At 36.5% G+C, this 115,343-nt stretch carries 120 protein-coding genes, 1 tRNA gene, 5 pseudogenes and 2 riboswitches (1 of these 128 cut by a window edge); of the genes and pseudogenes, 98 read left to right on the plus strand and 28 right to left on the minus strand.

Annotated elements, in window-relative coordinates:
* Positions 1-243: 243 nt before the first annotated feature.
* The 9 genes and pseudogenes from adhE to HRG09_RS00900 all read left to right on the plus strand — a co-directional run.
* A pseudogene (adhE, locus tag HRG09_RS00860) lies at positions 244-2,736 on the plus strand (bifunctional acetaldehyde-CoA/alcohol dehydrogenase); the annotation flags it as partial.
* Between the two features lie 151 nt (positions 2,737-2,887).
* Complete coding sequence (locus HRG09_RS00865; protein ID WP_174098920.1) at positions 2,888-3,121, plus strand: YrhC family protein; 234 nt, start codon at positions 2,888-2,890, stop codon at positions 3,119-3,121.
* A 160-nt stretch (positions 3,122-3,281) separates the two neighbouring features.
* Positions 3,282-4,229 carry an ABC transporter substrate-binding protein gene (locus HRG09_RS00870; protein WP_174098921.1) on the plus strand — a complete coding sequence of 316 codons (948 nt, stop codon included), beginning with the start codon at positions 3,282-3,284 and terminating at the stop codon, positions 4,227-4,229.
* 5 nt (positions 4,230-4,234) lie between these two features.
* Positions 4,235-5,235 (plus strand): annotated as a pseudogene (locus HRG09_RS00875) (FecCD family ABC transporter permease).
* Positions 5,236-5,308: 73 nt separating this feature from the next.
* Positions 5,309-6,070, plus strand: a complete 762-nt coding sequence (locus HRG09_RS00880) for an ABC transporter ATP-binding protein (RefSeq protein ID WP_217447886.1) — start codon at positions 5,309-5,311, stop codon at positions 6,068-6,070.
* Positions 6,037-6,432, plus strand: coding sequence for an ankyrin repeat domain-containing protein (locus tag HRG09_RS00885; RefSeq protein WP_174098923.1), 396 nt, complete (start codon positions 6,037-6,039; stop codon positions 6,430-6,432). Before HRG09_RS00880 ends, HRG09_RS00885 begins: the two co-directional genes overlap by 34 nt.
* Positions 6,433-6,725: 293 nt before the next feature.
* On the plus strand, positions 6,726-7,232 hold the full coding sequence (locus HRG09_RS00890; protein ID WP_174098924.1) for a GNAT family N-acetyltransferase: 507 nt from the start codon (positions 6,726-6,728) through the stop codon (positions 7,230-7,232).
* Positions 7,233-7,315: 83 nt separating this feature from the next.
* The gene (locus HRG09_RS00895) at positions 7,316-7,774 is read left to right on the plus strand and encodes a GNAT family N-acetyltransferase (RefSeq protein WP_174098925.1); all 459 of its coding nucleotides are present in this window, start codon (positions 7,316-7,318) and stop codon (positions 7,772-7,774) included.
* Positions 7,775-7,866: 92 nt separating this feature from the next.
* Entirely contained in the window at positions 7,867-8,244 is a 378-nt protein-coding gene (locus tag HRG09_RS00900; protein ID WP_174098926.1) for a MaoC family dehydratase, read from the plus strand.
* Between the two features lie 50 nt (positions 8,245-8,294).
* Here HRG09_RS00900 and HRG09_RS00905 read toward each other — a convergent pair whose 3' ends face one another.
* The gene (locus tag HRG09_RS00905; protein ID WP_174098927.1) at positions 8,295-8,840 is read right to left on the minus strand and encodes a helix-turn-helix domain-containing protein; all 546 of its coding nucleotides are present in this window, start codon (positions 8,838-8,840) and stop codon (positions 8,295-8,297) included.
* Positions 8,841-8,997: 157 nt separating this feature from the next.
* Here HRG09_RS00905 and HRG09_RS00910 point away from each other — a divergent pair, with 157 nt between their 5' ends.
* Together HRG09_RS00910 and HRG09_RS00915 are read left to right on the plus strand one after the other, a co-directional pair.
* Positions 8,998-9,402: a DoxX family protein gene (locus HRG09_RS00910; protein ID WP_174098928.1), complete on the plus strand. Its 405-nt coding sequence runs from the start codon at positions 8,998-9,000 to the stop codon at positions 9,400-9,402.
* A 21-nt stretch (positions 9,403-9,423) separates the two neighbouring features.
* Positions 9,424-10,281 (plus strand): VOC family protein, encoded by an 858-nt coding sequence (locus tag HRG09_RS00915; protein WP_174098929.1) that lies wholly within the window; start codon positions 9,424-9,426, stop codon positions 10,279-10,281.
* Positions 10,282-10,297: 16 nt separating this feature from the next.
* Here HRG09_RS00915 and HRG09_RS00920 read toward each other — a convergent pair whose 3' ends face one another.
* The 3 genes and pseudogenes from HRG09_RS00920 to HRG09_RS00930 form a co-directional block, all read right to left on the minus strand.
* Positions 10,298-10,612: a 4a-hydroxytetrahydrobiopterin dehydratase gene (locus HRG09_RS00920; protein ID WP_029427556.1), complete on the minus strand. Its 315-nt coding sequence runs from the start codon at positions 10,610-10,612 to the stop codon at positions 10,298-10,300.
* Entirely contained in the window at positions 10,590-12,347 is a 1,758-nt protein-coding gene (locus HRG09_RS00925) for an aromatic amino acid hydroxylase (protein ID WP_174098930.1), read from the minus strand. Before HRG09_RS00925 ends, HRG09_RS00920 begins: the two co-directional genes overlap by 23 nt.
* 305 nt (positions 12,348-12,652) lie before the next feature.
* Positions 12,653-12,778 (minus strand): annotated as a pseudogene (locus HRG09_RS00930) (serine protease); the annotation flags it as partial.
* Positions 12,779-13,098: 320 nt separating this feature from the next.
* On the opposite strand from HRG09_RS00930, the gene HRG09_RS00935 reads away from it, so the two are divergent.
* On the plus strand, positions 13,099-14,286 hold the full coding sequence (locus HRG09_RS00935; protein ID WP_375335741.1) for a TolB family protein: 1,188 nt from the start codon (positions 13,099-13,101) through the stop codon (positions 14,284-14,286).
* A gap of 56 nt (positions 14,287-14,342) precedes the next feature.
* Here the strand turns inward: HRG09_RS00935 and HRG09_RS00940 are convergent, their stop codons facing one another.
* The gene (locus HRG09_RS00940; RefSeq protein ID WP_000071859.1) at positions 14,343-14,465 is read right to left on the minus strand and encodes a DUF4023 domain-containing protein; all 123 of its coding nucleotides are present in this window, start codon (positions 14,463-14,465) and stop codon (positions 14,343-14,345) included.
* Between the two features lie 73 nt (positions 14,466-14,538).
* Positions 14,539-14,667 carry a hypothetical protein gene (locus tag HRG09_RS29325; RefSeq protein WP_262386327.1) on the minus strand — a complete coding sequence of 43 codons (129 nt, stop codon included), beginning with the start codon at positions 14,665-14,667 and terminating at the stop codon, positions 14,539-14,541.
* 189 nt (positions 14,668-14,856) lie between these two features.
* Between HRG09_RS29325 and HRG09_RS00945 the strand changes: the two genes are divergently transcribed.
* The 3 genes from HRG09_RS00945 (at position 14,857) to HRG09_RS00955 (ending at position 16,750) form a co-directional block, all read left to right on the plus strand.
* Positions 14,857-15,432 carry a histidine phosphatase family protein gene (locus HRG09_RS00945; RefSeq protein ID WP_174098932.1) on the plus strand — a complete coding sequence of 192 codons (576 nt, stop codon included), beginning with the start codon at positions 14,857-14,859 and terminating at the stop codon, positions 15,430-15,432.
* A complete protein-coding gene (locus tag HRG09_RS00950; RefSeq protein WP_174098933.1) occupies positions 15,433-15,984 on the plus strand; it encodes a delta-aminolevulinic acid dehydratase in 552 nt (183 codons plus the stop codon).
* A 265-nt stretch (positions 15,985-16,249) separates the two neighbouring features.
* Entirely contained in the window at positions 16,250-16,750 is a 501-nt protein-coding gene (locus tag HRG09_RS00955; RefSeq protein ID WP_174098934.1) for a DoxX family protein, read from the plus strand.
* 41 nt (positions 16,751-16,791) lie between these two features.
* Here HRG09_RS00955 and HRG09_RS00960 read toward each other — a convergent pair whose 3' ends face one another.
* Both HRG09_RS00960 and HRG09_RS00965 read right to left on the minus strand, forming a co-directional pair.
* A complete protein-coding gene (locus tag HRG09_RS00960) occupies positions 16,792-17,673 on the minus strand; it encodes an alpha/beta fold hydrolase (RefSeq protein ID WP_174098935.1) in 882 nt (293 codons plus the stop codon).
* 15 nt (positions 17,674-17,688) lie between these two features.
* Positions 17,689-18,528, minus strand: a complete 840-nt coding sequence (locus HRG09_RS00965; protein WP_174098936.1) for a GNAT family N-acetyltransferase — start codon at positions 18,526-18,528, stop codon at positions 17,689-17,691.
* A gap of 292 nt (positions 18,529-18,820) precedes the next feature.
* Between HRG09_RS00965 and HRG09_RS00970 the strand changes: the two are divergent.
* Together HRG09_RS00970 and HRG09_RS00975 are read left to right on the plus strand one after the other, a co-directional pair.
* A pseudogene (locus tag HRG09_RS00970) lies at positions 18,821-20,205 on the plus strand (alkaline phosphatase).
* A gap of 58 nt (positions 20,206-20,263) precedes the next feature.
* Positions 20,264-20,743: a Cif family virulence factor gene (locus HRG09_RS00975; protein WP_174098937.1), complete on the plus strand. Its 480-nt coding sequence runs from the start codon at positions 20,264-20,266 to the stop codon at positions 20,741-20,743.
* A 29-nt stretch (positions 20,744-20,772) separates the two neighbouring features.
* Here the strand turns inward: HRG09_RS00975 and HRG09_RS00980 are convergent, their stop codons facing one another.
* A complete protein-coding gene (locus HRG09_RS00980; protein ID WP_174098938.1) occupies positions 20,773-21,423 on the minus strand; it encodes a GTP pyrophosphokinase in 651 nt (216 codons plus the stop codon).
* A 425-nt stretch (positions 21,424-21,848) separates the two neighbouring features.
* Between HRG09_RS00980 and rpmG (HRG09_RS00985) the strand changes: the two genes are divergently transcribed.
* The 4 genes from rpmG (HRG09_RS00985) to HRG09_RS01000 all read left to right on the plus strand — a co-directional run bounded on the left by rpmG (HRG09_RS00985) (position 21,849) and on the right by HRG09_RS01000 (position 25,546).
* Complete coding sequence (gene rpmG, locus HRG09_RS00985; RefSeq protein ID WP_001265619.1) at positions 21,849-21,998, plus strand: 50S ribosomal protein L33; 150 nt, start codon at positions 21,849-21,851, stop codon at positions 21,996-21,998.
* Between the two features lie 95 nt (positions 21,999-22,093).
* Complete coding sequence (locus tag HRG09_RS00990; RefSeq protein WP_174098939.1) at positions 22,094-23,587, plus strand: YcdB/YcdC domain-containing protein; 1,494 nt, start codon at positions 22,094-22,096, stop codon at positions 23,585-23,587.
* A gap of 138 nt (positions 23,588-23,725) precedes the next feature.
* A complete protein-coding gene (gene sigK / locus HRG09_RS00995) occupies positions 23,726-24,439 on the plus strand; it encodes an RNA polymerase sporulation sigma factor SigK (protein ID WP_026589857.1) in 714 nt (237 codons plus the stop codon).
* 309 nt (positions 24,440-24,748) lie between these two features.
* Positions 24,749-25,546, plus strand: a complete 798-nt coding sequence (locus HRG09_RS01000) for a phosphatidylserine decarboxylase (protein WP_174098940.1) — start codon at positions 24,749-24,751, stop codon at positions 25,544-25,546.
* Positions 25,547-25,693: 147 nt separating this feature from the next.
* Here HRG09_RS01000 and sda read toward each other — a convergent pair whose 3' ends face one another.
* A complete protein-coding gene (gene sda / locus HRG09_RS01005) occupies positions 25,694-25,849 on the minus strand; it encodes a sporulation histidine kinase inhibitor Sda (RefSeq protein ID WP_174098941.1) in 156 nt (51 codons plus the stop codon).
* 243 nt (positions 25,850-26,092) lie between these two features.
* On the opposite strand from sda, the gene HRG09_RS01010 reads away from it, so the two are divergent.
* The 8 genes from HRG09_RS01010 to HRG09_RS01045 all read left to right on the plus strand — a co-directional run bounded on the left by HRG09_RS01010 (position 26,093) and on the right by HRG09_RS01045 (position 31,260).
* Positions 26,093-26,605, plus strand: coding sequence for a YqeG family HAD IIIA-type phosphatase (locus tag HRG09_RS01010; RefSeq protein WP_174098942.1), 513 nt, complete (start codon positions 26,093-26,095; stop codon positions 26,603-26,605).
* A gap of 3 nt (positions 26,606-26,608) precedes the next feature.
* The gene (gene yqeH / locus HRG09_RS01015; RefSeq protein ID WP_174098943.1) at positions 26,609-27,715 is read left to right on the plus strand and encodes a ribosome biogenesis GTPase YqeH; all 1,107 of its coding nucleotides are present in this window, start codon (positions 26,609-26,611) and stop codon (positions 27,713-27,715) included.
* A gap of 15 nt (positions 27,716-27,730) precedes the next feature.
* Positions 27,731-28,564, plus strand: a complete 834-nt coding sequence (gene aroE, locus HRG09_RS01020; protein WP_174098944.1) for a shikimate dehydrogenase — start codon at positions 27,731-27,733, stop codon at positions 28,562-28,564.
* 4 nt (positions 28,565-28,568) lie between these two features.
* Positions 28,569-28,859, plus strand: a complete 291-nt coding sequence (gene yhbY / locus HRG09_RS01025; RefSeq protein WP_017150751.1) for a ribosome assembly RNA-binding protein YhbY — start codon at positions 28,569-28,571, stop codon at positions 28,857-28,859.
* Positions 28,860-29,032: 173 nt separating this feature from the next.
* A complete protein-coding gene (locus tag HRG09_RS01030; RefSeq protein ID WP_174098945.1) occupies positions 29,033-29,602 on the plus strand; it encodes a nicotinate-nucleotide adenylyltransferase in 570 nt (189 codons plus the stop codon).
* A complete protein-coding gene (yqeK, locus tag HRG09_RS01035) occupies positions 29,592-30,161 on the plus strand; it encodes a bis(5'-nucleosyl)-tetraphosphatase (symmetrical) YqeK (RefSeq protein WP_174098946.1) in 570 nt (189 codons plus the stop codon). Before HRG09_RS01030 ends, yqeK begins: the two co-directional genes overlap by 11 nt.
* A complete protein-coding gene (rsfS, locus tag HRG09_RS01040; protein ID WP_016116389.1) occupies positions 30,158-30,514 on the plus strand; it encodes a ribosome silencing factor in 357 nt (118 codons plus the stop codon). Before yqeK ends, rsfS begins: the two co-directional genes overlap by 4 nt.
* Positions 30,511-31,260, plus strand: coding sequence for a class I SAM-dependent DNA methyltransferase (locus tag HRG09_RS01045; protein WP_174098947.1), 750 nt, complete (start codon positions 30,511-30,513; stop codon positions 31,258-31,260). The genes rsfS and HRG09_RS01045 overlap by 4 nt, the downstream gene beginning before the upstream one ends.
* A 173-nt stretch (positions 31,261-31,433) precedes the next feature.
* Here the strand turns inward: HRG09_RS01045 and comER are convergent, their stop codons facing one another.
* The gene (comER, locus tag HRG09_RS01050; protein ID WP_174098948.1) at positions 31,434-32,261 is read right to left on the minus strand and encodes a late competence protein ComER; all 828 of its coding nucleotides are present in this window, start codon (positions 32,259-32,261) and stop codon (positions 31,434-31,436) included.
* 79 nt (positions 32,262-32,340) lie between these two features.
* On the opposite strand from comER, the gene HRG09_RS01055 reads away from it, so the two are divergent.
* The 3 genes from HRG09_RS01055 to HRG09_RS01065 all read left to right on the plus strand — a co-directional run bounded on the left by HRG09_RS01055 (position 32,341) and on the right by HRG09_RS01065 (position 36,057).
* Complete coding sequence (locus HRG09_RS01055; protein WP_309231947.1) at positions 32,341-32,940, plus strand: helix-hairpin-helix domain-containing protein; 600 nt, start codon at positions 32,341-32,343, stop codon at positions 32,938-32,940.
* Between the two features lie 61 nt (positions 32,941-33,001).
* Entirely contained in the window at positions 33,002-33,559 is a 558-nt protein-coding gene (locus HRG09_RS01060) for a ComE operon protein 2 (protein WP_174098950.1), read from the plus strand.
* A 173-nt stretch (positions 33,560-33,732) separates the two neighbouring features.
* The gene (locus tag HRG09_RS01065; protein WP_174098951.1) at positions 33,733-36,057 is read left to right on the plus strand and encodes a DNA internalization-related competence protein ComEC/Rec2; all 2,325 of its coding nucleotides are present in this window, start codon (positions 33,733-33,735) and stop codon (positions 36,055-36,057) included.
* Between the two features lie 31 nt (positions 36,058-36,088).
* On the opposite strand, the gene HRG09_RS01070 is transcribed toward HRG09_RS01065, so the two are convergent.
* A complete protein-coding gene (locus HRG09_RS01070; protein WP_001001652.1) occupies positions 36,089-36,223 on the minus strand; it encodes a YqzM family protein in 135 nt (44 codons plus the stop codon).
* Between the two features lie 361 nt (positions 36,224-36,584).
* On the opposite strand from HRG09_RS01070, the gene holA reads away from it, so the two are divergent.
* Positions 36,585-37,598 carry a DNA polymerase III subunit delta gene (gene holA / locus HRG09_RS01075; RefSeq protein WP_174098952.1) on the plus strand — a complete coding sequence of 338 codons (1,014 nt, stop codon included), beginning with the start codon at positions 36,585-36,587 and terminating at the stop codon, positions 37,596-37,598.
* 111 nt (positions 37,599-37,709) lie between these two features.
* On the opposite strand, the gene rpsT is transcribed toward holA, so the two are convergent.
* Positions 37,710-37,967: a 30S ribosomal protein S20 gene (gene rpsT, locus HRG09_RS01080; RefSeq protein ID WP_001274013.1), complete on the minus strand. Its 258-nt coding sequence runs from the start codon at positions 37,965-37,967 to the stop codon at positions 37,710-37,712.
* A 181-nt stretch (positions 37,968-38,148) separates the two neighbouring features.
* On the opposite strand from rpsT, the gene gpr reads away from it, so the two are divergent.
* From gpr to HRG09_RS01245, 33 genes are all read left to right on the plus strand, one after another.
* Positions 38,149-39,252: a GPR endopeptidase gene (gene gpr / locus HRG09_RS01085; protein WP_174098953.1), complete on the plus strand. Its 1,104-nt coding sequence runs from the start codon at positions 38,149-38,151 to the stop codon at positions 39,250-39,252.
* A gap of 19 nt (positions 39,253-39,271) precedes the next feature.
* A complete protein-coding gene (locus HRG09_RS01090; protein WP_174098954.1) occupies positions 39,272-39,622 on the plus strand; it encodes a DUF3679 domain-containing protein in 351 nt (116 codons plus the stop codon).
* Positions 39,623-39,824: 202 nt separating this feature from the next.
* Positions 39,825-41,648, plus strand: a complete 1,824-nt coding sequence (lepA, locus tag HRG09_RS01095) for an elongation factor 4 (RefSeq protein ID WP_174098955.1) — start codon at positions 39,825-39,827, stop codon at positions 41,646-41,648.
* 144 nt (positions 41,649-41,792) lie between these two features.
* Positions 41,793-42,167 carry a winged helix-turn-helix transcriptional regulator gene (locus HRG09_RS01100; RefSeq protein ID WP_174098956.1) on the plus strand — a complete coding sequence of 125 codons (375 nt, stop codon included), beginning with the start codon at positions 41,793-41,795 and terminating at the stop codon, positions 42,165-42,167.
* Positions 42,168-42,219: 52 nt separating this feature from the next.
* Positions 42,220-43,359, plus strand: coding sequence for a radical SAM family heme chaperone HemW (gene hemW, locus HRG09_RS01105; RefSeq protein WP_174098957.1), 1,140 nt, complete (start codon positions 42,220-42,222; stop codon positions 43,357-43,359).
* A gap of 133 nt (positions 43,360-43,492) precedes the next feature.
* Entirely contained in the window at positions 43,493-44,524 is a 1,032-nt protein-coding gene (gene hrcA, locus HRG09_RS01110) for a heat-inducible transcriptional repressor HrcA (RefSeq protein ID WP_174098958.1), read from the plus strand.
* Between the two features lie 110 nt (positions 44,525-44,634).
* Positions 44,635-45,204 (plus strand): nucleotide exchange factor GrpE, encoded by a 570-nt coding sequence (grpE, locus tag HRG09_RS01115; protein WP_174098959.1) that lies wholly within the window; start codon positions 44,635-44,637, stop codon positions 45,202-45,204.
* Positions 45,205-45,230: 26 nt separating this feature from the next.
* Positions 45,231-47,066: a chaperone protein DnaK gene (gene dnaK, locus HRG09_RS01120; RefSeq protein ID WP_174098960.1), complete on the plus strand. Its 1,836-nt coding sequence runs from the start codon at positions 45,231-45,233 to the stop codon at positions 47,064-47,066.
* Positions 47,067-47,290: 224 nt separating this feature from the next.
* Positions 47,291-48,403 carry a chaperone protein DnaJ gene (gene dnaJ, locus HRG09_RS01125; protein WP_001042031.1) on the plus strand — a complete coding sequence of 371 codons (1,113 nt, stop codon included), beginning with the start codon at positions 47,291-47,293 and terminating at the stop codon, positions 48,401-48,403.
* Positions 48,404-48,431: 28 nt separating this feature from the next.
* On the plus strand, positions 48,432-49,370 hold the full coding sequence (gene prmA / locus HRG09_RS01130; RefSeq protein WP_174098961.1) for a 50S ribosomal protein L11 methyltransferase: 939 nt from the start codon (positions 48,432-48,434) through the stop codon (positions 49,368-49,370).
* 145 nt (positions 49,371-49,515) lie between these two features.
* Positions 49,516-50,265 (plus strand): 16S rRNA (uracil(1498)-N(3))-methyltransferase, encoded by a 750-nt coding sequence (locus HRG09_RS01135; protein WP_174098962.1) that lies wholly within the window; start codon positions 49,516-49,518, stop codon positions 50,263-50,265.
* 6 nt (positions 50,266-50,271) lie between these two features.
* A complete protein-coding gene (gene mtaB / locus HRG09_RS01140; protein WP_174098963.1) occupies positions 50,272-51,624 on the plus strand; it encodes a tRNA (N(6)-L-threonylcarbamoyladenosine(37)-C(2))-methylthiotransferase MtaB in 1,353 nt (450 codons plus the stop codon).
* 143 nt (positions 51,625-51,767) lie between these two features.
* Entirely contained in the window at positions 51,768-52,433 is a 666-nt protein-coding gene (gene deoC / locus HRG09_RS01145) for a deoxyribose-phosphate aldolase (protein WP_174098964.1), read from the plus strand.
* A 435-nt stretch (positions 52,434-52,868) separates the two neighbouring features.
* Positions 52,869-53,042, plus strand: coding sequence for a 30S ribosomal protein S21 (gene rpsU, locus HRG09_RS01150; RefSeq protein WP_000048061.1), 174 nt, complete (start codon positions 52,869-52,871; stop codon positions 53,040-53,042).
* Between the two features lie 15 nt (positions 53,043-53,057).
* A complete protein-coding gene (locus HRG09_RS01155) occupies positions 53,058-53,501 on the plus strand; it encodes a GatB/YqeY domain-containing protein (protein WP_174098965.1) in 444 nt (147 codons plus the stop codon).
* Positions 53,502-53,607: 106 nt separating this feature from the next.
* Entirely contained in the window at positions 53,608-53,901 is a 294-nt protein-coding gene (gene yqfC, locus HRG09_RS01160; RefSeq protein WP_002057789.1) for a sporulation protein YqfC, read from the plus strand.
* 136 nt (positions 53,902-54,037) lie between these two features.
* Entirely contained in the window at positions 54,038-55,237 is a 1,200-nt protein-coding gene (yqfD, locus tag HRG09_RS01165) for a sporulation protein YqfD (protein WP_174098966.1), read from the plus strand.
* Between the two features lie 3 nt (positions 55,238-55,240).
* Positions 55,241-56,200 (plus strand): PhoH family protein, encoded by a 960-nt coding sequence (locus HRG09_RS01170; RefSeq protein ID WP_174098967.1) that lies wholly within the window; start codon positions 55,241-55,243, stop codon positions 56,198-56,200.
* Positions 56,201-56,398: 198 nt separating this feature from the next.
* A complete protein-coding gene (locus HRG09_RS01175; protein ID WP_174098968.1) occupies positions 56,399-58,543 on the plus strand; it encodes an HD family phosphohydrolase in 2,145 nt (714 codons plus the stop codon).
* Complete coding sequence (ybeY, locus tag HRG09_RS01180) at positions 58,540-59,010, plus strand: rRNA maturation RNase YbeY (protein WP_174098969.1); 471 nt, start codon at positions 58,540-58,542, stop codon at positions 59,008-59,010. Before HRG09_RS01175 ends, ybeY begins: the two co-directional genes overlap by 4 nt.
* Entirely contained in the window at positions 59,007-59,360 is a 354-nt protein-coding gene (locus HRG09_RS01185; RefSeq protein ID WP_174098970.1) for a diacylglycerol kinase family protein, read from the plus strand. Before ybeY ends, HRG09_RS01185 begins: the two co-directional genes overlap by 4 nt.
* Before the next feature lie 103 nt (positions 59,361-59,463).
* Complete coding sequence (locus tag HRG09_RS01190) at positions 59,464-59,862, plus strand: cytidine deaminase (RefSeq protein ID WP_174098971.1); 399 nt, start codon at positions 59,464-59,466, stop codon at positions 59,860-59,862.
* Positions 59,855-60,760, plus strand: coding sequence for a GTPase Era (gene era, locus HRG09_RS01195; RefSeq protein ID WP_018765845.1), 906 nt, complete (start codon positions 59,855-59,857; stop codon positions 60,758-60,760). The genes HRG09_RS01190 and era overlap by 8 nt, the downstream gene beginning before the upstream one ends.
* A gap of 110 nt (positions 60,761-60,870) precedes the next feature.
* The gene (locus HRG09_RS01200; protein ID WP_000883924.1) at positions 60,871-61,014 is read left to right on the plus strand and encodes a YqzL family protein; all 144 of its coding nucleotides are present in this window, start codon (positions 60,871-60,873) and stop codon (positions 61,012-61,014) included.
* Positions 61,015-61,047: 33 nt separating this feature from the next.
* On the plus strand, positions 61,048-61,794 hold the full coding sequence (gene recO, locus HRG09_RS01205) for a DNA repair protein RecO (RefSeq protein WP_174098972.1): 747 nt from the start codon (positions 61,048-61,050) through the stop codon (positions 61,792-61,794).
* A gap of 107 nt (positions 61,795-61,901) precedes the next feature.
* Positions 61,902-62,534 (plus strand): transcriptional regulator CcpN, encoded by a 633-nt coding sequence (gene ccpN / locus HRG09_RS01210; RefSeq protein ID WP_174099302.1) that lies wholly within the window; start codon positions 61,902-61,904, stop codon positions 62,532-62,534.
* 29 nt (positions 62,535-62,563) lie between these two features.
* Positions 62,564-63,376 carry a pyruvate, water dikinase regulatory protein gene (locus HRG09_RS01215; protein WP_174098973.1) on the plus strand — a complete coding sequence of 271 codons (813 nt, stop codon included), beginning with the start codon at positions 62,564-62,566 and terminating at the stop codon, positions 63,374-63,376.
* Between the two features lie 402 nt (positions 63,377-63,778).
* The gene (locus HRG09_RS01220; protein ID WP_174098974.1) at positions 63,779-64,237 is read left to right on the plus strand and encodes a YaiI/YqxD family protein; all 459 of its coding nucleotides are present in this window, start codon (positions 63,779-63,781) and stop codon (positions 64,235-64,237) included.
* A 38-nt stretch (positions 64,238-64,275) separates the two neighbouring features.
* Positions 64,276-66,072, plus strand: coding sequence for a DNA primase (gene dnaG, locus HRG09_RS01225; protein WP_174098975.1), 1,797 nt, complete (start codon positions 64,276-64,278; stop codon positions 66,070-66,072).
* 59 nt (positions 66,073-66,131) lie between these two features.
* Positions 66,132-67,253: an RNA polymerase sigma factor RpoD gene (gene rpoD / locus HRG09_RS01230; protein ID WP_003200669.1), complete on the plus strand. Its 1,122-nt coding sequence runs from the start codon at positions 66,132-66,134 to the stop codon at positions 67,251-67,253.
* 383 nt (positions 67,254-67,636) lie between these two features.
* Complete coding sequence (cccA, locus tag HRG09_RS01235) at positions 67,637-67,993, plus strand: cytochrome c550 (RefSeq protein ID WP_174098976.1); 357 nt, start codon at positions 67,637-67,639, stop codon at positions 67,991-67,993.
* Between the two features lie 211 nt (positions 67,994-68,204).
* Positions 68,205-68,912 carry a tRNA (adenine(22)-N(1))-methyltransferase gene (locus tag HRG09_RS01240; protein ID WP_174098977.1) on the plus strand — a complete coding sequence of 236 codons (708 nt, stop codon included), beginning with the start codon at positions 68,205-68,207 and terminating at the stop codon, positions 68,910-68,912.
* Complete coding sequence (locus HRG09_RS01245) at positions 68,909-70,030, plus strand: Nif3-like dinuclear metal center hexameric protein (protein WP_174098978.1); 1,122 nt, start codon at positions 68,909-68,911, stop codon at positions 70,028-70,030. Before HRG09_RS01240 ends, HRG09_RS01245 begins: the two co-directional genes overlap by 4 nt.
* Before the next feature lie 320 nt (positions 70,031-70,350).
* Here the strand turns inward: HRG09_RS01245 and HRG09_RS01250 are convergent, their stop codons facing one another.
* Complete coding sequence (locus HRG09_RS01250) at positions 70,351-71,301, minus strand: 4-hydroxy-3-methylbut-2-enyl diphosphate reductase (RefSeq protein ID WP_174098979.1); 951 nt, start codon at positions 71,299-71,301, stop codon at positions 70,351-70,353.
* Between the two features lie 90 nt (positions 71,302-71,391).
* Complete coding sequence (gene vrrA, locus HRG09_RS01255; RefSeq protein WP_174098980.1) at positions 71,392-72,030, minus strand: VrrA/YqfQ family protein; 639 nt, start codon at positions 72,028-72,030, stop codon at positions 71,392-71,394.
* A 181-nt stretch (positions 72,031-72,211) separates the two neighbouring features.
* Here vrrA and HRG09_RS01260 point away from each other — a divergent pair, with 181 nt between their 5' ends.
* Both HRG09_RS01260 and HRG09_RS01265 read left to right on the plus strand, forming a co-directional pair.
* A complete protein-coding gene (locus tag HRG09_RS01260; RefSeq protein WP_174098981.1) occupies positions 72,212-73,522 on the plus strand; it encodes a DEAD/DEAH box helicase in 1,311 nt (436 codons plus the stop codon).
* 341 nt (positions 73,523-73,863) lie between these two features.
* Entirely contained in the window at positions 73,864-74,760 is an 897-nt protein-coding gene (locus HRG09_RS01265) for a deoxyribonuclease IV (RefSeq protein ID WP_174098982.1), read from the plus strand.
* 18 nt (positions 74,761-74,778) lie between these two features.
* Here the strand turns inward: HRG09_RS01265 and HRG09_RS01270 are convergent, their stop codons facing one another.
* The gene (locus tag HRG09_RS01270; RefSeq protein WP_174098983.1) at positions 74,779-75,033 is read right to left on the minus strand and encodes a DUF2624 domain-containing protein; all 255 of its coding nucleotides are present in this window, start codon (positions 75,031-75,033) and stop codon (positions 74,779-74,781) included.
* A 149-nt stretch (positions 75,034-75,182) separates the two neighbouring features.
* Here HRG09_RS01270 and HRG09_RS01275 point away from each other — a divergent pair, with 149 nt between their 5' ends.
* The 4 genes from HRG09_RS01275 (at position 75,183) to HRG09_RS01290 (ending at position 78,346) form a co-directional block, all read left to right on the plus strand.
* Positions 75,183-76,061: a YitT family protein gene (locus HRG09_RS01275; protein ID WP_174098984.1), complete on the plus strand. Its 879-nt coding sequence runs from the start codon at positions 75,183-75,185 to the stop codon at positions 76,059-76,061.
* Between the two features lie 254 nt (positions 76,062-76,315).
* Entirely contained in the window at positions 76,316-77,086 is a 771-nt protein-coding gene (locus HRG09_RS01280; protein WP_174098985.1) for a metal ABC transporter ATP-binding protein, read from the plus strand.
* Positions 77,086-77,919, plus strand: a complete 834-nt coding sequence (locus HRG09_RS01285) for a metal ABC transporter permease (protein WP_174098986.1) — start codon at positions 77,086-77,088, stop codon at positions 77,917-77,919. Before HRG09_RS01280 ends, HRG09_RS01285 begins: the two co-directional genes overlap by 1 nt.
* 13 nt (positions 77,920-77,932) lie before the next feature.
* Positions 77,933-78,346 (plus strand): Fur family transcriptional regulator, encoded by a 414-nt coding sequence (locus HRG09_RS01290; protein WP_174098987.1) that lies wholly within the window; start codon positions 77,933-77,935, stop codon positions 78,344-78,346.
* Positions 78,347-78,381: 35 nt separating this feature from the next.
* Here the strand turns inward: HRG09_RS01290 and ispG are convergent, their stop codons facing one another.
* From ispG to HRG09_RS01305, 3 genes are all read right to left on the minus strand, one after another.
* Positions 78,382-79,482 (minus strand): flavodoxin-dependent (E)-4-hydroxy-3-methylbut-2-enyl-diphosphate synthase, encoded by a 1,101-nt coding sequence (gene ispG / locus HRG09_RS01295; RefSeq protein ID WP_174099303.1) that lies wholly within the window; start codon positions 79,480-79,482, stop codon positions 78,382-78,384.
* 164 nt (positions 79,483-79,646) lie between these two features.
* Positions 79,647-79,994, minus strand: a complete 348-nt coding sequence (locus tag HRG09_RS01300) for a hypothetical protein (RefSeq protein ID WP_174098988.1) — start codon at positions 79,992-79,994, stop codon at positions 79,647-79,649.
* Positions 79,995-80,058: 64 nt separating this feature from the next.
* The gene (locus HRG09_RS01305; RefSeq protein ID WP_174098989.1) at positions 80,059-80,826 is read right to left on the minus strand and encodes a DUF1189 domain-containing protein; all 768 of its coding nucleotides are present in this window, start codon (positions 80,824-80,826) and stop codon (positions 80,059-80,061) included.
* 421 nt (positions 80,827-81,247) lie between these two features.
* Here HRG09_RS01305 and HRG09_RS01310 point away from each other — a divergent pair.
* From HRG09_RS01310 to glcK, 14 genes are all read left to right on the plus strand, one after another.
* Positions 81,248-81,321, plus strand: a tRNA-Ile gene (locus tag HRG09_RS01310).
* Positions 81,322-81,546: 225 nt separating this feature from the next.
* Complete coding sequence (gene sodA, locus HRG09_RS01315) at positions 81,547-82,158, plus strand: superoxide dismutase [Mn] (protein WP_174098990.1); 612 nt, start codon at positions 81,547-81,549, stop codon at positions 82,156-82,158.
* A 136-nt stretch (positions 82,159-82,294) separates the two neighbouring features.
* On the plus strand, positions 82,295-83,572 hold the full coding sequence (locus HRG09_RS01320) for an MFS transporter (protein ID WP_174098991.1): 1,278 nt from the start codon (positions 82,295-82,297) through the stop codon (positions 83,570-83,572).
* A 109-nt stretch (positions 83,573-83,681) separates the two neighbouring features.
* Complete coding sequence (locus tag HRG09_RS01325; protein ID WP_174098992.1) at positions 83,682-85,787, plus strand: peptidoglycan D,D-transpeptidase FtsI family protein; 2,106 nt, start codon at positions 83,682-83,684, stop codon at positions 85,785-85,787.
* A gap of 317 nt (positions 85,788-86,104) precedes the next feature.
* Entirely contained in the window at positions 86,105-87,022 is a 918-nt protein-coding gene (locus HRG09_RS01330; RefSeq protein ID WP_174098993.1) for a PstS family phosphate ABC transporter substrate-binding protein, read from the plus strand.
* 27 nt (positions 87,023-87,049) lie between these two features.
* A complete protein-coding gene (pstC, locus tag HRG09_RS01335; protein ID WP_174098994.1) occupies positions 87,050-88,000 on the plus strand; it encodes a phosphate ABC transporter permease subunit PstC in 951 nt (316 codons plus the stop codon).
* 1 nt (position 88,001) lies between these two features.
* Positions 88,002-88,868 (plus strand): phosphate ABC transporter permease PstA, encoded by an 867-nt coding sequence (pstA, locus tag HRG09_RS01340; RefSeq protein ID WP_174098995.1) that lies wholly within the window; start codon positions 88,002-88,004, stop codon positions 88,866-88,868.
* 21 nt (positions 88,869-88,889) lie between these two features.
* Positions 88,890-89,705 carry a phosphate ABC transporter ATP-binding protein gene (gene pstB / locus HRG09_RS01345; protein WP_174098996.1) on the plus strand — a complete coding sequence of 272 codons (816 nt, stop codon included), beginning with the start codon at positions 88,890-88,892 and terminating at the stop codon, positions 89,703-89,705.
* Between the two features lie 78 nt (positions 89,706-89,783).
* Entirely contained in the window at positions 89,784-90,440 is a 657-nt protein-coding gene (gene phoU, locus HRG09_RS01350; protein WP_174098997.1) for a phosphate signaling complex protein PhoU, read from the plus strand.
* Positions 90,441-90,754: 314 nt separating this feature from the next.
* Entirely contained in the window at positions 90,755-93,109 is a 2,355-nt protein-coding gene (locus HRG09_RS01355) for a sugar phosphate nucleotidyltransferase (protein ID WP_174098998.1), read from the plus strand.
* A 70-nt stretch (positions 93,110-93,179) separates the two neighbouring features.
* Complete coding sequence (gene rpmG, locus HRG09_RS01360) at positions 93,180-93,329, plus strand: 50S ribosomal protein L33 (protein ID WP_001265618.1); 150 nt, start codon at positions 93,180-93,182, stop codon at positions 93,327-93,329.
* Positions 93,330-93,476: 147 nt separating this feature from the next.
* Positions 93,477-94,055 carry a 5-formyltetrahydrofolate cyclo-ligase gene (locus tag HRG09_RS01365; RefSeq protein ID WP_174098999.1) on the plus strand — a complete coding sequence of 193 codons (579 nt, stop codon included), beginning with the start codon at positions 93,477-93,479 and terminating at the stop codon, positions 94,053-94,055.
* Positions 94,056-94,156: 101 nt separating this feature from the next.
* Complete coding sequence (locus HRG09_RS01370) at positions 94,157-94,357, plus strand: YqgQ family protein (RefSeq protein ID WP_174099000.1); 201 nt, start codon at positions 94,157-94,159, stop codon at positions 94,355-94,357.
* Positions 94,358-94,377: 20 nt separating this feature from the next.
* Positions 94,378-95,358 carry a glucokinase gene (gene glcK, locus HRG09_RS01375; RefSeq protein ID WP_174099001.1) on the plus strand — a complete coding sequence of 327 codons (981 nt, stop codon included), beginning with the start codon at positions 94,378-94,380 and terminating at the stop codon, positions 95,356-95,358.
* Positions 95,359-95,492: 134 nt separating this feature from the next.
* On the opposite strand, the gene HRG09_RS01380 is transcribed toward glcK, so the two are convergent.
* On the minus strand, positions 95,493-95,666 hold the full coding sequence (locus HRG09_RS01380; protein ID WP_000524848.1) for a DUF2759 domain-containing protein: 174 nt from the start codon (positions 95,664-95,666) through the stop codon (positions 95,493-95,495).
* Between the two features lie 169 nt (positions 95,667-95,835).
* On the opposite strand from HRG09_RS01380, the gene HRG09_RS01385 reads away from it, so the two are divergent.
* Both HRG09_RS01385 and HRG09_RS01390 read left to right on the plus strand, forming a co-directional pair.
* On the plus strand, positions 95,836-96,465 hold the full coding sequence (locus HRG09_RS01385) for an MBL fold metallo-hydrolase (RefSeq protein WP_174099002.1): 630 nt from the start codon (positions 95,836-95,838) through the stop codon (positions 96,463-96,465).
* An 8-nt stretch (positions 96,466-96,473) separates the two neighbouring features.
* Positions 96,474-97,586, plus strand: a complete 1,113-nt coding sequence (locus HRG09_RS01390) for a class I SAM-dependent methyltransferase (RefSeq protein WP_174099003.1) — start codon at positions 96,474-96,476, stop codon at positions 97,584-97,586.
* A gap of 150 nt (positions 97,587-97,736) precedes the next feature.
* Here HRG09_RS01390 and HRG09_RS01395 read toward each other — a convergent pair whose 3' ends face one another.
* Positions 97,737-98,027, minus strand: coding sequence for an ArsR/SmtB family transcription factor (locus HRG09_RS01395; RefSeq protein WP_000894376.1), 291 nt, complete (start codon positions 98,025-98,027; stop codon positions 97,737-97,739).
* A 384-nt stretch (positions 98,028-98,411) separates the two neighbouring features.
* Here HRG09_RS01395 and HRG09_RS01400 point away from each other — a divergent pair, with 384 nt between their 5' ends.
* Complete coding sequence (locus HRG09_RS01400) at positions 98,412-98,918, plus strand: GNAT family N-acetyltransferase (protein ID WP_174099004.1); 507 nt, start codon at positions 98,412-98,414, stop codon at positions 98,916-98,918.
* A gap of 103 nt (positions 98,919-99,021) precedes the next feature.
* Here HRG09_RS01400 and metC read toward each other — a convergent pair whose 3' ends face one another.
* Positions 99,022-100,185, minus strand: a complete 1,164-nt coding sequence (metC, locus tag HRG09_RS01405) for a cystathionine beta-lyase (RefSeq protein WP_174099005.1) — start codon at positions 100,183-100,185, stop codon at positions 99,022-99,024.
* Complete coding sequence (locus HRG09_RS01410; RefSeq protein ID WP_174099006.1) at positions 100,182-101,294, minus strand: methionine biosynthesis PLP-dependent protein; 1,113 nt, start codon at positions 101,292-101,294, stop codon at positions 100,182-100,184. Before HRG09_RS01410 ends, metC begins: the two co-directional genes overlap by 4 nt.
* A 71-nt stretch (positions 101,295-101,365) precedes the next feature.
* A riboswitch (SAM riboswitch) is annotated at positions 101,366-101,478 on the minus strand.
* A 202-nt stretch (positions 101,479-101,680) separates the two neighbouring features.
* Positions 101,681-101,791: riboswitch (SAM riboswitch) on the plus strand.
* A 70-nt stretch (positions 101,792-101,861) separates the two neighbouring features.
* Here HRG09_RS01410 and HRG09_RS01415 point away from each other — a divergent pair.
* Genes HRG09_RS01415 through HRG09_RS01430 form a run of 4 tightly spaced genes read left to right on the plus strand, consistent with a single transcriptional unit; the run spans position 101,862 to position 108,526 of the window.
* A complete protein-coding gene (locus tag HRG09_RS01415; protein WP_174099007.1) occupies positions 101,862-103,694 on the plus strand; it encodes a bifunctional homocysteine S-methyltransferase/methylenetetrahydrofolate reductase in 1,833 nt (610 codons plus the stop codon).
* Positions 103,694-107,095 (plus strand): methionine synthase, encoded by a 3,402-nt coding sequence (gene metH / locus HRG09_RS01420; protein ID WP_174099008.1) that lies wholly within the window; start codon positions 103,694-103,696, stop codon positions 107,093-107,095. Before HRG09_RS01415 ends, metH begins: the two co-directional genes overlap by 1 nt.
* A gap of 18 nt (positions 107,096-107,113) precedes the next feature.
* Positions 107,114-108,172 carry an undecaprenyldiphospho-muramoylpentapeptide beta-N-acetylglucosaminyltransferase gene (locus HRG09_RS01425; RefSeq protein ID WP_174099009.1) on the plus strand — a complete coding sequence of 353 codons (1,059 nt, stop codon included), beginning with the start codon at positions 107,114-107,116 and terminating at the stop codon, positions 108,170-108,172.
* Positions 108,173-108,223: 51 nt separating this feature from the next.
* Positions 108,224-108,526, plus strand: a complete 303-nt coding sequence (locus HRG09_RS01430; protein ID WP_217447890.1) for a DUF3966 domain-containing protein — start codon at positions 108,224-108,226, stop codon at positions 108,524-108,526.
* Between the two features lie 346 nt (positions 108,527-108,872).
* Here HRG09_RS01430 and HRG09_RS01435 read toward each other — a convergent pair whose 3' ends face one another.
* The gene (locus HRG09_RS01435; RefSeq protein ID WP_174099010.1) at positions 108,873-109,166 is read right to left on the minus strand and encodes a hypothetical protein; all 294 of its coding nucleotides are present in this window, start codon (positions 109,164-109,166) and stop codon (positions 108,873-108,875) included.
* Between the two features lie 378 nt (positions 109,167-109,544).
* Here HRG09_RS01435 and HRG09_RS01440 point away from each other — a divergent pair, with 378 nt between their 5' ends.
* The gene (locus HRG09_RS01440) at positions 109,545-110,036 is read left to right on the plus strand and encodes a hypothetical protein (RefSeq protein WP_174099011.1); all 492 of its coding nucleotides are present in this window, start codon (positions 109,545-109,547) and stop codon (positions 110,034-110,036) included.
* Between the two features lie 39 nt (positions 110,037-110,075).
* On the opposite strand, the gene HRG09_RS01445 is transcribed toward HRG09_RS01440, so the two are convergent.
* The gene (locus HRG09_RS01445; RefSeq protein WP_174099012.1) at positions 110,076-110,387 is read right to left on the minus strand and encodes a hypothetical protein; all 312 of its coding nucleotides are present in this window, start codon (positions 110,385-110,387) and stop codon (positions 110,076-110,078) included.
* 234 nt (positions 110,388-110,621) lie between these two features.
* Here HRG09_RS01445 and HRG09_RS01450 point away from each other — a divergent pair, with 234 nt between their 5' ends.
* The 4 genes and pseudogenes from HRG09_RS01450 to HRG09_RS01465 all read left to right on the plus strand — a co-directional run bounded on the left by HRG09_RS01450 (position 110,622) and on the right by HRG09_RS01465 (position 113,102).
* A complete protein-coding gene (locus tag HRG09_RS01450) occupies positions 110,622-110,837 on the plus strand; it encodes a DUF3912 family protein (RefSeq protein ID WP_174099013.1) in 216 nt (71 codons plus the stop codon).
* 283 nt (positions 110,838-111,120) lie between these two features.
* Positions 111,121-111,945, plus strand: coding sequence for a DUF4037 domain-containing protein (locus tag HRG09_RS01455; protein WP_174099014.1), 825 nt, complete (start codon positions 111,121-111,123; stop codon positions 111,943-111,945).
* Positions 111,946-111,965: 20 nt separating this feature from the next.
* Positions 111,966-112,607 (plus strand): annotated as a pseudogene (locus HRG09_RS01460) (HD domain-containing protein).
* A gap of 24 nt (positions 112,608-112,631) precedes the next feature.
* Positions 112,632-113,102, plus strand: a complete 471-nt coding sequence (locus HRG09_RS01465) for a hypothetical protein (RefSeq protein WP_254610004.1) — start codon at positions 112,632-112,634, stop codon at positions 113,100-113,102.
* A gap of 56 nt (positions 113,103-113,158) precedes the next feature.
* Here HRG09_RS01465 and HRG09_RS01470 read toward each other — a convergent pair whose 3' ends face one another.
* The 3 genes from HRG09_RS01470 to HRG09_RS01480 form a co-directional block, all read right to left on the minus strand.
* On the minus strand, positions 113,159-114,553 hold the full coding sequence (locus tag HRG09_RS01470; RefSeq protein ID WP_174099015.1) for an L-cystine transporter: 1,395 nt from the start codon (positions 114,551-114,553) through the stop codon (positions 113,159-113,161).
* Between the two features lie 108 nt (positions 114,554-114,661).
* The gene (locus HRG09_RS01475) at positions 114,662-114,904 is read right to left on the minus strand and encodes a DUF2626 domain-containing protein (RefSeq protein WP_006096019.1); all 243 of its coding nucleotides are present in this window, start codon (positions 114,902-114,904) and stop codon (positions 114,662-114,664) included.
* A 138-nt stretch (positions 114,905-115,042) separates the two neighbouring features.
* Positions 115,043-115,343: the final stretch of a helix-turn-helix transcriptional regulator gene (locus HRG09_RS01480; protein WP_174099016.1), read on the minus strand. 395 nt of this gene lie beyond the right edge of the window; 301 of the gene's 696 nt are visible here — the last part of the coding sequence; its start codon lies off the right edge, out of view; it ends in the stop codon at positions 115,043-115,045.

Genomic DNA, 115,343 nt, shown 5'->3' on the forward strand with positions numbered 1-115,343 from the left:
AGACGGCAGTGCTTGTTCTTAAATTGATTTGTGAAATATTTCACAAATCAGACACACACAATGAGAAATATTTCGTGTATAGTAAAATCATGAAACGAGGTGCTTCACATATAAATTTGTGAAAAATTTCACAAACAATAGGATTCATGTAGGGAAAGTAACTCTATTTTTTTACGTTAATAGGGACTTATTAAGACCCTTATGGCTAAATTAAGTCCCTATAGCAGAATAGGAGGAATTTACATGGTAGTCAAAGAGAAAGTTGTAAATGAAATGCACGAAGTAACAGAAATGATTGATACGTTGGTAAAGAACGGTCAGAGGGCTTTACAAGCATTAGAAGATTTTACACAAGAACAAATTGACAACATTGTACATGAAATGGCACTTGCGGGTGTAGATCGACATATGCCACTTGCAAAAATGGCTGTTGAGGAAACGGGCCGCGGTGTATATGAAGATAAATGTATCAAAAATATTTTTGCGACTGAATACATTTGGCATAGTATGAAAAAAGATAAAACAGTAGGAATCATTCATGAAGATCCTCATGAAGAAATCATAGAAATTGCAGAACCAGTCGGTGTAGTTGCTGGGGTAACACCAGTCACGAATCCAACTTCGACAACGATGTTTAAAGCTTTAATCGCAATGAAAACAAGAAATCCAATTATTTTCGCGTTTCATCCATCGGCGCAAAACTGTTCGGTCGCAGCAGCCAAAACGTTACGTGATGCAGCAGTGAAGGCAGGTGCACCGAAGAATTGTGTGCAATGGATTGAAAAACCGTCTGTTGAGGCGACAAAACAATTAATGAATCATGAAGGTGTTGCGCTTGTTCTAGCAACTGGAGGCGCAGGAATGGTGAAATCAGCGTATTCTACTGGTAAGCCGGCCCTAGGTGTAGGACCAGGAAACGTACCTTGTTATATAGAGAAATCGGCACATGTGAAGCGTGCTGTAAATGATTTGATTTTATCAAAGACATTTGATAACGGTATGATTTGTGCTTCTGAACAAGCAATCATTGTAGACAAAGAAATTTACAATGATGTGAAAGATGAAATGATAGCAAATAATTGTTATTTTGTGACAGAAGATGAGCGGAGAAAATTAGAGAAGCTTGTGATTAATGAAAATACATGTGCAGTCAATAGTGATATCGTCGGAAAATCAGCATATTACATTGCGGCATTAGTCGGAATTACAGTGCCAGAAGATACAAAAATGCTCGTTGCTGAAATTAAAGGTGTAGGTGCTGATTATCCACTATCTCGTGAAAAATTAAGTCCTGTACTAGCGTGTATAAAAGCAAGTTCACTTGAAGACGGATTTACATATTGCGAGGGAATGCTAAACTTAGGTGGTTTAGGACATTCAGCGGTTATTCATTCTACAAATAAAGAAGTGCAAAAACAATTTGGTTTACGTATGAAAGCATGCCGCCTTATTGTAAACGCACCTTCATCACAAGGTGGAATAGGTGATATATATAATGCATTTATTCCATCATTAACGCTTGGATGCGGATCATATGGGAAGAATTCTATTTCTCAAAACGTAACGGCAACACATCTATTGAATATAAAAAGACTTGCAAGTAGAAAAAAGAATATGCAGTGGTTCAAATTACCACCCAAAATCTATTTTGAAAAACATGCGACAGGATATTTAGCAAATATGCCGAATATTTCACGCGCATTTATTGTAACGGACCCTGGGATGGTTAAGCATGGTTATGTCGATACAGTAACTCATTATTTACGCAAACATACAAATGATGTGAAGGTAGAAGTATTCTTTGAAGTAGAGCCAGATCCATCAGATGAAACGGTATTTAAAGGTGCCGAAATGATGAGAAGCTTCAAGCCGGATGTGATTATTGCCTTAGGCGGTGGATCCGCAATGGATGCAGCAAAAGGAATGTGGCTCTTTTATGAGCATCCAGAAACAACATTCTTTGGCATTAAGCAAAAGTTTTTAGATATAAGAAAACGGACATGTAAGTATCCGAAACTTGGGAATAAAGCGCAATTTGTTGCGATTCCAACAACATCAGGAACAGGTTCAGAAGTGACACCATTTGCGGTTATTACAGCTAAAAAGAATAATATCAAATACCCGTTAGCTGACTACGAGTTAACACCAGATGTAGCAATTGTTGATCCACAATTTGTCATGACGGTACCACCTCATATAACAGCAGATACTGGTATGGATGTATTAACACATGCCATTGAAGCATACGTTTCTATTATGGCAAATGATTATACAGATGGTTTAGCATTAAAAGCAATTGATCTTGTATTTAAGTATTTACCACGCGCATATAAAGATGGAAATGATGAAGAGGCACGTGAGAAAATGCATAACGCTTCTGCGATTGCTGGAATGGCGTTTGCAAATGCCTTTCTTGGTATTAACCATAGCTTGGCGCATAAAATTGGTCCGGAATTCCATATTCCGCACGGCCGTGCGAATGCAATTTTAATGCCGCATGTTATTCGTTATAATGCAATTATACCGAGAAAACATGCCTTATTCCCAAAATATGAACACTTTGTTGCTGATGAACGTTATGCACATATCGCAAGAATGCTTGGACTTTCAGCGAGCACAGTGGAAGAAGGAGTAGAATCACTCGTGCAAGCAATTATTGCCCTTGGGAAAGGATTAAATATCAATATGAGCATTGCTGGACAAGGTGTGGAACAAGAAGTATTTGAAAGAAGTATACATGAGCGCTTATAAAGGTGTATAGAAAATTTGGAAGGGCCGTTTCATAACGGCTCTTTTTACTTTGGAAAACTTCTCCCTCATTGGCTGTATTTACTTGCCTTAAAAGCTATTAGAATATGATAGAGTGAGAGGGAGGAGTGGTAGAAGTATGAAAGAATTACAGCAGAAAATAGCAGATTATATTCGCTTCGGTCAAGTTCTTCTTGCACTAGCCACATTTTTAATGATTGGCCTATTGATTCCAACTGAAGGAAGAGAAACTGTACAATCCTTTGCGATGATGGGGGTTATCGTTTTATTTTTAGGGGTGTCATTTTTCTTTTTCAAGCGTGTTAAAGCGCTGCGTGATAGATTAGAGGAGAACGAATATGAATCAAATTGATAGATGAAACGCTACGAAAAGAGTGTATCTTTTTGTAGCGTTTTTTTGTATAAATAAAGTTTTGTAGAAAATGTATGCGCTCGATATTGATAATGATAATCCTTATCAATTAAAGTAGAATAGTAGTTAATGATTATCATTATCAATTAGATGCGAAGAAATGAAAAAGTATATAACACTGTTTACAGTGATTTGTTCTATTTTTTTCTTACTGATTGGTTGCAGCTCAAAAGAGAACGAAAAAGCGTCTGCAACAAAAACAGACAAAGGAAAAAAACAAATCGAGATTACAGATTTCTCAGACAGAAAAGTAACATTTGAGAAAGCGCCAAAAAGTTTTGCTACATTGAGTGTGGGAGATATGGATATTATTCATGCATTAGGTGGCAACATTATTGGTCGTCCAGATACGAAATTACCACTTTCAGATGAGCTAAAGAAGGTACAAGTAATTGGGAATGCGCATCAACCAAACTTTGAGCAAATTGCTAGCTTAAAGCCAGATCTTCTTGTAGCAAATAACGGATTTCAAAAAAATATCCCAACGATTGAGGGGCAAGGTACAAAAGTAATGATTTCCTCTGCAAACTCCGTAAAAGATATTCAGAAGAGTATTAACATATATGGAACGCTAATGCAGAAAGAAGATAAAGCAAAAGAATTAAATCAAAAAATAAATGATCAAATGAAAAAATATGAGAAAAAGAGCGATGTAAAAGCATTGTTAGTTTACGGAGCATCAGGCACATATTTAGCAGCACTACCAAACTCTTTATCAGGCGATATTTTAGAAAAAACAGGTGGTAAGAACATTGCTGCTGAGTTTCCAAAAATGAAAGAATATCCGCAGTACGCACAATTAAGCGTAGAACGTATTATTGAAGCGAATCCAAATGTGATCTTCTTAATTACACACGGCGACCCTGAAGGTGTAAAAAAAGCATTTGAAGGGGAAATGATGAAAAACGAGGCGTGGAAAAATTTAGAGGCAGTGAAACAAAACCGCGTGGTTATTTTACCGCCTAATTTATTCGGTTCAAATCCTGGAACAAAAGTAACGGAAGCAATGGACTTTATGTATAAAAGTATACAAGATGTAAGGAAATGATGAACATGCAGAGTGATGCAGTAGTAAAAAAACAGGCACACCCTTTTGCAAAGAAAAGATGGATCTTGACGGTTAGTTTAACTTCATTAACCGCCCTTTCCCTTTTTTATGGACTTGTTGCAGGGAGTTTATCCTTTTCATTGCAGGACATTGTAACGGGTATACAAGATGAAAATTCGACAGTACACCGAATTGTGTGGGATCTTCGAATACCACGTGTACTCGTTGGATTTATTGTAGGAACATGCTTAGCCGCATCGGGGTCTTTATTGCAAGGGGTTATGCGAAACCCCCTTGCTGATCCTGGGATTATCGGGGTTTCATCAGGAGCGGGTCTCGTTGCAATTGTTATTATGATTTTATTTCCACAACATATGGCATTTCTTCCACTTGGCGCATTTTTAGGAGCGTTTATTACAGCGATGGTGATTTATGCTTTATCATGGCAAAAAGGAGCACCACCTTCACGCATTGTATTAGTTGGTGTTTCAATAAATGCGTTAATCGGCGCGGCAACTTCAGCACTAATGTTACTTCACAGTGATAAAGTGCAATCTGTATTACCGTGGCTTGCAGGTGGAATTGGTGGTGTGAGCTGGGCGCATTTTAATATGATTATTTATTATGCAATCTTCGCCATTATTTTGGCTTTTATGGGCATTAAACATATTCGCGTGCTTATGCTCGGAGATGAAATGGCAAAGTTACTTGGGCATAATGTAGAACGTAGTCGTTTTTTCTTAATCGTAGTAAGCACACTATTAGCTGGAATTGCGGTAAGTGTTTCTGGACACTTATTGGGTTTGTGGGATTAGTAGTTCCACACATGTTGCGTCTGTTAGTCGGAAATGATTATCGGTATTTATTACCGTTATCTTGTTTAGGCGGTGGGGTGTTACTTGTTTTTGCAGATGCAATTGCGAGAAGTTGGTTTGATCCGATTGAATTACCTGTTGGAATATTACTCTCCTTCTTAGGGGGACCATTCTTCTTGTACTTAATTTAGAGAGGAGGAAAACAACGTGCTTTTCGTTAAAGAGGTGTCTTACGCGTATTCAGAACGATTTCAAATTCAAAATATGAATATACATATTAAAGCTGGTGAAATAGTGAGTTTAATTGGTCCAAATGGTTCAGGAAAATCTACACTGTTACGGTTAATAGCAAGGTTGCTTGATCCCGGAATGGGCGAAATTATTTTGGATGGGAAAAATATTCACAGTATGAAAAGTGCAGATGTTGCAAAGAAATTAGCGATGTTGCCACAAATGCAAGATCACCAGTTAGATTTAACTGTGAAGGAATTAGTGGAGTTTGGAAGACAACCTCATAAGTCATGGAACAGCCGATTAGGTAAAGAAGATGAAGAAATTGTTACCTGGGCATTATCTGTTACAAAACTAGAAGGATATGAATACCGGCTTTTGCAGTCTTTATCGGGCGGAGAAAGACTGCGTGCTTGGATTGCGATGACACTCGCGCAGCGCACGAATGTTTTATTATTAGATGAGCCAACAACTTTTTTAGATATCGTCCACCAATTAGAAGTAATGGAACTGGTCAAACGATTAAATGAAGAGTTTGGTATGACGATTGTAATGGTCCTTCATGATATTAACCAAGCGGCTCAATATAGCGACCGTTTACTTGTTTTAAAACAAGGAGAAATCCAATATGATGGGATGCCGGAATGTGTATTATGTCACCAAATGTTTCAGCAAGTCTTTGGAATTGAGGTTGACATTTTTCAAGGAAGAGAAAAACCATTTTTTACACCAAAACGAATTTGTAAAAAAGGAGAAGAGCGATGCAAACAGAAGAACGTATTACCAATGAATTAGTAAGGGAATTTGTTATGGCAGCTCATGGTGATTTAGAGAAGGTTCAGGAGCTTTTAGAAGAATCCCCAAGTTTACTTCATGCTTCTTATAATTGGGGCGGAGCAGATTGGGAAAGTGCTTTAGGTGCAGCAGCACATGTAGGTCGTAGGGATATTGCTCTTTATTTATTAGAAAAAGGAGCGCGTATGGATATTTTTGCAGCGACTATGCTTGGAAAACTTGAAATTGTTCAAGCAATTTTAGTGACACAGCCAGAAGCCTTGTACGCATCTGGTCCACATGGTATTCCTCTTCTGCAACATGCAAGAATGGGCGGTGAAGAAGCACATGGTGTTTTTGAGTATTTAGCGGCTCGTACTTAAATTACCATAGATTGTTCTTATGTGTGGTAAACCTTTCACTTGAAAGATTGGAAGGTTTACCGCCCGTTAGAACGGGATAAATACCTAGTATAGAAATGAAAAGCCTACACCCCCCTCAGTTGTAGTTTTCTTTATACTAGTTATGATATGGATGCAGTAGACAAGTCTTTGTCTACTGTCTTTTTTATTACGAAATTTTTCTGCATTGTCTGTTGCCTCGTTTATAATAGATGTAAAAGTTACCATATATTTTACATTCTGGAATGTATGTAGGCAAAGGGGGGAGAGGGGATATGTTCCATACAGATCGTTTACAATTTCGCAAATATACAATGACCGATTTAGATTTTTACGCTTTTTTATGGGGAAATGAGAAAGTGATGCGCTATATTGGGAATGGCACTCCTAAAACATATACACAATGTAAAAAAAGCCTTGAAAGCTGGGTTCTTCCTAGTTATAAAAACGGCTTAGGACTATTTTTAATGATTGAAAAGGATACAAATACACCAATTGGTCACGCAGGTCTTATTCGGCAACAAGTAGATGGTAAAGAGGAAATTGAAATTGGTTATTGGCTTCTTCCTGAATATTGGGGAAAAGGGTATGCGAAGGAAGCGGCATCAGCTTTTCGAGACTATGGTTTCCAGGCATTAGGGTTAAACAAGCTCATTTCTCTTATTAATCCCAATCATCCTGCTTCTATTTTTGTTGCTAGAAAAACAGGACTCAGTTATGAAAAAACAGCATCATTTCATGGGGTAGATGTTCTTGTATATGCTATTAAGAGAGCAAGGTGAAAATTTCTCCATCTTTTCCCCCTTTTTAAAAGGTAATATCTAAATCTTAAAGAATAGTATATAACAATAAAAGGGGGAATGGGATGTATATTTATCATAACGGACTTATTATTCGAGAAGGAACGACAGGTGTACCAGCTTATGCAATTAAAAGTTTATTTGAGGATGCAGGCTGGAGTAATAATAGCATTCCATCTTGGCAAATTGAAAAATTTACGATAGCATTTGAAAACTCTACATGGGCTTTTACAATTTGGGATGATGAAGAAATGGTTGCAATGGTTCGCGTGATTTCTGATCAGATCATGGCTGCCAATATTATGGACTTAGTTGTGAAGTGTGAATATAGAGGAAAGGGATTAGGAAAGAAGCTCGTTTCCCTTTGTTTGCAGAAACTACCGCACGGAGATTGGTTTGCACATACTTCTGCTAACAATTTTGATTTTTATCGCAGTTGTGGGTTTGAGGTACGAGATTTATCACAAAATGGGACATGTGCTTATTATGGTTACCATGAAGCAAAAAAACAGGGGCATAGATAGAATAATGAAACTATAAAATGAACAATCATTCATTTTATAGTTTTTTTGTGTTATTATAAAGAAAATTCAGAAATTTTCAAAGGGGGATAAAATTGAATATTAAAGTAGGCGATACATTGCAGTATGAAAGAACATTTACAGAAGAAGAAGTTCTCGAGTTTGCAGACCTTACAGGTGATAAAGGGAGACATCATATGGAATATGACGAGCAAGGACGTTTAATGGTTCATGGCTTATTGACTGCAAGTATAGGAACGAAAATTGGTGGGGATTTGCATTACATAGCAAGAGAACTAGTAAGTGAATTCATCAGGCCTGTTTTTACTGGAGATACAATTACTTGTGATGTAACTCTTACAAGTATGGAACAAATGGAAGGATATAAAAAGGTGTCGATAAAATCGGTGTATCGTAATCAAAATGGAAAAGAGGTATTAATAGGATCAAGCTATGGAATTATACGAGAATAATACAAAAAGCCTGTTTTCAAAACTGAAAAACAGGCTTTTTGCATTGTTTTTTAATATACACGTTTTCGATTTTCAGCATGGCTGGAGATAAGTAATAATGCAGCCTCATCACCAATGTTACGTACAATATGTGGTACGCATGCGCTCCAAGAAAAAGAGTCTCCTTCTTCGACAATTGCGATATCTTCTCCATGCTGCACTTCTAATTTCCCGCGTAAAACAAGATGACATTCTTCACCTTCATGAGCATTCGGTGTGTTCTCTTTCGGGAAACCGATAGGGATTTCTACTAAAGATAAGCGAAGGCCACCTTGTTCAGCGACATGTTCAATCTTCTGTTCATCTTTTCCATATACACTGTATTTTCGTTCTTCTTTTTTAACAATTTTCATGCGATCTTTTTGCTCAAGTAATAGGTAAGGAAGAGGGACATTTAAAAAATTAGAAATTGTTTCTAAAGTTGAGATAGATGGAGAGGTTTTGTTGTTCTCGACTTGACTCATAAAACCTTTAGAAAGCCCTGTTCCTTCGCAAATTTGAGCGATCGTTATACCTCTGCGTTGGCGAATTTCACGTATTGCAGAACCGATATTCATACGAATCAAGCTCCTTTTTGTAGACAACTATTTGTATCATAGCAAATATTTTTCATTTTTTCTCAAGAAAAATGAATTGACGAATAAAAAAATTTATTGTATGTTTTGTAATGTAAATAAAAGTTCTGTATAACAAAACTATAAAGGAGAGAATAAAATGAATCAACATATTGGTAATTTAATTATTCGTATCGTATTAGGAGTAACATTCTTTATGCATGGTTTGGCAAAGTTCCAATCGGGCATTGATAATATTGCAGGATGGTTTACAAGTATTGGTCTACCTGGAGCTCTTGCATACGGCGTAGCGACAGTAGAATTAGTTGGTGGTCTATTATTGATTATCGGTTTAGGTGTACGTTATATTGGATTATTATTCGCACTTATTTTAGTTGGAGCTATTGTAAAAGTAAAATGGTCTGCTGGTCTATTAGGAGATGGAAAGAATCCAGGATACGAATTAGACCTTGCATTATTAGCAATGGGACTTTACCTATTTGTTGCTAAAGCTGAAGGTTTTGTAGATAATTTCTTAAAAGCAACTGTATTCAAAAAAGACTAATCGAAATGGGGGCATAACAATATGAGCTTTCAACTTCATCCCAATACAACACTTGGTTTGGTTCATTTATATGTATCGAATTTACAACAGTCTCTAGCATTTTATACGGATGTATTACGACTGAAAGTGGTAAAAGAAGAAGAGAATATCGCTACACTTGGCAATGAAAATAATGAGCCACTTCTTATAATAGAGGAGAAAGAAGATGCTCTTCCAAAACAAAGAAGTCGCACTGGTTTATATCACTTTGCAATCTTACTACCAAGTAGACAAGGTTTAGCAAATGTTCTTCGTCACCTTGTGCAGAAAGTATATCCGTTACACGGCGGGGCAGATCATTACTTTAGCGAAGCGATTTATTTAGCTGACCCAGATGGAAATGGAATCGAAATTTATCACGATCGTCAAAGAGAAGTGTGGCGTGATGAAAAGGGAGAGCTGCCGTTTGTTAGCAACCCATTAGATGGTGAAGGATTATTACAACAAGGAAATGAGTGGAATGGATTTCCAAGCGGAACAGTAATGGGACATATTCATTTACATGTTGCTGATTTAGAAGAAGCAAAACGTTTTTATGTAGATGGGCTTGGATTTGAAGTGACGATCCCAGCTCGAAACGGTGCGTTATTTGTTTCAGCAGGTGGTTATCATCATCATGTTGGTTTAAATACATGGCAAGGTGAAGGTGTGCCGCCCCAAATGAAAAATTCTGTCGGCTTGAAATATTTCACAATTGTACTAGCAGATGAAAAAGAAAAAGAGCAAGTATGTGAAAGCTTAAAATATATTGGCGCGGTTACGACGTACAAAGATGGAGTATTACAAGTCGAAGATCCGTTTGGTCACTGTATTCACTTCATTACAAAGAGAGAAGCCTAATTAAGGCTTCTCTCTTTTACTTTCTTATAATTGCTTTTTCATTTTGTAAAAAAAGTTCATTAAACTGCCTTGCGAGCTCAAAATCAAGTTTCGTTAAACCTTTTGCGTTCCATGATGACAAAGTAATAATGACTGCCTTATACTGAATAAGGATAAATGGATGGTGATTATGTTCTTCTGATAGTTTGGCGGCTTCAGAGACAAATTCGACACCTTTTAAGTAGTCGGAAAACATATATTTTCTTTCAATCCATTTTTCATCTTTTACTGTCCATTTATCTAACTTTGCTAATTCTTCTTGTACTTCTTCATCTGTTAGGCGTTGCATTATTTTTCACATCCTTTATTGGAAGTAGAGCAAGACCATTGTTAATCAAGCGTTGTACAGATTCGTTTTCTGTAAAGATAGAGAGCTGCTCTAGTAATGCAGTAGATGCTTGGTGTCCTTTGTTATGCTCTAAAAGTAATTCTAAAATTTCAAGGCGAAGTAACCATTCTTTTGGATAGAACTTATTTAGTACTTCTTGAATGGCTACTAATTGTTCTAGGTGTGAATCTTGTAACACGCCTTCATTTCGAATGCCGCGAACTGTTTGATACATACGATCAAGCTCCGTTAATGTAAGTGGTTCCGGTGTTTCTTCTACTTCTTCATCTACCGGGAAGAATGCAGCTGCATCTGCTGCACCTGGGAATACGGAAGAGATTTTTGCCCCAACCCCCATGTCAAACGCTCCCCATGAAGCATCAAATAATAGACGATCTTTATAAACTACTGTGCAATCTGTAAATGAAATAAGAGTGATCTTCTCATCGTTTTTCACAATATCCGTTACTGTTCCTTTTACATGAACACCGCTGGCAAAGGATAATTCCGCACGATTACCGATGATAATGCCTAGTGACTGTAACTTCTCATCTGTGCAATCCTCAAGTGAAACATTGCCCTGTAATAAGCCAACTGGTGTACCAAAACCATCTTGATGTACAGCTGTAGAATGATTTGGTAATTGCTTATGATTTAGTGCTAACGCTGTCGGTGTATTTGTTTTTATGTAAATGACTTCACCAACATCATTTTGAATCATTTCCGCAAATGTACCTGTAATTTGTAATCCACTACTTAGCTCAGCGGTTGCATTGTTTTCAGAATGAATTGCTTTTTCTAATCCTTCTGCACCACCTGTTTTAAAAGCCATTGTTTCAGAGAACTTCTCAAGTGCTTCTGTTAATTCTTCAAATGACTCGCATACAAATAGCTGAGGCTGCATTTTCGTAACATCATAAGTTGTCTTTGTACAAGCTTCAATTGAGAATGGAACTTTTTCTACGGCGTCTGTTAAGCAATACTTACTTTCACCGACAGAAGAAAGCAGGCCAGCTCCGTAGATTTTAGGGGTGTCCACATCTCCAATTAAACCATATTCGACTGTCCACCAAAAAAGACGAGAAATTTGTTCTGCTTCTGATAAGCCAGAAACAAGCTTTTGTTTTTCGAAAACTTCTTTTTCAGCCGCTGCAACTTCTTCGGGTGTAGAGGTTGGACTTTCTTTTACAATTGTTAAAGTACGAACAGCTTCAAAAGCATCATGCTCTTCTTTCGTTGAAAATGCTTTTGCCCCAATTTGTCCAAATCGTTTTACATATTTTGCATATGTAGAATCAAGTAAAATTGGTGCATGTCCAGCTGCTTCATGAACGATGTCAGGAGCCGGCGTATATTCAATGTTTTCCACTTTACGAATATCTGTTGCGATCGGTAATAAGCCATGCCCTTGGAAATCAAAGAACGCTACGCCAGGGATCAGACCGTCAATTGTTACTGCGCCCCAACCGCTCGGTGCTAAGCACTCATTCATTTCTTCCACCTTTGGAATTGCATCTATATTAATACCAGATGATTGAAGTCCGTTCACATAGGCCGGATGAGCAACATCTTTTAAAAAGTTATGGTTTTGTCTCATAATGTAACGCCACACAGCGTGATTAACTGGTGTGTACTGATCGTAATGCTGCGTGGATACAAATGGTTTTAAATGCGATGGAATTTCTGTTTTCCTTGTCATTAGATACATCCTCCTTTTTTATCTAAAAAAATGCTATCGTTTTATATATATATATCACCCCCTTTCAAATATTATAAGCGCTTATAAAATTTTATCACAAGATTCGGAATTATTTAACATTTGTTTTGTGAGAAACAGAAAAAAGCCCATATCGGAAAATCCGATATGGGCGAAAAAAATGTGGTATCACCCTAGTTGTAGGCAAGAATTTACTTATTTCTCAGTTACTTTACTTCTAAATCAATTATTTCTTTTAATGTTTTCGTATCGACATTTGCTGCAATTTTATTTTCACCCTACTGCTAAATATTTGCCTTTAGCTCTGGGCTAAATTGTTTTTCCTTTTGCAGCATTTTGGCATGTGCGCTCAATGCGCCAAAGCTGGAAAAAACGAGTGCCATACTTAGTAATGCAGTTGTAGTTTTTTTCATTGAAACTCCCGCTAATAAAATGTGCCAACCTTCTCAAAATGTATCGATAATTCTCCCGTATTGATTTGTACAAAACAACATGAATGTTGGTCAAATCATAAATTTGACACGATATCACAAAAAAGTATCTGAAAATTCAAAAAAATTTAAGGTTTTTGTTGATGGAAATGTAAAAATATAGGTTAATTTGTTAGATTTTTATGGATTTTGTATATAGCAGACTAAATGCGAGGGATGCTATGAAAAAGGGAAAGAGGTGAGATTACATCGTGAAAAAAATGATGGCTAATTGCTTTATATCTGTAATTCTATTTTTTCTAATGATGTCAGTTAGTAGCGCAGAGAGTACAGCGATTCAAGTTGCTTTCATTCGTGACCATGATCTTTGGATAAAAATCGATGGAAAAGAAAAGCAAATAACAAAAGGAGAGTACATAACAAAACCTAAATGGTCATATGATGGAAAGTGGATTGCATATGCAAAAGGCGAAGAACAAAAAGAGCTCGAATTGTACCAAGTTGCGGATGGAAAAAAAATTGTTCCTTCTCAAACAGAAGCAACGAATTATCAATGGTCACCGGTAGAAAATATAATTGCATTTGAATTTACAGGTACACTAAATACATTTGATGCCGAGAAGAAGAATGCAACGTTTGAAAATGTATCATCAGGTGTAGGTGATTATGCATGGTATCCGGATGGAAAGAGGTTTCTTGTTTCGTCTGAGGCTCAGTTGCTTCCAACAGGTTGGACAGGAGCGCAGCTATACGAAGTACAAAAGGATGCAGGAATGAATCCTAATAAAATGAAACACCTGTATACATTACCGAGTATGCAGGAGGATTTTCTTGCTTATGTTGCAAGCAATTTCAAGTGGTCTTCAAATGGAAAGTGGATTGCATTTTTAGCTGTTCCAACGGCTTCGTGGTCAGCGGATAGTAATACACTTTGTCTGTTGAAAGCGGATGGAAGTTATTTTGAAAAAGTAGATCAAATGTTATTAAATAGCCAGTGGACACAATGGGCCCCATCGAGAAATATATTGGCTTATATTGAAGGAAGCGGAAGATTTGCGATAGAAAATAAACATTTGAAAATAAAAGAAGTACCTGCTCTTCAGCAAGAAAAATTTACTCCAAAAGGATATGTCGACTGGGATTTTACATGGCATAACGACAAACTAATTACCCTTTCAAGAGCAAAAGAAATGGAGTGGGAAAATGAAGAAGAAAAAAGGTCATTACCTTCTTTATACCAAGTAAATATTCAAATAAATCGGCAACGTCAAATTACAACTCCATCAAAAAAATATGGAGATTACAATCCAGTTTATATAAAAAGTGAAAATCAACTGACATGGGTGCGTTCTGACCGTAAAAAGGCAAATATGTGGTTGGCGAATGGGGATGGAGCAAAAGCGAAGAAATGGATTGAAAATATAGATGTACCCCAGCCGTATTATGAAAAGTGGAATTGGGAGGATGTTATTTCCGTAAAAGAGGATTAACAAAGCCACCTAAAATGTACTTTTAGGTGGCTTTTTCTGTTTAGAGTGTGTAATGATTATTTGTGCGTTTTATTTGGTTTCTTTTTCCCTGGATTGCCTTTACCTTGATGTTTTCTGTTCTGCTCGTCCTTTGCTTGTTTTTCGTGTATTGTGTCTAAAAAATCATTTGAGTTACTCATTGATGAATCCTCCTCAAAGTTTCGTTGTATCCTTTTTTACTATAACCATTTAGGATGGAATCATGAATGTAAATTAAAAAGTTGTATAACTTCGGATAGACTCTTCAGCTTTCATCCAAGGTGCAGAAGTTTTATCACTTGTAAAGAAACTATTTATATATCCCCATATTATCATGCCGATAAAATAAATTACCCAATTCATATTTTGAGTTCCCTCTTTTAAAGATAATATATGTAAAAAAGTTTTTTACATATATTGTCATAATAATTTTCGATTTACATATCAAAACTTTTTTACAGGAATTGAGAAGAAGATAGAGAAAAGTAGAGACTATGAAAAAAGTAATAGTAAAAAAATATACACATTCATTTTGTAGTGGAAGGGGAAACTATGAAGCTTATTTTCATAAGGCATGGGGAAGGAAAACATACAAAGGATTTACCGAGGAGTTTGCAATTAGAGAATCCACCTTTGACGAAAGAAGGCGAACAACAAGCGCTGTTACTCCAAAGTAGTTTACCACTACAAGAGAGCGATGTATTATTTGCAAGTCCCACGTTTCGAACATTACAGACTGCTGCAATATGGAGCTCGCAAGTAATTTGCCGTAAAATAACTCATCCATATATTTCTCCTCGTATTTTTCCTTATCGTGAAGGAGCAAGAACATTACCATGTGACAGGTTGTTAGATACAAAGGTAATTCAAGAGTTATTTCCTAGTTTTTCTTTAAAGGAAAGTTTAAATGATATGTTATGGAATGAAGGGATAAATACGGTTGCAGAGAAGGAATTTCAGAATAGAGCGGATGCGTTCATCAATTGGTGTTGTACATTACAGGCGGAAAGAGTCTATATTGTTTCACATGACGGAACGATTACAGCATATAGACAGTATTTACAAAGTCAGGTGCTAACAAGAGAGGATTTTTTAGAAGAAACAGGTATATATGAAATGAATGTATGAATGAGTGGAGGAGTTCATTTGAATGTTGCATTAGTAGTTGGCGATAATTCAGATTTAGAAGCACAATCGCTGCGAGCGACGCTTGAGTACTTTGGAGCAAGAGTTATTACATATTGGATTGGTCGACCCCGGGATTTGATGGATGTTCTTTCAGGGAAAAGTTTGTACGAAGATATAGAATATATTATTTTTTGTTTTCATGGTGAAGAAGGGGAATTTGTAATGGGAGAATTAGGAGAAGATGTCTATGAGAAAGATGAACCGAGAGGAAACTTTGGTGTCACTGAAATTCAACAATATGCAAAATTGCATAACAAGTATATTATCAATAGCGGATGTACTTTAGGAGATCCAAAACTTGCGACAGCATTTTTAAATAATGGTGTAAAAGCTTATATAGGCTCAACAGATTATGTGGATGGAAATGCGGCACTTATGTTTACAATCCGTTTATTTTACGGTCTTATTAATCATCAAAAAACTGTGGACAATGCATTTCAGGATGCAAACTTGTTAGATGATGAGACTCATACCTTTCAATTATATAAGTAAAATTGAACGTGCTTATCCGAATATAGGATAAGCACGTTTCACATTTACCACACAATTTTTTTACAAAAAAACAGTGAAAATGATTATCAATTATGATATGATATTTTCAAGTTTTTTTACAGGTAATAAAAGTAACTATAAAAATATTAGTTTTTAACGTTTTATGTAATCGTCACAAATTATTCATAATTTACATTTTAAAAATAAGTAACTAATGTTATTATATTACCTGTAACTAAATTAATTACATCTTTAGGAGGAAGATATGGCTATTCAATTTTTAAGAGAGAACAAAGCAGTTTCTTTTGTGTTAGCGGTTATCCGTGTTTATCTTGGATACACATGGCTAATGGCTGGAATCGGTAAACTACAGGGAAAAGGATTTGACGCAACGGGATACTTACAAGGGGCTATTGAAAAATCAAAAGGAGCACAACCAGCGGTGCAGTCTTGGTGGGCATCATTTTTACAAGACTTTGCAATTCCGAATGTAGATCTATTCAACACACTTGTAACATGGGGAGAAATTCTAGTTGGAATCGGTTTAATTGTAGGTTGTTTAACGAAAACAGCTGTCTTTTTTGGCCTTGTAATGAACTTTTCCTATATGTTTAGTGGGTCTCTAGGTGTAAATCCACAAATGGTTATTTTATCTATGTTCGTTTTAGTTGCTGGCATGAATGCTGGGAAAATTGGACTTGATGGCTGGATTGTACCTAAACTATTAGGCTCAAAAACGAAAAAAGGGCAGAAGCAAGCTGCTTAATATATGAAACGGGTATCTCAAAGATGAGATACCCGTTTTTGTTACTTTGTTGTTTCAACTGGATTCTTGTCAAAGAATTCTTTTACATAGCTCATAAATTCTTTCGATTCTTGGCGGAAGGGTGCGTGATAACCTTTTTCGATAATATGGAAGGTACTATTCTTTAAAAATTGATGATAAGATTCGCCTTCTTTCCATGATACACTACTGTCATTTCTACCCCAAATAATTAGAGTGGGGAGTTTAATTTCACTAGCATTAATGCGAAGACGCCTAGGCCACATTTTCATTTGGTTATAATGTTCTGTATCGTCGCGTTTAAATTTCACTTTGCTTTCATCATAATCTGTAATAGAAGAAACAGTATGTAAATCATTTGATAAATGGGGTTTCGGTGAAGCGTTTTTATTCGTTAATGATATAGCCCCTGTAGCATCAGTTAAAATGAGATGAGTAACTGCAGCTGGATATAGATATGTTAAATTAAGAGAAATTTCTCCTCCCATGGAGTGACCAAGTACTGCAAATGTATCATAGCCTAATTTTTTCATTAACTTATAGTAAAGGTTGGCGTGATTTGGAAAAGAATAATAAAAATCCATCGGTTTGGATGAATGACCAAAGCCTAAAATATCAACAGAGATGATTGTATGATCTTTTGCTAAGTCTGAATAAATATCGCTAAAACCATTGGAAGATCCGCCAAACCCATGAAGCATAAGTAAAGGTGGTTTTTTCTCCCCAATTTGTTTGAAATAAATAGTTTGTCCGTCTATCTCAACCATTTTTTCATCTGTACTTAATTTTGTTGCAATTGTATTTTTTACTTGTTTCACTTTTTCTACTGGTTTTTCGGTAGCGTTGCAACTTACTAATAATGTGAGAGCAAGGCAACTAACCATAACATATTTTAGCCGCTTCAAATAGGTGTCCCCTTTCTAACATAACGCTGCATCCATCATAGCAAATAAATGGTCGCGATTTCCAGGTAGATGGTTTCCGTTTTTTATCATAAGTGGTGAAATAAGTACTTCTTGAAATCCCTGCGATTCCATGTGTGCTCGAAATGTAAATTGTGAGTGTGGAACATCAATACGGATTGTTCCATTCCAGCTCGTACAAATAGACTGTAATAATTGAATTGCGTCTTCCTCATGCTTAGCGATAAGAGGGGTAATGCAAAGTGTATCTCCTTTTTGTATACATAATGCAAAAGATTCTATCTTATGGTTTCTTTCTATTTTAAATGCGAGTGTTGCCCTATCTATTAGTATTGAATAGAGCCTTGGACGACGTGCTCCTGTTACGGTTTGATCAAGACTAATGAGAGATTGAAGATCATGTTGTCTAATTTCCTTCAAATGAGGGGAATTCATAGATGGATTGGTAACAAATTTTTCGAAGCGATGGATTGTTGTAATTGTCATGAATTCATATGTTTGGTACAAAGGTACGCCGGCATCGGTTGCGATGAGCATAACAGGAAGAGAAGGTGGTACGTGCTTTACACAAATATCGAGTAAGGTACGACCGATTCCTTGTTTTTGAAAATTAGGATGAACAATCAGCATACCAATAGAAGAAAATCCGGATTCGGAAGGGAATACCCCGCCAGTAGCAATTAGTTTTTCGTTATGTGTATAGCCGAATAAACTTCCGATTGATAAGTACATTTCAAATTGCTTTTGCATAAATAATCGAGGCTGTAACCATCCAACAGCTTCACAAAGAGAAATGAGCTGTGAAATACTAGATTCATTTAGTTTGTGTATTTGCATATTGAATCACCACACTTTAAATTTAGTAGAAATATTGTATCACGAAAAAATAAATATTCAGTTATAAGTAGCGGAAATGTAAAGTCATAACTTAAAGTTTTGAAAAATCCACACGAACTTCTTTCTGTTTTGTAAAGGTAATCAAGCTTGATAATATAAGACAAAGATATACAAATTATAACTTTAATTTACATAACTTAACAAAATGTTTACATAGCACTAACTTTTCCTTAATAGTTTTCCTTTAAATTGGGTATTGGAAACTTAATAACCTAGTAGGGGGACATAAAAAGTGAAAAAGTTTATGAAGAAAGCATGGCCATTTGCGGTTGTGGCATCGTTAGCACTTACTTCAGTAGTAACGTGGGGCGTGACACGTTCGGATGTAATTAAAGCGGACGGAAAAGCAAGTGATCCAAAAATTAAGAATGTAATTGTTTTAATTGGGGATGGCATGGGACCTTCGTATATGACTGCTCATCGTTATATGAAAGATAATCCAAAATCGTTTGAAATGGAGTCAACAGAATTTGATAAACATCTTGTAGGAGCACAAAAGACATATCCAGAGGATGAACATCAAAATATTACAGATTCTGCATCAGCGGCAACAGCGATGGCAGCAGGTGTGAAAACATACAATGCAGCAATTTCGGTGGATAATGATAAGACAGAAGTAAAAACAGTACTTGAACAAGCAAAAAAAAAGGGAAATCAACAGGCTTAGTTGCGACTTCTGAAATTACACATGCAACGCCAGCGGCTTTTGGTGCACATGATATTAGCCGTAAAAACATGGATGCAATTGCAAATGATTACTTTGACGAGAAAGTAAATGGAAAGCATAAAGTAGATGTTCTTCTCGGCGGCGGTGTGAATAACTTTGTAAGAAAAGATCGCAATCTTACAGAAGAATTTAAGAAGTCTGGTTATAGCTATGTCACAGATCGTGAGCAATTATTAAATGATAAAAATGATCAAATTCTTGGTTTATTTGCACCAGGTGGCTTAGATAAAATGATTGACCGTAATGAAAAAGCACCTTCATTAGAAGAGATGACAAATGCTGCTATCAATCGTTTAAGCAAAAATGATAAAGGTTTCTTCTTAATGGTAGAAGGTAGTCAAATTGATTGGGCTGGACATGATAATGACGTTGTTGGTGCTATGAGTGAAATGGAAGACTTCGAAAAAGCATTTAAAGCGGCGATTGAATTTGCGAAGAAAGATAAGCATACATTAGTTGTCGCAACAGCTGACCATTCTACTGGTGGATTCTCTCTAGGTGTAAACGGTGAATATAACTTTAATGCAGATGCAATTAAAGCTGCGAAACGTACACCAGACTTTATGGCAAATGAAATTGCAAAAGGTGCAAATGTGGAAGAAACATTGAAAAAATATATTGATTTACAATTAACACCAGAAGAAATCAAATCTGTAAATGATATTGCACCATCAAAAGATGTAACGAAAATTGATAATGCAATTGAAGAAATCTTCAATAAACGTTCATTTACAGGTTGGACAACAGGTGGACATACTGGTGAAGATGTGAACGTATATGCATTTGGACCAGGTAAATATCTATTCTCTGGCGTTCAAGAAAATACAAACTTAGCAAAACGTGTCTTCGATATTGTTGGTGGCGGTGACCCTAATAAAGGCAGACAATAGTTTTATGGAGTAAAGCGAGGCATTTCGCCTTGCTTTTTCTTTTTGGGAGGAAGATGGAATGCAAAATTTCATTAAGAAAATAGGATTTGCCCTTATAGTTGGATTATTGTTAATAGGATGCCAATCTCATCAAGAAACACAGAAAAAAGAGATAGAGAAAAAAGAAGTCACGGTGAAACAGGAACCAAAGATACAAGTAACACCGGAAGATGAAAAAGAAGTTCGAAATGTAATTGAGGCGTTTGTTCAAACAACAAATGAAAAGAATTTTAATCAACATATGGCTTTGTTTTCGGACAAAATTGTTGGTGCTGAAGATTTACGAACACAAAAAGAAGCTTCATTTCAAAAAGAAAGCAAGAAAATCGAACTGAATCATGTTCAAATCAAAGATTCAAAAAGTGATTTTGTTATTGTGGAAACAGAAGAAAAAGAGATAGATAGTGGAAGGACCCTTCAAAAAAAGGTGCAATATGCACTTGGAAAAGAAGATGAGCATTGGAAAATTGAAGAAGTTCGAACGATAGAAAGAAAATAAAAAGGTTCCCGCAGGAGGAGAACCTTTTTTTATAATGGTAGTAAAATTTGGCTTGAACAGGCTTCAATTTCATCGATATCTTGGCGAATGGTTGCCATTTTATTATCAAGCTCTTCAGCTTTCATGGCAGCATCATGAAGTTCATCTTTCAAATAATCGGGAATATTCCCTTCATATTTATAATAAAGTTTATGTTCTAAACTTGCCCAAAAGTCCATCGCAAGTGTACGCAATTGAATTTCTGCAAATACTTCTTTTGTACCAGAATTTAACGCTAGTGGATACTTAATGATCATATGCAAACTTTTATATCCATTTTGCTTTGGATTAGCGATGTAGTCTTTTACTTCTATAATTTCCATATCCTCACGATTTTCAATGACTTGTTTTAAGTGATAAATATCTTCCACAAAGCAACAGGTAATCCGGATGCCAATAATATCTTGTAAATGTGTTTGCGCGTTTTCAATTGTTGGTGCTAAATTTTTGCGCTCAAGTTTTTTAACGATGCTATCAGGTTGTTTTAATCGTGTTTTTATATGTTCAAACGGGTTATAGTCCTCTAAAAATTGAGCTTCCCGGTTCATAATTTCAAATTTTGTTTTCAACTCTTCTAAAGCGAATGTATAAGGTAATACAAATGCTTTCCAATAGTTAACCGTTGATTGATTATATTTCATTTATATACACACCTTTTCATATTTGCAAATAAGGTTGCTTATTTATACTAAATACCAAATCATATAAGCACACGCTGCAAATGATGAGATCATAAAACGGTACTTAGGTTTCATTTTTTTCTCTCCTTTCTAATTTAAAATTCATATATCAATAAATTGGATTGTTAGTAAATTGATTATGTACAATTCTAATAGTAATAGATTGATGTGAACTTCGTATGAACTAATTGTTTCGGTTTTTTGTCTTTTTAGAGTGGTTGTAAAAAATGTGGTACTACGGCCATTAATATAGGATAAACTTCTTTTGAATGGAGTGGGGAATATATTTTTAATTGCACAATTGACAAAAGAAATAATAGCGTTTAATATATAAATCGTAATCATTACGTTTTAGTTGCGATCTTTGAAGAAAAGGAGGCTTACATATGCGTGTAAACATTACATTAGCTTGTACAGAATGCGGTGATCGTAATTATATTACGAAGAAGAATAAACGAAATAATCCGGAACGTATTGAACTAAAAAAATATTGTCCACGATTAAAGCGAGTGACGTTGCATCGTGAAACGAAGTAAAGCAGCTAGAGAAATCTAGCTGTTTTTGTTTGGAATCAAGCAATCTTTTTGAGAAAGATTTTATGATGGGTAAAACTGGAAAAGGGGAAGGCTGGATGAATTCAAAAAATGAAGAGAGAAAGAAACAAGTCGCACATATTATCGAAATTCCAGATGAGTATCATCTTGTTGTAGATGATCAAAAGACAGTAGATGATCCATTCCATGTATTGTTTTGGGAACATCAAGATGATACAGAGAAGAATATACAGATTTCCGTAAATAGACATACAGGCGAACTAATTGAATTGGATATCGAGGATGAGGGTTATTTCCAAATTCAGCATGGAGGAATAAGTGAAGAAAAGGCGAAAGAAATTGCTCATTTGTTTGTAAGGAAACATATCCCAAATGAATACGCGGATTATACATACGTGTATGTGCGAGATTGGTGTGGAATGCCAGCGGTCCATTATTTACAAGAAGTAAATGGATATCCATTGCCGAATACAGAGTGTGTTGTCCGTGTTCATCCATCAGGTAATGTTGTAGCGTTTCAGCATTATCATGGATTAAAAGAAAAGCCAATATGGCCAGAGTCAATTGTTGATGAGAAGATTGTTTTAGAAGAGTTAAAAGGTAGGCAGAATATGAGACTTGTATTTGCTCATTTACTTCCTGAGATATGTCAGTATGAGAATGGAAAAGAGGTAAATGGATACCGTCTTGTCTATGAGCCGGAGCCGAGTGTAGCGTTTATTGATGCATCTACAGGAAAAGATTTACATGGACCAGAACACTATCAATCACCTTCCACAGTAGCGGTAAGTGTACCTGAAAATAAGGATAAGCAAGAAACAAATGTTTTTCGTTTACTTGCTTTGGATGAGAAACAATTTGTGAAAATATTTGAAGATGAGAGTGATAATAAGATAAGGATGAAATTTGTTCAAAAAAGAGAATTGGAAAGCGAACAAGAAGAGAATCAGACTTACTTAATGAAGGATTTTTATAAAAAACATTCCCCTATGATGAAATATGAGAACCCAATGCTAATTGAAATTGATAAAGAGTCAGGTACATTGCTCGATTATTTTAATTTGGCTTCTGGGGGAGAGCGAAAAGTAATATTGTCACGAGAAGAATGTTTAGAAAAAGCACTCCAATTTTTAACACAAGTCATTCCAAATATGGAAGAACATTTGAGACTTTGGGATAACTATGACGAAGAGGAGAGCCCAGGTAGGTTCTTCTTTGGGGTGTATGTGAATGAAATTCCGGTTGAAGTATCGTTAGGTATAATTAATATAGATACAGAGACGGGGGAAGTTTTAATGTATAGCGGGATATCACCACGTGTAATAGAAGAGCTATCTACTTATGAAACCAGTGCAAGGGTGCGGAAAGAACAAGCATTAGCAATCTATAGAAATGCCCTTCGTGTTGAATTACAGTGGCATGAAAATAACGATATAGATACACCGAAATATGACTTGATTTATAAACAAACGACAACTGAGAGTAGTGAAACGTATCATATTGATTTTTTCATGAGAAGAGAAATTCGCTATATAGATGCACACACGGGAGAGGCAATTTGGAGTAAATAGGACAAATTTTAAGAGATTCTTGTGGTTATGCCACAAGAATTTTTTTATGCGTTTCTATTCTTAAATGGGTACAGACACAAACGACCACCCGCCCACATACATATAGTAAAGACCACTATTTTGGCGGAGGTGAAGAGTTTGAGTCTATTCGCCGCAATTGGATACATGATTCGCGAAGTGTTTATATTTGTTTCCTATGTTAAAAATAACGCATTTCCACAGCCGTTGTCATCAGATGATGAAAAAAAATACTTAGAGCTGATGGAGCAAGGTGATGCTCACGCGAGAAATCTTTTAATTGAACATAATTTACGGCTTGTGGCTCATATTGTTAAGAAATTTGAAAACACAGGTGAAGATGCAGAAGATTTAATTTCTATTGGAACGATTGGGCTCATTAAAGCAATTGAGAGTTATTCAGCAGGGAAAGGGACGAAGCTGGCGACATATGCGGCTCGTTGTATTGAAAATGAAATTTTAATGCATTTGCGTGTACTGAAGAAAACAAAAAAAGACGTTTCACTTCATGATCCGATCGGGCAAGATAAGGAAGGGAATGAAATATCGCTTATTGATATATTAAAATCCGAATCAGAAGATGTAATTGATATGATCCAGCTCAGCATGGAATTAGAAAAGATTAAGGAGTATATCGATATTTTAGATGAACGAGAGAAAGAAGTCATTGTAAAAAGGTTCGGACTTGGTCTTGATAAGGAAAAAACGCAACGAGAAATTGCGAAAGCGTTAGGGATTTCAAGAAGTTACGTGTCACGGATTGAGAAACGAGCGCTGATGAAAATGTTTCATGAATTTGTTCGAGCAGAGAAGGAGAAGAAGGGGAAAGCATAAGGTGTGCGGGGCGGCTGTCGTTCGAGTGCAGCCGTTTTTTCTTTTGACGAAAAGGGAATAAAACAAGAAACTATATGAAGAAATATACCGTTCACTGTTGAAAATGCCGAGTTCTATCTGTAATATTAGAAGGTGCTAACGAATTTAAGGATGAAATAGTACCTATTCTTTCTTTTTACATAGTGGATTTGCTTTATAATCATTGAACATAAAAAACATTTTTAAGAATTTTACTGTATGATATAGAAAGAAAAGAGGGGAAAGCTAAACTTAATTGTTGCATTAAGAATTATTAGGAGGTTTCGCGGTTTGCGACGTACATTATATCGATTCATGATCGAACTTACAAACGGTCGTTTTACTTCTTATATATTACGTAAATTTGCACAATCTCGTTTAAGTTCTATTATTATTTCGTCCTATGCCAAAGTGTTTCAACTGAATCAGGATGAGATGGAAAAGGATTTAAAGGAGTACAAGACGCTGCATGAATTATTTACACGTAAATTGAAAGAAGGAAAACGAGAAATACATGCAGCGGCATCAAGTGTTGTTAGTCCAGTTGATGGGGTATTTGCTGATTATGGCCCTATTGAAGAAACGAAAATATTTCATATTAAAGGCAAGCGTTATTCAATTGTGGATATGCTAGGTAATGAAGAGCGAGCAAAGCGTTATGCCGGCGGTACATATATGGTTATTTATTTAAGTCCAAGTCATTATCATCGTATTCATAGTCCTCTCTCAGGCACTGTGACAGAGCGGTTTGTACTTGGAAGGAAATCATACCCGGTGAATACAGCAGGGATGAAATATGGAAAAGAACCGTTGTCAAAGAATTATCGTTCTATTACAGAGGTTGATAGTGAAGGACAACATATGGCACTTGTAAAAGTAGGAGCTATGTTTGTAAATAGTATTGAGTTACTTCATGAAAGAAATGCTGTTCAAAAAGGTGAAGAAATGGCATACTTTACTTTTGGTTCAACAGTCGTTTTACTGTTTGAAAAAGGAATGGTTAAAGTTGTTCCAACGTTAATGAGTGGACAAGAACTTCGCCTTGGTGAAAAAATTGCAACTCGCTTATCTGATGGTAGCGAACAGTAAAAGTTCTATCGCAAAATTGTGAGGGCACTAAGAAGTTAGATGAGCTTACGTGCTAAGTGAAAAGTTCCTATTGAGGAAAGTTTCATTTTATTTAAAGAGCCATCTTGAGGATGGCTCTTTTTACAGGTGAAGCAGTAATCTATATACTCAAGACGATTTGACAAGCTTGTCCTCTAATGATCGCCGGATGATTTCTTGTTTTATAAGTAAAATGAAGTCAGGATTTAATTTTAGTTCTTTTGCTTTATAATAAGACTCAGTGAGTAACTCAGTAGATAACTGTTCCATATATTTCGTTTTCAAGGTGAGTCACCTCCGATAAAAAGGATAGGTTCTTTGTTGCATCTACTGTATCAAAAAAATATGATAGTCACAAATGACTGGTTATCCACATATAGCCGTGGATAAAATGTGTGTGAATTGTTAATAAATTAAGAATTGACTGAAAAAATAATGTGGAAAATGTGTACAATGTTATCCACAAGTGACTTATCGAAAAATGTTGTCGAAAAATTTTATGAAAACTCCTCAAAGAGGTGAAAGAAATTGAAATTATTTTTACCAAATGAATACGTAAAAAACGTATATCATGTTCAACCAGAAGATTTAAAAAAACGCGGGATTAAAGGGATTATAACTGACTTAGATAATACTTTAATTGAATGGGATCGTCCGAATGCAACACCTAAGCTAGAGCAATGGTTTTTAAAAATGAAAGAGCAAGGCATTCAAGTAACGGTCGTTTCGAATAATAATGAGCAACGTGTAAAGGATTTCGCAGATCCGCTAGGCATTCCGTTTATCCATAGCGCACGTAAGCCATTTGTTCGTGCTTTTAAGCGTGCGATACGAAAAATGAATTTAGCAGCGGATGAAGTAGTTGTTATTGGCGACCAATTGTTAACAGATGTACTGGGTGGAAATCGCGTTGGTTTATATACAATTTTAGTCGTACCAGTGGCTCAAACAGATGGATTAGTAACACGCTTTAATCGAAAGATTGAACGAAGAATTATGAGAAATATGAAGAAAAAAGGTTTAATTAACTGGGAGGAATAAAGTTTGACTGAAACAATTAAATGTATTGGTTGCGGTGTAGAGATTCAAACAGAGAATAAAAATGAAGTTGGGTATGCACCAGCTTCATCTTTAGAGAAAGAACAAGTGATTTGTCAGCGATGTTTTCGTTTGAAACATTACAATGAAATTCAAGATGTGTCTTTAACAGACGATGATTTCCTTCGTATTTTAAATGGAATTGGACAATCAGATGCGCTTGTTGTCAAAATTGTAGACATTTTTGACTTCAATGGTAGCTGGTTACCAGGTTTACATCGTTTTGTAGGAAATAATAAAGTATTGCTTGTTGGAAATAAAGCGGATTTAATTCCGAAGTCGGTAAAACACGATAAAGTGAAACATTGGATGCGTTATAGTGCGAAGCAGCTCGGTTTAAAACCAGAAGATGTTTTCTTAATTAGTGCAGAAAAAGGACAAGGTATTGGTGAACTTGCGGAGGCGATTGAACAGTATCGTGACGGTAAAGATGTATACGTTGTAGGCTGTACGAATGTTGGTAAATCTACATTTATTAATCGCATGATTAAAGAGTTTAGTGAAGAAACTGAGAACGTGATTACAACATCTCATTTCCCAGGAACGACACTTGATTTAATTGATATTCCATTAGATGAAACATCTTCTTTATATGATACACCAGGAATTATTAATCACCATCAAATGGCACATTATGTTGGGAAGCAAAGCTTAAAGCTGATTACACCTACGAAAGAAATCAAGCCGATGGTATTCCAATTAAACGAAGAACAAACATTATTCTTCGGTGGATTAGCACGTTTTGACTATGTGAGTGGTGGGCGTCGTGCGTTCACTTGTCATTTCTCAAATCGTTTAACAATTCATCGTACAAAGCTTGAAAAGGCTGACGAATTGTATGAAAAACATGCTGGGGAATTATTAAACCCACCAACTCCTGAAGAACGAGAAAATATGCCTGAGCTTGTGAAGTATGAATTTAATATTCGTGAGCCAAAAACAGATGTTGTATTTTCTGGTTTAGGATGGGTTACTGTAAATGAGTCTGGGGCAAAGATTGTGGCTCATGTACCAAAAGGAGTTAGTGTTTCACTACGTAAATCTTTAATTTAATATGGAGAGGGATTTATGAAACAATTATATGGTGTAATCGGGAATCCAATAGGACATTCATTGTCGCCGCTTATGCATAACGATACATTTGAAAACTCAAATATAGATGCTCATTATCATGCGTTTCTTGTAGAAGAGGACACATTAGGGGAAGCGGTGACGGGTTTAAAGGCATTAGGAGTTTCAGGATTTAATGTTACAACTCCGCACAAAGTTTCAATTATGAAATATTTAGATGAAATTGATCCGTTAGCGAAGCAAATTGGTGCTGTGAATACGGTCGTTCATAGAGGTGGAAAACTGATTGGTTATAATACGGATGGAATTGGGTATGTTCGTTCTTTACAATCAATTAGTAAAGATCCACTTGATCAAAAGCGTATTTTATTACTCGGTGCAGGCGGAGCGTGCCGTGCTATCTATTTTTCTCTTATAGACGCAGGAGTAAAGGAAATTGATATTGCCAATCGCACAGTGGAAAAGGCAACTCAGCTTATTGCTGGGTGTCAAGCGAAGATTACATCGCATGCTCTTTCGTTAGAGCAAGCAACAGAAAAGCAAAAAAAATATGATATTATCATTCATACGACAACGATAGGAATGCATCCACATATCCAAAATACACCGTTGCAAATTCGGGCTTTGAAACAAGGAACGATTGTTTCGGATATTATTTATAATCCCTTTGAGACAAAGCTTTTGCAAGATGCGAAAGCGAAAGGGGCAATTGTGCAAAATGGAATCGATATGTTTGTTTATCAAGGAGCACTTGCATTTGAAATGTGGACAGGATGTATGCCAAATATCGAAAGAATGAAACAACTAGTAATGAGAAAGCTTGGAGGCTAACTATATGTTAACAGGAAAACAAAAAAGATTTTTACGTGCAAAAGCACATCACTTAACACCGATTTTTCAAGTTGGAAAAGGCGGCGTAAATGAAAATATGGTAAAGCAAATTGCAGACGCATTAGAGGCTCGTGAGTTATTTAAAGTGAGCGTGCTACAAAACTGTGAATTTGATCGCCGTGAAGTTGCAGAAGAACTGGCTAAAGGTGCAAGAGCAGAAATCGTTCAAGTAATTGGAAGTACAATTGTTTTATATAAAGAATCAAGAGAAAATAAACAAATCAAACTTCCATAATAGCAGTTTATTTTGCTCAGGATGTATAGAGGTCGTTTCCATAGCTTATGCCCGCTATGTTTGGGGTAGTTCTTGCTAATAGGGTTTAGATCAATTGAGTTTTTACGGGCAGTAATCTTTCCATATATTATTTCGGGAAGATTACTGCTTGTGAACTAAAGGGGGCGTTTCGTTTGAAAAAAATCGGAATCATTGGCGGCACATTTGATCCGCCTCATTATGGACATTTGTTAATTGCAAATGAGGTGTATGATGCACTTGCGCTTGATGAAATATGGTTTTTGCCGAATCAAATTCCACCTCATAAACAGGATCGCAATATTACAGGTGTGGAAAATCGATTAGACATGTTAGAGTTAGCAATTGGGCAAGAGGAGAGTTTTTCGATTTGTTTAGAAGAGCTAAAAAGAGAAGGTCCATCCTATACATATGACACTATGTTACAATTGACAAAGAAGCATCCGGATGTGCAGTTTTATTTTATTATTGGTGGAGATATGGTGGAGTATTTACCAAAATGGTATAACATTGAAAAATTACTTCAGCTTGTAACTTTCATTGGAGTTGCAAGACCGGGGTACACACTAAATACGCCTTATGAAATCGTCACGGTAGAGATTCCGGAATTTGCTGTTTCATCCTCCTTACTACGAAAGAGGTATAAGGAGAAGAAAACGTGCAAATATTTGCTTCCGGAACAAGTACAGGTATATATCGAGAGGAATGGGTTGTATGAATCGTGAGAAAGCACTTGAGATTGTAAAACAACAAATGCATGAAAAACGTTATATACATACAATTGGTGTAATGGAAACAGCAATTGAACTTGCTAAGCAATATGGCGTGGATGAAAAAAAAGCAGAAATGGCTGCTATATTTCATGATTATGCAAAATGTAGACCGATTCAAGAAATGGAAGACATTATTAAGCAGGAAGAGCTGCCGAAAGATTTACTTCACTACAACAAAGAGTTATGGCATGCGCCAGTTGGGGCATACTTAGTAGAAAAAGAAGTCGGCATTACGGACCATGAAATCCTGCAAGCTATTACATATCATACAAGTGGTCATGAAAAGATGACAATGCTTGATAAAGTTATTTATGTGGCAGATTATATTGAACCTGGCCGTAAATTTCCAGGTGTGGAAGAAGCGCGGAGATTAGCGCAGGAAGATATAAATAAAGCTTTATTATTTGCATTAAAACGTACGATTCAATTTTTAATGGAAAAGGATCAAACAATCTATCCGTTAACATTTCAAACATATAATGCAATCTTGAAGGAGGAAATTACTGAATGAAAGATAAAGAGTTATTAGTATTAGCAGCAAAAGCAGCTGATGATAAAAGAGCAGAAGATATGGTTGTACTAAACATGCAAGGTATTTCACCGATTGCAGATTATTTTATTATTTGTCACGGAAATTCTGATAAACAAGTACAAGCGATTGCACGTGAAATTAAAGCGAAGGCACATGAGTTCCAAATTGACGTACAACGTATGGAAGGCTTCGATGAAGCTCGTTGGGTTCTAGTGGACCTTGGTGATGTGGTTGCGCATGTCTTCCATAAAGATGAGCGTGATCATTATAATTTAGAGCGTCTATGGGGCGATGTGCCACGTGAAGATATTACAGAAGAGTTAAGCCAATGAGATATGAGCAATTCGCATTGTTGTATGATGAACTCATGAATGATGTCCCATATGATAAATGGGTAGAATTCACTGAGGAAAGTCTGCAGCAGGCAGGCTTGAAAGAGGCGAAAATTCTTGATGTAGCGTGCGGGACGGGGAATGTAACACTTCCGCTTGTGCGAAAAGGTTATGACATGATTGGTGTCGATCTTTCGGAGGAAATGCTAACAGTCGCCCAGCAAAAACTTGGAGGAGAAGGGCATTTCATTCCTTTTTACCAACAAGACATGAGAGACCTGGATGTTCCAGGTGAATTTGATTGTGTGACAATCTTTTGTGATTCATTAAATTATGTACTGGAAGAAGAAGGAATACAAGAGACATTCAGACGAGTATTCCACCATTTGCGTCAAGATGGTCTATTCTTATTTGATGTACACTCTTTATACAAAATTCATCATGTATTTCAAAATGAAACGTACACAGTCAATGGAGAAGAGATAGCTCTTATTTGGAACTGCTTCTCTGGCGAAGAGTCAAATAGTATAGAACATGATTTGTCATTCTTTGTACAGGATCCAGAGGAAGGTGTATACCATCGTTTTGATGAATGTCATATACAACGTGCCTATTCAGTTGAATTAATAACAGAATGGCTTGAAGAAGCTGGTTTTACAGTGCTTCGTGTAACGGGGGACTTTGAACGAATGGAAGTAACTGAACAAACGGAACGTATCTTTTTTATGGCGAAAAAGAATGGCTAAAAAACAAAAGCAACCGATTAGGTTGCTTTTGTTTTGTTTAGAATACAATATTTTATTAATAGAAAAGTAGAAAAGTAGTATCTATAAAATATAAAAAATAAAGTTTGATAAAAAATAGGATCAGAAAAAGGTAAGAAGTTTTAAGAGGATTTTGTATCATTGTGGCGTATTGTTTATGTGTGCTTATCAAATTGCTGCTCTACGCCTTCTAAATCTTCATCGTATTTTTCATGTGTCTGCTCGAATAATTTATGGAACATATCTCCAACGTGATCCTCTAAAATCCGAATGCCTTCTCCTGTAACACCGCCTTTAACACATACTTTCTCTTGCAGAGTTGGTAATGTGAAAATTTCTTTTTCTAGTAATTTCCCCATTCCGATAATCATTTCACTTGCTAAAGTAGTTGCTTCCTCATGAGTAATATTTGTTTTATCTACAGCAGCATCAATGAAACGTTGCAGTAAGTAACTAAAGAATGCAGGGCCACAGCTTGCGATATCAGATGAGACTCTTGTAATATCTTCCCCGATCACAATAGGTGTAGAAATATTTTTAAACAAACGAAGTAACTTTTGTTCCCATTCTCTCGAACAGTTTTTTCCGAATGTGAATAGTGAGGCGCCAGAGAATGCTCGGTTTGTGATACTTGGAATAATACGTGCGACGTTGCAAGATACAACCTTTTCTAATTGATTTGCTGATATAGGACTTGTAATAGAAATTAAACATTTTTCATCAGTAAAGTGAGTAGCATGTTTTTTTAAAATTGGATAGATGTCTAAGGGTTTAACGCAAATGAAAATAAGCTGAGAGCGTCCAATTACCTCTTGTACTGTCTTTGCTATATGAATAGAAGGATACTTCTCTTTTATATGATATGCTTTGGCAGGCGTACGATTAATAATAGTAAGGCACGAAGGTTTGACAGCACGGGTTTCTAAAAATGCATCGATTAGTATCTTCCCCATGTTTCCTGTCCCTATAATTCCTATGTTCAATGTTTCATCCCTCCTTCGTAACATCTTTCTCCTAAACAATATGAACTATGTTGTGAATTTATGAATTGGAGGTATTAAAATCATGCAGAATTTTCAAAAGAAGTGGCTCGCTTTATTAGGGGCTATTGGAGTTGTATTTATACTCTTTATATGGCAGACAAAGCAGCAAGCTGAGCAACCGGATGTGAGAGTGAATCCAAATGTGAAGAGTGAAGAGAACAAAAGTAAATTAAAAGCAATAGAATCAAAAGAACAGAAAAAAACAATAGTGATTGATGTAAAAGGAGCTGTGCATCGTGAGGGTGTATATGAGATGGGAATGGGCGCACGCGTAAAAGATGGGATTGAAAAAGCGGGTGGTTTTTTACCTGAAGCTGATATAACAAAAGTGAACTTAGCGCAGCTCATGCAAGACCAAATGCTTCTTTATGTCCCGAAAAAAGGAGAGCAAGTGCAGGGAGCTAATCTACCTTCAGAGCAGGAGGGGAAAATTCAAATTAATGTTGCATCAAAAGAGCAACTCGAAAAAATAACGGGAATTGGACCTCGAAAAGCAGAAAATATTATGAAATATCGAGAAGAACATGGACCATTTCAAAAAATGGAAGATTTACTGGAGGTGGATGGTATTGGAGAGAAGTCGCTTGAAAAAATAAAAGATAAAATAATTATTCCGTAAGGATTGACGAACTTTTTCTTCTTTCGCTACACTACAAGTAGATGAAAAAGTAGGTGAAGATATGGAACGAATTTCTTGGGATCAATACTTTATGACGCAAAGTCACTTATTATCACTACGTAGCACGTGTACGAGACTTGCAGTAGGAGCGACGATTGTCCGTGATAAGCGAATTATCGCGGGTGGTTATAACGGTTCTATCAAAGGTGGTGTTCATTGTATAGACGATGGTTGTTACGTTATTGATAATCATTGTGTTCGTACAATTCACGCTGAAATGAATGCGTTGTTGCAATGTGCAAAATTTGGTGTGAAAACAGAAGATGCAGAGATTTATGTTACGCATTTTCCTTGTCTGCAATGTTGTAAAGCCATTATTCAAAGTGGTATTACAGCTGTCTATTATGCACGAGATTATAAAAATCATCCGTACGCTGTAGAATTATTTGAGCAAGCGAATGTAACAGTGAAACATGTTCCGCTCGAATATGATATTACATCGTTAGAGCAACAAGAACGTAATTTACAATTAAAAGAACTGTTTTCATCTTTAGAAAAAGCTGATTTAACAATGAATGAATTACAAGAGGTATTCGCTAAAGCAAAAGAGATGCTATAAGTGTTTGTTCAAAAAGGAGGATAAAGAGAGCCGAGCAGTTCGAGGTACGGAGGTCAGGAGGATACGGAGTGTAGATGGAACTACATGAGTACCGGACTGGCGACGTAACGAAGCAATGTGACAGCTATCTTTACCGGACTTTTTGAACATCCGCTATAAGGAGTGAGTATAAGTTGCGTGGTCAATGGGGTTATATTGCAATCTCGTTTGTTGTAGGGATTGCAATCGCCTGTTCCTCGTTTCAGTTGTTGTCTGTTAGTGTATTTGGTTGTTATATTTTATTTTGTATATATCGTACTTCACGTCAAGTACTCGTTCTTTGTATAGTAACATGCGCTAGTAGTTACATCTATGCATCATATGTTGAATGGGAAAATCAGCCTTCAAAAGGATTAAACTTTGAAATGACAGAAGGTGTGATTCAAACTACGCCTCTTATAAATGGTGATCGACTTTCTTTTCAAATAGAAGTCGCTAATCAAGATACATTGCAATTGATGTACAAAATTCAATCAGCTGAGCAAAAAGAACAGTTGCGGAAATTACATGCTGGTATGACTTGTGCATTTCAAGGAGAAATGAAAGTGCCATCAGAAGCACGGAATTTTCATGGTTTTGACTATCGTGACTATTTACACAAGCAAAAGATTCATTTTTTATTTGAAGCGAAAGAGATTTCAAATTGTACGCAAAATTCTTTAACGTTTATACAGTGGGTCTTTTTATTGCGCCAAAATGCGGTGTCGGAAGTCGTAGAAATGTTTCCTGGACAATCTGGGGCATTTATGAATGCATTGTTGTTTGGTGATCGGCAACTAATGACATTTGAAGTAGAAGAACGATATCAGCAATTGGGTCTTATCCACCTATTAGCGATTTCTGGATCCCATATTGTATTATTAATGGCAATTGGCTATTTTATTTTACTTCGAATCGGAATGACGAGGGAAATGACGACAATATGTCTTGTTGTTTGTATTCCACTCTATATGTTTTTAGCAGGAGCGTCTCCATCTGTCATAAGGGCTTCTGTAACAGGTGTTATGGTATTGCTAGCACTCATGCATTCTATTCGTATTTCAAGTGTAGATGCGCTTAGTATGACAGCTATATTGATGCTTGTATATGATCCTTATATGGTATTCGATATAGGATTTCAATTTTCTTTTGTTGGTAGTTTTGCGCTTTTGTTATCGGCAAATCGTCTTTTGCATCGTGACAATGGTCTCATTCAAAATACAATCTATCTTTCTATTATTTCACAACTTGCTAGTATTCCTATTTTGTTATATCACTTCGGTTATTTTTCTCCATATAGTATCTTACTCAATCTTATATATGTTCCGTTTTTATCTTTTATTGTACTACCATGTAGCATCGTTATTTTTCTTTTTATGTTATTTATTCCTTTTGTATCGATAGGATTGGCGCATGGATTATCATTATGTTTAATGTTTTCTAATGAGATTCTTCGGTATTGTGAAAACCTCCCATTTCTTCGTCTTACTTTTGGGCAAACACCTTCATTCCTTGTTGTTTTATATAGTTTTAGTATTATTGGTACATTTGTTGTGTGGGAAAAATCGGTCAAAAAATGTATTTTCTCCATAGCTGCCGGATTTTTCCTCTTTATATGTATTAGTCATTATGTTTCACCTTATTTCCGTGCCAGCGGAAGTGTGGCTTTTATTGATGTTGGACAAGGGGATGCAATTTTGATTCGTCTTCCGTATGACAAGGGAATCTACCTCATTGATACGGGGGGGACAATCCCTTTAAAAAAGGAAGTGTGGGAGAAGAAAAAACATGAGTTTTCTGTTGGACACGATATTCTCATTCCGTTTCTACAAAAAGAAGGTATTCGGAAAATTGATAAGTTAATTGTGACGCATGGTGATACAGATCATATGGGAGCGGCTAAAGAATTGTTATCTACCATTGCTGTAGAGGAAATTGTATTTGGAAAGAAACGAGAAGATACTGTGCTCGAAAAAGAATTGAGACAAATTGCAAAGCAAAAAAATATAAGGGTAAACATCGTGGAAGAAGGGGATAGATGGCAAGTAGACGAAGCAGCATTTACAGTGCTATCGCCAAAGGGAGAGGAGAATGGGGATAACGATTCATCTATTGTATTGTGGGCAAAGTTAGGGGGATTTACCTGGCTGTTTACTGGAGATTTAGAAGAAAAAGGTGAACAGCGAATCATAAAGCAATATCCAGAGTTACGAGCAGATATTTTAAAGGTTGGACATCATGGTAGTAAGACGTCGTCTTCACCTGCCTTCTTACGCCTTATTCAGCCTCAAAAGGCCATTATTTCAGCTGGAGAGCGTAATCGATATGGACATCCGCACCAACAAGTGCTAGAGCGTTTGTTAGAGCTTGATATTGAAATATGGCGAACGGATAAACAAGGAGGGGTTTTGTATGTTTTTGAAGGAAAAAGGGGAACGTTTCGAAGTAAACTGACATATGATGAAGCACAGAAAAGATGAAGTGAAAAAGGAAGGCCGCAAGAAGCAGCCTTTAAGAACCAATAAATTTAATAATTGTTGCAATAATGAAAAGTGTTGCGAAAAAACCAAATGAGACGATAAAACCTACTCCTGAATCAATAGCGTCATTGCGTTTACTTTGAACGTTTTGTTCAAATTCATTCATTTAGAATCCCTCCCCAACATTCCATTTTAGTATAAGATATTGTCAGAAAAAAATCTACAATTTCCATATGAAGATAAATAGAGGATGTTTTTGTAGAAACAGGTGCTACTTCTTATGCAAATAGAAGGTGTGAATTTGATTTCCAAGCATGTTAACAGTTAACAATTATACTTATCCAGCAGTTGTGAATAATAATGGTAAGGTGGTTACCGCACACCAATAAGAATCCCGGGACTTATTGCGTGGCGTTTTATATAGATAAAGGGACGGGTTTACTTAAGCCTGTTCCTTTGTACTTGTAAAACAAAAGATAGCACATTAGTATAGAGGTATATTGCCAAGTTAGGGAGTAGGAAAAAGTATGAGTGATATACATAAAAAAATTAAAAAAAAACAGTTTGCGTCGCTTTATTTAATATATGGAACGGAAGCGTATTTTATAAATGAAACGATCAAGCTTATCACAACGGAAGCGTTAGCTGAGGAAGATCGTGAGTTTAATGTTGTAACGTATGAATTAGAAGAAGCGTATTTGGAAGATGTAATAGAAGATGCACGAACGCTTCCATTCTTTGGAGAACGTAAAATCTTATTAATTAAATCTCCATTGTTTTTGACATCACAAAAAGAAAAATTAGAACAAAATATAAAGATTTTAGAGGAGTATATTGCAGAGCCATCACCATTTTCAATTGTTGTATTTGTAGCTCCTTATGAAAAATTAGATGAGCGAAAAAAAATCACAAAATTATTAAAGAAAACAGCAGATGTAGTAGAAGCTAATGCGATGCAAGTACAGGACGTTCGTAAATGGATTGTGGATCGTGCAGATGAAGTACATGTATATATTGAAGAAGCGGCGATTAGCTTGCTGCTAGAGCTTGTAGGAAGCAATGTGACGATGTTAGCCACGGAAATGGATAAGTTGACCCTTTATGTTGGGGTGGGTGGAGAAGTTACAACAGAGCTTGTGACAGAACTTGTGCCAAAATCAGTTGAACAAAATGTGTTTGCGTTAACAGAAAAGGTAGTAAAAAAAGATATTGCTGGGGCTATGAAAATTTTAGATGGGCTATTTACGCAGCAAGAGGAACCAATTAAATTGTTGGCGTTATTAGTGAGTCAATTTCGTCTGCTCAACCAAGTAAAAGAATTACAGCAACGTGGATATGGACAAAATCAAATTGCTTCGCACATTGGTGTTCACCCGTACCGAGTAAAGTTAGCGATGAATCAAACGAAGTTTTTCTCGTTTGAAGAATTGAAAAAAGTTATTTTAGAGTTAGCTGAAGCTGACTATAGTATGAAAACGGGAAAAATGGATAAGAAACTTGTCTTAGAGTTTTTTTTAATGCGTTTAAATCATATTGGATAAATAAAAGTGGAAGTTATAGCTGAATAAAATACAAAAAAAGTTCATGCCATTCGTCGCATGAACTTTTTTCGTATATAAAAAAACGACCCGAATGGATCGTTTTTAAACGCCTTACGCGTTTACTTGTTTCGCTAAGCGAGACTTTTGACGAGCTGCAGCGTTTTGGTGGATAAGACCTTTACGAGCTGCTTTGTCAAGTTTTTTAGAAGCAGTTTTGAAAGCTTCTTTAGCATTTTCAAGATCGTTATTAGTAACTAAAGCTTCTACAGTTTTAACAGCTGTACGCATGTCAGATTTGATAGAAGCGTTATGTGCACGACGCTCTTCGCTAAGTTTAGCGCGTTTGATAGCAGATTTGATGTTTGCCATACTTTTCACCTCCCTGGTGCGATCGAGTGACTCGATACTTACATAGAACAAGTGATATTCTATCAAACAGAGAAGAGAATTGCAATAGCGAGATCAATGAAATTTCATGTAAAGGAAAGAATGACCCTATATAATTTTGGGGAATCTAACTATATTTACTATGAATTACGGAGGAGATAGGATGAAAGAACCATTAGATTTAAGTAAATATAGTGTTAGAACAGACCTTGCAGTAGAAGCTCATCAAATGTTACAAGAACGTCAAAAAGAACAGACAGGAATCCAAGGTGTTGTTGTGAAAGAGCGTGAAGAAGAAGGGATTACGATTACGAAAGTGATAATCGATGAAATTGCTTCTGAATCAATGGGTAAAAAACCTGGGAATTATTTAACGCTTGAAGTGCAAGGGATTCGTCAGCAAGATACAGAATTGCAACAAAAAGTAGAGCGTATTTTTGCGAAAGAATTCTCTTATTTATTAGAGGAAATTGGAATTTCTAAAGAGGCAAGCTGTTTAATCGTCGGATTAGGGAATTGGAATGTCACACCAGATGCTCTTGGCCCAATCGTTGTAGAAAATGTGCTTGTAACGCGTCATCTTTTTAAATTACAGCCTGAAAGTGTAGAAGATGGATATCGACCTGTTAGTGCAATTCGTCCAGGGGTAATGGGGATTACAGGGATCGAAACGAGCGATGTCATTTATGGCATCATTGAAAAGACAAAACCTGACTTTGTGATTGCGATTGATGCACTTGCTGCTAGGTCGATTGAGAGAGTAAATAGTACAATACAGATTTCAGATACAGGAATTCATCCTGGATCGGGTGTAGGGAATAAACGAAAAGAACTAAGCAAAGAAACGCTTGGAATTCCTGTGATTGCGATTGGTGTTCCAACGGTTGTAGATGCTGTTTCCATTACGAGTGATACAATTGATTTTATTTTAAAGCATTTTGGGCGTGAAATGAGAGAGGGTGATAAACCGTCTCGCTCTTTATTGCCAGCCGGCTTTACATTCGGAGAAAAGAAGAAATTAACAGAGGAAGATATGCCAGATGAAAAAAGCCGTAATATGTTTTTAGGAGCAGTAGGTACATTAGAAGATGAAGAAAAGCGAAAATTAATATATGAGGTATTAGCTCCGCTTGGTCATAATTTAATGGTAACGCCGAAAGAAGTAGATGCATTTATTGAAGACATGGCAAATGTAATAGCGAGTGGGTTAAATGCAGCGCTTCACCATCAAATTGATCAAGATAATACAGGTGCATATACACATTGATGAGAAGGGATAGACTAAGTTGAGTCGGTTTACGTTCCAGTGTATAAGCTGTGTTGTTCTGTTTCTTTTTTTGATGCTAATTGGGATTGGGATTGCTAATCATGGCTTGAAAAGCATGAAAGGCTATCGGCAGCCAACGTATGAACAAATTGCCCAGATGACAGGAACTGGGAGTGGAAATGTTGATCCGGAAATTTTAGGAGGCATATTTTCGGCACGTGAAAAACAAAAGCAGTTAGAAAGTCTCAGAAGTTTTAATGTTGTAGAAGGACTGGGAATGGGGATCGCGGAATTTACTCGAGGCCTTGCCAAGTTTAGTACAGATATAGTAATTGGGAAAATAAAAGATATTTTTCACCAATTGGGGTAATAAAGAAAGGTTGTCTTATCATTTTGTAAGGCAGCCATTTTTTTGTTATAAAAAGGTTTGTCTCGTTTGCTTTGCTCGCATAAGATAAAGAGAGGAAGATTTGTCTTATAAGCAGCGCGAGTTTTCATTGAATCTTTGCTGCTCTATTGATATAATCAGTGCTAGTGTATATTGGCGAGACTATTAGGAGTTGAGAACATAGATGAATAAAGAAGAAAGAGCAAAAAGACAGTCCAAAATTCGTAATTTCTCCATCATTGCTCATATTGACCACGGAAAGTCAACGTTGGCAGACCGTATTTTGGAGAAAACAAATGCGTTAACACAGCGCGAAATGAAAGCTCAATTACTTGACTCTATGGATTTAGAGCGTGAGCGTGGTATTACAATTAAATTAAATGCAGTTCAATTAACGTATAAAGCAAAAGATGGTGAAGAGTATATTCTTCACTTAATCGACACGCCAGGACACGTCGATTTTACGTACGAAGTATCTCGTAGTTTAGCGGCTTGTGAAGGTGCAATTCTTGTTGTCGATGCAGCGCAAGGTATTGAAGCGCAAACGTTAGCGAACGTATATTTAGCGCTTGATAATAATTTAGAGATTTTACCGGTTATTAATAAAATCGACTTGCCAAGTGCTGATCCAGAGCGTGTTCGTCAAGAAGTAGAAGATGTAATCGGTTTAGATGCATCAGAAGCTGTACTTGCTTCTGCAAAAGCTGGCATCGGTATTGAAGACATTTTAGAACAAATCGTTGAAAAAGTACCAGCTCCAGAAGGTGACCCAGAAGAGCCGCTTCAATGTATGATTTTTGACTCTTTATATGACCCATACCGCGGAGTAATCGCATATATCCGTGTTGTAAACGGGACAGTAAAAGTTGGCGATAAAGTACGTATGATGGCAACTGGTAAAGAGTTCGAAGTAACAGAAGTAGGTGTATTCACACCGAAAACAACACAACGTAAAGAATTGACAGTAGGTGATGTAGGGTTCTTAGCAGCATCTATTAAAAACGTGGGAGATACGCGCGTTGGTGATACGATCACACATGCGAAACGTCCAGCAGCAGAACCATTACCAGGTTATCGTAAATTAAACCCAATGGTATTCTGTGGTTTATATCCAATCGATTCTGCACGTTATAACGATTTACGTGATGCATTAGAAAAACTTGAATTGAATGATTCTGCTCTTGAGTTTGAACCAGAAACATCTCAAGCGTTAGGATTTGGTTTCCGTTGTGGATTCTTAGGGCTACTTCATATGGAAATTATTCAAGAACGTATTGAACGTGAATTCAAGATTGATTTAATTACAACAGCACCAAGCGTTATTTATAAAGTATATTTAACGAGCGGTGAAGATCTTATTGTAGATAACCCATCTAACATGCCAGATCCGCAGTCTATTGATCGTGTAGAAGAACCATTTGTAAAAGCTGCAATTATGGTTCCAAATGATTATGTTGGGGCTGTAATGGAAATTTGCCAAGGTAAACGTGGTACGTTTATTGATATGCAATATTTAGATGAAACACGTGTTACGTTAACATATGAAATCCCGCTTTCTGAAATCGTATATGACTTCTTCGATCAACTAAAATCAAATACGAAGGGATATGCATCATTTGACTACGAGTTAATCGGTTATAAACCATCTAAACTTGTGAAGATGGATATTCTTTTAAATTCTGAACAAGTTGATGCTTTATCATTTATCGTACACCGTGATTCAGCGTACGACCGTGGTAAAGTAATCGTAGAAAAATTAAAAGAATTAATTCCAAGACAACAGTTTGAAGTACCAATTCAAGCAACAATTGGGAACAAAGTTGTAGCACGTTCTACAATTAAAGCGATGCGTAAAAACGTTCTTGCAAAATGTTACGGTGGAGACATTTCCCGAAAACGTAAACTTCTTGATAAACAAAAAGAAGGTAAAAAACGTATGAAGTCTGTTGGTTCTGTAGAAGTACCACAAGAAGCATTCATGGCTGTATTGAAAATGGATGATAACTAATAAGAAAGAAGCCGTTTTTACGGCTTCTTTTTGTACGTAGGATTCCTTTTTTAGACATCTTTGCATCTCTCCTTTACAATGGGGAGGATGCTTTTTATTGTAAGCAACAACAGTAACCATGGATACAGAGTTAGGAGACTATTGATGTCTGAAAATATTAGAAAAGATATTCAAGAAAAAATACAAAACGGAGATTTTAATTGTGAAAAGGAATTGACACTTTCTATTATTAGCGGGAAGTGGAAGGTTGTGATTTTATGGCATTTAGGAGTCGAAGGGCCGCACCGTTTTAGTGAATTACAACGATTATTTCCTAATATTTCTCATAAAGTTTTATCGAATCAATTGAAAGAATTAACTGAAGATGGAATTATTGGTCGGACAGTATATCCAGAAGTACCTCCTCGTGTAGAGTACTTTATGACGGAACTAGGTATGACACTTTTACCAATCGTCGAAATGATGTATGATTGGGGAAAAATGCGAATGGAACAAATTCGTAACACGTTACAGAAGTAAAAGAGCCTCCGAAAGTGCGGAGGTTTTCTTTTTAGAAAGGTAGGAGTATATTTTGGTACAAGCAGCATATATTCATATTCCGTTTTGTCAGCATATTTGTCACTATTGTGATTTTAATAAAGTATTTATTGAACGCCAGCCTGTTGTTCAATATTTGGAGTATTTAGAAAAAGAGATAATAAATACAGTGCAAAAGGTACCGTTTGAAAATATGAAAACAATTTTTGTTGGAGGCGGGACACCAACAGCATTAAATATGGAGCAGACGAAAAAGCTTCTTGATATTATTAATCGTCGTTTACGTCCGTTCGCTCCGAATTGTGAATTAACGTTTGAAGCGAATCCTGGAGATTTACCGAAAGAAAAATTGGATCTTCTATTAGAGGGCGGTGTAAACCGAATTAGTTTTGGCGTCCAAACGTTTCGAGATGAACTGTTAGAGAAGATTGGACGTAAGCACACGAGAGAAGATGCATTTGTAGCAATTCGTGAAGCGCAGGAAGTTGGTTTTACGAATATTAATGTCGATTTAATTTATGCATTGCCAGGACAAACGATTGAAGATGTGAAAGAAACGTTAAATATCGCCTTCACGCTTGGTGTTCAACATTTCTCTGCGTACTCTTTAATTGTTGAACCGAAAACGGTTTTTTACAATTTAATGAACAAAGGAAAATTAAGGCTTCCTGGTGAAGATCATGAGGCGAAGATGTACGAAATGGTAATGGATGATATGGAAAAACATGGTTATTACCAGTATGAAATTAGTAACTTTTCAAAAGAAGGATATGAAAGTAGGCATAATCTCACATATTGGAATAATGAACAGTATTATGGTTTTGGAGCTGGTGCTCACAGTTATGTAAATGGAGAACGAATCCAAAATGTTGGTCCATTAAAACAATACTTTTCTAAAATTGATGAAACTGGGTTCCCTCATCTAGATGTTCATGAAGTGACGAGAAAGGAAAGAATGGAAGAAGAGCTATTTTTAGGACTTAGGAAAACAAAGGGTGTGTCTAAACTAGGGTTTCAGAAGAAGTTTGGTGTAGAAATGGATGAAATCTTTGCGAAGCAGTTGTTACAGGGGAAAGAACATGGATTGCTTCAGAACAAAGATGACTATGTTTGTTTGACGAGACAAGGTAAGTTATTAGGGAATGAAGTATTTCAATCATTTTTAATTGATTAATATAATGTCTAGTTGGTGTGAAAAAGTTTCACTATTTCGTGACGTTTCCGTTGACAATTGAATGTCAATTTTGGTAAGTTAGTAATAGATTTAGCACTCGAAGATAAAGAGTGCTAACAGAGGTGATGATGAGATGCTTACGGAACGTCAGCTCTTAATTTTACAAACAATTATTGATGACTTTATTGGATCAGCACAGCCTGTTGGGTCAAGAACGTTAGCTAAAAAAGATGAAATTACGTTTAGTTCAGCTACCATTCGAAATGAAATGGCTGATTTAGAGGAACTAGGATTTATTGAAAAAACGCACAGTTCTTCTGGACGGGTTCCGTCAGAAAAAGGATATCGATTTTACGTAGATCATCTTTTAGCACCACAAAATTTACCCAATGAGGAGATTGTACAGATTAAGGATTTATTTGCTGAAAGAATTTTTGAAGCAGAAAAGGTTGCCCAGCAATCAGCTCAAATTTTATCAGAACTCACAAATTATACGGCGATAGTTCTTGGGCCGAAAGTGGGTACAAATAAGCTTAAAAATGTACAAATTGTTCCGCTTGATCATCAAACAGCAGTCGCGATTATTGTAACGGATACAGGGCATGTACAAAGTAAAACGATTACCGTTCCGGAATCTGTTGATTTATCAGATTTAGAAAAGATGGTTAATATTTTAAATGAAAAGCTATCTGGTGTACCGATGGCAGAATTACACAATAAAATTTTAAAAGAGATTGTGACAGTTCTACGTGGCTACGTCCATAATTATGATAGTGCAATAAAAATACTAGATGGTACATTTCAAGTGCCTTTATTGGAAAAGATATACTTTGGCGGAAAAGCTAATATGCTTTCGCAGCCGGAGTTTCACGATATTCAAAAGGTACGCTCCTTGCTGACTATGATCGATAATGAAGCCGCATTTTATGATATTTTGCGTCATAAACAAGTCGGTATTCAAGTGGAAATCGGTCGAGAAAATTCTGCGACTGCTATGGAAGATTGTAGCTTAATTTCTGCAACATATTCCATTGGAGAAGAACAGCTTGGAACAATTGCAATCCTAGGCCCAACGAGAATGCAATATTCTCGTGTAATTAGTTTGTTACAATTGTTTACAAGACAATTTACAGATGGTTTAAACGGAGTGTATAAATCAAAATAATAAATTCGCTCGAGTAATGAATAGGATCATTGCTGGTGTGTAACATAAAATTTATGCTTGGATGCTCATGCCTAGCGTGAGCTCTAGTTCCTTTTAAGGAGGTGAAAGTTGTGGAAGAGCGTAACGAACAAGTAGTTGAAGAAGCGAAAGAAGCGCAAACTGAAGAAACTATTACAGCAGAAAATAATGAAGAAACTGTAGTAGAAGAAAAAAGTGAAGCGGCTCTTTTACAAGAAAAAGTAGACGAATTGCAAGCGAAACTGACGGAAACGGAAAGTCAAAAGCTACGTCTACAAGCTGATTTTGAAAATCATAAGCGCCGTGTTCAAATGGATAAACAGGCTGCTGAAAAATATAGAGCACAAAGTCTTGTTTCAGATATTTTGCCGGCTCTTGATAACTTTGAAAGAGCGATGCAAGTAGAAGCAACTGACGAGCAAATGAAGTCCTTATTACAAGGTATGGAAATGGTGTATCGTCAATTGTTAGAAGCGTTGACGAAAGAAGGTGTTGAAGCGATTGAAGCTGTTGGTAAACAGTTTGATCCTCATGAACACCAAGCTGTTATGCAAGTAGAAGACAGCGAGTTTGAATCAAATGCGGTTGTGGAAGAATTCCAAAAAGGTTATAAACTAAAAGACCGTGTGATTCGCCCATCAATGGTAAAAGTAAATCAATAATTTACATAAAAGTAGGAGGATTCGCCATGAGTAAAATTATCGGTATTGACTTAGGTACAACAAACTCTTGTGTAGCTGTTATGGAAGGTGGAGAACCAAAGGTTATCCCAAATCCAGAAGGAAACCGTACAACACCTTCTGTTGTAGCTTTCAAAAATGAAGAGCGTCAAGTAGGGGAAGTTGCAAAACGTCAAGCAATTACAAACCCAAATACAATTATGTCTGTTAAACGCCATATGGGTACAGACTACAAAGTAGAAGTTGAGGGTAAAGATTACACACCTCAAGAGATTTCTGCAATCATCTTACAAAACTTAAAAGCTTCTGCTGAAGCGTACTTAGGTGAAACAGTAACGAAAGCTGTTATTACAGTTCCAGCATACTTCAACGATGCAGAGCGCCAAGCAACAAAAGACGCTGGTCGCATTGCTGGTTTAGAAGTAGAACGTATTATTAACGAACCAACGGCAGCAGCACTTGCTTACGGTTTAGAAAAACAAGATGAAGAACAAAAAATTCTAGTATACGACTTAGGTGGCGGTACATTTGACGTATCTATCCTTGAGTTAGCAGACGGAACATTTGAAGTTATTTCAACTGCTGGTGACAACCGTCTTGGTGGAGATGACTTTGATCAAGTTATCATCGATCATTTAGTAGCTGAATTCAAAAAAGAAAACAACATTGATTTAAGCCAAGATAAAATGGCGCTTCAACGTCTGAAAGATGCAGCTGAAAAAGCGAAAAAAGATCTTTCTGGTGTAACACAAACACAAATTTCATTACCATTCATTAGTGCTGGAGCTGCGGGTCCATTACACTTAGAATTAAATTTAACAAGAGCAAAATTCGAAGAGCTTTCAGCAGGTCTTGTTGAAAGAACATTAGAGCCAACTCGTCGTGCATTAAAAGACGCTGGTTTTGCTCCAAGTGAATTAGATAAAGTTATCCTTGTTGGTGGTTCTACTCGTATCCCAGCTGTACAAGAAGCAATTAAACGTGAAACTGGTAAAGAGCCATATAAAGGTGTAAACCCTGATGAAGTTGTAGCGTTAGGTGCTGCAGTTCAAGGTGGTGTACTTACTGGTGATGTAGAAGGCGTTCTATTATTAGATGTAACTCCACTTTCCTTAGGTATTGAAACTATGGGTGGCGTATTCACAAAGTTAATCGAGCGTAACACTACAATTCCAACAAGTAAATCACAAGTATTCTCAACAGCTGCTGATAACCAGCCTGCAGTAGACATTCACGTATTACAAGGTGAGCGTCCAATGTCAGCTGATAACAAAACACTAGGTCGTTTCCAATTAACAGACCTTCCGCCAGCACCACGTGGTATTCCACAAATCGAAGTAACATTCGATATCGATGCGAACGGTATTGTTAATGTACGTGCGAAAGACTTAGGAACAAGCAAAGAGCAAGCTATTACAATCCAATCTTCTTCAGGTCTTTCTGATGAAGAAGTAAATCGTATGGTACAAGAAGCAGAAGCAAATGCTGACGCTGACCAAAAACGTAAGGAAGAAGTTGAACTTCGCAATGAAGCTGACCAACTTGTATTCCAAACAGACAAAGTTGTAAAAGATTTAGAAGGTAAAGTAGATGCGGCTGAAGTAGCGAAAGCAACAGAAGCAAAAGAAGCATTACAAGCGGCAATCGAGAAAAACGAACTTGATGAAATCCGTGCGAAAAAAGATGCTCTTCAAGAAATCGTACAACAATTAACTGTTAAACTATATGAGCAAGCTCAAGCGGCTGCAGGGCAAGCGGAAGGTGCACAAGGAGCACAAGACGCTGGCGCGAAAAAAGACAATGTAGTTGATGCTGAGTTTGAAGAAGTAAAAGAAGACAAGTAATACAGTAAAATATAATAAGTAAGATGACAAAAAGTCAAAGTCAAGCGTGCCTTGGCTTTGGCTTTTTTCACGAATAAGAAAAAGTGGTTATTTGTACTAAGACATTCTTGAGAAGGTCTTAAGTTTTAGGCTTTGCATATTGTAAGTGAGGAAACTTTGTTGCAAAGCACTTTCTTTCGGTGTTAAAATTACGTTTATGTGAAAGATTCGGGGGTTACAAATTTATGAATAAACGAGACTATTATGAGGTGCTTGGACTTAGCAAGGGCGCTTCTAAAGATGAAATTAAAAAAGCTTATCGTCGTTTGGCTAAAAAGTACCATCCAGACGTAAGTAAAGAAGAAAATGCAATTGAAAAGTTTAAAGAAGTACAAGAAGCATATGAAGTATTAAGTGACGATCAAAAACGTGCGCAGTACGATCAGTTTGGTCATGCAGATCCAAATCAAGGTTTTGGCGGCTTCGGCGGTGGGGACTTTGGTGGTGGATTCGGATTTGAAGACATCTTTAGCTCATTCTTTGGTGGAGGTGGCGGTAGACGCCGTGATCCAAATGCGCCGCGCCAAGGTGCTGACTTGCAATATCAAGTTACTTTAGACTTTGAAGAGGCGATTTTTGGTAAGGAATTAAATGTTGAAATTCCAGTAGAAGACCCTTGTGATACATGTCATGGCAGTGGGGCAAAACCAGGAACTTCAAAAGAAACATGTAAACATTGTTCAGGAACAGGTCAAGTGAGTGTAGAACAAAATACGCCATTTGGTCGTATTGTAAATCGTCAAGCGTGTAAACATTGTTCAGGAACTGGCCAAATGATTAAAGAGAAATGTACAACATGTCACGGCTCTGGAAAAGTGCGTAAACGTAAAAAAATTAACGTTAAAATTCCAGCAGGTATCGATAATGGCCAACAAATCCGTGTGTCTGGTAAAGGTGAAGCGGGTGTGAACGGTGGCCCGGCTGGGGACTTATATGTTGTTGTTCATGTGAGAAATCATGAATTCTTCGAGCGTGATGGGGATCATATTATTTGTGAAATGCCATTAACATTCGCGCAAGTAGCACTTGGTGCTGAAGTAGAAGTTCCAACTGTTCATGGAAAAGTGAAATTAAAAATTCCAGCAGGAACACAAACTGGAACAGAATTCCGCTTAAAAGGAAAAGGGGCTCCAAATGTACGCGGATATGGTCAAGGTGATCAATACGTAGTCGTTCGTGTTGTTGTACCGACGAAATTAACATCGCATCAAAAAGAATTATTGCGTGAATTTGCGGGACAAGAAGATCAAGATGATAGCTTATTCGGAAAGCTTAAACGAGCTTTCAAAGGGGAATAATGGAAATAAAAAATGGAGTTGGTAAATTGTGAAATGGTCAGAAATTAGTATTCATACAACAGAGGAAGCAGTAGAAGCTGTCTCTCATATTTTACACGAAGCAGGTGCTAGCGGCGTAGCGATTGAAGATCCGGCAGAATTAACAAAAGAGCGTGAGCAACAGTATGGTGAAATTTATGCACTCAATCCATCTGAATATCCAGAGGATGGCGTGTTAATAAAAGCATACTTCCCGCAAACGGATTCTTTACATGAAACAGTTGCAAGTGTAAAATCATCTATTGATGTACTTCCATCTTTCGACATCGAAATTGGTACAGGAAATATTACGATTAATGAAGTCGATGAAGAAGATTGGGCGACTGCTTGGAAGAAATATTATCATCCAGTTCAAATTTCTGATACATTCACAATTGTGCCAACATGGGAAGAATATACACCTGCTTCTCCAAAGGAAAAAATTATCGAGTTAGATCCAGGTATGGCGTTTGGTACAGGGACACATCCAACAACAACGATGTGTATTCGTGCGCTAGAAAAAACGGTTCAGCCAGGTAATACAGTCATTGATGTTGGAACAGGTTCTGGTGTATTAAGTATTGCTGCAGCAAAATTAGGTGCGTTATCTGTTCAGGCATATGACCTAGATCCAGTTGCGGTTGAAAGTGCAGAGATGAATGTTCGTTTAAATAAAACGGACGATGTTGTATCTGTAGGACAAAATAGTTTGTTAGAAGGTATTGAAGGTCCGGTAGATTTGATTGTAGCAAATTTACTTGCGGAAATAATTCTTTTATTCCCTGAAGATGCGGCGCGAGTTGTAAAACAGGGTGGGCTATTTATTACATCTGGTATTATTGCAGCAAAAGAAAAAACAATTTCTGAAGCTCTAGAAAAATCTGGATTTACAATTGAAGAAGTGTTAAGAATGGAAGATTGGGTAGCAATCATTGCACGAAATGCGTAATATATAATTTATGATTATAATGAATGGAGAAGTCTCTCGCTATAAAGGTGAGGGACTTGCCGTTTGTTATATTAAAATGATAACGTTTCGTTCTTTTCGTAAGTGCGGACTTACGAAAGGAACGAAACTTTGCTAAGGTGATGAGATGCAACGTTATTTTGTAGAAGAGAAGTATGTAAATGATGCAAGTATTCGTATTATAGGTGATGATGTGCATCATATCGCAAGAGTGATGCGTATGTCAGCTGGTGACCACATTTATTGCTGTGTAAACGGTAAAACAGCAATGTGTACAATTGCTGAAATTACCAGTGAATTTGTGGATAGTACTATTGTAGAATGGGTAGAGGCGTCAAGCGAACTGCCAGTGTTTGTGACGATTGCAAGTGGACTGCCAAAAGGAGACAAGCTAGAGTTAATTTTTCAAAAAGGAACTGAGCTTGGAGCAGCCGCGTTTTTACCATTTCAAGCATCTCGTTCTATCGTAAAATGGGATGCGAAAAAAGCAGATAAAAAAGTTGAGCGTTTGAAAAAAATTGTGAAAGAAGCGGCGGAACAATCACATAGAAGTGAGATTCCAGATGTGCATGCTCCGGCATCATTTAAACAATTGCTTGCGATGAGCGGTGATTATGATATTTGTCTTGTGGCGTATGAAGAGGAAGCAAAACAAGGTGAAAAAGCTAATTTTGCGAAGGCTTTAACGGCACTTGAACGAGGTCAAAAACTGTTGATTGTATTTGGCCCAGAAGGTGGTTTGTCTGAGGAAGAAATTTCTGCGCTTCGTGAACATAAATTTGTACCATGTAGTTTAGGACCGAGGATTTTACGAACAGAAACAGCGCCGCTTTATGCGTTAAGTGCTGCTTCTTATCATTTTGAATTGATGGAGTGATGATCAATGGCAACTGTTGCGTTCCATACGTTAGGTTGTAAAGTAAACCACTATGAAACAGAAGCGATTTGGCAATTGTTTAAACAAGGTGGTTATGATAGAACTGAATATGAAAAGAAAGCTGATGTGTATGTAATCAATACATGTACAGTAACAAATACTGGAGATAAAAAAAGCCGCCAAGTTATTCGACGTGCTGTACGTCAAAATCCAGACGCTGTTATTTGTGTAACTGGATGTTATGCACAAACGTCTCCAGCAGAAATCATGGCGATCCCAGGTGTGGATATCGTTGTGGGTACGCAAGATCGTGAGAAAATGCTAGGGTATATCGAAGAGTTCCGTAAAGAACGTCAGCCGATTAATGCTGTCCGTAACATTATGAAAACGCGTGTATATGAAGAGTTAGATGTACCATACTTCACTGACCGTACACGTGCATCTTTAAAAATACAAGAAGGTTGCAATAACTTCTGCACGTTCTGTATTATTCCTTGGGCACGTGGTTTAATGCGCTCTCGTAATGGAAAAGAAGTTATTCATCAAGCGCAGCAATTAGTGGATGCAGGTTATAAAGAAATCGTCTTAACTGGTATTCATACGGGTGGGTACGGTGAAGACATGAAGGATTATAACTTAGCTGGATTACTTCGCGACATGGAAGCTGAAGTAAATGGTTTAAAACGTCTTCGTATTTCTTCCATTGAAGCGAGCCAAATTTCAGATGAAGTAATTGAAGTATTAGATAAATCTGAAGTAGTTGTGCGCCACTTGCACATTCCGCTGCAATCAGGATCTAACACTGTATTAAAACGTATGCGCCGTAAATATACGATGGAATTTTTCCAAGAGCGCTTAGATCGTTTGAAAGAAGCACTGCCAGGTCTTGCGATTACATCAGACGTAATTGTTGGTTTCCCGGGTGAAACGGAAGAAGAATTTATGGAAACATACAATTTCATTAAAGAAAACCGTTTCTCTGAACTGCACGTTTTCCCTTATTCAAAACGAACAGGTACACCTGCAGCTCGTATGGATGATCAAATTCCTGAAGATGTGAAAAATGATCGTGTTCATCGTTTAATTGAATTGTCGAATCAGTTAGCGAAAGAATATGCTTCTCAATTTGAAGGAGAAGTTCTTGAAATTATTCCAGAAGAGCCTTTCAAAGACGGAGATCGTGAAGGATTATACGTAGGTTATACAGATAACTACTTAAAAGTTGTGTTTGAAGGATCTGAAGAATTAATTGGAAAACTAGTAAAAGTGAAAATTACAAAAGCTGGTTACCCATATAACGAAGCACAATTTGTTCGTGTTCTTGAAGAGGATGTAAAAAAAGAATCAGCAAGTGCGTAATATGAAAGCATGCAAACGAAAAGGTTTGCATGCTTTTTTGTTTGGGGGATAAGTTAAGATATGAAGTTGTAATATTTCATACTATAATGCTAACCGTTATATTTGTCAGACAACCGTGTAGTGAAGAAAGGGGCATATGAAAAATGAACTATGCAAAATTAATTGACCATACATTATTAAAACCAGATACAAAAAAAGAAGCGATTGTTACATTATGTGAAGAAGCAAAGAAACATGACTTCGCATCTGTATGTGTAAATCCTACCTGGGTTGAAACAGCTGCTGACTTATTAAAGGGTACAGATGTAAAAGTTTGTACAGTAATCGGATTTCCACTTGGGGCAAGTACACCAGAAACAAAAGCGTTTGAAACAACAGATGCAATTGCGAAAGGTGCGACAGAAGTTGATATGGTAATTAACATTGGTGCACTAAAAGATAAAAATGATGAATTAGTAGAGCGTGATGTTCGTGCGGTTGTAGAAGCTGCCAAAGGGAAAGCGCTTGTGAAAATTATTATTGAAACATGTCTATTAACAGAAGAAGAAAAAGTTCGAGCTTGTGAATTATCTGTAAAAGCAGGCGTAGACTTCGTAAAAACATCAACTGGATTCTCAACGGGAGGAGCAACAGTAGAAGATGTAGCGTTAATGAGAAAAACAGTCGGACCAGAAGTCGGCGTAAAAGCTTCAGGTGGTGTTCGTAACGGACAAGACATGGATGCAATGGTAGAAGCGGGAGCGACGCGTATCGGTACAAGTGCAGGCGTAGCCCTAGTAAGTGGAAAAACAGCAACAACTGATTATTGATATAAAAGTGGAAGTGCCCTGTTTAGACTCGAATGGCAAATGTTCTTTCGTACAGAGCCGACTGTTTAGTCCTGTCGGTTAAGGTTCTTTCACGCAGAAGGCGCTTTTTGTTTTCTTGTGCGGAAGGTTATTTGCCGCAAGGGTCTGGGCATTGGAGTACTAGGTAGAGAGTGTTTTTGCCTCGACCAAGGGGTAAAGTGTTCGGTATTCTTTTATGAATTTATCCGTTTAACAAGTAAAAAAATAATAGTTGTAACATGTAATTTAAATAGATTTTGGAAAAAGGAAGAGCATCTACTCTTCTTTTATTCTGTCAAATAGTTGACCTGAAGTGACAAAATGTATTATAATCGTAAAAGACATGCTGAAGAAGTGTTTCTTTTTGCATGCTGAAGTTAGTATGTAAGTGTGATGTTTCGGAGGGAGGGAAAGAGAATGTCAAAAACAGTCGTTCGTAAAAACGAGTCTTTGGAGGATGCACTTCGCCGTTTTAAAAGATCGGTTTCTAAAACTGGTACACTTGCTGAAGCAAGAAAGCGCGAGTTTTATGAAAAACCAAGTGTAAAACGTAAGAAGAAATCTGAAGCGGCAAGAAAGCGTAAATTCTAAGAGAGGGTGTAAGTTATGAGTCTTCTCGGTCGTTTAAACGATGATATGAAACAAGCGATGAAGAATAAACAAAAAGAAAAATTAACCGTCATTCGTATGGTTAAGGCTGCTTTGCAAAATGAAGGTATTAAACTGCAACATACTCTTACTGAAGAAGAGGAATTAACAGTTTTAGCTCGTGAAGTAAAACAGCATAAGGACTCCCTCCTTGAATTTAAAAAAGCTGGTCGTGATGACCTTGTTGATAAACTGCAAAGAGAAATTCAGATTTTAAGCACGTATTTGCCGGAGCAATTAACAGAGGAAGAGCTTGCGAACGTAATTAAGCAAGTGATTGCTGATGTTGGTGCTGCTTCTAAAGCGGATATGGGTAAGGTGATGAGTGCTGTTATGCCGAAAGTAAAAGGTAAAGCAGACGGGTCACAAGTGAATAAGCTGGTTGCACAGCTATTAGCATAAAAAAGCGTCTCATGGGAAATGAGACGCTTTTTTATGCTTTTTTCTGTTTGGACGTGATATTACAAGCCCTTTTTTCATACATATGGGATGAGAGGGGGTCTTGGAGATGAAGAAATTGTTACAAATGAAAAATTGGCTAACAAAGCAGATAGACCTTCCAGTGGATGTACTAATGGATCTACCTCGTATTACCCTTGTCGGGCAAGTACATATTTATATAGAAAATCATCGAGGGTTATTAGTATTTACGGATAAAGAGGTGCGGTTGTTATTAAAACATGGTCAATTATTAATCAAAGGGCAATCATTTGTTATTAAAACAATTCTTCCAGAAGAACTTTTACTTGAAGGAATCATTGAACAAGTAACATTTTTAGAAAATGAGAAAAAAGAAACATGAAGTGAAACTTCCATAAGTGAAGTTTTCTTCTTATTTCGTTTCGTACGAGCTATTTGAAGGATAAAAGGTGAAGAAAGCACTGATTAGAATAGTGACGTAACACCTGTGCTTTTTGAGAAAGGTAGTGGGGCGGACGATGAAAAATCAATGGTTTACACGGTGGGTTGGATATGTGAAAGTTCGAATCGAAGGTAGAGGAGTGGAACGCTTTATTAATGAGTGTGTCCGTAGAAATTTGCTTGTATGGGATGTTAAAAAGATTACAGAAGATACATTAGTATTTTGTATGTTGCTTCGCGATGTGAAGCGGTTGAGACCAATCTATCGAAAAAATGAATGCAAGCTATATTTTATTGGACGTTTCGGTTTTCCGTTTTGGAATAAGCGTTTGCTCAAAAACAGTGGCTTTCTAATTGGATTTCTTATCTTTTTTTTCGGCATGATTGCTTTATCCAATATGGTTTGGAAAATTGAGATTACAGGAGCGAAACCAGAAACGGAATATATTTTGATGAAAGAATTGGACAAAATGGGGATTAAAAAAGGAAGGCTGCAATTTCAAATGCCGAGCGTCGAGGATGTTCAGCGACATTTAACAGATAATATTAATGCAATTACGTGGGCTGGTTTGGAAATAAAGGGGACAACATACCGTTTTAAAATTGTTGAAAAAAATGAGCCAGAGAAAGAGCAAGAGCGAAAACCACAAAATTTAATTGCAAAAAAAGAAGCGATAATAAAACAAACATTTGTGGAAACTGGGAAGCCGGTTGTAATGAAAAACGATTATGTGCAAAAGGGACAACTTCTTGTGTCAGGGATGTTTGGAAAGGAAGATAATCCAACAATTGTTTCTGCTAAAGGAATTGTATATGGAGAAACATGGTATAAATCTGAGGTGAATGTTCCATTAAATACTCGATTTCAAGTATACACAGGAAATTCGTATAATGAACATTTTCTGCGATTTGGAAGTGTTAAAATAAAAATATGGGGATTTCAACATGATAAATATAAACGCTCTCGTACTGAAAGTGTGAAGCATGATGTGAAATTGTTTGGATTTACATTACCAATTGCTTATGAAAAAGAAATTGTCCGAGAAGAAGAAGAGGCGAATCGTGAATATACAGAAAAGCAAGCAATGAAAGTTGCAAAAGAAATGGCCGAAAAAGAACTGAAGAAAAAATTGGATGAACATGCTATGATTATAAGTGATGAGATTTTGCGTAAAGAGGTTGAGGTGGGGCATCTAAAAGTCACATTACATTATACGGTGATTGAAAATATTGCAGAACCACAACCAATATCTGAATCCGATATTCAAGGAGACTGAGTAATGGCAGAACAATTAGTAGAAATGAACCAACAATTGGAAAATCATAACGAAGCAATTGCTCTTTTTGGAGTAAATGATGCTCATTTAAAAGTAATTGAAAGAGAACTTGGTGTATCAATTGTAACTAGAGGAGAAGCTGTTCGTGTATCTGGAACGGATGAAGCTGTAGCGCTCGTAGAAAAAATCTTACAGCAATTACTTGCTGTTATTCGCAAAGGTGTATCGATCTCTGAACGAGATGTTGCATATGCAATTCAGCTTGGTCGTCAAGGGAAAATAGCTCATTTTGAAGAGTTATATGAAGAGGAAATTTTTAAAACAGCAAAAGGGAAATCAATTCGTGTGAAGACAATGGGCCAAAGGCAATATATTCATGCGCTAAAGAAGAACGATATTGTGTTTGGAATAGGGCCTGCAGGTACAGGAAAGACTTATTTAGCTGTGGTAATGGCTGTGCGAGCTTTAAAACAAGGGTATGTAAAAAAGATTATTTTAACAAGACCAGCTGTAGAAGCGGGTGAAAGTCTGGGCTTTTTACCAGGGGACCTAAAAGAGAAAGTAGACCCTTATTTACGTCCTTTATATGATGCGCTTCATGATATTCTTGGACAAGAATATACGCAACGTATGATGGAGAGAGGGACGATTGAAATTGCGCCTCTTGCGTATATGAGAGGGCGAACGCTGGATGATTCTTTCGTTATTTTAGATGAAGCACAAAATACAACGGGTGCTCAAATTAAAATGTTTTTAACTCGCCTCGGTTTTAGTTCAAAAATGGTTGTCACAGGTGATCCGTCGCAAGTTGACTTACCGAAGGGTGTGAAATCAGGACTTTCAGTTGCTGCGCATGTTTTATCAGGTGTATCGGGGATTTCGTTTGTTAAATTAGACCAATCTGACGTTGTAAGACACCCACTTGTGCAGCGGATTATCGAGGCATATGATAAAATGGAATGATCCTATTTATAAGGATCATTTCTTTTTGTATGATAGAGGTAGATGAAAGGGTTGGCGAATAGCCTGTTTTTTACTATCATTAGAGGATGGACAAGTAGATTTATGTATTTGTGAGTGTGAATCATTAGTAGAGCTGAAGAAAACTCTCGATTGATTCTAGTTTCACTTTATGTCTGGAGAGGAGAAGGTATTGAAATCATGTCAAGATCTCAAGAAATTTCTAGGTGGTTTCGTAACATACAACATTCGAAAAAATTAAGCTGGATTTCTTATATTTTATTAGGAGCGGTACTGTTTTTTGCACTTATGAACAATGTGAAACCAGAGCAACTAGATGTTAAAATGCTATCTATTTCTAAACAAACAATCCACTCTCCTATCAAAATCGAAGATAAAGTAACAACTGATAAGAAGAAGAGGGAAGCTGCTCAAAAGGTTGAAGACCAATATACATATCGAAGTGAATATAAACAAAATAAAGTGGAAATTGTAAACTCTGTCTTTGAGGCGATAAAAGAAGTGGAAGCTGAGACGAAGGCTGCTGATCCTGATGAACAGAAAAAGGTTTCTGCTGCGGAACGATTAGAAAAGCTAAAAAAGAAATTGCCTACTGACTTAACAAAAAGCTTATCTGATTCTGTGTTGCTACAGCTTGTAAATGCTGAACCAGATCAATTGACGTTGGCAAGAGATGCTGTGGTAACAGCAATCAATAATATTATGAGCACGCACATTAAAATGAATGAAGAGAATGATGCGAAAGAGCGATTTGTCAATGAAATACGTAATGTGAATGTGAATAGCGATTTAAAAGAAGCGCTTAATACGCTTGGAAAATATGCGATTGAAGCGAACTATTTCTACGATTCAGTTGCTACAAAAGAACAAAAACAAAAGGCGATGGATGCAGTAGCAACAGTGTATATTTTGCAGGGGCAAATTCTTGTTAAAGAAGGAGACACAATTACAAGAGAAATATACGATCAGTTGAAATTAGTCGGACTTCTTGAACAAGGAAATACATTCCAGCCGTTTGTAGGATTGGCCATCTTTATCGGTGTACTGTTGTTTTTTATGCATAAACAATTTGAAACGTTTTTGAAATTGAAAAGAGAAGAAAAACCATATATTTTAGCCTATACTACAATTGTGGCGATTACAGTTGTTTTAATGAAAATCATTAGTTTATTCCAAAAGCTAGAATATGCTGGTATTGCATATATTGTCCCGGTCGCAATGGGGACTATTCTTGTAAAGTTAATGATTGGTGATCGTTTTGTTTTTATTACGAGTATGATTTTTTCTGTATGCGGTAGTATTTTGTTTAACGAAGGTGTAACGAGTACGCTTAATTATAGTGTGGGTATTTACGTTTTATTAAGTTCGTTATCAGTTAGTATCTTTTTGAGAGAAAAAAATCGACGTACAATGATTCTACAAGCAGGTATACTGGTCTCTGTTTTAAATGTAGTTGTACTAGCGGCGTTGTTACTTTTACGTAATGGTAATTTTTCACCGCTTGAAATTGGATCTCAATTACTAATGGCCGCAGCTTCTGGTATTATCTCGTCCATTTTAGCGATGGGAATTTTACCGTATTTAGAAGGAGGTCTTGGAATTGTTTCAAGTATGAAGCTTATGGAACTTTCAAGTCCAAATCATCCGCTCCTTCGTAAAATTTTACTAGAAGCACCGGGAACATATCATCATAGTGTTATGGTTGCTAACCTTTCTGAGGCAGCTTGTGAGGCTGTTGGAGCAAATGGAGTTTTAGCGCGTGTTGCTGCGTATTATCATGATATTGGGAAAACGCTGCAGCCTCATTTCTTTATAGAAAACCAAATGGGAATTGAAAACCCGCATGATAAATTAGATCCTGAAACGAGTAGAGATATTATTATTGCCCATGTGACAAATGGAGTAAAGATGTTGGAAGAACATCATATTCCGCAAGAAATTATTGATATTGCAGGACAGCATCATGGAACGACATTACTTAAATATTTTTACTATAAAGCAATGAAAGAAGATAAAGAGAAATATACAGAAGAAATGTTTCGTTATCCGGGATCAAAAGCGACATCAAAAGAGTCTGCAATTGTTGGGATTGCTGATAGTGTCGAAGCGGCAGTACGTTCTATGAATCATCCAACGCCTGAACAAATTAATAATTTAGTACAAAGTATAATAAAAGATCGTTTGCAGGACGGGCAATTTAGTGAATGTAATTTGACATTTAAAGAATTACAAATTGTTGGGAAAACTTTATGTGAAACGTTAAATGGTATTTTCCATTCTCGTATTAAATATCCGGAACCACCGGAAGAAAAGGTGACAGAATGAGTTTATTAATAGATTTTTTTGATGAAACAGAAGAAGTGAAAGAAGAATACGTGAGTATGATTCGCGATCTTCTAGAGCAAGCTGCGCGAATGGAGAACGTAGAAGACGGAACAGAGCTTTCTGTTACATTTGTTGATAATGAACGTATTCAAGAGATTAATCGTGATTATCGCGATAAAGATCAACCGACAGATGTTATTTCTTTTGCAATGGAGGATATGGGAGAAGGAGAGATGGAAATCGTTGGCGCGGAAATGCCGCGTATGCTAGGTGATCTCATTATTTCTATTCCAAGAGCGAAAGAACAGGCTGAAGAATATGGCCATTCCTTTGATCGTGAGCTAGGGTTTTTAGCGTTACATGGATTCCTGCATTTACTTGGTTATGATCATATGACAGATGAAGATGAAAAAGAAATGTTTGGAAAACAAAAAGAAATTTTAGAGGCATTTGGATTAGGTAGATGAAAAAAGGAAAACTTATAAATAGTTTTGGATATGCTATAGCTGGTGTATACTTTTGTCTTCGTCACGAACGCAATATGAAAATTCATTTTTGGGCCGCAGTTATTGTTATATGCTGCGGCTTTTATTTCCATGTAACGATAACGGAATGGCTCATATTACTCATTACAATTGGAAGTGTAATGAGTTTGGAAATGGTCAATACGGCAGTTGAAAAAACGGTTGATTTAGCCACAGCGGATTTTAAACCATTTGCGAAAATTGCAAAGGATGTTGCTGCAGGTGCAGTGCTATTATTTACTGTTATAGCTGTCATAATTGGTGCTATTATCTTTTTACCTTATATGGTATAGTTGCATTCCAAAGCTTTTATTGTGCTTTGGTAGCGGTAAGAACGCCGTTAATGAAAGTTTCATTTTATCTTTTCACAATTGAAAGCGGAAAGGATGCAAGGGCATGAACAGCAAAGAATTAATTCAAGAAGCAATCGAAGCGCGTAAACAGGCGTATGTACCATATTCTAAGTTTCAAGTAGGCGCAGCATTATTAACGGAAGATGGAAGAGTATACCGTGGATGTAATGTTGAAAATGCATCATATGGATTATGTAATTGTGCAGAAAGAACGGCTTTATTTAAAGCGATTTCTGAAGGAGATAAAACATTTGTAGCGATAGCGGTTGTAGCGGATACAAACCGTCCGGTACCTCCTTGTGGAGCGTGCCGTCAAGTTATGATAGAATTATGTAAACAGGATACGAAAGTATACTTATCAAATTTACATGGTGACATTCAGGAGACGACGGTCGGAGAATTGTTACCAGGAGCATTTTTAGCGGAGGATTTACATGAATAGAAAAGGTTATAAATCAGGCTTTGTCTCTATAATTGGCAGACCGAATGTTGGAAAGTCTACATTTTTAAATCGTATTATCGGTCAAAAAATTGCCATTATGAGCGACAAACCACAAACAACACGTAATAAAATTCAAGGTGTATATACGGAGAATGATTCACAAGTCATCTTTATTGATACGCCAGGAATACATAAGCCAAAGCATAAACTAGGCGATTTTATGGTGAAAATGGCACAAACGACATTAAAAGAAGTGGACATTGTGTTATTTATGGTCAATGCAGCTGAAGGTTTTGGTCGTGGTGAAGAATTTATTATTGAAAAACTACAAGAAACAAAGCAACCAGTATTTTTAGTAATCAATAAGATTGACCAAGTTCACCCGGAACAATTACTGGAATTAATCGATCAATATCGTAAGTTGCATGAGTTTGCAGAAATTGTACCGATTTCTGCTCTGGATGGTAATAATGTTGAGGCGTTAATTGGAGCGATTAAAAAGTATTTACCAGAAGGGCCACAATACTATCCGGACAACCAAGTAACAGATCATCCGGAGAGATTTATTATTGCAGAACTGATTCGTGAAAAGGTGCTTCATTTAACACGTGAGGAAGTACCGCATTCGGTGGCGGTTGTGATTGATGCGATTCAAAAGCGTGAAGGCGGAGCCGTCTATGTAAATGCAACAATTATTGTAGAGCGCCCATCACAAAAAGGAATCATCATCGGGAAACAAGGGAAGATGCTAAAAGAAGTTGGGAAGCGAGCTCGTTTTGATATTGAAGCACTTCTCGGTTCAAAAGTATTCTTAGAAGTATGGGTAAAAGTACAAAAAGATTGGCGTAATAAAATGTCACAGCTTCGCGATCTTGGTTTCCGTGAAGATGAGTATTAATAGAAATTAGGAAAAATTTTTCTCACATGAAAATGGACAAAATGGGTCATTTTAATAACAACAAAAGAAATTGGTTTATATGCTACGCTTACTGAGAAAGGTGGATTCTTATGCTAGATTTTACCTGGAAGTTTTTCTCCAAGACAGGAAGCATTGAGACGTATTTGCTTTTGAAGGAAATGGAAAAAGACGTAAACGATGAGATGGATCAACATGAAGAGGAGCTAGCACACCTAGATTCTCCAATTTCTTGACCCGTTTTGTTCAAACCTTGGATGGTGACGAACATGTTTCAAAAAGTTGAGGGAATTGTTATCCGGACAACTGATTATGGAGAAACGAATAAAATTGTTACGATATTCTCCCGTGAATTTGGGAAAGTAAGTGCAATGGCAAGAGGAGCGAAAAAACCGAAAAGTAGGTTAGCATCTATTTCGCAACTTATGACACATGGGCACTTTCTGATCCAAATGGGGTCTGGACTTGGCACTTTGCAACAAGGTGAAATAATTTCATCTATGAAAGAAATTCGTGAAGATATATTTTTAACTGCTTATGCATCATTTATCGTTGAATTAACTGATAAAGCAACTGAAGATAAGAAACATAATCCGTACTTATTTGAAATGTTATATCAAACGTTACACTATATGTGCGAGGGTGTTGATCCTGAAGTATTGTCATTAATTTATCAAACGAAAATGCTCCCAGTACTCGGGATGCATCCATACTTTGATACATGTGCAATTTGTCACCATGAAGCAGATTTTGTCGCCTTCTCTGTCCGAGAAGGCGGTTTTCTGTGCTCGCGCCATGCAGAGCAAGATCCATACCGCATTCCGGTAGGAGAGGCTGTTCATAAATTGTTACGTCTCTTTTATCATTTTGATTTAGCTCGCCTTGGTAATGTATCTGTTAAGGATGGAACGAAGCGGCAAATGCGTACAGTATTAAATACATATTATGATGAATATTGTGGAATCTATTTGAAATCAAGGCGTTTTCTTGAGCAACTTGATAAATTTCAAATATAACGAGGACCATATACAGGTCCTTTTTACATACTTTCTTTTTCGAAAAGTATATTTAGTATATAATATTTAAGAGATAGTATAACTTTTTTCGTTGTGCATTGAAGGTGGTGATTATCATAGAACTGAATAAACGGCAAGAACATATCATTCAGATTGTAAAAGATCACGGTCCTATTACAGGAGAATCAATTGCGGCACAATTAAATTTAACGCGTGCAACGTTAAGACCTGACTTAGCGATTTTAACGATGGCAGGTTATTTAGAAGCACGTCCACGTGTCGGCTATTTTTATACAGGAAAAACTGGAGGGCAGTTGTTATCAGAAGCTGTTAAGAAAGTTAAGGTTCAAGATTATCAATCTAGGCCGGTCGTAGTTGATAAAAATATTTCCGTATACGATGCGATTTGTACCATGTTCTTAGAAGATGTTGGTACTTTGTTTGTTGTAGAGCAATCGACGCTTCTAGTTGGGGTAGTTTCTCGTAAAGATTTATTACGTGCAAGCTTAGGAAAGCAGGATTTAACATCGCTTCCGGTTAATATTATCATGACAAGGATGCCGAATATCGCAATGTGCCGTAGGGAGGATTCTCTATATGATGTTGCGATGGAATTAATAGAAAGACAGATTGATGCTGTACCAGTTGTGAAAGATACGAAACAAGGACTAGAAGTTGTTGGTCGAATTACAAAAACAAATATTACGCGTGCATTTGTGAATTTAGTAAACAATGAATAAGTGTAATTTGTTTAAAGTGAGGTAATGTAATGGATAATAAAATCGTATATGTCGTATCTGACTCTGTTGGAGAGACGGCTGATTTAGTTGTTCGAGCTGCAATGGGACAGTTTCCATTCGCTCCTGATATTAGACGTGTACCCTATGTGGAAGATGCAGGGACATTAAAAGAAGTAATTTCAATTGCAAAGAGTAATCAAGCACTTATTTGTTTTACATTAGTAAAACCAGAAATGCGTCAATATATGCTAACAGAAGCGGCAAAAGAGGGAGTAGAGGCCTATGATATTATTGGTCCTCTTATCGATCAAATTGAGGAAATCACAGGACAAGTTCCAAGGTATGAACCTGGTGTTGTACGTAGATTAGATGAAGAATATTTTAAAAAGATTGAAGCAATCGAGTTTGCTGTTAAATACGATGACGGTAGAGATGCGCGTGGAATTTTGAAAGCCGATATTATATTGATTGGTGTATCACGTACTTCTAAAACACCACTTTCACAATATTTAGCTCATAATAAACGATTGAAGGTTGCGAATGTACCACTTGTACCAGAAGTGGACCCGCCTGAAGAACTATATCAAGTTGCGAAAGAAAAATGTTTCGGCTTGAAAATTACACCGGATAAGTTAAATCATATTCGAAAAGAACGATTAAAATCACTTGGATTAAGTGATGGAGCGACATATGCAAACATCAATCGTATTAAAGAAGAAATTGATCACTTTGAGAAAGTAGTAAGTAGAATAAATTGTCAAGTTATTGATGTATCAAATAAGGCGATTGAGGAAACAGCAAATATTATTGTAAATGCAGTGCAAAACCAAAAAATGTTTTAGCACATTTACCAAAGGTGAATGTGCTTTTTTCGCTCGAGATAAAGTGAAACTTTAATCAGTATTTTTCATCCCCACTAATTATTAGCTTTTGCCAATCGGGCTTGTACAGCCAGTTTATTTCTCGTCTAATTTTTTTATTCTACTTGGATTTTGAAGTGGAGTACTACTATCTATAAATAGCTGGGTGAAATTTTAAAGGATATGTAGCGAAGTTAGAGAAAATATATTATAATAAAAAATTGTGATAAAAAGGTACATTTTACGTTTAGACTTTAATTTTTCAGAATAAACTAGGGATAGGATTTACGGAAAAGGTATACATTTACGTAAAATCGACAAAAATCCGGACAAGAAAACGCACATTATGGAAGGATTCACAGAAGGGATGTAGAATACAGAAATATGCAAAACATCAGTAAGATTCTAGTTGATGCAGATGCATGTCCTGTGAAGGATGAAATTGTGCGAGTTGGAACAAAATTTCATGTCGAAATTTTGTTTGTCGCATCCTACGCCCATCGTTCGAGAAAACAGCAAGGAAATTGGATATATGTAGATTCTGAGCAAGATGAGGTGGATTTTTATATTTATAAACACGCCAAAGCTTCAGATCTCGTGATCACACAGGATATGGGACTTGCTGGTCTTCTTGTAAAAAAAGGAGTATATGTATTATCTCCAAGAGGTACATTTGTGACTGATGAGCAAATGGATACAATGTTATATAGTAGATATGTATCTGCGAAGTTACGCAGACAAGGGACGTATACAAAAGGTCCAAAATCATTTTCAACGCACGATCGACAATACTTTTTAACAAATTTAGAAAAAATATTGTCGAATTATAAAGGAATCCTTTAATTTGTATCGAATACAAAATACGACACGGAGATGGAGTTATGGGGAACAGAATTCCCGAAGAAGTTGTTGAACAGATTCGGACATCATCTGATATTGTAGAAGTGATTGGTGAGTATGTTCAGCTCAGAAAGCAAGGGCGCAATTATTTTGGCCTTTGTCCATTCCATGGTGAGAATTCGCCTTCATTTTCTGTTTCATCAGACAAGCAAATTTTTCATTGCTTCGGATGTGGAGAGGGAGGAAATGTTTTTTCGTTTCTCATGAAGATGGAAGGACTCTCTTTCATAGAAGCTGTGCAAAAGCTTGGAGAAAGAAATAATATTTCGGTTGTAGATTATACATCGGGACAAGAACAACAAGAGAACATATCTGATGACAGTGTCATTATGTTACAGGCTCACGAACTTTTGAAAAAATACTATCACCATCTTTTAGTGAATACAGAAGAGGGCAATGAAGCTCTTTCCTATTTGCTAAATCGAGGTATTACAAAAGAGATGATTGCAAAGTTTGAAATTGGTTATGCATCCCCAGCTTGGGATGCAGCAGCAAAAATATTACAAAAAAGAGGTTTTTCGCTATCAACCATGGAGCAAGCTGGCTTACTTGTACGGAGTGAAAGAGATGGCAGTCATCATGACCGTTTTCGAGGAAGAGTCATGTTTCCAATTCACACACTACAAGGGAAAGTAGCAGCGTTTAGTGGAAGGGCATTGGGAGATGATACTCCGAAATATTTAAACAGCCCAGAAACACCTATTTTTCACAAAAGTAAGTTGCTGTATAACTTCCATCAAGCAAGGTCGTTTATCAGAAAACGAGGGCAAGTTGTTCTATTTGAAGGGTATGCTGACGTATTAGCTGCTGTAAAAAGTGGGATTGAGGAATCAGTTGCGACGATGGGAACAGCTCTAACAGAAGAACAGGCGAAACTTCTGCGACGTAATGTTGAAACTGTTGTTCTTTGCTATGATGGTGATAAAGCAGGACGAGAAGCGACAATGAAAGCAGGGCAATTGTTATTGCAAGTTGGTTGTCACGTCAAGGTTACTTCATTGCCAGATAAGCTTGATCCTGATGAATATGTGCAACAATATGGAACAGTGGCGTTTGAAAATCTTGTAAAGGCTAGTATAAGTTTTGTTGGATTCAAAATAAATTACTTGCGTTTAGGGAAAAATTTGCAAGATGAGTCTGGTAAAGAAGAGTATGTGAAAAGTGTTTTAAAGGAGCTAGCATTATTGCAAGATGCAATGCAAGCAGAGTCATATTTAAAATCATTATCGCAAGAATTTGCTTACTCAATGGAAACACTTTTAGGCCAATTACACCAATATCGCAAAGAACAAAAGATACAGCAAAAACAAACAAAGCAAATTTCTAAGCCGCCTCAAATCGTTCAGGCAAAACCGAAATTTTCAGGTTTTGAAAGAGCAGAAAGAGAGCTCATTTACCATATGCTACAAAGTGCAGAAGTTGCTTTCCGTATTGAACCTCATATAGAAGATTTTCATACGGAAGAACATAAAGGGATTTTATATGAACTATACGCATATTATGAAAAGGGAAATGAACCTTCAGTTGGGAATTTCTTGAGTTGGCTCTCTGATGAGAAATTGAAAAATATTATTACCAATATTTCAACGGATGAATTCATTAATCCAGAATACACAGACGAGGTATTGCAAGGTCACTTAGAGGCGCTAAGCCGCCATAAGCAAAAGCTTAAAAAAATGGAAACCATTTTTGCAGTAAAGCAAATGGAAAAAACAGATCCAGTAGAAGCTGCAAAATTTTATGCAGCATATTTACAAAATCAGAAAGCAAGAAGATAGCTTTTTGTATAAAATTTTATTATAATGAATGTTTGTATCTCGCGTAAGGAGGGGAACAAATGGCTGATAAACCAGCTCGTTCTAAACAAATTGAAACTGATATGACTCTTGAGCAAGTGAAAGAACAACTCACTGAGCTCGGAAAAAAACGTGGCGTTCTTACATATGAAGAGATTGCAGAACGCATGAATGGATTTGAAATTGAATCCGATCAAATGGATGAATATTATGAATATTTAGGTGAACAAGGAATTGATTTAGTTGGCGACAACGATGAAGGTCCGAATAATCACCAAATTACAAAGACCGAAGAGGAATTCGATTTAAATGATTTAAGTGTGCCACCAGGTGTGAAAATCAATGACCCTGTTCGCATGTATTTAAAAGAAATCGGTCGTGTCGACCTACTATCCGCTGAAGAAGAAATTCGACTTGCAACACGCATTGAAGAAGGTGATGAAGAAGCGAAGCGCCGTCTTGCGGAAGCGAATTTACGTCTTGTTGTAAGTATTGCAAAACGATATGTAGGCCGTGGTATGCTCTTCTTAGACTTAATTCAAGAAGGAAACATGGGTCTAATTAAAGCTGTTGAAAAGTTTGATTATCGTAAAGGTTTTAAATTCAGTACGTATGCAACTTGGTGGATTCGCCAAGCGATTACACGTGCCATTGCAGACCAAGCGAGAACAATTCGTATTCCAGTTCATATGGTTGAAACAATTAATAAATTAATCCGTGTACAGCGTCAATTGTTACAAGATTTAGGGCGTGAACCATCTCCAGAAGAGATTGGAGAAGAAATGGATCTTGCTCCAGAAAAAGTACGCGAAATCTTAAAAATTGCACAGGAGCCAGTTTCTCTTGAAACACCAATTGGTGAAGAGGATGACTCGCATTTAGGCGATTTTATTGAAGACCAAGAAGCAACATCACCTGCGGACCATGCAGCGTATGAGTTGCTAAAAGAACAATTAGAAGATGTGTTAGACACACTAACAGATCGTGAAGAAAATGTTCTACGTCTTCGTTTCGGTTTAGATGATGGACGAACTCGTACGCTTGAAGAAGTTGGGAAAGTATTCGGCGTAACGAGAGAGCGGATTCGTCAAATTGAAGCAAAGGCGCTTCGTAAATTAAGACATCCAAGCCGTAGCAAACGTCTAAAAGATTTCTTAGAATAGGGTTCTTTTTAAGTTTACTTCACATTTGTGAAGTAAACTTTTTTATTTTGTTAATTTTTGTTAAAATTTAGCTGTGAGTAACGATTACAATTCTTGTAATTTATTTTACAGAATTGTCTTTTGATTTGCAAATGCTCATTTTTCGATTTTTCGATTAATTTCGTTTATTCTATACAAAAATATATGTAGAAAAACAAAAAATATGATGAGAAGCGTTGATATTTATCAAAATAATATGCGATAAAAGAGAGATGATCAATAAACTGAATTTATGGAATATTTTCAACAACTGATAGTTTTGTCTTTTCTGATAGAGCGTTTTCAAGTACAATAGAAATAACTGAATCATCTAACTATTAGGGGCGTAGAGGGGGGAAAGAAGTATGAAACGTAATCCATTGATTCCGTTTGCACTCATTGCTGTAATAGGGATTGTTATTATGTTTGTATTTTCGTTTGAGGGGTTATATAAATCTAAAGAGCTGGCCGATGCGAAAAATGGGGGGAAACCAGCGCAAACGGCATCGAAACCAGAAGATATTGTGAAGCAGAGTTGTGCAAGCTGTCATGGTGATCAGTTGCAAGGTGCAGTAGGGCCTAGCTTACAAAAGGTTGGTGGAAAACTTTCTAAAGATGAAATTAAAGAAGTAATTGTAAAAGGGAAAGGGAATATGCCGCCAAATTTAATTCCAGCTGATCAAGCTTCTAAAGTAGCTGATTGGTTAGCTAAGAAAAAATAGGGTAAACCTTTAATCTGTGAGAATTGTATGATTCGCATGTAGTGGAATACGACCAAAAACAAGTTCTTTGCTTATTGGCGGAGAGCTTGTTTTTTCTTTTATCCTAAAATCAGATGAAATAAATAAATTGTTTTGTTTCTTTACTTGCAACAAGGACTGTAAATTCATTATCATGGAGACAGACTGACAAGAGAAGGAGCAATGGGAATAAATGAATGAAGTGAAGCTTTCAAAAAGATTAGAAGAAGTAGTGCGGGAAATTCCGGTAGGATCTACAGTCGCAGACATTGGTTCTGACCATGCGTACTTACCGTGCTATACAATTATAAATCATATTGCTACAAAGGCAGTAGCAGGAGAAGTGGTAGATGGACCATTTCGTTCTGCGCAGGCTACAGTAGCAGAAAGTGGCTTGCAAGAAAAGGTAGATGTTCGAAAAGGGAATGGGTTAGCTGTCATTACACCAGGAGAGGTTGATGTGATTACGATTGCTGGTATGGGTGGCGCGTTAATTCGTGATATTTTAGAGAACGGAAAAGAAAAACTAAATGGTGTAAAGCGTTTAATTTTACAACCGAATATTGCCGCGCATCATATTCGTGAATGGTTCATTGAAAATGGTTGGGAGCTTATTCATGAAAAAATTATAAAAGAAGACGGCAAGATTTATGAGATTTTAGTTGGAGAAAAAGGAAATCCTTTAGCACCTTACTCTGAAAATAAACAAGCTGAGCTATTTATTGGACCGTTTTTGATGAAAGAAAAGAATGATGCTTTTATTGAGAAATGGGAAGGTGAATCAAAAAACTTTCAAAGTATCTTGAAGCAACTAGAACGTGCAGCAAATTCGGAAGACACAAAAGCGAAACGGGATGAAGTAGCAAAGAAAATGAAAATGATAGGAGAGGTTTTATCATGAGTAAAATTCCAAATGGGCATGAGATAATTTCTTTATTTGAAAGTATGTATCCAAAGCATCTCGCGATGGAAGGTGACAAGATTGGCTTGCAGATTGGGGCATTAAATAAGCCGGTTCAGCATGTATTGATCGCATTAGATGTTACAGAAGCAGTTGTAGAAGAGGCGATTCAAATAGGAGCGAATGTAATTATTGCTCATCATCCTCTTATTTTTAATCCATTAAAAGCGATTCATACAGATAAGGCTTATGGGCGAATTATTGAAACTTGTATCAAAAACGATATCGCTGTTTATGCGGCACATACAAATGTCGATGTAGCAAAAGGTGGAGTAAATGATTTACTTGCTGATGCGTTAGGATTACAAAATACAGAAGTACTTGTTCCGACATACTCGGAAGAAATGAAAAAGATTGTTGTATTTGTGCCTGTAACGCATGCTGAAGAAGTTCGGAAAGCACTTGGGGATGTTGGAGCAGGTTATATCGGTAATTATAGCTATTGTACGTTTAATAGCGAAGGGATAGGTACATTTATGCCTGGAAAGGGGACGAACCCTCATATAGGCGAAACTGGGCAGTTAGAGCGTGTGGAAGAGGTAAGGATTGAAACGATTATTCCAGCTTCACTAGAGCGAAAAGTCGTAAAAGCGATGTTAACAGCTCATCCATATGAGGAAGTTGCTTATGATGTGTATCCACTTGATAATAAGGGAGAAACGTTAGGGCTTGGTAAGATTGGATATTTGCAAGAAGAAATGACATTAGGTCAGTTTGCTGATCATGTGAAAGCTGCATTAGATGTAAAAGGCGCACGAGTTGTTGGGGATTTAGACGACAAAGTGCGGAAAGTAGCAGTGCTTGGTGGTGATGGGAATAAATATATTACGCAAGCGAAATTTAAAGGAGCAGATGCATATGTAACAGGTGATATGTATTATCATGTTGCACACGATGCGATGATGCTCGGATTAAATATTGTTGACCCAGGACATAATGTGGAAAAAGTAATGAAACATGGTGTACAAAAGCAGTTGCAACAAAAAGTGGATGAGAAAAAATTTGCTGTGCAAATTCATGCTTCAAGGTTACATACAGATCCGTTTACTTTTGTATAAAGTGAAACTTTAATCAGTGGGGTTTTCCTCATCCTCCACTGATTCTCAGCCCTCACCAATCGGGCCTTTACGGGTAGTTTATTTCCCACCTAACCTCTTTAGAAAAGCGGAAGCGGCTCATTCAGAATCGCAGGACGTTGGAGCACCCGACAGAGCGGCGCTTTTTGCCTCGTCTGAGGGGGCGAAACGACCGGAGAGTCTAGCCGCTAGAGCTGGACATTGCTTGCACCGAATTTTGAGGTGGGAGTATTACTGCACGTTAGTGCGGGATAAACAGTGTAATAAAAAATCCGTTGCTAGCGAATTAGCAACGGATTTTTTTATTGTTGTTTTTTTGCCTTTACACGCGGCAAGATTTTTTGAAGTGGTACGTTTCGTTTACGTTCCCAAGTTGCTGGGTTCATCGGATCGTACTGTTCTAAAAAGGCAATTACTTCTTTTGTAATCGGTGTTGGTGTAGATGCTCCTGCAGTAACAGCGACGTTTTCGATACCTTGTAGCCACTCTAATTGAATTTCGCTTACATCTGCAACACGGTATGCCTTTGTACCAGCAATCTCTTGTGATACTTGAGCTAAACGGTTTGAGTTATTACTTTTAGGATCACCAACAACAATCGTTAAATCAGCCACATCAGCCTGTTTAGCAACGGCTTCTTGACGAACTTGTGTTGCTAAGCAAATTTCTTTATGAAATTCAGCTGTTGGGAATTTTTTCTGAATGTCTTCCATCAGGTGCTGAACGTCCCATTGGCTCATTGTTGTTTGATTTGTAACTAAAATTTTCTCTGTTGGGATTTCTAGTGTTTCCAAATCATTTGCCCTTTCAATAAGATGGACGATATCAGGTGCGATACCAACAGCACCTTCTGGTTCCGGATGCCCCTTTTTACCAATATAAATCACATGGTATCCTTCCGCTTTTTTTGCTTCAATGAGGTCATGTGTTTTCGTAACGTCTGGACATGTTGCATCGATTGTCGTTAATCCTTTTTCTTTTGCACGTTTTTTAACTTCTGGAGAAACTCCATGTGCTGTGAAAATAACGGTACCAGAATCAATTTTGTCTAAAATCTCTAATCGACTTGGACCATCTAATGTAATAATGCCGTCTTCTTCGAAAGCATCTGTTACATGTTTGTTATGAACAATCATACCTAAAATATAAATGGGTCTCGGTAACGTTTTATCTAGTGCGGCATTGCGTGCAATGACCATCGCATCAACAACACCGTAGCAATAACCACGAGGGGAAATTTTAACAATTTTCATGTGAGTAATCCTCTCCTTCTAAACAAGGAATCCTTTTTGTACATAGTCTTTTTTATTATAAAGGAGGAGTGGACAGAAAACAAAGGATTGTTAGACATATAGTTTCGGTTTTGGTGCCATACGCGGGATATCCTCTTTCGGAAGGTCTTGTTTAATAACGGGTTCTAAAATTATTTTCTTCTTTTTTTTCTTTTTTGAAAGTGATGAAGGTGCAGCGATTACTTCCGTCTCTTCTGTTGATTCTTCAGCAGCACCTTTTCCGGAAGTGAGAATTTTTACGATACTTGGTATGCTACGCACAATGGGTCCGTACTGCTGGACGACAGGTCCTACAGATTGAGCGACTTGAGCAACCTTTTCAATATTATTTAACATGCCAGTAGGATTGGAGATTAGATTGGAAAAGAAGCTACCAATACCAATGCTAGCGCTAGGTGTCACCGGTGCTGAGCCACGCATTTCATTATGGTCATTCATTTGAGGCGATATCATTTGTTGTGGTGGCTGTATATAGGGCTGCTGATGTTGATGCATCATCGGCCGTCCCTCCATTTTTCGATAGGGAGGAACCATCTGCATAAAGGCATGAGTTGGATCTTGCTTTTGGAATAGTTTAGCGAGAAATCCTTTCTTTTTTTGCATCATAGGCGGTAAATTAGGTATGGGATATGGGGTGTATGGTTGTTGCTGTCTTGCATACATTTGCCCCATAGGGGGTTTCGGATACATAATAGAAACCCTCCTTTCTTCAGTTAGGTATATACACATACAATATGCAATGAAAAGGAATAAGGTTAGTTTTTGAAGTGAAAACCTAAACTAAAGATGGATTTTACTATTAGATTTCGATATAATGTAGACTTGACTGATTTGTGCGCGCAGTAGAAATTTTAGAAAGAAGGTGTAACTTATGACACTACAAACATTTACGCAGTATAATTTTCAACCATTTTTAATAGATGCAGTTCGTGAACTACGCTTTTCGGAGCCGACAGAAATTCAACAGAAAATTTTTCCAGTTGTAAAAAAAGGTGTAAGTGTAATTGGACAGTCTCAAACCGGTTCTGGGAAAACACATGCATACTTACTTCCAACTTTAAACAGAATTGATGCAAAACGTGAAGAAGTACAACTTGTTATTACAGCGCCTACTCGTGAGTTAGCACAACAAATTTATCAAGAGATTGTGAAGTTAACAAAGTTTTGTGCGGAAGATCAAATGATTACAGCACGTTGTTTAATTGGCGGAACGGACAAACAACGCTCTATTGAAAAGCTGAAAAAGCAACCTCATGTCGTTGTTGGAACACCGGGGCGCATTAAAGATTTAGTAGAAGAACAAGCGCTATTTGTTCATACAGCATCTACTATTATTGTCGATGAGGCAGATTTAATGCTGGATATGGGATTTATTCAAGATGTGGATAAAATTGCAGCACGCATGCCAAAAAACTTGCAAATGCTTGTTTTCTCTGCAACGATTCCTCAAAAATTAAAGCCGTTTATGAAGAAGTATATGGAGAATCCAGAGCATATTCATATTAATCCGAAACAAGTTGCGGCAGGGAATATTGAGCATTATTTAGTACCTTCTAGACATCGCAATAAGATCGAATTAGTAAAAAATATGTTACTTCAATTTAAGCCATATTTAGCAATCGTCTTTACAAATACGAAAAAAATGGCAGATGAAGTGGCGAATGGATTAACAGAGCGTGGATTAAAAGTTGGACGAATCCATGGTGATTTAACTCCGCGTGATCGTAAAAAAATGATGAAGCAAATTCGTGATTTAGAATTTCAATATATTGTGGCGACAGACTTAGCGGCACGTGGTATTGATATCGAAGGAATAAGCCATGTAATTAACTATGAAATCCCTTCGGATTTAGATTTCTTCGTTCACCGCGTTGGAAGAACAGCACGTGCTGGTTATTCTGGTATCGCAGTGACAATTTATGATCCAGCAAACGAAGAAGCGTTAGATAGCTTAGAAAAACAACGTAATATTACATTCAAACATGTAGATTTACGTGGAGACGAATGGGCAGATTTAGGTGAGCGTCGTCGTCGTAAAAGTCGTAAAAAACCAAATGATGAATTAGATATTATGGCAACAAAAGTTGTTAAAAAGCCGAAAAAGGTTAAGCCAGGTTATAAGAAAAAACTTGCCACTGAACGTGAAAAAGTGAAGAGAAAATATAGCAATAAGAAAAGATAAGGGGAAGATCCCTTATCTTTTTTTATCCCATCATGTTGAAAGAGTAATGGGCTTATTGTTGTATATATCCATCTTGATTTTCCAACATATAAGTCGCTGCTATGAAAACAAAAGATGCTCTCCACTTGCTTTCTCCTTTTGTTCTTACTTGGCATGGGGGCAAAAAGGGAACTGACCGCTTCTATCCATGGCCGGACGCTCTCCTCCGCCCTGAAAAGAATGGTTTTTACCCGGTTTTTCAATTTGTGTTTGTATATATTCTTTTAGGAACAAACAATTCACTACATATTTCTACAAATTATGCTATCATTATAGCTATTGTATATTGAAGAGGTGATTATATGTTAAAGATTGGATCTCATGTTTCTATGAGTGGTAAGAAGATGTTATTAGCAGCGAGTGAAGAGGCTGTTTCATATGGTGCGACAACATTTATGATTTATACAGGTGCACCGCAAAATACGAGAAGAAAACCAATTGAAGAGTTAAATATAGAAGCTGGACGAAAACATATGGAACTGAATGGTATTGAGGAAATTATCGTCCATGCGCCTTATATTATTAATGTTGGGAATACGACAAAACCTGAAACATTTCAACTAGGTGTGGATTTCCTTCGTATGGAAATTGAAAGAACGTCAGCGTTAGGGGTAGCGAAGCAAATTGTACTTCATCCAGGTGCTCACGTTGGGGCAGGAGCTGAAGCTGGTATCCAGCAAATCATTAAAGGGCTAAATGAAGTGTTGACGCCAGAACAGACAGTAAACATTGCACTAGAAACGATGGCTGGAAAAGGAACAGAGTGCGGACGTAGTTTTGACGAAATTGCAAAAATTATTGATGGCGTAAAATATAACGAAAAATTATCTGTATGCTTTGACACATGTCATACACATGATGCAGGTTATAATATTGTGAATGATTTTGATGGTGTATTAAACGAATTTGATAAAATTGTTGGGATTGATCGTTTGCAAGTATTGCATATTAATGATAGTAAAAATGTACGTGGAGCCGGAAAAGACCGTCACGAAAATATTGGTTTTGGCCATATTGGGTACAAAGCGTTGCATCATATTGTGCACCATCCGCAATTACAGCATGTACCAAAAATTCTTGAAACACCTTATGTGGGTGAGGATAAGAAAGATAAAAAACCACCATATAAATTTGAAATTGAAATGTTAAAGAGTGGTTCATTTGATGAAGGTCTTCTTGAGAAGATTAAAGAACAATAAGGAGGGGGATTCCCCTCCTTATTTTAATAGTTTCTGAAATAATGTATTTATTTGTTGAGCAGTAGATGGAGAGGTTACTTTTGCGATTTTTTTTAAAAGTTCTAGTCTTTCTCCTGTATCGTAAATATTGACATTTTTTCCTTTTAGTAAAGGGACAATTTGCTCAGCTTGTTCAGTTGTGATAGGAACTTCATATTCTTTACTATATTTCAATAATTCTTTTGTGGTCATATGATTTAATTTTTTATTTACAATATGTTTGATGAGGTTCATGATATAATCCTCCTTCAGGCGTTCTTATATCGAAATATATGTGTGCGGTGCTTGTATATATTCGTATACCAGGTGTTTTTTTCCATGGTGAAAAGAGGAGTATGTTATAATAAAAGAACAAAATTACATAGAGAATATAAGGAGGGCTTATGGAGAAGAAACAACATCGAAAAGAAAGTGTTATTCATCTATTGTATCGTTTGGTGATGATTGTCTTTGGAGCGGCATGTGCGGCGGTAGCAATTGAACTGTTTTTAATGCCGAACAAAATTATTGATGGTGGAATTATTGGTGTCTCCCTCATACTAGATTATCTTACTCCTAACATTTGGTGGTTGAGTTTTTCTACTTTGGTTGTTATCCTCAATATCCCGTTTATGTATTCTGGTTATAAACAAATCGGGAAAACATTCATGTTATCTTCTGCTTTTGGAATTGTGGCTTTAGCGTTTATTGAGTCAACATTACACACCTTTAAACCATTTACGACAGAGCCTATTTTAGCAACAGTTTTTGGTGGTCTTATTTTAGGTCTTGGTGTAGGGCTTGTTATTCGTCATGGTGGTTCATTGGATGGTACAGAAATTATGGGGATTTTATTAACAAAGAAATTACCGTTTTCTGTCGGTGAATTCGTGATGTTTGTAAATCTATTTATTTTTGCTTGGGCAGCATTTGTATTTGGTGTCGAGCAAGCGATGTATTCTGTTATGACATACTATATTGCTTTTAAAACGATTGATACGGTTATTCAAGGGTTGGATGAAACAAAAGCAGTATTAATTGTATCAGATCAATATGAAGAAGTATCAAATGCAATTTTACACCGCCTCGGTCGTGGGACAACGAAACTTGTTGCTAAAGGTGGTTATACAGATAAAGAAAAAGAGGTAATTTATGCAGTCGTTACACGTCTTGAAGTAACGAAATTAAAATCAATTGTTCATGAAATTGATGAAAACGCCTTTGTTACAATTATGAATACGCAAGAAACAAATGGTGGTAAATTTAAATCAGCTATTCATTAAAAGTATATGTTTAAAAAGAAGGTAAAGAGAGGCGATCAATTCTGATGCGCGAAGAATTGTGGTAGCTATCTTGGTCGTGATTTTTGAATATCCTTAAAAAGCAGAGAGATTTTCTCTGCTTTTTGTTATAATAATAAGGTTGCTTTAAATAAAGAATATATTTTAGGCAGATTGGTTTACAACTATAATAAGCTATACTATAATTCATATAGAAGTAAATCGGAATCATTCTGAATTAAAATAGGTGAGATACTATGAAAAATATGTTAGAAATAGAAGGATTGACATTTCGGTATGAAGATCGAAATGTGTTAGAAAATATTAATTTGCAAGTTCCCAAGGGGGCTTTTTTAGGTTTGGTTGGGCCAAATGGGTCTGGTAAATCGACCTTATTAAAGTGTATATTAGGTGTTTTGAAGCCGAAGGAAGGAAGTATTCGGTTATTTGATATTGATAGTAAGAAATTTAAAGAGTGGAATAAAATTGGTTATGTTTCACAAAAGGCTAACAGTTTTAATTCTGGTTTTCCAGCGACTGTCTTTGAAGTTGTTTCAATGGGACTTGTTTCAAAAAAAGGCTTATTTCGTTTCTTGAAGAAAGAGGATAAAGAAAAGGTTACAAAGGCAATTGCAGATGTAGGAATGAGCGAATTTCAAAATCGTAATATAGGAGAGCTTTCCGGTGGACAACAGCAACGTGTATTTATTGCACGTGCACTTGTAAGTAACCCGGAATTATTGATTTTGGACGAGCCTACAGTTGGGATTGATGTAAAGAGTGTGGAGAGCTTTTATGAGATACTAGAAGATTTAAATAAAAAACTAGGGATCACATTGATTCTGGTTACACATGATATGGGAGCTGTAACAGAGAAGGTGACGCATGTCGCATGTTTAAATCAGCATTTACATTTCCATGGAAATGTTGAGAAATTCCGAGAGTTAGAAGATGCAGAAATGTCGATCTTATATGGACATCATGTTCATCGTTTAGAGCATGACCATGAGCATCACGGGAGGATATAATGATACAGGATTTTTTACAATATGACTTTTTGCGTAATTCTTTATACGCGGGTATTTTAATAGGGCTTGTTGCGCCGTTAATCGGTGTGTTTGTTGTTATTCGCCGTTTGTCACTAATTGCAGATGCTTTAAGCCATGTGACATTATCAGGAATTGCCGCAAGTTTGTTACTGGAAAAAACGATTTTTACTGGTGGATTTTTAAATCCGTTATATATGGGGATGATTTTTTCAATGGGCGGGGCGCTATTGATTGAAAAGTTGCGTACTGTATATAAACATTACCAAGAGTTAGCGATTCCGATTATTCTCTCAGCAGGAATGGGAATAGGGGTTATCTTCATTTCCCTTGCTAATGGATTTAATACGGATTTATTTAGTTATTTATTTGGTAGCGTGAGCGCTGTAACGAGTACGGATTTAATTCTTATTGGTATTGTAGCAATCGTCGTTATTGCAACAATTATTTTATTATATAAAGAGTTATTTTTATTATCATTTGACGAAGAATATGCTGTATCAACAGGGCTTCGTACAAAATGGATTCACTTTATTTTCATTATTTTAGTGGCGCTTGTCATTGCGATATCTATGCGTGTTGTTGGGGTTCTTCTCGTGTCATCTTTAATGACATTACCAGTTGCAGCAAGTATCCGCATTGCAAAAGGATTTAAACAAACAATTTTCTTTTCCATTTTATTTGGTGAAATTTCCGTGATAGGTGGGCTGTTCGCTTCTTATCAGCTTGATTTAGCTCCAGGTGGTACAATTGTTATGCTAGCGGTTCTTATTTTAATCGGTGCAATCTTATGGAAGAAGAAAAAAACTGCATAAAGTAGGGATAGTTATGAATCTGACAGAAGCTTTACGCCTTATGAAAGAAAAAGGCTATAAACACACTGGGAAAAGGGAAGAAATGTTACGTTTATTTGCAGTTCACAATCGATATTTAACTGCAAAAGATGTTTTAGAGCATATGAAGGATGATTATCCAGGATTAAGTTTTGATACCATCTATCGTAACTTAACCGTATTTGCTGAAATTGGTGTTTTGGAGCAAACTGAATTAAATGGAGAAAAGCATTTTCGTTTTACATGCTCTATTATGGAACATCATCATCACTTTATTTGTTTGGATTGTGGTGGTACAAAAGAAATTACTTCCTGTCCAATGGATTTTATGAATAAAGATTTTAAGGGATATGAAGTAACAGGACATAAGTTTGAAATATATGGGCGTTGCCCAAAATGTGTAAAGTAAAAGCTCGCCAGTTATGAAACTGACGAGCTTTTTTATTATTTTTGCTCTTGTTTTTCTTTTTCTTGATTTGCAGCCATTTCAGCAGCAATTACATCAATTTCTTTTTTTAGTTCTTCTACCATTGTTTCTTCAGGTACTTTACGAACGACTTTTCCTTTACGGAATAATAAACCTTCTCCGCGTGCACCAGCAATACCGATATCGGCTTCACGAGCTTCACCGGGACCGTTTACAGCGCAGCCGAGCACGGCAACTTTGATAGGTACTTTCAGCGTAGAGATATATTCTTCTACTTCATTTGCAATACTGATAAGGTCAATTTCAATACGACCGCATGTTGGACAAGAAATAAGTGTTGCAGCGTTCGATGCAAGACCGAATGATTTTAACAATTCACGAGCCACTTTTACTTCCTCAACTGGATCAGCACTTAATGAAATGCGAAGTGTATTTCCGATACCTTTACTTAAAATAGCACCAAGACCGGCAGCACTTTTTACTGTTCCGGCGAATAGTGTTCCGGATTCTGTGATACCTAAGTGCAGTGGATAATTAAAAGCACGAGCTGCTTTTTCATATGCTTCAATTGCTAAATTAACATCAGAGGCTTTCATTGATACGATAATATCATGGAAATCTAAGTCCTCTAAAATTTTAATATGATGAAGAGCGCTTTCAACCATACCATCTGCAGTAGGGTATCCATACTTTTCTAAAATATGACGTTCTAATGAACCAGCATTTACACCAATACGAATTGGAATACCGCGTTCTTTCGCAGCGTTTACAACAGCTTCTACTTTATGACGACGCCCGATGTTGCCTGGGTTGATACGTACTTTATCAATGCCACCTTCAATTGCTTTTAATGCAAGGCGATAATCGAAGTGAATATCAGCAACAAGTGGGATGTTAATTTGTTTTTTAATATCAGCAATTGCGTTTGCTGCACGTTCGTCTGGAACAGCAACGCGGACGATTTGACAACCCGCTTCTTCTAAACGTTTGATTTCAGCAACAGTTGCTTCCACATCATGTGTTTTTGTTGTTGTCATACTTTGTATAATTAATTCATTATTACCGCCAATTGTTAAATTACCGACTTTAACAGGACGTGTTTTTGTACGATGAGTCATTTCATTCACGAATAGATCGCTCTCCTTATAAAAGAAGTTTCTTATTTTGTGTTTCATATCAAATATAGTATATGTGATATGAAGCAAGAGAAACCTATATGCTCGGTTTCACTTTTACTATTGTATCAGCGCCTTTATGTAATTGACAAGGATTAAGTGATTACTCATTGATATAACGGGAATTTGTAAGATTTTCCGATCTGTATTTTTGTTGCAGATGTATTTTTATTTAACTGCTTAAAATCACCGATGACCTTTTCAATAGAAGGAATTTTTTTCTTATTAATCGCTTCTGTAATCGATAAAACGGTATCTCCTGTTTTTACTTCAATTGCTTTATACTGTACATCTGTTTCTTTTTTTGCTTTTGTATCAACATTTTCTTTTTTTACAGTTTGGGCAGCTGTTGTTTTTTTGTATGAACTTAACATTGGTAAAGTACCAATTTTTATATCGTAATAAAACACGTAACCGAGAACAAGCACAAGTAAGAGTGCACCAAGTCTCTTCATATTCCTCACTCCTTTGTTAGGAAATATATGCTTGTCCAAAAAAAAAATGCCAAAATGGCATTTTTTATAGTTCGTGTTTTTCTTTAGGTTTTGGTATTTCTTTAATTGTTAAATACAGCACGATTAAAATGATAGCAGTGTACAGATAGAATGTTCCTGGCACATTTATGTTTAATGCATTCATAATCATAAAGAAAATAGTTGGAATCGTATAGCTGTAAGCTGTTAATGTCCAAACTTGTTTGTAAGATACTTTTCGCTGACCAACCATTGCTGAACCGATAAAGGCTAAAATAGTTGTGCCTAAGAACGAAATGAATAATTGGAACAGGTAGATGGCTATTCCAACACCAAACATGAGGAATGGATAGACATTATCAATGGCTGATACAATGCCTTGGATATCCTTTTTCTCAAATGTCCCATTACCGAAGTCGCTGTAAGATTGACTTTGTGTTTGATTGTTATTCATAGATACAACTTTATCTTTTAAAACGAATACACCTTGTTTATTTGCATACGCATTCGTATCTGTTGCATTAGGGTCAAATACAAAAACAAAATTTCCATCTTCTTTTATAATAGGTTCTTTGACGTCAGCGTGAAGTTCACCATTCTCAATTTTAAAATCGGGGAGATCTTTTTCAATGGATTGATGTACAGAAGAAACGACATCTTGTACGAAGTTTCCGAATATGAAAGTTTTAGGGATCGTTGCGATGAAACACAATAACATGACGTATAGAATTGTTTTTCCCATTTTTTGAAAACGAAAAAGGGCCATATCCTTTGGCGAATATAAACTTTTTATTAGTTGTGTAAAGATGGACATCTATTCACTTCCTTTGCTATATGTATGATAGATTGATGCATAAAGTTATTGTAACGTACGCATCTAATGAATCACAAGCTATATCGTATGAAATAAGGTTAATGTTCTGGTAGTTGGACTGTATAGAGGATTTATTACTTATAAAAGTCTTTCTATTTAGGTGGAGAGAGCATGCGGCTGAAGCGATCAAACCTTTTTCCTGTTCTGTGCGAAATGAAAACAAAAAGAGAAAATGAGTGTGGGCTACTTTTTGTTCTGCGTAGCAGAAAGGTAAAAATATAATTGACACTTTTCTTTTTTATATGGTAAATTTATCTTACATTTCTTAATTGATATATCTTACAGTTTTCAGCTTTTATGAATGTTCTTTGGAGATTTGGTGGTGAATCTGAATTTTAATCACCGCTATATACATAATTTTGGACCCTTAGCTCAGCTGGTTAGAGCAGACGGCTCATAACCGTCCGGTCGTAGGTTCGAGTCCTACAGGGTCCATATCCATTTCATATGTTTATCATGTAGACGAAAAGCTTCCTTGTAGAAGGGAGCTTTTTTTTACGAAATATATGAGCATTTTGTTTGAAAAGAAATGGAAATTTTGCTACGTTAGTGATAGCAAGACAATGTGATTTAATTTGTTTTCACCCTATGGCAATTAGGGTAAAATGAAGTTGTATGCTAAATTATTTTGGCAATACATAAAATGGGAGGAATGTAACAATGGCAAAACATGAATTACCAAATTTACCTTATGCGTATGATGCTTTAGAACCTCATTTTGATAAAGAAACAATGAACATCCATCATACAAAACACCACAACACTTACGTAACAAACTTAAATGCTGCGTTAGAAGGTCATGCAGAACTAGCTGACAAAAGTGTTGAAGAATTAGTTGCAAACTTAAATGAAGTACCAGAAGCAATTCGTACTGCAGTACGTAACAATGGTGGCGGACATGTGAACCACACTTTCTTCTGGACAATTCTATCTCCAAATGGTGGTGGACAACCAGTAGGTGAACTTGCAGCTGCAATTGAAGCGAAATTCGGTAGCTTTGATGCATTCAAAGAAGAGTTCGCAAAAGCTGGTGCAACTCGCTTCGGTTCTGGTTGGGCTTGGTTAGTAGTAAACAATGGTGAGCTAGAAGTAACAAGCACTCCAAACCAGGATTCTCCTTTAACAGAAGGTAAAACTCCAGTTATCGGTTTAGACGTTTGGGAACATGCGTACTACTTACATTACCAAAACCGTCGTCCTGACTACATCGGTGCATTCTGGAACGTTGTAGACTGGAACGCAGCTGAAAAACGTTACCAAGAAGCTAAATAATATCGCTTATTCCGTTTTATTTAAGTCGATATTGAAGAAGCTAGGGGAATATTCTCCTAGCTTTTTTGTATGCTTTCTTTTACATAATTGCGTCGGTCTTTGGAAGACTAGAACATGAAGTAAAGGAGAGTTATGTATGAAGTGGAAACATGTAATTGGCGATGTCGAGGTGAATCGTGATTTAGTATTGTTACTTGTTATGGGGGGATTATACACGCTTGCGATTTCTTTATCCAACACGTTTGTTAACATTTATTTATGGAAACAAACACAAAATTATGTGAACCTTGGAGTGTATAATTTAGCAAGCGTTGTATTGCAGCCATTAACATTTCTTTTTGCAGGGAAATTGGCAAAGCGGATAGATCGTGCTATTTTACTGCGAATTGGTGTAGGAACATTAGCGACTTTTTTTGTTGTTGTTTTACTCGCAGGAACACGTGCTTCACATTATATTTTATTACTTGGTGGTCTTCTAGGAATTGGATATGGTTTTTATTGGCTGGCATTTAATTTGTTGACGTTTGAAATTACAGAGCCTGAAACACGTGATTTTTTTAACGGTTTTCTCGGTTTGTTAACATCTTTCTCTGGAATGATTGGGCCAATAGCAGCTGGGTATACGATTTCGCGTATGGAGAAGTGGACTGGGTATACGGTTATCTTTTTTCTTTCATTAACTTTATTTGCAATTGCTGTTGTCATAAGTTTCTTTTTATCGAAAAGAGAATGTGAAGGACGCTATGAAATTGTTCAAGTTTTGAAAGAACGTAAGATCAATAAAAACTGGGGAAGGATTACACGCGCACACTTTTTTCAAGGATTGAGAGAAGGAACGTTTGTTTTTGTTATTTCCGTATACGTCTATTTAGCATCAGGAAGTGAATTTGGGCTAGGGAAATATAGTTTAGTCAATTCAGCTGTATCTTTTATATGCTACTATTTGGTTACGCGTATATTAAGAAAGGAATGGAGAAAAAAAGCGATTTTAATTGGTGGAATTATTTTGTATGTCGTCGTATTTTTAGTTATTTTTCACGTTACATATGTAAAATTACTCATTTATGCAGCATGTATCGCTATTGCTTACCCAATTCTACTCGTTCCATATGGTTCTATGACATATGATGTAATTGGAAGAGCAAAGCAAGCCAGAGAGTGGCGTGTTGAGTATATTGTTGTACGAGAGCTATGGCTGAACAGCGGGAGAATATGTTCTGTTTTAAGTTTCTTATGTGCAGTATCATTTTTTCCACCAGAAAAAAGCTTACCTGTTTTATTATGTATTCTTGGAGCTGGACATTTACTTATTTATTTTGCTGTTAGAAATGTCAAATATGGAGAAGGGAATCCAAATAAAACAAGGATTCCAGCACCTGAAACAACACAAAATCATACCGAACGAGAAGGTTAACTTCTTTCGGGTTTTATGCTAGAATAAAAAGACATGTAAAACAGCAGTGAGGACACCTGTAACTAGGTGTCCCTTTCCTATTACATAGCTGTTGGTAGAGGGGGTTCGTATGAGTAAAAAGAAGAAAAAAAAGAAGACCCACGTTCCGTTCCGGCTTAACGTGTTGTTTTTTTGTGTGTTTTTAATGTTTTCAGCGATTATTGTGAAGCTTGGAATGGTACAAATTGTACATGGTGAAGATTATAAAAATGAGGTTGAAAAAAAGGAAAACTCAACAGTAAGTAATCCGGTTCCACGCGGGAAAATTTTTGACAGATATGGTCGAGCTGTTGTGGATAATAACCCGGTTCGTACAATTACGTTTACAAGAATGAAGGGGTCAACTTCAGAAGAACGTTTAGAGACGGCGAAAAAATTGGCAAAGCTAATTGAAGTATCGCCAGATAAATTAACAGAACGTGATAAAAAAGATTATTGGCTTTCGTTACATGAAGAGGAAGCGAAAGAAAAGGTTACAAAGAAAGACCAAGCAGAATTTAAAGCAAAGAAAATTGATGATAAAGAAATTGCAGAGCGTCAGCGTAATCGTGTGACAGAAGCGGAAATCAATCAATTAACAGCGGAAGATTTAGAAATACTTGCAATTAAGAGTAAGATGGACGGCGGATATGCAATGACGCCGCAAATCATAAAAAAAGATGTAACACCAGAAGAATATGCAATCATTAGTGAAAACTTAGCGTTGTTACCAGGTATCGATACGACAGTTGATTGGGATCGTAAATACACTTATGATGATATGTTCCGCAGTGTACTTGGTGGTGTGACAAGCTCAGATGAAGGGTTACCAAGGGAACGATTAGATTATTTCCTTGTTCGAGATTACAATCGTAACGACCGCGTTGGTAAAAGTTATATTGAACAGCAATATGAGGATACACTTCACGGTACAAAAGCAGAAGTGAGAAATATTACAGATAAAGACGGAAATATTTTAGAAACGATAAATGTATCTAAAGGGCAACGAGGCAATGACCTAAATTTAACAATTGATATGGAACTGCAAAAGCGTGTAGAAGAAATTCTTACAAAGAGTTTAAAACAATATGCAGGATCAGAGCCACTTTTAGATAGAGCATTTGTTGTGATGATGAATCCGAAAAATGGTGAAGTTTTATCTATGGCGGGGAAACAAATCGTAGAGGAAAATGGAACGAAAGAGATAAAAGACTACGCACTAGGAACGATGACAAGTGCATATCCGATGGGTTCAACCGTGAAAGGTGCTACGATACTAACGGGATATCAAACAGGCGCAATTCAGCCTGGGACAACATTATTGGATGAGCCGATTAAATTGAAAGGTACACCAGTAAAAGCTTCTTGGAAAACGATGGGTTATATTAATGACCTCACTGCCTTAAAAATGTCTTCTAACGTATACATGTTTAAAACAGCTATGAATATTGCTGGAGTACCATATGTTCGAGGTGGTACATTAGATATTAAGAAAAAAGCATTCGATGAGATGCGTTATTATTTTGGACAGTTTGGGCTTGGAGTGAAAACAGGAATTGATTTACCAAACGAAATATCCGGTCAGAAGGGTTCAGGATCGCAACCAGGTTTCTTATTAGACTTATCGATTGGACAATATGATACGTATACACCGCTTCAACTTGCACAATATGTTTCAACAATTGCTAATGGTGGCTATCGCATGCAACCACAAATCGTTAAAGAAATTCGTCAACCAACATCTAAACCAGATGAAGTTGGAAAAGTAATTCAATCGATGGAACCGAAAGTGTTAAATCGTGTTGATATGCCTGAAGATCAAATCAAACGTGTTCAAGAAGGGTTTAGACAAGTATTTAATGATTCAGGTGGTACTGGTGCAAAATACTTTAGTAATGCACCATATAAAGCTGCCGGAAAGACAGGAACAGCACAAACATTTTATGGTGGTAATAAAGACATCGGAAGAAATGCAAAAGGCGAGCCTGTACCAACTTATAACTTAACATTAGTAGGTTATGCACCGCTTGATAACCCTGAAGTTGCATTCTCTGTTGTTGTTCCATGGGTACACAACGATAAGTCTGGAGTGAACGGAGATATCGGCCGTGCCATTACGGATGCTTACTTTGAATTAAAGAAACAAGAAATTACAGGGGAAGCACCTAAGGACGAAAAAGGTAAAAAAGAAGAATAGAAAATATGTAAATTTGGCACACTATCTCAAAAGATAGTGTGCTTTTTTTGTATTTTATGCATAGAGTATAGTAATTGTGGACAAGCATATCATATGCAAAAAATGAGGTGCTGAAAAAATGAACTCTCTCATAGTATGACCGGTCATATATTTACTTTTGAGAAGAGAAGTGAAAATGAGAAAAGAGCATCGTATTCCTTCATATTAAGTTGAACTTTACAAAACTTTTACAAATTATTAAAACCGAATTAATAGTTCGGCAGTATTCTTATATCTGTAATCCTGTTACTTCGGGATACTTCTAGGAGGAACTACACGTGAAGTGGACAAGAAAATGTATCAAGATTTTCGCAATATCGATATGCCTTGCGTTTTCGTATGCGTCTACTACATCTGCTGCTAATGATGTGAAGGAAGTGAGAGTTGATGGGTCCTCAACCGTCTTTCCCATTATGGAAGCGATAGCGGAAGAATACACAAAAAAAGATCCGCGTGTGAAAATTTCTATTAGTATATCTGGGACAGGGGGAGGATTTCACCGTTTTGGAAAAGGTGAAGTAGACATTAATAATGCTTCACGAAAGGTGAAACAAGTAGAAGAAGACTTTATGAGAAAAAACTCCATCCAGTTTACACCATTTGAAATTGCTTATGATGGCCTCACAATCATTGTGAATCGTCAAAATACATGGGCAGATAATATGACAACAGAGGAATTACGTCTATTATGGAGTGAAAATGGAAAAACGAAACGATGGTCACATATTCATCCAGGGTGGCCAAATGAAAAAGTACAATTTTATGCGCCGGGTGTTGATTCTGGCACATATGATTATTTTCAAAGTGCTATCTTGCAAAACAATCGTCTTGCAAAAACAGTTTCTTTATCTGAGGACGATCAAGTCATTGTGCAAGGGGTAATGAATGATAAAAATGCAATTGCATTTGTGGGATATGCGTACTATATGGCAAATCAGGATAAGGTAAAGGCCATAAAAGTAAATGGTGTACAACCAACGAAAGAAACGATTCAATCAGGTGCCTATAAACCATTGTCAAGATCATTATTTGCTTATGTAAATCATGATTCTATTCGAAATAAAAGCAGTGTGGCAGAGTATGTGACATTTATGATGCAACATGCGGGCAGACTTGCTGAAGAAGTCGGATATGTTAAGTTACCCTCACAAAAATATAATGAACAGCTGCGAATGTTAACAGAAATAAAAAGATAATGTCAGGGTGGAAAGGGGTTTTCATCTTTGGCTCGAAATGACAAAAGTCAAATTACATTTTCTGTGCAACATTTGATTGAAAGAAATACAATCAAAAGAAAAAAAACGCAGCGAATCAATCGAATGGTTCCGTTACTATTAAAGGCAATTGCTAGCGTATCTATTATAACAACAATCGGAATTATTGTTACGTTAGCGAATGAAACGATTATGTTTTTTCATGAAATATCAATATATTCTTTTTTCACTGAAAAAGAATGGCTACCATTTTTTGAAGAGCCGAAGTTTGGAATACTTCCTCTCATATGTGGGACCGTACTTGTAACAACAATTGCTATGATAGTGGCAATTCCAATTGGAATAGGATGTGCCATATTTTTAAATGAATATGCTTCACACTTTGTTAGAAAAGTGTTAAAGCCCATTTTAGAACTACTAGCAGGAATTCCTACAATTGTATATGGTTTTTTTGCTTTAACAATTGTCACACCAGCCCTGCAGCGTATCATTCCAGATTTACAGTTTTTTAATGCGATTAGTCCAGGGGTTGTTATAGGGATTATGATGGTCCCAACAATTGCTTCCCTTTCTGAAGATGCGATGGGAGCTGTGTCTAAAGGAATAAAAGAAGCCTCACTTGGGCTAGGGGCCACACGTTTTGAAACTGTGCGAAAGGTTGTATTTCCAGCTGCGTTTACCGGTATTATGGCTGCAATTCTATTAGCGGCTTCACGTGCAATTGGTGAAACAATGATTGTGGTTATTGCTGGAGGTTCAACGCCAAATGTATCGATAGACCCGACGCACTCTATTCAAACGTTAACGGCTTATATTGTACAAGTAAGTTTAGGTGATGCTCCTCATGGAACGATTACGTACTATAGCATGTATGCTGTAGGTGCGACGTTACTTATGTTTACATTCATGATGAATATGATTTCACAGCAGATTATGCGCCGTTTTAGAAAGGCGATATAAGATGCGAATACTGAATCATAAGAAAATAAAAGAAAATATGGCATCTCGTTTTTGGAAGGATCAAATATATAAGTCGATTTCTTATATGACAATGCTATTTTCTATTTGCATACTAATTGTATTGCTTTATCAAATATTTGAAAAAGGTGTAAGTTATCTTTCAATAGATTTTTTTATGAACTTTGCTTCGCGTAATCCAAAGCAAGCTGGTATTGCCGCTGCATTGTCAGGAACAATTTTATTTATGAGCATAGTAGTGCCAGTTTCCTTTGTATTTGGGGTAGGTACAGCTCTTTATTTAGAACATTATGCAAAGCACTCTGTATTCACAAGGATCATAGAATTAAATATTCAAACATTAGCGGGTGTGCCATCTGTTGTGTTTGGATTGCTTGGTTTAACCATCTTTGTATATGGTCTTCAGTTAGGGGAGAGTATCGTAACAGCAGCATTTACAATGAGTCTTCTTGTATTACCAACTGTTGTTGTTTCGAGTCAAGAAGCAATTCGTATGGTATCGAGTTCTCTGCTAGAAGCCTCGTATGGCGTTGGTGCTACCAAATGGCAAACGATGTATCAGATTGTATTGCCAACTGCCTTGCCAGGAATTTTAACGGGATGTGTTTTGGCGTTATCGAGGGCAATTGGAGAGGCAGCACCACTATTAGTCATTGGCGCGCTCGCTTTTGCTAATTATATCCCATTTAACATGTTTGATAGATTTACAGTTTTACCAATTCAAATTTTTAATTGGATGAGTAGACCGCAAGAGGAATTTCAACATGTGGCAGCAGCCGGTATGATTGTTTTACTAGGATTGTTGCTCATTATGAATGCGGTTGTCTTATGGTTACGAAATCGTAAGTAGTGGATGAAAGGGGAATTCAAGATGGTAGCAACAGTAGTAAATGTACAGGTGAAAAATGAAACGAAAATTGAGTCAGCAACGAAGAAGGTTGTATTCGATACAAAAAATTTAAATTTATGGTATGGAGAAGATCATGCATTAAAAGACGTGAATTTAAGTATTCATGAGAATGAGGTAACGGCAATCATTGGACCGAGTGGTTGCGGGAAATCAACATATTTAAAAACGTTAAACCGTATGGTAGAGCTAGTACCGATCGTTCGTACGACGGGAGTAATTGAATATCGTGATCGAAATATTTTTGATAAGTCATATCCTGTTGAAGAATTACGTACACATGTTGGAATGGTATTCCAAAAGCCGAATCCATTTCCGAAATCTATCTATGAAAATGTGGCTTATGGTCCAAAAATCCATGGTATTCGTGATAAGAAAACACTTGATGCAATTGTTGAAAAAAGTTTACGTGGTGCGGCGATTTGGGATGAATTAAAAGATAGATTGCACGATAATGCATATGGTTTGTCGGGTGGACAACAACAGCGTTTATGTATTGCTCGTTGTTTAGCGATTGAGCCGGATGTCATCTTAATGGATGAACCAACATCAGCATTGGATCCGATTTCTACATTAAAAGTTGAAGAATTAATTCAAGAGTTAAAGAAAGATTTTAGTATTGTCATTGTAACACATAATATGCAACAAGCTGCACGTATCTCTGATAAGACAGCTTTCTTCCTAAGCGGTGAGGTTGTTGAATATACAGATACAAATAAATTATTTACGACTCCTACAGATAAACGAACAGAAGATTATATTACAGGACGATTTGGTTAATATTTTTGGGAGTAAAGCCCCTCCTACAAGGGGCTTTTATTACTTTATATATACGCAACAGTTAAAGGGGGAAACAACGTGGTAAGGGAGCAATTTCATTATGACTTACAAACATTACAGCAAAAGGTGATTGAACTTGGAGAATTGGCAGGAGAAGCCCTTTCTCGTTCTATGGAAGGACTTCGGAAGAGAGAGGTAGAGACAGCGTTAGAAGTCATTGATGGTGATTACCGTATGGATAATTTAGAAGAAGAAATTAATGACCTTGCACTTATGTTAATTACAAAGCAGCAACCAGTTGCGAGTGATTTACGAAGAATTTTTGTTTCGATTAAAACGGCAACAGATTTAGAGCGTATTGCAGATCATGCTGTAAATATTGCGAAATCAACAATTCGGCTTGGAGAAAAAGATGTATCTGTCAACTTACAGAGTTTAGAACAAATGTTTACGATTGCTACGAATATGTTAAAGTTATCGTTAGAAGCATATCAAGAAGAAAATTTAACCTCTGCAAAACAAATTGCAGAGATGGATGATTCTGTTGATGAAATATACGGGAGAGCGATTCGTGAGTTTATTTCATCTATCCCTGAACATCCTGAAGCGATTACGCAAATTACACAATTATCTTTTATTGCACGTTACATTGAACGTGTAGCAGATCACATTACGAATATTGCCGAGAATGTTTTTTATTTAGTGAAAGGGAAACATTATTTGTTAAATGAATAAGAAGAAAATGTGGCAAGTGATGCAATATCACTTGCTTTTTTTGTCAAAACATGACAAAAAAACCTCGTTGTTTTGTTTCATCTATGATGATAAGATGTATCATAATATGGAAAAATAAAACAATATAAGGGTCATTTGTTTTGTTAAGAGTACCGATTGCTGGAATTTTAATAATATATATTTTCGTTATTAAACAAAAAAAGTAAGCGCTTACTATTAAGGCATAGTGAATTGAAAAGGTTAATTTCTACATAAGTGACATACATATGATATACAAAGTCGTTCAACATTATAAAAGTGGAGGATGAATGTATATGAAGGGGGTTATTTTAGCTGGAGGAAAGGGAAGGCGTCTTAGACCATTAACATGTAATCTTCCAAAGCCAATGTTACCATTACTTGAAAAACCAGTTATGGAATACAATATTGAGTTGCTAAAGCGGCATAGTATTTATGAGATTGCAATTACAGTTCAATATATGGGTGCGGCTATCGAGCGATATTTTGGTGATGGAAGTAAATGGGGAGTAAAATTACACTATTTTGAAGATTCACCGCCACTTGGTACGGCAGGAAGCATTAAACAAGCAGAAGCGTTTTTAGATGAGCCATTTGTTGTAATTAGTGGGGATGCATTGACGGATTTTAATTTATCGAAAGGAATTGAATTTCATCAGTGTAAGAATAGGTTGGTCACGATGTTTGTGAGGGAAGTGGAAAACCCACTGTCATTTGGTTCAGTTGTTATGAATAGAGAGCATGAAATTATACGTTATATGGAAAAACCAGGTTGGAATGAAGTGATTTCAAATACTGTAAATACAGGCATTTATATTATGGATCCCCAAGTCTTTTCTTATATTTCACCAGCACAGTTTTTTGATTTTAGTCAGCATGTATTTCCTTTGTTAGAAAATAAAAAAGCGCTCTTTGGATATGAAGCGGAAGGATACTGGTTAGATATTGGTACGTTAGAGCAATATCGGCAGGCTCAGTTTGATTTACTTACAAAGAAAGTGCAGGTACCAATTTCATATACGGAAGTACTACCGATGGTTTGGATGGGGGAAGGAGTAACGATTGAAAAGGGAACAAAAATGCGTGGGCCATCTTTCATTGGAGAAGGAGCAACCATTGGAGCAGGGGTGATAATTGAGCCATATTCAATTATTGGTAAGCGTAGCACCATATCAGATTATACGCACATTCAAAAAAGTATTGTTCTCACCAATACGTATGTAGGGAAATGTTGTGAATTAGTAGAAGCGACTGTTGGAGAAAATGTGATGATTAAAGATGCTGTTACTTTATTTGAGAAAAGTGTGGTAGCAGATTATTGCCAGATTGGAAAAAACACAGTGATACAACAAAATGGAAAAATATGGCCGGGTAAAGTGATTGATAGTCATTCTATTATTGCTTCGTCAGGAATTACTGAAAATGAAAAAACATCAGGTTGGTTACAAAAAAGCAGGGTAGTAGGTAGAGGAAATATAGAAATGACACCTCAAGTTGTTGTAAAAGTTGCAATGGCATATGGTTCCCTTTTTTCAAAAGGGGAGCGCATATTGGTTGGGGGATATGAAGGTGTAGAAGTTGATATTTTTAAAAAGCTATTTCTACATGCAATCCATGGTGTTGGCTTGTACACGATGGAATGTCAAGAAATGAATGATTCTGTTTTTCAATATGCAATTCATGAACTAGGGTGTGCAGGGGGCGTTTTTATTCGCTTTGAACAAGAAGAAGGAATTGTCATGCAACTATATGGTAAGGGTGGCATACGGCTATCGTATAAACAACAAAAAGAACTGGAACATTTGTATACATCAGAAGCATTTCATTATGTATATGATAAAGACATGGGGCGAAATGAAATGGTACATATTTGTTTAGAAAAATATGTTGAATCTGTCTTAGCACATTTAGATATCGAAACGATACGAAAGCAATCATTTCACCTTCTCATTAATAAAAGAGATGAAATGATTCAGCCCGTACTTATATCCTTCTTGAAAAAACTTGGTTGTACGATTACGTGGGTTTATGCTAATGAGCAAAAAGAGCATATTAAATTGTTAATGAAATCCAGTCGAGCTCATATGGCTCTTATGTTCTATGAACACGGAAATAAATTTGAATTATATGATATTCATGGTGGAATTTACCGAAGTACAAAATATGAAGAAATCGATGTGCCTGATTTATTATTTGAAACAACAGAAAATGTTTATCCATTATCGTTAAAATTAGGAGAGTGCTACCTTCTTTTTTATATGTATAGTGAGCAGAGTGATTTTCAGATGAGATGGCAACAAGATACTTTATATCGAATTGGAAAATTATTCGAACTAACCGCTAGGCAAGGAAACACTTTGTCGATGATGTTAGAACAATCACCGCCTCTTTACTTATTATGTGATGAAGTTGTTTGTTCATGGAAAGAGAAAGGGAAGGTAATGGGGATGTTATTGAAAGATATGGAAAAAAGGGAGATCGAAGTATTAGAGGGAATCCAGTTTAAATATACAGAAAAAGAGTGGTCTTATATTGTTTCTGATGCAAAACATCCAAAATTTCTTGTGTATTCACATGCGAGAAACCCAGTAATAGCAAAGGAAAATATGCAAACTCTTATAGAAAAAATTAGACAATATCAAAAGGTGTAGAATTTTTATTTTAAAAGTGGTATTATAGTATAGTCTGATTTAAGTTATTAGTGACTGGAGGGAAATAAGAATGCGTGTGAATATTACTCTAGCATGTACAGAATGCGGAGATCGTAACTATATCTCAAAGAAAAATAAACGTAACAACACGGAGCGCCTTGAGCTTAAAAAGTATTGCAAGCGTGACAAGAAGTCTACGTTACACCGTGAAACAAAGTAAGCAGTAGGAATATTTCCTACTGTTTCTTTTTTTACTATGGTAATATTCCTTATTGAAAGTGATGCTACATGAAAAAAATGATAGACTGTTCATAAGAACGTAATTCATTTTATGATCATAAGAATCATCTTATAGGGGGAAAAGCTTGTGAAAGAGGAGAAGGTACGTTTACGGAAGAAAATAGTAGAACAAATGAATGCTTTATCGAAAGAGCAGCACAAAACTTTATCAGAACAAATTGTATTTTCTTTATATGAACAAAAAGAGTGGAGAGACGCGCAAACAATTGGGATTACTCTTTCGATGGAACATGAAGTTAATACATACGTTATTATTAAACAAGCATGGCGAGAAGGTAAAAAAGTTGTTGTACCAAAGTGTAATAGAGAGACAAGAACAATGACTTTTCGTCAAATTACAAATTTCGATCAATTAGAAACAGTATATATGAGCTTACGTGAACCGATACCAGCGTTAACAGTAGAAATAGAGGCAAATGAAATTGATCTTCTTTTTGTGCCTGGAGTTGCGTATACAAGACGAGGAGAACGTATTGGGTACGGTGGTGGCTATTATGATCGTTATTTGCTGCAGTATGAAGGGAAAACGCTATCATTAGCTTTTGGTTTTCAAATTGTTAATTATATCCCAACAGAGCCATTTGATCAAAATGTACAAAAAATTATTACAGAAAAAGAAACAATTGTTCAAAACGGACTTGTATAGACAAATAAAAATTGACGAGACTTTTTCTTGTTGATTATAATAAAATATGTGAACGTTTTCTTATTATATTTCCATAATAAGTGGACATAGAGGGTGATAAAATGATATCGATTTATGATATTCAGCAATTGCTAAAAAAATTTGGAACAATCATTTACACAGGTGATCGAATCGCTGATTTACAATTGATGCAAGATGAATTGCGTGAATTAAATCAATCACAGCTGATTGAGCCAAAAGACTATCAAACAGCTTTATTTTTATTGAAGCAAGAGATTCAAAAAGAGATAAGCAAGAATTAGATAAAGGTAGGTTAGCAAAAATGGAAGAAAAGTGGTTAGTTGGTGTTGACCTTGGCGGGACAACAATTAAATTAGCATTTATTAATGTGTACGGTGAAATTTTACATAAGTGGGAAATCCCAACGAATACAAGTGAACAAGGAAAACATATTACATTAGATGTAGCGAAAGCAATTGATAAAAAGTTAGAGGAACTAGGAGAATTAAAGAGTAAGTTAATTGGTATTGGTATGGGAGCTCCTGGACCTGTACATGTCGCTTCTGGTATGATTTATGAAGCGGTTAATTTAGGGTGGAAAAACTATCCATTAAAAGATTTGTTAGAAGTAGAAACAGGATTACCTGTTGTGGTTGATAATGACGCAAACTTAGCGGCGCTTGGTGAAATGTGGAAAGGTGCTGGTGAAGGAGCGAAAGATTTAGTTTGTATGACGCTTGGAACTGGTGTTGGCGGCGGTGTAATTGCAAATGGTGAGATCGTGCATGGTGTAAGTGGTGCTGCTGGTGAAATCGGGCATATTACAGTCGTAACAGAAAATGCATTCCCTTGTAATTGCGGAAAATCTGGATGTTTAGAAACAGTAGCATCTGCAACAGGTATCGTACGTGTCGCTATGCAAAAATTACAAAATACAGATGAACCAAGTGTACTTCGCTCAATGTTAGAAGAAGAGGGGCGTATTACATCTAAAGATGTGTTTGAAGCACTTGAACAAGGTGACGCTTTAGCGGAGAAAATTGTTGAAAAAGTAGCTTCTTATTTAGGGCTAGCTGTAGCGAATCTTTCTAGTACGTTAAATCCAGAAAAGATTGTAATTGGCGGTGGTGTATCTAAAGCTGGAAATGCATTATTACAGCCAATTCAGCGCTACTTTGAACAATATGCATTTTCGCGTGCTGTTAAGAGTACGAAGTTAGCGATTGCAACGCTTGGTAATGATGCAGGTGTAATCGGCGGAGCTTGGCTTGTGAAGAGGCATAAATATGAAGTTATGAAATAAAAAGAAGAAAATCGGTGAGGACGAATCGAAATTAAGATGCGGCTACCGATATTTGTACGATAATGAGAAGAGGAAGGGAGACTCCCTTCCTCTTTTTATGCATAATCTTGATGAAGAATAGAACTGTAAGTGAATTAAGTAGCAGGTGGGTACCCACTATTAAGGACAGTCATAATTGTAAACCATCCGAAAACAAGTACGGTTGCAATAGCAAAGCCGCCCGCAAGTAGATTTTTTTCACGTAATGTTCTAAGGGTTGCGAATACAGCTAACAGAGTGACTAGCGCAAAAATGATAACAAGACCCATATATGATCCCCCTCTGCTCTCTCATTCTTTCGTTTGAGTTTTTGCAATATTTCTTCTTTTTTATTGTACATGTTTTAGAAATGATTGTCGAGATAGCATCGTTTCTTTTCCTAAGGGAAGGAAATGTTGTATCATAAAAGTAAGTTCAACAACTGGAGGAGATTAAAACATGAAATGGATACAAATGCCGTTAGGACCATTACAGACAAATGCATATATTTTAAGCAATGATCAAAAAGAATGTATTATTTTTGATCCAGGTAGTGAAGGAGAGAAGCTTTTAACGTATTTACAAGAAGAACAATTAAAACCATTAGCGATTTTATTAACGCATGCTCATTTCGATCATATTGGTGCAGTTGATACTGTGAGAGATGCTTTTCATATTCCGGTGTATGTACATAAAGAGGAAGCGGATTGGCTAGGTGATGGGAATATCAATGGTTCACAAATCTTTATGATGAATCGGAGTATTACAGCGAAACCAGCTGATCAGATTATTGAAGGAGAAGGAATGTTAACGATTGGATCTTTTACATTTGAAATGTTTGAGACACCAGGACATTCTCCAGGTAGTATCTCATATTACTGTAAAGAGGCAAATGCTGTATTTTCAGGAGATGTATTATTCCAAATGAGTATTGGCCGAACAGATTTACCAGGAGGAAGTTTTGCAGAATTAATTGGAAGTATTGAAGAAAAATTATTTATACTGCCAGATGAAACAGCAGTATTATGCGGACATGGGCCGGAAACAAATATTGGTTTCGAAAAAGAAAATAATCCATTTTTACAATAAGGAGCCATATGGGGATGGAGTTCATTTTAAGAAAATGGATGGAGAAAGAACAGGATTATTCGATTTCATATAGTACGTACATGAACCTTGCGCTGTATGATGAGGAGTGTGGATACTATATGAAAGAACGTGAGAAGATTGGAAGAAATGGTGACTTTTTTACAAGTAGTAATATTTCTTCTGTATTTGCAAAGACATTCGCACGTTTTTTTATTAGCCTTGTCCAAAATGGAGAAATTCCTCCAAATATCTGTGAAATTGGTGGAGGGACAGGGAGATTTGCCTATGCTGTTTTACAAGAATGGAAGCAGTTCTCTCCAGAGACGTTTGCAGATTTGCAGTATTCTATCGTTGAAGTGAGTTCTTTCCATAGAAAGTTGCAAAAACGTCAACTTGATTCATTTCAAAATGTCTCGCAGTATAAGTCCTATGAGGAGTTAGGTGAGGCTTTTACGGGAGTTGTTTTTTCAAATGAATTGTTTGATGCGTTTCCTGTTAAAGTGGTTGAGAAGCGAGATGGAAGTTTGTATGAAGTACGGATTACGTATACAGAGGAAGGAAAGCTTGCTGAAGTATTAAGACCGATAGGAGAAAGAATAAGTAATTACCTCCGGAGACGTCATATTCAGCTTTCTGAAAGACAGCGATTTGAAGTGCCGATAGCAATGGGACGCTATGTGCAAGAAGTTGCAAGATGGCTCAAGGAAGGTTTATTCATCACGGTTGATTATGGATATACAATGGCGGAGTGGATGCACCCTGCGCATCATGAAGGGAGTTTAAGAGGGTATTATAACCATAGACTCATTCGAGATCCGCTCGAGTATCCAGGTGAAATGGATATAACAACACATATTCATTGGGATGAATTGAAGGAAGTAGGAGAAGAGAGTGCTCTACATACAGTGTGGCATACAAAACAAAGGGAGTTTTTACTTGCAGCAGGTATATTAGAACAGCTTGCTAGTCATCAAGATTCCGATCCTTTTTCTGCGAAACAGAAACAAAACAGAGCGATTCGTTCTATGATTTTACATGGGGGGATGAGCGATGCGTTTGATGTTGTTATGCTAAAAAAAGGAATGTTACATTTTGATGTAAAGCGGTATTTACATATATAGAAAAAAACAATACGCAGAATGGTTCTGCGTATTGTTTTTTTGATACGACTTTAGGATATGTAGTATTGTATATTTTCTCTCATGATATATATTTATATTAAAGATATGAGATAGAAAATATAGAATACGCCCTTTTCTGTTTAGTTACCCCTAACCTAGTAATACACGAACAAGTTGAATGATTGTTTCATTTTCTACTTTGTAGTAAATTTCTAATCCTTTTCTTTCACTAGAAACAATTTTAGCGCTTTTTAATTTTGCTAAATGCTGTGAAATTGTGGATTGTGGCATATTTAAGCCTGTGTACATTGTTGAAACATTGCTTGGACCGCGTTCGATTAATCCCTTTACAATACATAAACGAACAGGGTGAGCAAGAACTTTCAATAATTCTGCATTATTTTCGTACAGTTCCAATTCCTTTTGAAAGGTTTCTAACATGTTTTTTCCACCTCCATGCGAGCTGTTATACCCATACTATAAATACCAAAAATCTAAAGAAAAGAAAATAGTTGTTGCAGAAAAAATGTTCTAAAGTAAAGAAATTGTAAGAAAAGAGAACGTGATGTAAATAACTTCGCAAAATTTGTACGTTTTGTAACAAGAAATTTTTGATAAAAATTACTATATGTTTGAAGATACAGATACATTTATAACACGATTTTATCATGATTTTTTTGTTCTTTCAAATAAATATACAAAATTTTTAAAATAATAAGAAAAAGGATTTTGTACTCTTATATAGAATATAGGTTTTGGATGGAAAGCAGGCATATTTTAGTATAACCTGTTCGGAGATATACAAAAAAGATAAGTGGTGATGATATGATACGATTAGCGAAACAATCTGATGCTGAATCAATTATTAATATTCGAAAAGAAATTATTTTATCGGCAGCTACGACAAAATTTTTTATATCTTCTCCAAGTGAAATGCCTAGTAATATCAACAACGAAAGAGAAAAAATACAGAAAAGTGTTGAAGAAGGTAATCTTTATATAGTGATTGAGATGGGGAATAAAGTGGTTGGTTTTCTTATTTTTAGTCGCTACAAAAAAGAACGCTTACAACATGCAGGAACAATGGGAATGGGGATTAAAGAAACATATTGCAATCAAGGAATCGGAACGAAACTCATACAATTTCTTATTCATTGGGCAAAAAGGCAGGAAGGTTTAGAGAAAATTTGTTTAGGGGTTGTTTCCGTTAATGATCGGGCCATTAAAGTCTATGAGCGCACGGGTTTTAGAGAAGAAGGTAGGCAGAGAAAGCAAGTGAAATATGAAGACGGTTCCTATGGAGATGACATATTAATGGCGTATTATCTTTAACAGATAACAGAAGGACGCATATATGAATTAAGTAATAAAGAAGGATAGACCAGATGGATGTAATCAGTCTATCCTTTTTATGTGATATTGGCTGGGAATTGTTTTATGCATTCACAGGTTCTTCGACATAAGAAAGTGCATTTTTAAAATCAGCAATTAAATCATCTACATTTTCAAGGCCAACTGATAAACGGAGCAATGAATTAGAAATACCTCTTTTATCACGTGCTTCTTGTGATAATGCTGCATGTGACATTTTTGCAGGGTAAGAAAGGATGGATTCCACAGCTCCTAAACTTACTGCAAAGACAGGAAGTTTAACTTGAGATAAAAATTGTCGCAAAGCATCTTCAGATTGAAGCGTGAAAGATAAAACAGCACCGGCAGATTGGGCTTGTGTTTGTTGTATGTCATAGCCTAGGTGTGATTGCAATCCAGGGTAATACACATTTTGAATTTTTGAGTGTTTTTGTAAGTAATGAGCAATTTTATTTGCATTTGTTGCTGAGTGTCCGAGGCGTACGTGTAATGTTTTCAGGCCGCGAAGAACGAGAGAACAATCTTGTGGCCCTAATATAGCGCCAAATGCATTTTGTAAGAAACCAAGTTTCTGAGCGAGTTCCCTATCCTTTACAACTGCTAATCCGGCTGTAACATCACTGTGACCAGCAATAAACTTTGTTGCGCTATGAAGTACAACATCCGCCCCAAGTTCAAGTGGTTTTTGGAATAATGGTGTTAAAAATGTGTTATCAACAAACGTAAGTGCCCCGGAAGATTTTGCTAATTCGCAAACGGCACGAATGTCGGTTACTTTTAACAATGGGTTAGATGGTGTTTCAACGTAAAAGACTTTTGTATTTGGTCTAATGCTTTGTTTTACTTCTTCTAAATTCGTCATGTCAACGAATGTATTTGAAATTCCGTAACGAGACAGAACTTCTGTTACAATACGATACGTTCCCCCATATACATCTTCTGAAATGAGAACATGATCACCCTGTGAAAGAAGGAGGAAGGCAGTAGAAATCGCTGCAATTCCAGATGCAAAGGCAAATCCTTTTGTTCCCCCTTCTAATAAAGCGATTATGTCCTCAAGTGCTTCACGTGTTGGATTTCCAGAGCGACTATAGTCGTATTTACCAAATGTATCTACATCAAATTGATGAAATGTTGATGTATTATAGATGGGAACGTTAACCGCGCCTGTTTGTGAATCATGTTTATAGTGGTTATGAAGTAAGAGTGTATCTAAAGAATAACTCATATTCTCACACCTTCTTTTACATGTTTAATAGCCTGCTTTAAGTCTTGAATTAAATCATCACCATTTTCAATACCAACAGAGAAACGGAGGAGACGATTACATACGCCGCGTGCTGTACGCACTTCTTCTGGAATATCTGCATGTGTTTGTGTTGCTGGATATGTCATTAAACTTTCAACTCCGCCAAGGCTTTCTGCAAAGGTAATTAAAGATAAAGATTGTAAGAAAGGATTTACCCATTTTTCATCGCGAAGACGAAATGAAATCATGCCACCTCTTCCTGGATAAAACACATCGGTTACACCATCTTCCTCGTTTAAATAAGAAACGATGTTCTTTGCATTTTCTTCATGTTGTTTCATACGAAGAGCTAATGTTTTCATCCCGCGAATTAATAACCACGAATCAAACGGACTTAATACAGCACCAGAAGCGTTATGATAGTGGGCAAGTTCTTCACAAAGCGCTTGACCTTTTGCAACGACAAGTCCGCTTAATACATCATTATGGCCACCTAAATATTTTGTGGCGCTATGAAGAACAATGTCTGCTCCTTCTGTTAATGGTTGTTGTATATAGGGAGTGTAGAAAGTATTATCTACAATAAGAAGGACTCCATGTCGTTTGGCAACAGTTGCGACAGCTGCGATATCGGTAACTTGCATTAATGGATTGGTTGGAGTTTCTATAAAAATAGCTTTCGTTTGAGAAGTAATGGCTTGTTCTATTTGTTTTATAGATTGTGTATTTACGTATCTACATCTAATATTCCATTTCTCCTCATGTTCTGAAAATAACCGATAGGTTCCCCCATATAAGTCTTCTGATACGATAAGTTCATCTCCAGACCGGAATAAAGACAGAACAAGAAGAACCGCTGCCATTCCCGAACTACAGGCATATCCTTGTTCCCCTTCTTCTAAATCAGCAATTGCGCGTTCTAAAAGGTCGCGTGTTGGATTTCCAGTTCGTGAATAGTCGAAACCTGTTGATTTTCCGATTCCTTCATGACGATAAGCTGTTGAAAAGTAAACAGGGGGATTAACCGTTCCTGTAGTCGTTTCGCTTCGATTCCCGATTTGAGCTAGTTTTGTTTCAATTGTTGACATGTTGAATTCCTCCTTGATAAAAAATAAAAAAAGCCTTCTAAGAAGAAGGCTTTCATGCGAATATAGTCTTCTTCTTATCTGTCAAATCTTTTCACAATTTGCTGGAATTAGCACCTTATTAACGAACATGTTAATGGTTGCTGAGGTGTCATAGGGCCAGTCCCTCTACCTCTCTAGATAAGAATAATTTTTATGAAATTTTATTATGCTTTTAACTTTACAACAAAAGATAATTGAATTGCAACTTTATTTTAAATGTTTTTTATTTTCCTGCTAATTCTATTGACTTTTAGTCTGTCCCATGCTAAATTTATTAGAAAATTAACAAAGATTGTTAAAAGGTACACGTATTTCCTTTTAAAAAATAGATGAATAATTAAGACAAACTCTTATTGAGAGCGGTGGAGGGAAAGGCCCTGTGAAACCCGGCAACCTTCAAACGAAATGTTTGAAACGGTGCTAATACCTGCAAAACAATTTGTTTTGCATGATAAGAGGAGGATTGATGATGTCCCCCTCTTCAAGGTGAAGAGGGGGTTTTTATATTGATAGAAAAGAGGGAGACAAGTGAAAATTCTAGATTTATTGTCAAAAGGAATTATTATCGGCGATGGAGCAGTTGGTACATTATTACATTCTCATGGTTTGCAAAGCAGTTTTGAAGAATTAAATCTATCAGATCCAGATTTAATTATATCTATTCATAAACAATATGTAGCTGCTGGTGCAGATGTAATTCAAACAAATACGTATGGTGCAAATGAAGCAAAATTGCGCATGTATGGTTTAGAAAATCAGGTCACCAAAATTAATAAAGCAGCAGTAAAGCTTGCAAAAGCAGCCGTGACAGACAAGAATGCTATTTTAGGGACGATTGGTGGTATGAAGCATATTGGAGCCGTTACAACGACTGATATGGAACGGGAATTTATGCTACTTGAGCAGGCCGAGGCATTATTAGAAGAAAAGGTTGATGGATTATTATTAGAAACATTTTATGATGAATTCGAATTGCTACATGCGGTGAAAGTACTGCGAAAACAAACAGATATTCCAATTATTGCACAGTTAGCTCTTCATGAAGCAGGCACAACCCAAAATGGGAATGATGTAAATGAAATATTAAAACAGCTTTTAGATTACGGTGCAAATGTAGTCGGTTTAAACTGTCAGTTAGGACCGCTTCATATGACGGAAGCTTTCAAAATGATATCGATTCCGAAAAATGGGTATTTGTCAGCTTATCCAAATGCAGGCCTTCCAAACTATGTAGAAGGGCGTTATATATATGAAGGAAGTCCTGCTTATTTTGAAGAGATGACACCGAAATTTATTGAACAAGGTATTCGCTTGTTAGGGGGATGTTGTGGTACAACGCCAGCACATATCGAAGCGATGAAGCGTGCGATTGCGAATGTAACGCCTGTTACAGAAAAACAAATCGCTCAAAGACAACAAGTGGTTCCTATGCAAACAAAACGTGCTAGCACCCATGTTACTCTTGCGGAAAAAGCGAAGAAGCAAACAACAGTTATTGTTGAACTAGATCCCCCAAAAACATTAGATACGCAGCGTTTTTTTGAAGGGGCAAGGGCATTGAAAAGAGCGGGAGCAGATGCGATTACGTTAGCAGATAACTCGCTAGCATCTCCGCGCATTTCAAATATGGCAATGGGGGCATTATTAACGAAGCACGATATTCCAGTGCTGACGCATTTAACGTGCCGTGACCATAATGTGATTGGCCTACAATCCCATTTACTTGGTTTATCAGCTTTAGGAATGGAAGAAGTGTTAGCTTTAACAGGTGATCCAGCTCGTGTTGGTGATTTTCCAGGAGCGACGTCTGTATATGATTTATCTTCTATTGAATTAATTAAAATGATTAAGGAAATGAACGATGGACGTTCTATTTTAGGGAAATCGATTGGTTCTGCGACAAGATTCTCTGTTGGAGGAGCTTTTAACCCGCATGTGAGGCATTTAAAAGCAGCGGTGAAGCGGATGGAGAGAAAAGTTGCAGCTGGTGCAGAGTATTTCTTAACACAGCCCATTTACGATGTAGATTTAATTGAAGAAGTATACGAGGCGACAAATCACTTAGAACAGCCGATTTTTATTGGAATTATGCCTTTAGTAAGTAAGCGGAATGCTGACTTTCTTCATTTTGAGGTGCCAGGCATTACATTGCCCGAAGAAGTGAGACAACGAATGGATGGACACGATACGCAAGAATCTGCAATTGAAGAAGGGATTCGCATTTCACAAGAGTTAATTGACGCTGCGATGAAATACTTTAACGGTATTTATCTCATTACACCATTTTTGAAATATGAAATTACAGAAAATCTCGTTAAGTATGTAAAAGAAAAGCAAGAAGTGAAAGAAGGAGTCAACTGATGAGACCGATAGAAGAGAGATTACAAAATGATATTTTAATATTAGATGGTGCCATGGGAACGATGATTCAGCAGGCAGATTTAACTGCAGAAGATTTTGGCGGCGAAGAATATGAAGGATGTAATGAATACTTAGTAAAAACAAGACCAGATGTTATTTTAGATATCCATAAAGCTTATATTGAAGCAGGAGCGGATATTATTGAAACAAATACGTTTGGTGCTACGAATATTGTATTACATGATTACGAGTTATCTCATTTAGATGAAGAGCTGAATGAAAGAGCGGCATTTCTAGCAAAACAAGCGGTAAAGGAGTGTGGTAAAGAAATATATGTAGCTGGCGCTATGGGGCCGACGACAAAAGCAATTAGTGTAACTGGTGGTGTAACCTTCGAAGGATTAATTGAGGCATACACTAGGCAAGCTAGGGGATTATTACGGGGCGGCGTTGATGTATTGCTTGTAGAGACGAGCCAAGATATGCGTAACGTGAAAGCGGCGTATTTAGGGATACAACAAGCATTCACGGAAGCGAATCATACGGTCCCGCTTATGATTTCAGGAACGATTGAGCCGATGGGGACGACGTTAGCGGGGCAAACAATCGAGGCGTTTTATTTATCAGTTGAGCATATGAAACCATTATCTGTCGGATTAAATTGTGCGACAGGACCAGAATTTATGCGTGAACATATTCGTTCTTTATCAGATCTCTCAGAGTGTTATATTTCTTGTTATCCAAATGCCGGTCTTCCAGACGAGGATGGACATTATCATGAGTCACCAACTTCACTTGCAGAGAAGGTGAAACAGTTTGCTGAAGAAGGCTGGATTAATATTATTGGTGGTTGCTGCGGGACGACACCTAATCATATACGAGCGATAAAAGATTCACTTGAGTCTCTCAAACCACGTGAAAATCATGAGCGAGAAGGTCATGGGATTAGTGGTTTAGAAGCATTGCAATATGATGATTCTATGAGGCCGTTATTCGTTGGTGAGAGAACAAATGTTATTGGGTCAAGAAAGTTTAAACGATTAGTAGCTGAAGGGAATTTTGAGGAGGCTGCTGAGATTGCAAGGGCGCAAGTGAAGAAAAATGCTCACATTATTGATATTTGTATGGCTGATCCAGATCGTGATGAAGTGGAAGATATGGAGAGTTTTTTGGCAGAAGTAACGAAAGTATTAAAAGTTCCCATTATGATAGATTCAACGGATGAAAATGTAATGGCGAAAGCTCTCACGTACATACAAGGAAAAGGTGTCATTAATTCTATTAATTTAGAAAACGGAGAAGAGCGATTTGAGAAAGTGACGCCACTTCTCCGGAAATATGGTGCGGCAATTGTAGTTGGGACGATTGATGAAGATGGCATGGCGGTTCGTGCAGAAAGAAAGTTAGAAATCGCAAAAAGAAGTTACGATTTATTAACGAAGAAATACGGTATACGCCCATCGGATATTATTTTTGATGCGCTTGTTTTTCCGGTCGGAACTGGTGATGAAGAATATATCGGTTCAGCAGCAGCAACAATTGAAGGAATTCGCCTTATTAAAGAAGCTTTGCCAGAGTGCTTAACGATTTTAGGAGTAAGTAATATATCGTTTGGGTTACCGCCAGCTGGTCGAGAAGTGTTAAACTCGGTCTTTTTATATCATGCAACAAAGGCTGGGCTTGATTATGCGATTGTAAATACTGAAAAACTAGAGCGCTATGCATCCATTCCAGAAGAGGAAAAAGAGCTCGCAGATGCACTATTATTCGAAACAACGAAAGAAACACTAGAAGAATTTACGAACTTTTACCGGGTTGCGAAGAAAAAAGAAACGGTCATACAAGAAACATTAACGCTTGATGAAAGATTAGCAAATTACATTGTAGAAGGAACGAAGCAGGGGTTGCATGAAGATTTAAGTCTCGCGCTAACAGAAGGAAGAAAGCCACTTGATATTATTAATGGTCCGCTTATGACAGGGATGGATGAAGTAGGTCGTTTGTTTAATAACAATGAGCTAATTGTTGCTGAAGTCTTGCAAAGTGCAGAAAGTATGAAAGCAGCTGTAGCATATTTGGAGCCTTATATGGAATCTAGTGATAGTGCGAAAAAAGGAAAAGTACTGCTAGCAACTGTAAAAGGTGATGTACATGATATTGGAAAAAACCTGGTAGAAATTATTTTATCTAATAATGGCTATGATATTGTCAATTTAGGAATCAATGTCCGCTCTGATCGCATTGTTCAAGAAGTGAAAGAAAAGAAACCAGATATTATCGGGCTTTCTGGATTATTAGTAAAATCAGCGCAACAAATGGTAGCAACTGCTGAAGATTTACAAGCGGCAAATATTGATATTCCAATTGTTGTTGGGGGGGCGGCGCTAACGAGGAAATTTACAGAAAATCGTATTTCACCTTCCTATGGTGGACTTGTAATGTATGCAAGCGATGCAATGTCAGGGCTTGATCTGATCAATCGATTACAAAAAGAAGAAGAGAGAGAACAGATGAAGTTGGATAAAAAAAATCGCCATCTTCATATTGTGAAAGAAGAGAAGGAAAAAGTAGAGGCTATACCACCAGTCATTGAACCGTTGCCACAAGCGAAAGTTATGATACCAGATTCAACAAAGCGGGTCGTACTTCGTGATATCCCAGTTTCGCATCTTGCACCATTCTTAAATAGACAAATGTTAATTGGACATCACCTTGGCTTAAAAGGGAATGTGAAAAAGTTATTAAAAGAAGGTGATAAGAGGGCGCATGAATTAAACAATTTAATTGATGAATTGTTGCAAGAAGGACAGTCTTGGCTAAAGCCAAAAGCTGTTTATCAATTTTTCCCTGCCCAAAGTGATGGACAAACGATCATTATTTATGATCCAGAAGACCATACACGTGTGTTAGAGCGTTTTTCATTCCCAAGACAAGGGAAAGCACCGTACCGTACATTAGGAGATTATTTAAGGTCAGTCGGGAATGAAATGGATTATGTCGCCTTTTTATCTGTTACAGTTGGGCAAGGTGTTCGTGATATTGCGGAGGAGTGGAAAGAGAAAGGGGATTATTTACGCAGTCATGCTATCCAATCACTAGCATTGGAACTCGCAGAAGGTCTTGCTGAAAAAACACATATGTTAATTCGTGATCGCTTTGGAATTCCAGATTCACCGGAGATGACGATGGAAGAACGATTCCGTACGAAATATCAGGGGATTCGCGTTTCTTTTGGCTATCCAGCTTGTCCAGAGCTTGCTGATCAAGAAAAACTATTTCGCTTAATTCAACCAGAAGAAATTGGAATTTCACTAACAGAAGGATTTATGATGGAGCCGGAAGCATCTGTAACGGCAATGGTATTTGCTCACCCCGAAGCACGGTATTTTAGTGTACTATAGTGTAGAAGGGGGAGGAGTATGAAAAGAATAGTCTTTACAGGCGGTGGATCAGCTGGACATGTGACACCTAATTTGGCGATTATTCCACATTTACAAGAAAAGGGTTGGGATATTTCGTATATTGGTTCCCATCAAGGAATTGAAAAAACAATTATCGAGAACGAAGGAATCCCGTACTATAGTATAGCGAGCGGAAAGTTACGCCGTTATTTTGATTTGAAAAATATAAAAGATCCTTTTCTTGTTATGAAGGGCGTTATGGATGCCTATGTGCGAATGCGAAAGTTAAAACCAGATGTTATTTTTTCAAAGGGTGGTTTTGTCTCTGTACCAGTAGTAATTGGCGGATGGCTAAATCGTGTTCCAGTCTTGTTACATGAATCGGATATGACACCAGGACTAGCGAATAAAATTGCACTCCGCTTTGCTTCGAAAATATTTGTTACATTTGAAGAAGCTGCGCAGCATTTGCCGAAAGAAAAGGTGGTGTATACGGGATCACCTGTGAGGGAAGAAGTGTTGCGTGGGAATCGTGAAAAAGGGTTACACTTTCTAGGGTTCCATGCTAGAAAACCAGTCATCACAGTTATGGGCGGGAGCCTAGGAGCAAAGAAAATCAATGAAACAGTACGAGAAGCATTGCCAGATCTTCTTAAAAATTATCAAGTTGTTCACTTATGCGGAAAAGGGAATCTAGATGAGACGTTACAAGGCGTGACAGGGTATAGACAATTTGAATATGTACACGGTGAATTACCAGATGTATTAGGGGCAACGGATTTTGTCATCTCACGTGCTGGATCAAATGCAATTTTTGAGTTTTTAACACTGCAAAAACCGATGATTTTAATTCCATTACCGAAAGCTTCAAGTCGCGGTGATCAAATTTTGAATGCACAATCGTTTGAAAGACAAGGATATGCATCCGTTTTATATGAAGAAGATATAACAGTACAATCCCTTTTAGCGCATGTAGAAGAGTTGAATCATAATTGTGTGAAGTATAAAAAAGAATTAAAGAAGTATAGTGGGAAAGAAGCAGTACAGACCATTATAAAATGTATTACAGAGGCATGATTTCTAAAAAAATCATGTCTTTTTAAGTAGAATGAAAGGTTCGAAGAATTGCTGTATTTATGTTACAATAACAGAGATTTAATAGGGAAATTCCAGTTCTTTGAGCGTGAAAATACGAATGGATTAGGAGTGACTGTGTTGGAGCTAAGTCTCTTTGAAAATACTGCTCTGATTATATGTTTTGTTTTGTATGTTGGTAGTGTTATTGTTTACATTTCAAGAAAATTTTCACAAGAACGAAACTTAGAAAAATCGGAAATAACAGCTGAGCTAGAAATGTTAGCCGGTGAAAGTGATAAAAAACAAAAAATAAAAGAGGACCATCAGGCCCCCCACCACTTAAACGTAAAATAAGTTTTGAAGGTGGGGCCTTTTTTACAAGATTCCTCTTCTATTATTATCGTGAGCGCTAAAAAAGAGTTTCCCTTCTGTTTGCATAAATAAGGAGCTAAGTGTATATAAAAGGAGAACCTGTTCAAACGGTGTTTTTAAGTGTGTTCTATTTGCAAGTTGTATTACCAAAAAAATATTATGTTAAAAAGGAATTTTAACCTGACATGTTTCTATCGCTAATAACAAAGGGAATGTTTGACAAAAGTCAAACAAGGTAACCATATAAGTAGAAGAAATTGTGTTATACTGGGGGAAAACATGGCCTAGATTAAGAAAAAATCTTATTCTAGACAATTATGATAGATTATTACTTTGTTTTTTTACTTTTGATTGTAATGAGATAGGTGAGAGTGTCTGCGAAATCTTTCCTCTTTTTTTCGTTAGTGAGTATGATATCAAGTTTAGCTGCTCCAATTACGAGACGTATATCATAGTTCTCTAAAAAGAGGGTCATGTGTTCAGCAAACATGGGCTTAAACCATTGCTCATTCCGTAAGCGTTTTATATTCTCAGAAATTTTTTCTTCTGTTGGATATTGATCTGTACCTAAGGGCATTCCGTTTAAAATTGTCACTAGACCTTCTAAAAAATTATCTAGCATGCATATTTCCTCCGGTTCTTTTGGATTTAGTGTATGCAGTATATCTTTTTAATTGCATACTATTGTAGGGAATATAGATCTCAATCTGATATTAGGGAAATACTTACTACAATAAGTTCTGTTTTACCTTTCCATATTCTTTTGATTATTCCTGCGATTTTAAAAAAAATTACCCTGCTCTCAATGTATTTTTTGCATGAAAACACTCAGAGGATCTGCGTCAATGAGGTAATGCGACTTCCTCTGTCTATATAAATGGTAAAATACATAAGGCATCTAGTTTATTGAAATATGTAAGGGTGTGCAACCAAAAAGTGAAAGAGAGTTTTTAGTGAAATATATATTTAAAAATAAAAAAGATATAAAGGAGCTATAAACATGAATTTAGAACAAGGATGGGAAACAAGCTTCTTAGAAGTTGTTCAAAAAAGTGAATTCAAAAAAGGTGCACTGCGTAGCCAGCTACTTTGTGCGGACGGAGAAGAAGTAGAAGAACTTGCAGATGATTATGGATATGATGAAATTGTAAATCGTGAACATGATGAAGAACTCGCAGAAATCTTAGGTGAAGAACTCTTTAGTGAAATGGAACGTTATGTATTTCTATCTTCGCAACCGGAAGAAAAACTTATTTCATTTGTAAATGGATTAGGATTTCATATTTTAGATTGGATTGTTCTTCTTGAAACAGAATTTGGTATAGATAGTGCAGTGTTTTCAGCGGATGCAGTAAAAATGCTGGAAAAACGTTTTAGACAGTTCCCGTATATAGAGGATAAGACAGTTTTTGATATGACAATTGGAGAAGCAATGGATGCATTAGAAGCTGTGACGAACTTACAATTGAAAGAGAAGATGAATATACAATAATGAAAATGAAAAAGAACGTGAGATAATCACGTTCTTTTTTTACATAATAATAACTTTGTCAGTTAGTTTCTTCTGTCCTGTAAGAAGTGCATTTAAATACTCGACTTTTCGGATACAAGATTGAATGTGTTTTTCAACTTCTTGTAACTCTGCTTGATGGTGGGTTTCAATCGGATGAATTTGCACGTTAAACTTTTCGAATTGGCTGCTGTATGTTATTTCTGCATAGCCGCTCATGATATCGGTTTGGTTATGAAATGAAAATTGTTTTGTTTCTTCACAGTATGTTACATCTTGAAATCCGTATGATTTTAATGCTTCGATTACTTTTGTAATAATTGTTATATCCATTTTTCTCCCTCTTTACGCAGTTCTGCTTTTCTATTATAACATGAAAAAAGGTTAAGAAAACGCTTCCAAGTGTTTGTTTTCACAATTTTTACGTATAATTTATCAAAATGAAATAAAGAAAAAATAATTGTAATAAAGGAAGGACTCTTTTACTTTTTCATCATATATATACAGAAATAGTGCAATGAAAGGAAGTGTATTTTCAAGTTGAGCGTAGTAAAAGAGGTGAGAATCTTGAATTTTGATATTACAGGACAAAAAGCATATGTAAAAGATGGACCGTACCGAAATCGAATTGGAATTGTAAAGCAAAAAGAAAAAACGGAAGGAACGAGTTTTATTATTGTTATTGATGATCAAATAATCGATGTAGAATTAAAAGATATCGTTTTAGTAGGAGTAGATGTAGGGCAATTTCATGAATGGTGCGAGCGAAATGGCTATTTGTAAAAGGGACGGGCTGTGAAGCGAAATTTCTATTTTTATTTTTATTAGTTGTTTAATAGGATATATCAATAGATAATGAAGAGGGGGATACTATGCTCAATATAGGAGTATATATCCTTTTTTCTGTTTATACACCTGGAAACGAAGAGATTTTCATTAATAATATTCAGAAAAAAAAGACAATTAGTTGATGTGGTAATGAATTTCTATTAATCTGTAAATAGAAACATTGTAGTAATGCCAAAGAAAAATATATAAAGGGACAATTAAACATGGAGGAAATCACATGAATTTAGTGCAAAAAGCGATAGATATGGCAGAAATCTATAAACAAAATCCAAAAGTAGAAGCAATTCTTTTGGCAGGATCCGTATCAAGAAACTGGCAAGATGAAAATTCAGATATAGAGTTGCATATTTTATGGTCAGCACCGCCAGAAGATGAAGATCGCGAAGGGCCTATTAAGAATGTCGGTGGTACCATTTTGGCGTATCATCCGTATGAAGAGGAAGAGTGGTCGGAATCTTATGTAACGAAAGACGGGATTAAATTAGAAATAAGTAACTTTTTAACTGTAACAGTTGAACATTTTATTTCTGATGTAGTGGACAAGTATGAAATTGATTATGAGAAACAATGTATTGTAGCTTCCGTTCAGGATGGTGTGAGCTTGCATAGGCAAGAAACAATTAGAAAGCTAAAAGATAGAATCGCAGAATATCCGTTAGAACTTTCCAAACAGATGATTACAGAGAATCTTTTACTAAGTAATCGATGGAATAACCGCGAAGCACTTTTAACACGCAAAGATTGGCTTATGTTATACGATGTAATTTGCGAAGTGCAGAAGAATGTACTTGGTGTTTTGTTCGGTCTTAATAAAATGTATGTGCATCACCCTGCATTTAAATGGATGCCTTATAATATTGAACGAATGACAATAAAACCTGAAAACCTTTATGAGCGAATGACCAATATCCTGATAGGAAATCCAGAAAACAGTGTAAAGGATTTGGAGTTATTAATCCAAGAAGTATTGATTTTGGTGGAGAAACAATTCCCGGAATTGGATCTTTCAGAGCAAAAAAAACAGATTAGTTATGCAAAATAATGATTATAGGGGATGGTGCTATGGAATATATCATGGATAGAGTATATGCAAGAGAGCTACTTGAACGTGCATATAAACAAAATTCTGGCCCTTGGTATAAACATTCGATACATGTTGCCCAGGCTACTGAAAACATAATCTTAGAATTTATGAAACAAGGATATGATGTGAATCATGATTTGGCTTACAATGCAGGGTTGCTTCATGATATTGGTAGGTAGAAAGGTTTCACAAAATCTGTTATACATTCTTATGATGGATACATGTACTTAGAACAATTAGGATTTAGAGGGAATGCGATTAAATGTGTAACGCATTCATTTCCTTGTGGGAATAAAGACATAGAAGTTGCAGCTGATTGGGAGCTTGTTCCTCTAAACATGAAAGTGAAGCTTATAGAGATATTAAATGAAAACAGCAACTATAATTTATACGATAAAGTTATTACTCTTTGTGATGCTTTAGCCGATGATAAAGGATTTACTACACTTGAAAAAAGATTGATCTCAGTTGGATTGAGACACGGCACCAATGCTCATACTTCTTCTCATTGGAAAGGATTTTATAAAATAAAAAAAGAAATAGAAGCGTTAATCGGAATAAGTGTATACAGATTTCTTCCAGGAGTTGAGGAATCGATTTATACTGATATTCAGTATTGAAAATTGTATGAAGGGGTGAGTGAAATGAGAAAAACTCTGTGCTTGTTTATGATAATGCTAGTGTTTTTGAGTTTAATTGGATGTTCTAATATTGCAAGTTCTTCAAAAACTTCTTCATCAACTGAACAAAAAGAGGAAAAAGAAACATCAATAGTATTTGAGAAAAAACAAATAAAAGAAATGAATTTAGTGAGGATAGATCAAGATAATATTTCTAAAGCAGGAACGGATAATGAAGATCTAATAAATCAAATTGTTACCGCAATCAAAGCTGGTACATCTAAAAAAATATCTTTAGATAAAAAAGTAAGGGATGCTGTACATGCTAATATGGAAGTCATTTTTAATGATGATACTAAAGAAAGTTTGTTAGTCTGGATAGATGATAAAAATAACATTATAATCGCAAAAGATGTAGATAAAAGTTCTGTTCAAGGAATTCAAATAAATGAGGATGTACCTAAAATAGTATTAAAATTTTTAAAACAAGTATAAGGAATAAAAAAGGAATGCTATATCAATTAGCATTCCTTTTTTATGAAGGTCACTTCTTATGAAGCAGCTTCCTCATTTTTTACATCATCTTGATTATACGTATCGTGATCTAACTCACCAAGCCATTTACTCGAAATAAGACCTGCTGTCATTGATCCACTTACGTTAAGTGCTGTACGTCCCATATCGATTAATGGTTCAACAGAGATAACAAGAGCGACAATTCCGATTGGTAAGTTCATTGTAGAAAGTACGATTAATGCTGCGAATGTTGCTCCGCCACCAACACCGGCAACGCCGAATGAGCTAATCGCGACAACGGCGATTAAAGTTAAAATAAATTGTGGCTGTAATGGATCAATACCTACTGTTGGAGCGACCATCATAGCCAGCATAGCTGGATAAATACCTGCGCAACCGTTTTGACCGATAGATACCCCGAAGGAAGCAGCAAAGTTCGCAATTCCTTCAGAAACACCGAGCTTTTCTTTTTGTGCTTCAATATTTAATGGCATTGTACCTGCACTAGAACGAGAAGTGAAGGCAAATGTTAGGACTGGGAATACCTTTTTCAAATATTGAACTGGATTTAAACCAGATAGAGCAATTAATAATAAGTGAATCACAAACATAACGATAAGTGCTACATAAGATGCTAAAACAAAGTTACCAAGTTTTAAAATGGCATTTACGTCACTACCAGCGACTGTTTTTGTCATAAGAGCTAATACACCGTATGGAGTCAAACGCAAAATTAATGTTACCATGCGCATTACAATTGCATAAGCAGCATCAAGCATTTTCTTAAATAATTCTGCTTGTTCTGGATATTTTCTTTTCACACCGATAAAGGCTATTCCGATGAACGCCGCAAAGATTACAACAGAAATTGTTGAAGTTGGACGTGCGCCCGTTAAATCAAGAAATGGATTTGTAGGTAATAATTCCAATAATTTTTGTGGAACTGGTGTTTGTTCAATGGAACTAAATTTTTCTTCCACTAATTTTAAGCGAGCTGTTTCTGCATCACCTTGTTGTAAACCCGTTGCTTGAACATCAAACCCTGCGCTTGCAGCAATACCAACAGCGGCAGCGATTCCAGTTGTAAGGATTAAAACTCCGATAATAAGTCCGCTAATTTTACCAAGGTTTTTTGTTAATTTTAACTTCGTAAATGCTGAGATAATAGAAACTAAAATCAGTGGCATAACAATCATTTGTAGCAGTTTTACATAGCCACTACCGATTATGCTAAACCAGTTATTTGAATCGATAATAACTTTCGAAGTAGGTTCATAGATAAATTGTAAAATAAGACCAAATGTAATTCCGACCCCTAAAGCAGTAAATACGCGTTTATTAAAAGATACATGCTTGCGTTGCATATAATATAATATGCCAACCAATATGAGCATGACCGCAACGTTAATACCAACTAGCAGTGTATTCATGACGATTCCCCCCTAATTCCGATCTGTTATATAAACTATATTCAAACAAAACATATAAGTCAACTTGGTAATTGAAAAAAATAAAAAAAGATGGCAATTGCCATCTTTTTAATGTCCAGCCCCAGGGACAAGTAGGAATGTTGTATAGTATGTAAATCCAATGAAGAAAACAGTTAAATATGCCCCAAATACGTATATATACATACGCTCTGTTAATTTTAAATAACTTAAAAGTACGAAAAATCCTGTTTGTCCTAAAAATAATAGTGCAGTTGCATGCATATCCCCTAAGTAAAACATAACTGAGAAAATTCCAGTCCAGAAGCCGAGAACGCGAAACATGCGCTCCATGCAATCTCCCTCCTTTTCTAAAAAAAGTAAACCTCTCTTCATTATAGTTTATTTTTCTTACTATTGTAAATATTTGCGAAAAAAGAAAAGAAGCCAAATATAATTGACTTCTTTTTGACACATTTTCATATGAAGAAATTATAGATGAACTTTGTAGTTGCAAGATTTACATCCATCTAATAAGTTATCATGTCGTGTTAATTCCATGTTCGGGAATAGGATTTCAAAAATCCCCTTCATCATATCGCTGTGCATATTACAAATTTCTTCAGGATGATGAACAGCAACTTCTTTAAATGGACAATTGTGCACATCATAGTAAATTTGTGTGCCATCTGTACTTAATTCAAATGAAGGAGATAAGCCAGCAGTTGATAACGCTTCTTTTGCAATTTGAACTTTGTGTTCTAATGTTAATGAATTTTCATTAACATTTAAA

The sequence above is a fragment of the Bacillus sp. Xin1 genome (assembly GCF_013314535.1).
Lineage (GTDB): Bacteria > Bacillota > Bacilli > Bacillales > Bacillaceae_G > Bacillus_A.

Coding starts and splice junctions, on each gene's coding strand:
- HRG09_RS00865 (WP_174098920.1), top strand. CDS start 2,888: ATGAAAGAATTACAGCAGAAAATAGCAGATTATATTCGCTTCGGTCAA.
- HRG09_RS00870 (WP_174098921.1), top strand. CDS start 3,282: ATGAAAAAGTATATAACACTGTTTACAGTGATTTGTTCTATTTTTTTC.
- HRG09_RS00880 (WP_217447886.1), top strand. CDS start 5,309: ATGAATATACATATTAAAGCTGGTGAAATAGTGAGTTTAATTGGTCCA.
- HRG09_RS00885 (WP_174098923.1), top strand. CDS start 6,037: ATGCAAACAGAAGAACGTATTACCAATGAATTAGTAAGGGAATTTGTT.
- HRG09_RS00890 (WP_174098924.1), top strand. CDS start 6,726: ATGTTCCATACAGATCGTTTACAATTTCGCAAATATACAATGACCGAT.
- HRG09_RS00895 (WP_174098925.1), top strand. CDS start 7,316: ATGTATATTTATCATAACGGACTTATTATTCGAGAAGGAACGACAGGT.
- HRG09_RS00905 (WP_174098927.1), bottom strand. CDS start 8,840: ATGAATATCGGTTCTGCAATACGTGAAATTCGCCAACGCAGAGGTATA.
- HRG09_RS00910 (WP_174098928.1), top strand. CDS start 8,998: ATGAATCAACATATTGGTAATTTAATTATTCGTATCGTATTAGGAGTA.
- HRG09_RS00915 (WP_174098929.1), top strand. CDS start 9,424: ATGAGCTTTCAACTTCATCCCAATACAACACTTGGTTTGGTTCATTTA.
- HRG09_RS00925 (WP_174098930.1), bottom strand. CDS start 12,347: ATGACAAGGAAAACAGAAATTCCATCGCATTTAAAACCATTTGTATCC.
- HRG09_RS00935 (WP_375335741.1), top strand. CDS start 13,099: ATGATGTCAGTTAGTAGCGCAGAGAGTACAGCGATTCAAGTTGCTTTC.
- HRG09_RS00940 (WP_000071859.1), bottom strand. CDS start 14,465: ATGAGTAACTCAAATGATTTTTTAGACACAATACACGAAAAACAAGCA.
- HRG09_RS29325 (WP_262386327.1), bottom strand. CDS start 14,667: ATGAATTGGGTAATTTATTTTATCGGCATGATAATATGGGGATATATA.
- HRG09_RS00945 (WP_174098932.1), top strand. CDS start 14,857: ATGAAGCTTATTTTCATAAGGCATGGGGAAGGAAAACATACAAAGGAT.
- HRG09_RS00950 (WP_174098933.1), top strand. CDS start 15,433: ATGAGTGGAGGAGTTCATTTGAATGTTGCATTAGTAGTTGGCGATAAT.
- HRG09_RS00955 (WP_174098934.1), top strand. CDS start 16,250: ATGGCTATTCAATTTTTAAGAGAGAACAAAGCAGTTTCTTTTGTGTTA.
- HRG09_RS00965 (WP_174098936.1), bottom strand. CDS start 18,528: ATGCAAATACACAAACTAAATGAATCTAGTATTTCACAGCTCATTTCT.
- HRG09_RS00975 (WP_174098937.1), top strand. CDS start 20,264: ATGCAAAATTTCATTAAGAAAATAGGATTTGCCCTTATAGTTGGATTA.
- HRG09_RS00980 (WP_174098938.1), bottom strand. CDS start 21,423: ATGAAATATAATCAATCAACGGTTAACTATTGGAAAGCATTTGTATTA.
- rpmG (WP_001265619.1), top strand. CDS start 21,849: ATGCGTGTAAACATTACATTAGCTTGTACAGAATGCGGTGATCGTAAT.
- HRG09_RS00990 (WP_174098939.1), top strand. CDS start 22,094: ATGAATTCAAAAAATGAAGAGAGAAAGAAACAAGTCGCACATATTATC.
- aroE (WP_174098944.1), top strand. CDS start 27,731: ATGAAACAATTATATGGTGTAATCGGGAATCCAATAGGACATTCATTG.
- yhbY (WP_017150751.1), top strand. CDS start 28,569: ATGTTAACAGGAAAACAAAAAAGATTTTTACGTGCAAAAGCACATCAC.
- yqeK (WP_174098946.1), top strand. CDS start 29,592: ATGAATCGTGAGAAAGCACTTGAGATTGTAAAACAACAAATGCATGAA.
- rsfS (WP_016116389.1), top strand. CDS start 30,158: ATGAAAGATAAAGAGTTATTAGTATTAGCAGCAAAAGCAGCTGATGAT.
- HRG09_RS01045 (WP_174098947.1), top strand. CDS start 30,511: ATGAGATATGAGCAATTCGCATTGTTGTATGATGAACTCATGAATGAT.
- HRG09_RS01060 (WP_174098950.1), top strand. CDS start 33,002: ATGGAACGAATTTCTTGGGATCAATACTTTATGACGCAAAGTCACTTA.
- HRG09_RS01070 (WP_001001652.1), bottom strand. CDS start 36,223: ATGAATGAATTTGAACAAAACGTTCAAAGTAAACGCAATGACGCTATT.
- holA (WP_174098952.1), top strand. CDS start 36,585: ATGAGTGATATACATAAAAAAATTAAAAAAAAACAGTTTGCGTCGCTT.
- rpsT (WP_001274013.1), bottom strand. CDS start 37,967: ATGGCAAACATCAAATCTGCTATCAAACGCGCTAAACTTAGCGAAGAG.
- gpr (WP_174098953.1), top strand. CDS start 38,149: ATGAAAGAACCATTAGATTTAAGTAAATATAGTGTTAGAACAGACCTT.
- lepA (WP_174098955.1), top strand. CDS start 39,825: ATGAATAAAGAAGAAAGAGCAAAAAGACAGTCCAAAATTCGTAATTTC.
- HRG09_RS01100 (WP_174098956.1), top strand. CDS start 41,793: ATGTCTGAAAATATTAGAAAAGATATTCAAGAAAAAATACAAAACGGA.
- hrcA (WP_174098958.1), top strand. CDS start 43,493: ATGCTTACGGAACGTCAGCTCTTAATTTTACAAACAATTATTGATGAC.
- dnaK (WP_174098960.1), top strand. CDS start 45,231: ATGAGTAAAATTATCGGTATTGACTTAGGTACAACAAACTCTTGTGTA.
- dnaJ (WP_001042031.1), top strand. CDS start 47,291: ATGAATAAACGAGACTATTATGAGGTGCTTGGACTTAGCAAGGGCGCT.
- HRG09_RS01135 (WP_174098962.1), top strand. CDS start 49,516: ATGCAACGTTATTTTGTAGAAGAGAAGTATGTAAATGATGCAAGTATT.
- mtaB (WP_174098963.1), top strand. CDS start 50,272: ATGGCAACTGTTGCGTTCCATACGTTAGGTTGTAAAGTAAACCACTAT.
- deoC (WP_174098964.1), top strand. CDS start 51,768: ATGAACTATGCAAAATTAATTGACCATACATTATTAAAACCAGATACA.
- rpsU (WP_000048061.1), top strand. CDS start 52,869: ATGTCAAAAACAGTCGTTCGTAAAAACGAGTCTTTGGAGGATGCACTT.
- HRG09_RS01155 (WP_174098965.1), top strand. CDS start 53,058: ATGAGTCTTCTCGGTCGTTTAAACGATGATATGAAACAAGCGATGAAG.
- yqfC (WP_002057789.1), top strand. CDS start 53,608: ATGAAGAAATTGTTACAAATGAAAAATTGGCTAACAAAGCAGATAGAC.
- yqfD (WP_174098966.1), top strand. CDS start 54,038: ATGAAAAATCAATGGTTTACACGGTGGGTTGGATATGTGAAAGTTCGA.
- HRG09_RS01170 (WP_174098967.1), top strand. CDS start 55,241: ATGGCAGAACAATTAGTAGAAATGAACCAACAATTGGAAAATCATAAC.
- HRG09_RS01175 (WP_174098968.1), top strand. CDS start 56,399: ATGTCAAGATCTCAAGAAATTTCTAGGTGGTTTCGTAACATACAACAT.
- ybeY (WP_174098969.1), top strand. CDS start 58,540: ATGAGTTTATTAATAGATTTTTTTGATGAAACAGAAGAAGTGAAAGAA.
- HRG09_RS01185 (WP_174098970.1), top strand. CDS start 59,007: ATGAAAAAAGGAAAACTTATAAATAGTTTTGGATATGCTATAGCTGGT.
- HRG09_RS01190 (WP_174098971.1), top strand. CDS start 59,464: ATGAACAGCAAAGAATTAATTCAAGAAGCAATCGAAGCGCGTAAACAG.
- era (WP_018765845.1), top strand. CDS start 59,855: ATGAATAGAAAAGGTTATAAATCAGGCTTTGTCTCTATAATTGGCAGA.
- HRG09_RS01200 (WP_000883924.1), top strand. CDS start 60,871: ATGCTAGATTTTACCTGGAAGTTTTTCTCCAAGACAGGAAGCATTGAG.
- recO (WP_174098972.1), top strand. CDS start 61,048: ATGTTTCAAAAAGTTGAGGGAATTGTTATCCGGACAACTGATTATGGA.
- HRG09_RS01215 (WP_174098973.1), top strand. CDS start 62,564: ATGGATAATAAAATCGTATATGTCGTATCTGACTCTGTTGGAGAGACG.
- HRG09_RS01220 (WP_174098974.1), top strand. CDS start 63,779: ATGCAAAACATCAGTAAGATTCTAGTTGATGCAGATGCATGTCCTGTG.
- dnaG (WP_174098975.1), top strand. CDS start 64,276: ATGGGGAACAGAATTCCCGAAGAAGTTGTTGAACAGATTCGGACATCA.
- rpoD (WP_003200669.1), top strand. CDS start 66,132: ATGGCTGATAAACCAGCTCGTTCTAAACAAATTGAAACTGATATGACT.
- cccA (WP_174098976.1), top strand. CDS start 67,637: ATGAAACGTAATCCATTGATTCCGTTTGCACTCATTGCTGTAATAGGG.
- HRG09_RS01240 (WP_174098977.1), top strand. CDS start 68,205: ATGAATGAAGTGAAGCTTTCAAAAAGATTAGAAGAAGTAGTGCGGGAA.
- HRG09_RS01245 (WP_174098978.1), top strand. CDS start 68,909: ATGAGTAAAATTCCAAATGGGCATGAGATAATTTCTTTATTTGAAAGT.
- HRG09_RS01250 (WP_174098979.1), bottom strand. CDS start 71,301: ATGAAAATTGTTAAAATTTCCCCTCGTGGTTATTGCTACGGTGTTGTT.
- vrrA (WP_174098980.1), bottom strand. CDS start 72,030: ATGTATCCGAAACCCCCTATGGGGCAAATGTATGCAAGACAGCAACAA.
- HRG09_RS01260 (WP_174098981.1), top strand. CDS start 72,212: ATGACACTACAAACATTTACGCAGTATAATTTTCAACCATTTTTAATA.
- HRG09_RS01265 (WP_174098982.1), top strand. CDS start 73,864: ATGTTAAAGATTGGATCTCATGTTTCTATGAGTGGTAAGAAGATGTTA.
- HRG09_RS01270 (WP_174098983.1), bottom strand. CDS start 75,033: ATGAACCTCATCAAACATATTGTAAATAAAAAATTAAATCATATGACC.
- HRG09_RS01275 (WP_174098984.1), top strand. CDS start 75,183: ATGGAGAAGAAACAACATCGAAAAGAAAGTGTTATTCATCTATTGTAT.
- HRG09_RS01280 (WP_174098985.1), top strand. CDS start 76,316: ATGAAAAATATGTTAGAAATAGAAGGATTGACATTTCGGTATGAAGAT.
- HRG09_RS01285 (WP_174098986.1), top strand. CDS start 77,086: ATGATACAGGATTTTTTACAATATGACTTTTTGCGTAATTCTTTATAC.
- HRG09_RS01290 (WP_174098987.1), top strand. CDS start 77,933: ATGAATCTGACAGAAGCTTTACGCCTTATGAAAGAAAAAGGCTATAAA.
- ispG (WP_174099303.1), bottom strand. CDS start 79,482: ATGACTCATCGTACAAAAACACGTCCTGTTAAAGTCGGTAATTTAACA.
- HRG09_RS01300 (WP_174098988.1), bottom strand. CDS start 79,994: ATGAAGAGACTTGGTGCACTCTTACTTGTGCTTGTTCTCGGTTACGTG.
- HRG09_RS01305 (WP_174098989.1), bottom strand. CDS start 80,826: ATGTCCATCTTTACACAACTAATAAAAAGTTTATATTCGCCAAAGGAT.
- sodA (WP_174098990.1), top strand. CDS start 81,547: ATGGCAAAACATGAATTACCAAATTTACCTTATGCGTATGATGCTTTA.
- HRG09_RS01320 (WP_174098991.1), top strand. CDS start 82,295: ATGAAGTGGAAACATGTAATTGGCGATGTCGAGGTGAATCGTGATTTA.
- HRG09_RS01325 (WP_174098992.1), top strand. CDS start 83,682: ATGAGTAAAAAGAAGAAAAAAAAGAAGACCCACGTTCCGTTCCGGCTT.
- pstA (WP_174098995.1), top strand. CDS start 88,002: ATGCGAATACTGAATCATAAGAAAATAAAAGAAAATATGGCATCTCGT.
- pstB (WP_174098996.1), top strand. CDS start 88,890: ATGGTAGCAACAGTAGTAAATGTACAGGTGAAAAATGAAACGAAAATT.
- HRG09_RS01355 (WP_174098998.1), top strand. CDS start 90,755: ATGAAGGGGGTTATTTTAGCTGGAGGAAAGGGAAGGCGTCTTAGACCA.
- rpmG (WP_001265618.1), top strand. CDS start 93,180: ATGCGTGTGAATATTACTCTAGCATGTACAGAATGCGGAGATCGTAAC.
- HRG09_RS01370 (WP_174099000.1), top strand. CDS start 94,157: ATGATATCGATTTATGATATTCAGCAATTGCTAAAAAAATTTGGAACA.
- glcK (WP_174099001.1), top strand. CDS start 94,378: ATGGAAGAAAAGTGGTTAGTTGGTGTTGACCTTGGCGGGACAACAATT.
- HRG09_RS01380 (WP_000524848.1), bottom strand. CDS start 95,666: ATGGGTCTTGTTATCATTTTTGCGCTAGTCACTCTGTTAGCTGTATTC.
- HRG09_RS01385 (WP_174099002.1), top strand. CDS start 95,836: ATGAAATGGATACAAATGCCGTTAGGACCATTACAGACAAATGCATAT.
- HRG09_RS01390 (WP_174099003.1), top strand. CDS start 96,474: ATGGGGATGGAGTTCATTTTAAGAAAATGGATGGAGAAAGAACAGGAT.
- HRG09_RS01395 (WP_000894376.1), bottom strand. CDS start 98,027: ATGTTAGAAACCTTTCAAAAGGAATTGGAACTGTACGAAAATAATGCA.
- HRG09_RS01400 (WP_174099004.1), top strand. CDS start 98,412: ATGATACGATTAGCGAAACAATCTGATGCTGAATCAATTATTAATATT.
- metC (WP_174099005.1), bottom strand. CDS start 100,185: ATGAGTTATTCTTTAGATACACTCTTACTTCATAACCACTATAAACAT.
- HRG09_RS01410 (WP_174099006.1), bottom strand. CDS start 101,294: ATGTCAACAATTGAAACAAAACTAGCTCAAATCGGGAATCGAAGCGAA.
- metH (WP_174099008.1), top strand. CDS start 103,694: ATGAGACCGATAGAAGAGAGATTACAAAATGATATTTTAATATTAGAT.
- HRG09_RS01425 (WP_174099009.1), top strand. CDS start 107,114: ATGAAAAGAATAGTCTTTACAGGCGGTGGATCAGCTGGACATGTGACA.
- HRG09_RS01435 (WP_174099010.1), bottom strand. CDS start 109,166: ATGCTAGATAATTTTTTAGAAGGTCTAGTGACAATTTTAAACGGAATG.
- HRG09_RS01440 (WP_174099011.1), top strand. CDS start 109,545: ATGAATTTAGAACAAGGATGGGAAACAAGCTTCTTAGAAGTTGTTCAA.
- HRG09_RS01445 (WP_174099012.1), bottom strand. CDS start 110,387: ATGGATATAACAATTATTACAAAAGTAATCGAAGCATTAAAATCATAC.
- HRG09_RS01455 (WP_174099014.1), top strand. CDS start 111,121: ATGAATTTAGTGCAAAAAGCGATAGATATGGCAGAAATCTATAAACAA.
- HRG09_RS01465 (WP_254610004.1), top strand. CDS start 112,632: ATGAGAAAAACTCTGTGCTTGTTTATGATAATGCTAGTGTTTTTGAGT.
- HRG09_RS01470 (WP_174099015.1), bottom strand. CDS start 114,553: ATGAATACACTGCTAGTTGGTATTAACGTTGCGGTCATGCTCATATTG.
- HRG09_RS01475 (WP_006096019.1), bottom strand. CDS start 114,904: ATGGAGCGCATGTTTCGCGTTCTCGGCTTCTGGACTGGAATTTTCTCA.